108 protein-coding genes, 4 tRNA genes and 1 pseudogene (1 of these 113 running past the window's edge) are annotated in these 103,458 nt (G+C 53.4%); 32 read left to right on the top strand and 81 right to left on the bottom strand.

Features of this window, described 5'->3' with window-relative positions:
* From HCZ99_RS20560 to HCZ99_RS16655, 3 genes are all read left to right on the top strand, one after another.
* A partial coding sequence (locus HCZ99_RS20560) for a hypothetical protein (protein ID WP_217701520.1) occupies positions 1-181 on the top strand: 181 nt, incomplete at its 5' end.
* 219 nt (positions 182-400) lie between these two features.
* A complete protein-coding gene (locus tag HCZ99_RS16660) occupies positions 401-679 on the top strand; it encodes a hypothetical protein (RefSeq protein ID WP_167448135.1) in 279 nt (92 codons plus the stop codon).
* 228 nt (positions 680-907) lie between these two features.
* The gene (locus HCZ99_RS16655) at positions 908-4,066 is read left to right on the top strand and encodes a DUF2339 domain-containing protein (protein WP_167448134.1); all 3,159 of its coding nucleotides are present in this window, start codon (positions 908-910) and stop codon (positions 4,064-4,066) included.
* A 395-nt stretch (positions 4,067-4,461) separates the two neighbouring features.
* Here the strand turns inward: HCZ99_RS16655 and HCZ99_RS16650 are convergent, their stop codons facing one another.
* The 6 genes and pseudogenes from HCZ99_RS16650 to HCZ99_RS16625 all read right to left on the bottom strand — a co-directional run bounded on the left by HCZ99_RS16650 (position 4,462) and on the right by HCZ99_RS16625 (position 10,121).
* Positions 4,462-5,262, bottom strand: coding sequence for a MetQ/NlpA family ABC transporter substrate-binding protein (locus HCZ99_RS16650; RefSeq protein ID WP_167448133.1), 801 nt, complete (start codon positions 5,260-5,262; stop codon positions 4,462-4,464).
* 97 nt (positions 5,263-5,359) lie between these two features.
* Positions 5,360-6,019 (bottom strand): methionine ABC transporter permease, encoded by a 660-nt coding sequence (locus tag HCZ99_RS16645; RefSeq protein WP_167448132.1) that lies wholly within the window; start codon positions 6,017-6,019, stop codon positions 5,360-5,362.
* Positions 6,020-6,112: 93 nt separating this feature from the next.
* Positions 6,113-6,841 (bottom strand): annotated as a pseudogene (locus tag HCZ99_RS16640) (methionine ABC transporter ATP-binding protein); the annotation flags it as partial.
* Positions 6,842-7,154: 313 nt separating this feature from the next.
* A complete protein-coding gene (locus tag HCZ99_RS16635; protein WP_167448130.1) occupies positions 7,155-7,610 on the bottom strand; it encodes a DNA polymerase III subunit chi in 456 nt (151 codons plus the stop codon).
* Positions 7,611-7,714: 104 nt separating this feature from the next.
* A complete protein-coding gene (locus HCZ99_RS16630) occupies positions 7,715-9,184 on the bottom strand; it encodes a leucyl aminopeptidase (RefSeq protein WP_167448129.1) in 1,470 nt (489 codons plus the stop codon).
* Positions 9,185-9,425: 241 nt separating this feature from the next.
* The gene (locus HCZ99_RS16625; RefSeq protein ID WP_167448128.1) at positions 9,426-10,121 is read right to left on the bottom strand and encodes a hypothetical protein; all 696 of its coding nucleotides are present in this window, start codon (positions 10,119-10,121) and stop codon (positions 9,426-9,428) included.
* 334 nt (positions 10,122-10,455) lie between these two features.
* Here HCZ99_RS16625 and HCZ99_RS16620 point away from each other — a divergent pair, with 334 nt between their 5' ends.
* A complete protein-coding gene (locus HCZ99_RS16620; protein ID WP_167448127.1) occupies positions 10,456-11,688 on the top strand; it encodes an NnrS family protein in 1,233 nt (410 codons plus the stop codon).
* 5 nt (positions 11,689-11,693) lie between these two features.
* Here HCZ99_RS16620 and HCZ99_RS16615 read toward each other — a convergent pair whose 3' ends face one another.
* The 3 genes from HCZ99_RS16615 to amrS all read right to left on the bottom strand — a co-directional run bounded on the left by HCZ99_RS16615 (position 11,694) and on the right by amrS (position 14,118).
* Positions 11,694-12,167, bottom strand: a complete 474-nt coding sequence (locus tag HCZ99_RS16615) for a GNAT family N-acetyltransferase (protein ID WP_167448126.1) — start codon at positions 12,165-12,167, stop codon at positions 11,694-11,696.
* A gap of 86 nt (positions 12,168-12,253) precedes the next feature.
* Complete coding sequence (locus tag HCZ99_RS16610; protein ID WP_167448125.1) at positions 12,254-12,895, bottom strand: shikimate kinase; 642 nt, start codon at positions 12,893-12,895, stop codon at positions 12,254-12,256.
* 122 nt (positions 12,896-13,017) lie between these two features.
* The gene (gene amrS / locus HCZ99_RS16605) at positions 13,018-14,118 is read right to left on the bottom strand and encodes an AmmeMemoRadiSam system radical SAM enzyme (protein WP_167448124.1); all 1,101 of its coding nucleotides are present in this window, start codon (positions 14,116-14,118) and stop codon (positions 13,018-13,020) included.
* Between the two features lie 139 nt (positions 14,119-14,257).
* Here amrS and HCZ99_RS16600 point away from each other — a divergent pair, with 139 nt between their 5' ends.
* From HCZ99_RS16600 to HCZ99_RS16580, 5 genes are all read left to right on the top strand, one after another.
* On the top strand, positions 14,258-14,764 hold the full coding sequence (locus HCZ99_RS16600; protein WP_167448123.1) for a hypothetical protein: 507 nt from the start codon (positions 14,258-14,260) through the stop codon (positions 14,762-14,764).
* Entirely contained in the window at positions 14,761-16,254 is a 1,494-nt protein-coding gene (gene amrB, locus HCZ99_RS16595) for an AmmeMemoRadiSam system protein B (RefSeq protein WP_167448122.1), read from the top strand. Before HCZ99_RS16600 ends, amrB begins: the two co-directional genes overlap by 4 nt.
* A 12-nt stretch (positions 16,255-16,266) precedes the next feature.
* Positions 16,267-16,659: a DUF2750 domain-containing protein gene (locus HCZ99_RS16590; protein ID WP_167448153.1), complete on the top strand. Its 393-nt coding sequence runs from the start codon at positions 16,267-16,269 to the stop codon at positions 16,657-16,659.
* 142 nt (positions 16,660-16,801) lie between these two features.
* The gene (gene cysQ / locus HCZ99_RS16585) at positions 16,802-17,617 is read left to right on the top strand and encodes a 3'(2'),5'-bisphosphate nucleotidase CysQ (RefSeq protein WP_167448121.1); all 816 of its coding nucleotides are present in this window, start codon (positions 16,802-16,804) and stop codon (positions 17,615-17,617) included.
* Positions 17,618-17,938: 321 nt separating this feature from the next.
* On the top strand, positions 17,939-20,014 hold the full coding sequence (locus HCZ99_RS16580) for a methyl-accepting chemotaxis protein (RefSeq protein ID WP_167448120.1): 2,076 nt from the start codon (positions 17,939-17,941) through the stop codon (positions 20,012-20,014).
* A 19-nt stretch (positions 20,015-20,033) separates the two neighbouring features.
* Here HCZ99_RS16580 and HCZ99_RS16575 read toward each other — a convergent pair whose 3' ends face one another.
* The gene (locus tag HCZ99_RS16575; protein WP_167448119.1) at positions 20,034-20,264 is read right to left on the bottom strand and encodes a hypothetical protein; all 231 of its coding nucleotides are present in this window, start codon (positions 20,262-20,264) and stop codon (positions 20,034-20,036) included.
* A gap of 382 nt (positions 20,265-20,646) precedes the next feature.
* Here HCZ99_RS16575 and HCZ99_RS16570 point away from each other — a divergent pair, with 382 nt between their 5' ends.
* The 3 genes from HCZ99_RS16570 to HCZ99_RS16560 all read left to right on the top strand — a co-directional run bounded on the left by HCZ99_RS16570 (position 20,647) and on the right by HCZ99_RS16560 (position 23,945).
* Positions 20,647-21,675 carry an L-threonylcarbamoyladenylate synthase gene (locus HCZ99_RS16570; RefSeq protein ID WP_167448118.1) on the top strand — a complete coding sequence of 343 codons (1,029 nt, stop codon included), beginning with the start codon at positions 20,647-20,649 and terminating at the stop codon, positions 21,673-21,675.
* A 16-nt stretch (positions 21,676-21,691) separates the two neighbouring features.
* Positions 21,692-23,104: an FAD-binding oxidoreductase gene (locus tag HCZ99_RS16565; protein ID WP_167448117.1), complete on the top strand. Its 1,413-nt coding sequence runs from the start codon at positions 21,692-21,694 to the stop codon at positions 23,102-23,104.
* A 91-nt stretch (positions 23,105-23,195) separates the two neighbouring features.
* Positions 23,196-23,945: a DUF4336 domain-containing protein gene (locus HCZ99_RS16560; RefSeq protein WP_167448116.1), complete on the top strand. Its 750-nt coding sequence runs from the start codon at positions 23,196-23,198 to the stop codon at positions 23,943-23,945.
* 208 nt (positions 23,946-24,153) lie between these two features.
* Here HCZ99_RS16560 and HCZ99_RS16555 read toward each other — a convergent pair whose 3' ends face one another.
* The 6 genes from HCZ99_RS16555 to HCZ99_RS16530 form a co-directional block, all read right to left on the bottom strand.
* Positions 24,154-25,005 carry a 5'-nucleotidase, lipoprotein e(P4) family gene (locus tag HCZ99_RS16555; RefSeq protein ID WP_167448115.1) on the bottom strand — a complete coding sequence of 284 codons (852 nt, stop codon included), beginning with the start codon at positions 25,003-25,005 and terminating at the stop codon, positions 24,154-24,156.
* A gap of 466 nt (positions 25,006-25,471) precedes the next feature.
* The gene (locus tag HCZ99_RS16550; protein WP_167448114.1) at positions 25,472-25,786 is read right to left on the bottom strand and encodes an acylphosphatase; all 315 of its coding nucleotides are present in this window, start codon (positions 25,784-25,786) and stop codon (positions 25,472-25,474) included.
* A gap of 90 nt (positions 25,787-25,876) precedes the next feature.
* Positions 25,877-26,260 (bottom strand): DUF1244 domain-containing protein, encoded by a 384-nt coding sequence (locus HCZ99_RS16545; protein WP_254869665.1) that lies wholly within the window; start codon positions 26,258-26,260, stop codon positions 25,877-25,879.
* Positions 26,253-27,002, bottom strand: a complete 750-nt coding sequence (locus HCZ99_RS16540; RefSeq protein ID WP_167448113.1) for an HAD family hydrolase — start codon at positions 27,000-27,002, stop codon at positions 26,253-26,255. The genes HCZ99_RS16545 and HCZ99_RS16540 overlap by 8 nt, the downstream gene beginning before the upstream one ends.
* Positions 27,003-27,238: 236 nt before the next feature.
* Positions 27,239-29,239, bottom strand: coding sequence for an acetyl-CoA carboxylase biotin carboxylase subunit (locus HCZ99_RS16535; protein WP_167448112.1), 2,001 nt, complete (start codon positions 29,237-29,239; stop codon positions 27,239-27,241).
* 29 nt (positions 29,240-29,268) lie between these two features.
* Positions 29,269-30,801 carry an acyl-CoA carboxylase subunit beta gene (locus HCZ99_RS16530; RefSeq protein WP_167448111.1) on the bottom strand — a complete coding sequence of 511 codons (1,533 nt, stop codon included), beginning with the start codon at positions 30,799-30,801 and terminating at the stop codon, positions 29,269-29,271.
* Between the two features lie 434 nt (positions 30,802-31,235).
* On the opposite strand from HCZ99_RS16530, the gene HCZ99_RS16525 reads away from it, so the two are divergent.
* Positions 31,236-32,222 (top strand): ABC transporter transmembrane domain-containing protein, encoded by a 987-nt coding sequence (locus HCZ99_RS16525; RefSeq protein ID WP_167448110.1) that lies wholly within the window; start codon positions 31,236-31,238, stop codon positions 32,220-32,222.
* Positions 32,223-32,340: 118 nt separating this feature from the next.
* On the opposite strand, the gene HCZ99_RS16520 is transcribed toward HCZ99_RS16525, so the two are convergent.
* Positions 32,341-33,060, bottom strand: coding sequence for an ATP12 family chaperone protein (locus tag HCZ99_RS16520; protein WP_254869664.1), 720 nt, complete (start codon positions 33,058-33,060; stop codon positions 32,341-32,343).
* Positions 33,061-33,343: 283 nt separating this feature from the next.
* Here HCZ99_RS16520 and HCZ99_RS16515 point away from each other — a divergent pair, with 283 nt between their 5' ends.
* From HCZ99_RS16515 to HCZ99_RS16505, 3 genes are all read left to right on the top strand, one after another.
* Positions 33,344-34,366 carry an ABC transporter substrate-binding protein gene (locus HCZ99_RS16515; protein ID WP_167448109.1) on the top strand — a complete coding sequence of 341 codons (1,023 nt, stop codon included), beginning with the start codon at positions 33,344-33,346 and terminating at the stop codon, positions 34,364-34,366.
* 126 nt (positions 34,367-34,492) lie between these two features.
* Positions 34,493-35,278, top strand: coding sequence for an ABC transporter ATP-binding protein (locus HCZ99_RS16510; RefSeq protein ID WP_167448108.1), 786 nt, complete (start codon positions 34,493-34,495; stop codon positions 35,276-35,278).
* A 17-nt stretch (positions 35,279-35,295) separates the two neighbouring features.
* Positions 35,296-36,066 carry an ABC transporter permease gene (locus HCZ99_RS16505; protein ID WP_167448107.1) on the top strand — a complete coding sequence of 257 codons (771 nt, stop codon included), beginning with the start codon at positions 35,296-35,298 and terminating at the stop codon, positions 36,064-36,066.
* Between the two features lie 79 nt (positions 36,067-36,145).
* On the opposite strand, the gene HCZ99_RS16500 is transcribed toward HCZ99_RS16505, so the two are convergent.
* Positions 36,146-36,979, bottom strand: a complete 834-nt coding sequence (locus HCZ99_RS16500; RefSeq protein WP_167448106.1) for a dienelactone hydrolase family protein — start codon at positions 36,977-36,979, stop codon at positions 36,146-36,148.
* Between the two features lie 269 nt (positions 36,980-37,248).
* Here HCZ99_RS16500 and HCZ99_RS16495 point away from each other — a divergent pair, with 269 nt between their 5' ends.
* The gene (locus HCZ99_RS16495) at positions 37,249-37,863 is read left to right on the top strand and encodes an HAD family hydrolase (RefSeq protein WP_167448105.1); all 615 of its coding nucleotides are present in this window, start codon (positions 37,249-37,251) and stop codon (positions 37,861-37,863) included.
* A gap of 84 nt (positions 37,864-37,947) precedes the next feature.
* On the opposite strand, the gene HCZ99_RS16490 is transcribed toward HCZ99_RS16495, so the two are convergent.
* Positions 37,948-38,424 (bottom strand): SRPBCC domain-containing protein, encoded by a 477-nt coding sequence (locus tag HCZ99_RS16490; RefSeq protein WP_167448104.1) that lies wholly within the window; start codon positions 38,422-38,424, stop codon positions 37,948-37,950.
* Positions 38,411-39,109, bottom strand: a complete 699-nt coding sequence (locus HCZ99_RS16485; protein WP_167448103.1) for an HAD-IA family hydrolase — start codon at positions 39,107-39,109, stop codon at positions 38,411-38,413. The genes HCZ99_RS16490 and HCZ99_RS16485 overlap by 14 nt, the downstream gene beginning before the upstream one ends.
* Positions 39,110-39,309: 200 nt before the next feature.
* On the opposite strand from HCZ99_RS16485, the gene HCZ99_RS16480 reads away from it, so the two are divergent.
* Positions 39,310-39,579, top strand: coding sequence for a hypothetical protein (locus HCZ99_RS16480; RefSeq protein WP_167448102.1), 270 nt, complete (start codon positions 39,310-39,312; stop codon positions 39,577-39,579).
* A gap of 128 nt (positions 39,580-39,707) precedes the next feature.
* Here HCZ99_RS16480 and HCZ99_RS16475 read toward each other — a convergent pair whose 3' ends face one another.
* The 49 genes from HCZ99_RS16475 to HCZ99_RS16235 all read right to left on the bottom strand — a co-directional run bounded on the left by HCZ99_RS16475 (position 39,708) and on the right by HCZ99_RS16235 (position 78,411).
* Positions 39,708-40,808, bottom strand: a complete 1,101-nt coding sequence (locus HCZ99_RS16475; RefSeq protein ID WP_167448101.1) for an RluA family pseudouridine synthase — start codon at positions 40,806-40,808, stop codon at positions 39,708-39,710.
* Complete coding sequence (gene crcB, locus HCZ99_RS16470; protein WP_167448100.1) at positions 40,805-41,197, bottom strand: fluoride efflux transporter CrcB; 393 nt, start codon at positions 41,195-41,197, stop codon at positions 40,805-40,807. The genes HCZ99_RS16475 and crcB overlap by 4 nt, the downstream gene beginning before the upstream one ends.
* Positions 41,198-41,353: 156 nt before the next feature.
* Positions 41,354-41,920 carry a DUF1499 domain-containing protein gene (locus tag HCZ99_RS16465; RefSeq protein ID WP_167448099.1) on the bottom strand — a complete coding sequence of 189 codons (567 nt, stop codon included), beginning with the start codon at positions 41,918-41,920 and terminating at the stop codon, positions 41,354-41,356.
* A gap of 229 nt (positions 41,921-42,149) precedes the next feature.
* Positions 42,150-42,758: an FMN-dependent NADH-azoreductase gene (locus tag HCZ99_RS16460; RefSeq protein ID WP_175581547.1), complete on the bottom strand. Its 609-nt coding sequence runs from the start codon at positions 42,756-42,758 to the stop codon at positions 42,150-42,152.
* Positions 42,759-42,873: 115 nt separating this feature from the next.
* Positions 42,874-44,190, bottom strand: coding sequence for a replication-associated recombination protein A (locus tag HCZ99_RS16455; protein ID WP_167448097.1), 1,317 nt, complete (start codon positions 44,188-44,190; stop codon positions 42,874-42,876).
* 18 nt (positions 44,191-44,208) lie between these two features.
* The gene (locus HCZ99_RS16450) at positions 44,209-45,699 is read right to left on the bottom strand and encodes a DegQ family serine endoprotease (RefSeq protein WP_254869663.1); all 1,491 of its coding nucleotides are present in this window, start codon (positions 45,697-45,699) and stop codon (positions 44,209-44,211) included.
* A 231-nt stretch (positions 45,700-45,930) separates the two neighbouring features.
* The gene (gene rplQ, locus HCZ99_RS16445) at positions 45,931-46,359 is read right to left on the bottom strand and encodes a 50S ribosomal protein L17 (RefSeq protein WP_167448096.1); all 429 of its coding nucleotides are present in this window, start codon (positions 46,357-46,359) and stop codon (positions 45,931-45,933) included.
* Between the two features lie 188 nt (positions 46,360-46,547).
* A complete protein-coding gene (locus HCZ99_RS16440; RefSeq protein ID WP_167448095.1) occupies positions 46,548-47,564 on the bottom strand; it encodes a DNA-directed RNA polymerase subunit alpha in 1,017 nt (338 codons plus the stop codon).
* A gap of 118 nt (positions 47,565-47,682) precedes the next feature.
* Positions 47,683-48,078, bottom strand: coding sequence for a 30S ribosomal protein S11 (gene rpsK / locus HCZ99_RS16435; protein ID WP_167448094.1), 396 nt, complete (start codon positions 48,076-48,078; stop codon positions 47,683-47,685).
* Between the two features lie 17 nt (positions 48,079-48,095).
* Positions 48,096-48,464 carry a 30S ribosomal protein S13 gene (gene rpsM, locus HCZ99_RS16430; RefSeq protein ID WP_022734167.1) on the bottom strand — a complete coding sequence of 123 codons (369 nt, stop codon included), beginning with the start codon at positions 48,462-48,464 and terminating at the stop codon, positions 48,096-48,098.
* A gap of 120 nt (positions 48,465-48,584) precedes the next feature.
* Positions 48,585-49,229 carry an adenylate kinase gene (locus HCZ99_RS16425; protein ID WP_167448093.1) on the bottom strand — a complete coding sequence of 215 codons (645 nt, stop codon included), beginning with the start codon at positions 49,227-49,229 and terminating at the stop codon, positions 48,585-48,587.
* Positions 49,230-49,261: 32 nt separating this feature from the next.
* Positions 49,262-50,608 carry a preprotein translocase subunit SecY gene (secY, locus tag HCZ99_RS16420; protein WP_167448092.1) on the bottom strand — a complete coding sequence of 449 codons (1,347 nt, stop codon included), beginning with the start codon at positions 50,606-50,608 and terminating at the stop codon, positions 49,262-49,264.
* An 83-nt stretch (positions 50,609-50,691) separates the two neighbouring features.
* Positions 50,692-51,177: a 50S ribosomal protein L15 gene (gene rplO / locus HCZ99_RS16415; RefSeq protein ID WP_167448091.1), complete on the bottom strand. Its 486-nt coding sequence runs from the start codon at positions 51,175-51,177 to the stop codon at positions 50,692-50,694.
* Positions 51,178-51,206: 29 nt separating this feature from the next.
* Positions 51,207-51,401 carry a 50S ribosomal protein L30 gene (gene rpmD / locus HCZ99_RS16410; RefSeq protein ID WP_022734163.1) on the bottom strand — a complete coding sequence of 65 codons (195 nt, stop codon included), beginning with the start codon at positions 51,399-51,401 and terminating at the stop codon, positions 51,207-51,209.
* A gap of 6 nt (positions 51,402-51,407) precedes the next feature.
* Entirely contained in the window at positions 51,408-51,983 is a 576-nt protein-coding gene (gene rpsE / locus HCZ99_RS16405; RefSeq protein WP_167448090.1) for a 30S ribosomal protein S5, read from the bottom strand.
* Positions 51,984-51,994: 11 nt separating this feature from the next.
* On the bottom strand, positions 51,995-52,348 hold the full coding sequence (rplR, locus tag HCZ99_RS16400) for a 50S ribosomal protein L18 (RefSeq protein WP_167448089.1): 354 nt from the start codon (positions 52,346-52,348) through the stop codon (positions 51,995-51,997).
* A gap of 11 nt (positions 52,349-52,359) precedes the next feature.
* A complete protein-coding gene (gene rplF / locus HCZ99_RS16395) occupies positions 52,360-52,893 on the bottom strand; it encodes a 50S ribosomal protein L6 (protein WP_167448088.1) in 534 nt (177 codons plus the stop codon).
* A 12-nt stretch (positions 52,894-52,905) separates the two neighbouring features.
* Positions 52,906-53,304, bottom strand: a complete 399-nt coding sequence (rpsH, locus tag HCZ99_RS16390; protein ID WP_167448087.1) for a 30S ribosomal protein S8 — start codon at positions 53,302-53,304, stop codon at positions 52,906-52,908.
* A 12-nt stretch (positions 53,305-53,316) separates the two neighbouring features.
* The gene (gene rpsN / locus HCZ99_RS16385) at positions 53,317-53,622 is read right to left on the bottom strand and encodes a 30S ribosomal protein S14 (protein ID WP_167448086.1); all 306 of its coding nucleotides are present in this window, start codon (positions 53,620-53,622) and stop codon (positions 53,317-53,319) included.
* Positions 53,623-53,636: 14 nt separating this feature from the next.
* On the bottom strand, positions 53,637-54,176 hold the full coding sequence (rplE, locus tag HCZ99_RS16380; protein ID WP_167448085.1) for a 50S ribosomal protein L5: 540 nt from the start codon (positions 54,174-54,176) through the stop codon (positions 53,637-53,639).
* 11 nt (positions 54,177-54,187) lie between these two features.
* Entirely contained in the window at positions 54,188-54,505 is a 318-nt protein-coding gene (rplX, locus tag HCZ99_RS16375; RefSeq protein WP_167448084.1) for a 50S ribosomal protein L24, read from the bottom strand.
* Complete coding sequence (gene rplN, locus HCZ99_RS16370) at positions 54,505-54,873, bottom strand: 50S ribosomal protein L14 (protein ID WP_033067181.1); 369 nt, start codon at positions 54,871-54,873, stop codon at positions 54,505-54,507. Before rplN ends, rplX begins: the two co-directional genes overlap by 1 nt.
* Positions 54,874-54,907: 34 nt before the next feature.
* The gene (gene rpsQ / locus HCZ99_RS16365) at positions 54,908-55,141 is read right to left on the bottom strand and encodes a 30S ribosomal protein S17 (protein ID WP_008892183.1); all 234 of its coding nucleotides are present in this window, start codon (positions 55,139-55,141) and stop codon (positions 54,908-54,910) included.
* A gap of 26 nt (positions 55,142-55,167) precedes the next feature.
* A complete protein-coding gene (gene rpmC, locus HCZ99_RS16360) occupies positions 55,168-55,368 on the bottom strand; it encodes a 50S ribosomal protein L29 (protein WP_022734154.1) in 201 nt (66 codons plus the stop codon).
* 6 nt (positions 55,369-55,374) lie between these two features.
* The gene (rplP, locus tag HCZ99_RS16355) at positions 55,375-55,794 is read right to left on the bottom strand and encodes a 50S ribosomal protein L16 (RefSeq protein ID WP_167448083.1); all 420 of its coding nucleotides are present in this window, start codon (positions 55,792-55,794) and stop codon (positions 55,375-55,377) included.
* Positions 55,795-55,806: 12 nt separating this feature from the next.
* Complete coding sequence (rpsC, locus tag HCZ99_RS16350) at positions 55,807-56,493, bottom strand: 30S ribosomal protein S3 (RefSeq protein WP_167448082.1); 687 nt, start codon at positions 56,491-56,493, stop codon at positions 55,807-55,809.
* The gene (gene rplV / locus HCZ99_RS16345; RefSeq protein WP_167448081.1) at positions 56,493-56,873 is read right to left on the bottom strand and encodes a 50S ribosomal protein L22; all 381 of its coding nucleotides are present in this window, start codon (positions 56,871-56,873) and stop codon (positions 56,493-56,495) included. Before rplV ends, rpsC begins: the two co-directional genes overlap by 1 nt.
* A gap of 2 nt (positions 56,874-56,875) precedes the next feature.
* Complete coding sequence (rpsS, locus tag HCZ99_RS16340) at positions 56,876-57,154, bottom strand: 30S ribosomal protein S19 (RefSeq protein WP_022734150.1); 279 nt, start codon at positions 57,152-57,154, stop codon at positions 56,876-56,878.
* Positions 57,155-57,170: 16 nt separating this feature from the next.
* Positions 57,171-57,998: a 50S ribosomal protein L2 gene (gene rplB / locus HCZ99_RS16335; RefSeq protein WP_167448080.1), complete on the bottom strand. Its 828-nt coding sequence runs from the start codon at positions 57,996-57,998 to the stop codon at positions 57,171-57,173.
* Between the two features lie 4 nt (positions 57,999-58,002).
* Positions 58,003-58,305, bottom strand: coding sequence for a 50S ribosomal protein L23 (locus tag HCZ99_RS16330; RefSeq protein WP_022734148.1), 303 nt, complete (start codon positions 58,303-58,305; stop codon positions 58,003-58,005).
* On the bottom strand, positions 58,302-58,922 hold the full coding sequence (gene rplD / locus HCZ99_RS16325) for a 50S ribosomal protein L4 (protein WP_167448079.1): 621 nt from the start codon (positions 58,920-58,922) through the stop codon (positions 58,302-58,304). Before rplD ends, HCZ99_RS16330 begins: the two co-directional genes overlap by 4 nt.
* 5 nt (positions 58,923-58,927) lie before the next feature.
* Positions 58,928-59,644: a 50S ribosomal protein L3 gene (rplC, locus tag HCZ99_RS16320; RefSeq protein WP_167448078.1), complete on the bottom strand. Its 717-nt coding sequence runs from the start codon at positions 59,642-59,644 to the stop codon at positions 58,928-58,930.
* A 16-nt stretch (positions 59,645-59,660) separates the two neighbouring features.
* A complete protein-coding gene (gene rpsJ, locus HCZ99_RS16315) occupies positions 59,661-59,969 on the bottom strand; it encodes a 30S ribosomal protein S10 (protein WP_007091508.1) in 309 nt (102 codons plus the stop codon).
* Positions 59,970-60,089: 120 nt separating this feature from the next.
* Entirely contained in the window at positions 60,090-61,280 is a 1,191-nt protein-coding gene (tuf, locus tag HCZ99_RS16310) for an elongation factor Tu (RefSeq protein ID WP_167448068.1), read from the bottom strand.
* Positions 61,281-61,309: 29 nt separating this feature from the next.
* A complete protein-coding gene (fusA, locus tag HCZ99_RS16305; RefSeq protein WP_167448077.1) occupies positions 61,310-63,391 on the bottom strand; it encodes an elongation factor G in 2,082 nt (693 codons plus the stop codon).
* 27 nt (positions 63,392-63,418) lie between these two features.
* Positions 63,419-63,886, bottom strand: a complete 468-nt coding sequence (gene rpsG / locus HCZ99_RS16300; protein WP_167448076.1) for a 30S ribosomal protein S7 — start codon at positions 63,884-63,886, stop codon at positions 63,419-63,421.
* 12 nt (positions 63,887-63,898) lie between these two features.
* Positions 63,899-64,270, bottom strand: coding sequence for a 30S ribosomal protein S12 (gene rpsL, locus HCZ99_RS16295; RefSeq protein WP_008892339.1), 372 nt, complete (start codon positions 64,268-64,270; stop codon positions 63,899-63,901).
* 370 nt (positions 64,271-64,640) lie between these two features.
* A complete protein-coding gene (rpoC, locus tag HCZ99_RS16290; RefSeq protein ID WP_167448075.1) occupies positions 64,641-68,834 on the bottom strand; it encodes a DNA-directed RNA polymerase subunit beta' in 4,194 nt (1,397 codons plus the stop codon).
* A gap of 109 nt (positions 68,835-68,943) precedes the next feature.
* Entirely contained in the window at positions 68,944-73,110 is a 4,167-nt protein-coding gene (gene rpoB / locus HCZ99_RS16285) for a DNA-directed RNA polymerase subunit beta (RefSeq protein WP_167448074.1), read from the bottom strand.
* Positions 73,111-73,488: 378 nt separating this feature from the next.
* On the bottom strand, positions 73,489-73,860 hold the full coding sequence (gene rplL / locus HCZ99_RS16280; RefSeq protein ID WP_167448073.1) for a 50S ribosomal protein L7/L12: 372 nt from the start codon (positions 73,858-73,860) through the stop codon (positions 73,489-73,491).
* Between the two features lie 54 nt (positions 73,861-73,914).
* The gene (gene rplJ / locus HCZ99_RS16275) at positions 73,915-74,433 is read right to left on the bottom strand and encodes a 50S ribosomal protein L10 (RefSeq protein ID WP_167448072.1); all 519 of its coding nucleotides are present in this window, start codon (positions 74,431-74,433) and stop codon (positions 73,915-73,917) included.
* 285 nt (positions 74,434-74,718) lie between these two features.
* Positions 74,719-75,417, bottom strand: a complete 699-nt coding sequence (gene rplA, locus HCZ99_RS16270) for a 50S ribosomal protein L1 (RefSeq protein WP_167448071.1) — start codon at positions 75,415-75,417, stop codon at positions 74,719-74,721.
* Between the two features lie 4 nt (positions 75,418-75,421).
* Complete coding sequence (gene rplK / locus HCZ99_RS16265) at positions 75,422-75,850, bottom strand: 50S ribosomal protein L11 (protein ID WP_167448070.1); 429 nt, start codon at positions 75,848-75,850, stop codon at positions 75,422-75,424.
* Positions 75,851-75,958: 108 nt separating this feature from the next.
* A complete protein-coding gene (nusG, locus tag HCZ99_RS16260) occupies positions 75,959-76,489 on the bottom strand; it encodes a transcription termination/antitermination protein NusG (RefSeq protein WP_167448069.1) in 531 nt (176 codons plus the stop codon).
* Positions 76,490-76,493: 4 nt separating this feature from the next.
* Positions 76,494-76,691, bottom strand: a complete 198-nt coding sequence (secE, locus tag HCZ99_RS16255; RefSeq protein WP_022734396.1) for a preprotein translocase subunit SecE — start codon at positions 76,689-76,691, stop codon at positions 76,494-76,496.
* 50 nt (positions 76,692-76,741) lie between these two features.
* Positions 76,742-76,817: transfer RNA gene (locus HCZ99_RS16250), tRNA-Trp, on the bottom strand.
* 132 nt (positions 76,818-76,949) lie between these two features.
* Entirely contained in the window at positions 76,950-78,140 is a 1,191-nt protein-coding gene (gene tuf / locus HCZ99_RS16245) for an elongation factor Tu (RefSeq protein WP_167448068.1), read from the bottom strand.
* A gap of 76 nt (positions 78,141-78,216) precedes the next feature.
* Positions 78,217-78,290: transfer RNA gene (locus tag HCZ99_RS16240), tRNA-Gly, on the bottom strand.
* A 36-nt stretch (positions 78,291-78,326) separates the two neighbouring features.
* Positions 78,327-78,411, bottom strand: a tRNA-Tyr gene (locus tag HCZ99_RS16235).
* Positions 78,412-78,604: 193 nt separating this feature from the next.
* On the opposite strand from HCZ99_RS16235, the gene rlmB reads away from it, so the two are divergent.
* The gene (gene rlmB / locus HCZ99_RS16230) at positions 78,605-79,477 is read left to right on the top strand and encodes a 23S rRNA (guanosine(2251)-2'-O)-methyltransferase RlmB (RefSeq protein WP_167448067.1); all 873 of its coding nucleotides are present in this window, start codon (positions 78,605-78,607) and stop codon (positions 79,475-79,477) included.
* 98 nt (positions 79,478-79,575) lie between these two features.
* Positions 79,576-79,652 (top strand) — tRNA-Thr (locus HCZ99_RS16225).
* 163 nt (positions 79,653-79,815) lie between these two features.
* On the opposite strand, the gene HCZ99_RS16220 is transcribed toward HCZ99_RS16225, so the two are convergent.
* The 8 genes from HCZ99_RS16220 to HCZ99_RS16185 form a co-directional block, all read right to left on the bottom strand.
* Entirely contained in the window at positions 79,816-80,223 is a 408-nt protein-coding gene (locus tag HCZ99_RS16220) for a GFA family protein (protein WP_167448066.1), read from the bottom strand.
* A 105-nt stretch (positions 80,224-80,328) separates the two neighbouring features.
* Positions 80,329-81,213 (bottom strand): isocitrate lyase/PEP mutase family protein, encoded by an 885-nt coding sequence (locus HCZ99_RS16215; RefSeq protein ID WP_175581546.1) that lies wholly within the window; start codon positions 81,211-81,213, stop codon positions 80,329-80,331.
* Between the two features lie 5 nt (positions 81,214-81,218).
* The gene (locus HCZ99_RS16210) at positions 81,219-82,487 is read right to left on the bottom strand and encodes a TRAP transporter large permease (RefSeq protein WP_167448065.1); all 1,269 of its coding nucleotides are present in this window, start codon (positions 82,485-82,487) and stop codon (positions 81,219-81,221) included.
* On the bottom strand, positions 82,484-82,972 hold the full coding sequence (locus HCZ99_RS16205) for a TRAP transporter small permease (RefSeq protein WP_167448064.1): 489 nt from the start codon (positions 82,970-82,972) through the stop codon (positions 82,484-82,486). The genes HCZ99_RS16210 and HCZ99_RS16205 overlap by 4 nt, the downstream gene beginning before the upstream one ends.
* A gap of 234 nt (positions 82,973-83,206) precedes the next feature.
* Positions 83,207-84,196 (bottom strand): TRAP transporter substrate-binding protein, encoded by a 990-nt coding sequence (locus tag HCZ99_RS16200; protein WP_167448063.1) that lies wholly within the window; start codon positions 84,194-84,196, stop codon positions 83,207-83,209.
* Positions 84,197-84,512: 316 nt separating this feature from the next.
* A complete protein-coding gene (locus HCZ99_RS16195; RefSeq protein WP_167448062.1) occupies positions 84,513-85,052 on the bottom strand; it encodes a GNAT family N-acetyltransferase in 540 nt (179 codons plus the stop codon).
* Positions 85,053-85,066: 14 nt separating this feature from the next.
* The gene (locus HCZ99_RS16190) at positions 85,067-85,621 is read right to left on the bottom strand and encodes a helix-turn-helix domain-containing protein (protein WP_167448061.1); all 555 of its coding nucleotides are present in this window, start codon (positions 85,619-85,621) and stop codon (positions 85,067-85,069) included.
* Between the two features lie 156 nt (positions 85,622-85,777).
* Positions 85,778-86,182 (bottom strand): RidA family protein, encoded by a 405-nt coding sequence (locus HCZ99_RS16185; RefSeq protein WP_167448060.1) that lies wholly within the window; start codon positions 86,180-86,182, stop codon positions 85,778-85,780.
* A 134-nt stretch (positions 86,183-86,316) separates the two neighbouring features.
* Between HCZ99_RS16185 and HCZ99_RS16180 the strand changes: the two genes are divergently transcribed.
* Entirely contained in the window at positions 86,317-86,910 is a 594-nt protein-coding gene (locus tag HCZ99_RS16180; protein WP_167448059.1) for a TetR/AcrR family transcriptional regulator, read from the top strand.
* Positions 86,911-86,992: 82 nt separating this feature from the next.
* Here the strand turns inward: HCZ99_RS16180 and HCZ99_RS16175 are convergent, their stop codons facing one another.
* On the bottom strand, positions 86,993-87,331 hold the full coding sequence (locus HCZ99_RS16175; protein ID WP_167448058.1) for a rhodanese-like domain-containing protein: 339 nt from the start codon (positions 87,329-87,331) through the stop codon (positions 86,993-86,995).
* Between the two features lie 600 nt (positions 87,332-87,931).
* On the opposite strand from HCZ99_RS16175, the gene HCZ99_RS16170 reads away from it, so the two are divergent.
* From HCZ99_RS16170 to HCZ99_RS16155, 4 genes are all read left to right on the top strand, one after another.
* Positions 87,932-89,878, top strand: a complete 1,947-nt coding sequence (locus tag HCZ99_RS16170; RefSeq protein ID WP_167448057.1) for a PrkA family serine protein kinase — start codon at positions 87,932-87,934, stop codon at positions 89,876-89,878.
* 171 nt (positions 89,879-90,049) lie between these two features.
* Positions 90,050-91,387: a YeaH/YhbH family protein gene (locus tag HCZ99_RS16165; protein ID WP_167448056.1), complete on the top strand. Its 1,338-nt coding sequence runs from the start codon at positions 90,050-90,052 to the stop codon at positions 91,385-91,387.
* The gene (locus tag HCZ99_RS16160; protein WP_167448055.1) at positions 91,384-93,045 is read left to right on the top strand and encodes a SpoVR family protein; all 1,662 of its coding nucleotides are present in this window, start codon (positions 91,384-91,386) and stop codon (positions 93,043-93,045) included. Before HCZ99_RS16165 ends, HCZ99_RS16160 begins: the two co-directional genes overlap by 4 nt.
* Positions 93,046-93,321: 276 nt before the next feature.
* Positions 93,322-94,368 carry an ABC transporter substrate-binding protein gene (locus tag HCZ99_RS16155; protein ID WP_167448054.1) on the top strand — a complete coding sequence of 349 codons (1,047 nt, stop codon included), beginning with the start codon at positions 93,322-93,324 and terminating at the stop codon, positions 94,366-94,368.
* A gap of 94 nt (positions 94,369-94,462) precedes the next feature.
* Here HCZ99_RS16155 and HCZ99_RS16150 read toward each other — a convergent pair whose 3' ends face one another.
* Positions 94,463-95,326 (bottom strand): hypothetical protein, encoded by an 864-nt coding sequence (locus HCZ99_RS16150; RefSeq protein ID WP_167448053.1) that lies wholly within the window; start codon positions 95,324-95,326, stop codon positions 94,463-94,465.
* Between the two features lie 333 nt (positions 95,327-95,659).
* Here HCZ99_RS16150 and HCZ99_RS16145 point away from each other — a divergent pair, with 333 nt between their 5' ends.
* The 3 genes from HCZ99_RS16145 to HCZ99_RS16135 are packed head-to-tail and all read left to right on the top strand — an operon-like array spanning position 95,660 to position 98,475.
* Positions 95,660-96,790 carry a zinc ABC transporter substrate-binding protein gene (locus HCZ99_RS16145; RefSeq protein ID WP_167448052.1) on the top strand — a complete coding sequence of 377 codons (1,131 nt, stop codon included), beginning with the start codon at positions 95,660-95,662 and terminating at the stop codon, positions 96,788-96,790.
* Entirely contained in the window at positions 96,756-97,469 is a 714-nt protein-coding gene (locus HCZ99_RS16140) for a DUF1007 family protein (protein WP_167448051.1), read from the top strand. Before HCZ99_RS16145 ends, HCZ99_RS16140 begins: the two co-directional genes overlap by 35 nt.
* 1 nt (position 97,470) lies before the next feature.
* Positions 97,471-98,475, top strand: a complete 1,005-nt coding sequence (locus HCZ99_RS16135) for a nickel/cobalt transporter (RefSeq protein ID WP_254869659.1) — start codon at positions 97,471-97,473, stop codon at positions 98,473-98,475.
* Here the strand turns inward: HCZ99_RS16135 and HCZ99_RS16130 are convergent, their stop codons facing one another.
* On the bottom strand, positions 98,476-99,345 hold the full coding sequence (locus HCZ99_RS16130) for a LysR family transcriptional regulator (protein WP_167448050.1): 870 nt from the start codon (positions 99,343-99,345) through the stop codon (positions 98,476-98,478).
* A gap of 125 nt (positions 99,346-99,470) precedes the next feature.
* Between HCZ99_RS16130 and HCZ99_RS16125 the strand changes: the two genes are divergently transcribed.
* Positions 99,471-99,761 (top strand): DUF1127 domain-containing protein, encoded by a 291-nt coding sequence (locus tag HCZ99_RS16125; RefSeq protein WP_167448049.1) that lies wholly within the window; start codon positions 99,471-99,473, stop codon positions 99,759-99,761.
* A gap of 208 nt (positions 99,762-99,969) precedes the next feature.
* On the opposite strand, the gene HCZ99_RS16120 is transcribed toward HCZ99_RS16125, so the two are convergent.
* Positions 99,970-100,839 carry a LysR family transcriptional regulator gene (locus tag HCZ99_RS16120; RefSeq protein WP_167448048.1) on the bottom strand — a complete coding sequence of 290 codons (870 nt, stop codon included), beginning with the start codon at positions 100,837-100,839 and terminating at the stop codon, positions 99,970-99,972.
* A gap of 150 nt (positions 100,840-100,989) precedes the next feature.
* On the opposite strand from HCZ99_RS16120, the gene HCZ99_RS16115 reads away from it, so the two are divergent.
* The 3 genes from HCZ99_RS16115 to HCZ99_RS16105 all read left to right on the top strand — a co-directional run.
* The gene (locus HCZ99_RS16115; RefSeq protein ID WP_167448047.1) at positions 100,990-101,247 is read left to right on the top strand and encodes a hypothetical protein; all 258 of its coding nucleotides are present in this window, start codon (positions 100,990-100,992) and stop codon (positions 101,245-101,247) included.
* 485 nt (positions 101,248-101,732) lie between these two features.
* Positions 101,733-102,431, top strand: coding sequence for a gluconate 2-dehydrogenase subunit 3 family protein (locus tag HCZ99_RS16110; protein WP_167448046.1), 699 nt, complete (start codon positions 101,733-101,735; stop codon positions 102,429-102,431).
* A gap of 2 nt (positions 102,432-102,433) precedes the next feature.
* Positions 102,434-103,458, top strand: the 5' portion of a protein-coding gene (locus HCZ99_RS16105; RefSeq protein ID WP_167448045.1) for a GMC family oxidoreductase. Its footprint extends 742 nt past the window's final position; the window shows 1,025 of its 1,767 coding nt (coding positions 1-1,025); its start codon is at positions 102,434-102,436; its stop codon lies beyond the right edge, outside the window.

Genomic DNA, 103,458 nt, shown 5'->3' with positions numbered 1-103,458 from the left:
GCCAACTTGCCAGGTCAGTGCCGTTCTAAGCGACGCTTCGCTTAACGCGCCAGACCAAGACCTAAAACAACAGCCGCACCGGGAAACCGGTGCGGCTGTTGTGTCTTTCGCCCAGCATCGGCCAATATCAGGCGTGCGCCAAGGAAACCGGCCCCACGCCGCCCGACACCCATCAAAATAGTATTGCGTTGACCCAAGGATCGCTGAGGTTTTGAATTCTGACAAATTCTAACACCCCCGTGATGCCGGATGACAGAATCGCACACACCTAATATGATAAGGGCATCTTGCAGGGATTTTTCGGTTCACTTTCGGTCCTTGCAAGGGTTTGCTCGTGTCCCGCAGATTATTTATCTGCATGTAACTGACAGCCGCATCCCCAAAATGCGGCTGTCTTTTTTTGTCTGCAGCCAACCCGATCCCCAAAAAACATCATCCTTCACCACCAATACGTCCCAACAACCACATCACCGAGATATTCTGGGCTGACATGTCCGGTGCTGTTGATCCTTATTTTTCTGCTGCGGTTGGTTTTCTGGGGTCAGGAACTATTCATTTGATTAGAATGGCAGGCGTTATATTTGTGAAATCCAAGGAAAAGCCCGCCGGGCGGGTTGGCACCCCGCACAAGGGTTTTAACGCCGGAGTTTGCAAATATAACGCCTGTCCTTCGGATTAAGCTGATTTGCATGGGCGAGTGCGCCGTAAAACATTGAAAAACATCTCTTTCCCAACAGTTTTTCTCCCCGCAACCGCACAAATCTGTTTAACCATTCGAACCAAATGAATAGGCCCTGGCCCTAGGTGTCTGGAACACCAAGACAATTCTACTTTCCTTGTTATAATGCCCGCCAAACACGGCGGATAAAAAAACCGCCCCGCACGAGCAATGCGCAAAGAGGATCATATGGACCTGATTTTTACAGGTATCTTCTCCCTGATGATTTTTATCGGGGCGATAATGGGCATTATTGCCTTCGTCAAAACACAGAAGCTTGAGCAAAAGCTCTCGGCGATTGACCGCAAAATCGCTCAATTGCAAATGGCCCAAACATCACTGCGCCATCAGCTGATCGCCCAAAATAACGAGGCGCAAAACAGCCAACCGCAAACAGCGACGCAAGCGCCACCCGCCCACACCCATGCGGATCCCGCCCAAACCAGCACCGATACACCCGGTGCGGCGGACATTCCTGTTACCCCGGCACCAGCACCAGCACCAGCCACGCCCCCCGCCGAACCGCCGCAACCCGCTGTTGAGGCGGCGCGCGCATCGACACCGGCGCAAAAATCACAACCGGCCCGATCCCCTGCCGCCAAAGCCAAGGGCATTGGCCTTGAAGAACGGCTTGGCACGCGCTGGGCGGTTTGGGTTGGCGGTGTCACGCTGGTTCTTGGCGGTATTTTCCTTGTCCATTACTCCATCGAAGCCGGGCTGATCAGCCCGCTTGTCCGTATTTTGCTAGCAGCCTTGTTTGCGACCGTCCTTTTTGCCGCTGGCGAATATCTGCGCCGTAAACCGGGCCTGATCCCGACCAAAGCCGCCAATACGGCGACCGACACTAACGGCGAAAAGCCGGATGAAAAGGTCGGCGACAAAGTCGGCGGTGCGGCGGGCTATATCCCCGGTGTTCTTACACTTGCCGGCACCACCACGGCCTTCGCCACCATTTTCTCTGCGCATATGCTCTATGACATGATCGGTCCGGCCACGACCTTTGTGCTCTTGGCACTGGTTGCCCTTGGCACGCTGGCCCTTGCCCTGTTGCAGGGGCCGTTGGTGGCATCGACCGGGCTTTTGGCAAGTTACATCGTGCCGTTTATGGTGCAATCAAGCGATCCGGCCCCATGGGTTCTGGTGTTTTATGGCTTGATCATTACCGGCGGCAGTTATGGCATCGCGCGCCTGCGCGGCTGGCATTGGTTTGCCATGGCCACCGCGATTGCCGGCTTCCTGTGGGGGCATGTCGTCGCCCTTGCCGCCCCGTATTATATGGGCACGTCCTTGGCCTTTTATGATATCGCCATTCTGGGCGCGGCAATTGCCGCCTTTGCGGTGGGTATTCATCCCCGCGATCCGGCACGGGTTGCCCCCGCCATTGACTGGAAATCAGCGCTTCTGATTGCGGTGAATGGCTGGCTTGTGATCTATCTTTTGCCCCATAGCGGCCATGACGCGACCTTTACCGTGACCATGATGATCGTGCTGGCCCTGTTGCTGGCCACGGCGGCCTTTTTCCCGGCCTTGGCCCCGGTCGCCTTGGCCGCACCATTCGTCGCGATCATCGGCTATCTTGGCTGGGATATACCGCTATCGATTGATCCGCTGTTGTTTGATCAGCCGATCATCACAGACGCGATTGATAAATTCTCTGTCCTGCCCAATCTGCAATCTTTCCTGTTAACCGGGATTGGCTTTGGCCTGTTGCTGGCCCTTGGCGGCTTTGCTGGCGCACTGTTTTCCACAGCACGCCTCTATATGGCCATTGCCGGGGTGTCTGGCCCGATCGGCTTGTTCCTGATTGCCCTGTGGCGCAGTGAAACCCTTGATGTCGATCCGTTCTTTGGCTTCTTTGCCCTTGCAATGGCGGCGGGCTTCTTGGGCGCCTTGGCGATGATTGATCGCAAAATGCCGGTATCGGCACACGGTCGCGATGGGGTTTTGGCGACCTATTGTGTCGGCACCATCGGCATGATCGCCACCGCCATGTTCATTTTGCTGGGCGATGGATGGCTGCCACTTGGTCTGGCGGCCCTTGCGGTCGCAACCATTTGGGTCGGTGGGCGCTGGCCCCTACCCGGTCTTGCCAAAACTGCCCTTGGTCTTGGTGTGTTGGTTTTGATCACCATCTTCTGGCAACCAACCATAGTGCCCGCCGATCAACTTGGCACCACGCCAGTCTTCAATGCGCTTTTGTGGGGCTATGGCGGCCCGGCATTGGCCTTTTGGGCCTGTGTGTGGAAACTGCACCGTCTGGCGGGCCCGCGTCCGCAGGTGGGTCATGACGCCCAAGATAGCGATGGCGACAACAACGCCAAGCGCGCCGAAAACCACGCATCGCAAAACAGCACCGTTGGCGCATCGATCTTTGCAAAGGGCGTCTTTGAAAGACTGGCCTTTGAAGGGCTTGCGATCTTCACAACGCTTGCGGCCGGTGCGGTGATCCTTCATCACGCCACCAATCAGGGGCAGTTCTATGCCCTGCCCGATAGCCTGATGGAATGGAGCTTACAGGCACTTCTGGCCCTTGCAGCCGCCATTGGGTTGCAACGTGTGGGCCGCGCGCTTCACAGTCCGCTGATGGCAAACTGCATTCTGGGGCTGGGCTATCTTGGCTTCTTTATGCTCGCCCTGCTCAACCTTGTGCTGCTCAACCCGCTCCTGACCAACGAATTTGTTGGAAACGGGCTGGTCTTTAACTTGTTGCTGTCGGCCTATGCCTTGCCCGCGATCCTGACCGGGCTTTTGGCGACCCGTTTCTCGGCGGGCAAGCCTGAACAATATCGTCTACTGGCGGGTATTCTGTCGATCTTACTGGCCTTTTCGGCCATCACCTTGGAAATCCGCCATCTTTTCCACAATGGCTATATCGGCATGTACCTGCCGTGGACATCGCCCGAACTTTACAGCTATTCCGCTGCGTGGCTTGTGTTTGGCATTGCCCTGCTGGCCTTTGGCGTCTGGCGCCAGTCACAGCATCTGCGTCTGGCCTCTGCCGCCTTTGTCCTTCTGGCAATCGCCAAGGCGTTCTTGTTTGACATGTCGGGCCTTGAAGGCATTTGGCGTGCGCTTTCCTTTATCGGCCTCGGCATCGTTCTGATGGGGATCGGGTTGTTCTATCAACGAGTCCTCGCCCGTCAAAACAACAACAGCGCCAAAGCCAAGGACGAAAGCGCCGAAAATCCTGAAAACGGCGAAAACGCCGAAAACACGGAAAACACGGAAAACGCCCAGAAGGTCGAGAACGCCGAAAACACCGAAAACGTCAAAAACGTCGATGGCTCAAGCAACAACACCGCTGCCCCAAACGACGGCAGCGCTCCTAAAACCCCCGATCAAGACTGATCGGGGGCCTATCCCGCACATCCATCCGTCACACACGCTTAACCAAGACAAACGTGTGTGACGGACATCCCCAAACTCAACGCCCCCATCCAAAATCGCATCACGGCGACGTACGCCAAAACGATCTGCTGGGGCAAACATGATTGAGCGGAATTTTGGATCGGGGGTTTTGATCGAAACGACGCAACCAATGAGTGCCGAACTGAAAATTCACCGCACCCTCGTCGGGGCATGATGACCTCATTTTCAGCGACGCCTTTTGTCGATACCCAAAACGCCGATTTCATATCCTCATACAATTAAAATTGGTGTCTTCTGCCACCGCCCACACACAAAAAAAATCCCGCCAGGTTTCCCCGGCGGGATTTTTCACAAATAACGAATAATCGCTTTGATTATTCAGAAATTTTGAAGACCGGAATGACCGAACCTTCGTATTTGGTTTCGATGAATTTGCGGACCGCATCATCGTGATAGGACTCAACCAGGGTCTTGACCCATGGTTCGTCTTTACGTGAAGTCTGGGTGACAATCACGTTGGCATACGGGCTGTCATTGCCTTCAATCGCGATTGAATCCTTGATCGGGTTCAGACCGGCTTCCAGCGCGTAGTTGGTGTTAATCGCCGACGCATCCAAATCCGCAAGCGACCGCGGAAGCTGTGCCGCGTCAAGTTCTACGAACTTGATACCTTTCGGGTTTTCAATGATATCAAGCGGGCTGACAACCAGACCCGCATCCGGATCAACCTTGATCAGGCCCTGGGATTGCAGCACCAAAAGCGCGCGGCCACCATTGGTCGGATCGTTCGGAATGCCGATTTCCGCACCGTCTTTAAGCTCGTCCAGGCTTTTGATTTTATCGGAATAAATGCCCATCGGGGTCAGGATGTTATAGCCAACCACCGAAAGGTCATAACCGCGATCTTTGATCTGGTTATCCAGATACGGTTTGTGCTGGAAGCTATTGGCATCCAGATCGCCATCATCAAGCGCCTGGTTCGGAATAACATAATCCGAGAAGCTGACGATTTCGATGTCCAAACCCTTGGTAGCTGCGACTTTGGCGACTTCTTCCATGACTTCTTCATGGGCGCCCGGGGTCACTGCGACCTTGATTTTTTCGTTGGCGATGGCCTGACCGGTAAAGGCGGACATCAGAACGGCAGCAGCCGTCATTTTAAGTAAAAACCGCATTGTAAAGCTCCTTGGTTGCTTTGTTTGCTTTGGTATTTTGCGGGAATTCAAAATTCGAATGTGGGGCGAAAATCTGTCTTTAGGCTTCGCTGATCGCTTAGATGTTGCGTTTATCGGCTTTGCGCGCCAACCGGTCGCCAAACATCTGTACCGCCTGAACCACAACGATCAGGGTCACGACTACAACCGCCATCACGTCCGGGCGAAAGCGTTGATATCCATAGCGAATACCAAGATCACCCAGCCCACCAGCACCGACCGCACCGACCATGGCTGAATAACCAATCAGCGTCACCGCCGTCAGGGTCAGACCATGAATGATGCCCGGCAATGCTTCTGGCAGCAGAACCTTGGTCACCACCTGAAGCGGGCGTGCGCCCATGGCTTGGGCGGCTTCGGTCAGGCCACTATCGACTTCGCGAATGGCGCCTTCGATGATGCGGGCGATAAACGGAATGGCCGCCACCGTCAGCGGCACAATCGCAGCCGACGTCCCAATGGATGTCCCAACCACAAAACGCGTAAACGGAATGATCGCCACCGCCAGAATGATGAACGGGACAGAGCGGGTCGCATTGACAATCGGGCCAATGATCTTTTGAAACAGCGGTGCTTCCAGAAGCTCGCCACGGCCCGACGTTGCCAAAAGCACGCCAAGCGGCAAGCCCAAAGCGGTTGCCAAAAACAGCGAAACGCCAACCATATAAAGGGTTTCCCACGTCGCCTGCAGCACGATTGGTGCGAGAGTTGAAAACATGGATTAGCCCTCCTGCCGGCTAGAGTTGTCGTCAGTGTTATGGTCTGCAGTGTTGGCATCGGTGCCAGCACGAAATTCAATAAACTCATCAGCCAAAAGCGACTTGGTCGTCGCGTGTTTGGGGGCGGCAAAGATACCAGCCACTTCGCCTTCTTCGACAATCACGCCGCCGTCCATCACCGCAACACGGTCACACAGCGCCTTAACCACCGCCATTTCGTGGGTAATCACCACCATGGTCAGGCCAAGACGTTTGTTGATGTCTTTAAGCAATGTCAGGATTTGACGGGTGGTTTCCGGATCAAGGGCAGAGGTAACTTCGTCACACAGCAACACCTTGGGATTGGACGACAATGCGCGCGCAATGCCAACGCGCTGCTTTTGCCCGCCCGACAATTCCGCCGGATAGCGATCACGTTTGTCATCAAGCCCAACAAGGGGCAATAACGGATCAACAGCAGCGGCGATTTCGGCCTTGCTGGCACCAGCCAGTTCAAGCGGCAATGCAATATTGTCGTAAACCGTGCGCGATGACAGAAGGTTAAAGTGCTGGAACACCATGCCAAGCTGACGGCGGAACAACGGCAAGTCGCGCTTTGGCAAGGTCGTGACATCGGTGCCATCGACCACGACAGCACCCGATGTTGGATTTTCCAGAAGATTGATGCAACGGATCAGCGTTGATTTCCCCGCCCCCGAGCGGCCAATCACCCCAACAATTTCGCCCGCTGCAATATCAAGATTGATCCCATGCAGGGCCTTATGGGGTTCGCTACCGCGTCGGGCAGGATACGTTTTCTGAACGTTCGAGAGCCTGATCATCGGTCTCAACCTTTCCGTACATACAAAAAAACCGCCGCGGCGAAACCGAGGCGGTCGTACATACAGAGCATATACGCCCTCTCGCTTTAGCCGCATTTTTAGCGCGCCCGCAAGCTGAGGAGCAAATCGGCGCGTCGAAACGTCCTTATAGATCAGGCCACCGCATTCATCAACGATAATTTATATGCATTTCACGCATATCTTTTATGAATTCAAAATAAACCACAGTGATTTTTTGCGAAATTTGCCTTACCGAGAGGATCTCTTGCACGTGGGTCGGGAGGTACAAAGCCAAAACCAGACAGAAAACCAATCAGCTTTCTGCCTTCTTCTCCCAAGCCCCTTGCGGGGTTTGCTGCCAATAGGACAGTTTGTGGCCTTCGTCTTTCCAAGTTTTCCAGCGCGTGCGGGCTTCGGCCACCGCGTCCCGGTCGCGGTCATCAAACAGCATGATCACGCGTTCATAATCGGCGATCTTTTCACTGATGGCGCGGTCGGTCAAAAACAGGAAATGGGCGCCGTTGGGGTTTTCATCCTGATCAGTAAGCCACACCGGCTGGAGTTCGGGATCGCCATCGGATTTGGCCCCATGGGGCAGCCAGCTTGCCGCGTCATAGGTCCATAACAACGTATTGATCGCATCAACGCGTTGTTCAATCCCGGTCATCACCACAGCACGTTTTTCCCGCTCCAATGTCTTGGACAGCAGGGTGGGCAATGCGCGTTCCAGCGGCATGCTGGTAAGATGATAAAACCAAATGTCGGCCATAAGGGTTTTCTATCCCGAAGACGAAAACGGGGCAAGGTGATCATCACCCTGCCCCGGATTAATTTGCCTGTCATGCCCGCAATGGCGGAAATGATGCGATCGCCTTAGGCTTCGTAATTATCGGCAACAAAACGATCAAGCAGACGCACGCCAAAGCCAGTCGCACCTTTTGGCGTAACTTCCTTATCAGAGGTCGACCACGCGGTTGCGGCGATATCAATGTGCGCCCACGGGCGATCCTTGGTGATAAAGCGCTTAAGGAACTGTGCCGCGGTGATTGAGCCCGCCGGACGACCGCCAACATTTTTCATATCGGCAATGTCAGATTTGATCTGCTTGTCATAGCCCGATCCAAGCGGCAAACGCCAAACGGTTTCATCGACCGACAGACCCGCCGTTGTGATTTGCTCTGACACGTCATCATTGTTGGAAAACAGACCGGCATTTTCATGACCAAGGGCAATGATCACCGCCCCGGTCAGGGTCGCCAGATCAACCACCAAACGCGGATCGTATTTTTCTTGAACATATGTCAGCGCATCACACAGAACCAAGCGGCCTTCGGCGTCGGTATTAATGACTTCAATCGTCTGACCCGACATCGAGGTCACAACATCGCCCGGACGCTGCGCGGTTGAAGACGGCATATTTTCAACAAGGCCAATCACACCGACCACGTTGCATTTCGCCTTACGGCCTGCAAGGGCCTTCATCAGGCCAGACACAACACCGGCCCCGCCCATGTCAAATTTCATGTCTTCCATGCCAGCGGCGGGTTTAAGCGAAATACCGCCGGTATCAAAGGTGACACCCTTACCAACAAAGGCAATCGGGTCTTCTTTTTTCTTACCGCCGTTCCAGCGCATCACAACCATATACGGTTTGCGCGCAGACCCCATGGCAACGCCCAAAAGCGCGCCCATGCCAAGCTTCTTCATTTCCTTTTCGTCAAGCACATCAATCTCGACACCGAGCTTTTCAAGCGCGCTGACTTCTTTCATGAAGCTTTCCGGATAAAGGACATTGGCCGGTTCCGACACCAAATCGCGGGTAAAGAACACGCCTTCGACGACCTTTTTGGCGCTATCGAACTGCTTTTTGGCGTCCTTGTGATCACGCGCGGCAATGGTCAGGCCCTTAAGGACGGGTTTGTCGTCCTTGGTTTCGGTGGTGCGGTATTTATCAAAACGATAATCGCGCAGCATCGCACCGGTTGCGAAATCGCATGCCATGCCTTCCATATCAAACAGAATGGTCAGGTCTTTTTCACCCGTTGCCAGCGCGCGCGAAGTAACGGTCCCGCCCAGTTTCTGGGCTGCAATCACGTCAAATTCGGCTTCTTTGCCAATCCCAAACACAATCACACGCGTCAAATCGCCTTGGCCCGGGGCCAAAATTTGCAAGCTTTGACCAGCCTTGCCTTTAAAGGTCGAAGATTTGATCGCCTTGGTGATCGAGCCCCCGATGGCTTCATCAAGTGCAATCGCACTTGGCATCAAATCGGCGCCTTCGGTTGCAAAGGCAATAACGGCACCGCTGGTCGGGACGGCAAGATCGGAAAACGTGATCTTCATGGTGAACAGGACTCCTGTCATGTTTCGGGGCACACAGCCCTTATTCAAAGCGACTGTGTTATTGAAATACTGCCCTTAATCTAGCGCGTTACACGGCGATGAAAAGGCTTATCGTTGAAAAAGCTGTGGGTTTCATACAAATGTCGTGCCGAGCACGACGATCATCCGTGCCGAGTTTACAATCCCCGGCGGAATGAACAGCGCCGAGAACGCCCGCGCACGGACGGATCAAGAGGTGCGATTAAAGCAGGGAATCAACAATGTAGCCTGTTGTTGCCAGTTGCTGATTTTCCGCGTGATTGTTGATTTGCTTCATCAGGGAAAATGACGCGCCCCAAAGATGTTTCTGACCGCTTATTTCCTCCTCGAAATCTTGCGGGTTGGATTGGGCATCTTTCAGGAAATCGCTCCCCCGGAAGGTTTCCGCGAACACGGTTTCATTAAATTCAAATCCCTCGGAAACGGGAAGTTTGGCGCCCGGATAAACCTCAGAGGCTTCTGCGAGATTGTTAAAGCCCTCAATCGCGACATCGCGGAGTTTGCGAAGTTTGGTATCAATCCCTTCGCGATCAAGCAGCTCGCCCAGTTGCTGCATTTCCTTGTCGCTCAGCTCGTCGCTTAAGATGACCAGCTTATTGTCGGCATTCAGCGTAAAGTCCCAATTCTTGCCCTTGGTGATCGACTGAATGTCGTCCCCTATCTTGCTTAGGCCGTCCTGCAAATCAGATGCCCGGGCAGCAAGATTTAGGTTAATGTCCAGCCGTCCTTGCACCCATTTGCCAAAGGCATCATCGGTCGGGATATCAATGTCCCCACCAAGCTTGCCAAACGCGACATCAATCTCTTTCCCATTCGGGACAGATTTCGATGCGGTTGGATTTGGCTCAGGCGTTACTTTTTTAATGGCGGACGCAAGAGAACCTGAATCAATTTTCATATCATTCACTGCCGTTAAAGAATGGGCGTGGCGGGCGAGAGTGTGCAGACGTTTGCAGCCCCCGTTGCACCTTTAAACATGAACGGGGCATTTCGATTTCTCGCCATAATAGCAATAGGTTATCGAAATTGGAAGATTCTTCCGGCCACGTAAAATGACGATCCCAGCCCCAAACCGCCCGCGTTTTAGGGAATGCTTGATGATGTCTGGTTTGGTGAATTCAAGCCCGGTTCTGGGCCATCCAAGTTCTCATCAGCGCTAAATTGCGCAAAATCAACGCGCGGTCGGTCGCAAACGCTATTATGACGCGTTCCAATGTGCAGGAGACCGCAACATGAATGCAAAATCCCCAACCGTTTCAATCACCGAACCTGCACCAAAGACACATCCGTTTTGGAGTGGTGCGTTTCGGCCGCTGTTCCTGTGCGCGGGCATTCTTGCCATTGTTGCCGTCGTTTGGTGGGTTGCCGGATTTGTGCATGGCATTCCGACACCAATGCTTGGCACCGCATCCTTTTGGCATGCCCATGAAATGATTTTCGGGTTTGGTGGGGCCGCAATTGGTGGTTTTCTGTTAACAGCAATTGCCAACTGGACCGGACGACCGGCGGTTGCTGGGCCGATGTTAATGGCCCTTACTTTCACATGGGTTTTGGGCCGCATTGCGGTTAGCATTGCCGAAAGCCTGCCTACCGCGTTGGTGATCCTTGCCGCCATTGCGTATTTTGTCTTTCTGATCGCCCTTGGCTTGCGGGAACTTATGGCCGCGCGTAATTTCAAAAACCTGCGGGTTTTGGCGGTGATTGGCATGATCGCATTGTTTGATGGATTGTTCACTGCGGCCTGCCTTGATCTCATCGCGCTTGATGCGGTGATGCTGTATCAAACCGCCATTCTAACCATCATTTTGTTGATATCGCTGATTGGCGGGCGGGTGATCCCGGCCTTTACACGCAACTGGATGCAGCGCGATCACATTGATGCATTGATGCCCCAGATGTTTAACCGGTTTGATATGCTCTGCCTTGCCAGTGTCGTTATCTCCATCATAGCTGGGATTATTACCCCAGACGGGATCGCGTTTGGCTGTTGCCTGCTGCTGGCGGCGGTGCTGCATGCGCTGCGACTGGCCCGCTGGCGCGGCATTCATAGCTGGCGCGAACCGATTGTTGCCATGTTGCATCTGGGGTATCTCTGGGTGCCAGTTGGGCTTGCGCTTCTTGGCGCATCGATCCTTTGGCCCGATGCCATTACAAGCCGCGATGCCCTGCATGGGCTGACTGGCGGGGCGATTGCCTGCATGATCATTGCCGTTGCCGGCCGTGCCGCCCTTGGCCATACCGGGCGGGAAGTAAAGGCAGGTGTGACGCTAAACACCGCTTTTGCCCTGATCTGGATATCAACCGTATTTCGGATTGTCGCGGGCCAAAGTGATGGGCATTACGTCACGCTATTGGCGATTGCCACCTTGATGTGGATTGGCGGCTGGCTGGCATTTTTGATTGGGTACGGGCCAGTTTTGATCGGGCCGTCGCAAAAGAAACCGCGCGGTATACCGGTGCGCTAAGCTGCTTAGCTGAAATCAAACAGCGTCATGGATGGGTTGGATTTGATGTATTCAACCTCGTCACCCTCAATATCGCCGGTATTGTGCCAGCCATGCATTTCGTAAAAGCCATGCGCGCGGTTTTGGGGATCAACACCGGTGGTCAGGGATATGTCGTCGCAGCCTTGGGCAAACAGCCATTCTTCGGCGGTGCGCAGCAAGGCGGCCCCCACCCCGCGCCCTTCAAAATCGGGATCAACAAACAGCGCCCACAGGGTGGCTTCAGTCGGGATGGCGATGGCAAAACCGGCGGCAGAGCCATCCAAATCCGCAATCCAAATGCCATAGCCATCAGACAACCATTTGCCAAAGGCCGATTTGGTAATACCGCGTTCGGCCAGCTGGCTGTCAGAAAGATGGTTTTCCTGAACACGGCTTCGGATGGCGAAAATCGCCCCGGCATCGCCCAAACGGGCTTTTCGAATTTTCAGTCCGGTCATGTTTATCTGTCCAACGCGTCCTTCATCGGCGGCACTTTAGCCAAGCCGACGCAATGCACCAGAAAAAACGTCATGCCCCAGACGATTTAAGCCGAACCGGAAGCCTTTTGCGCCCCATGTTTTGCCGGATGGAACTCCAGCATTTGAACAATCTGATCAACAGTATCCGCCGGGCAATCGTCTGATAGCGCGGTATGCTTCAAAAATCCTTCGTAAATTTTTATCCGTTCCAGGAATTTTTTACGTTCTTCTAACTCGTTTAAGCCAAATCCCCGGCCTGCTTGGCGCTTCGCGACTATATCTGCGGCCTTTTGGTGATCCAAAGAAGGAACGAGCAATACTGCAACACCTAAACGGTGAATATATTCCCGGTTTGCCTCAACAACCTCATCGGCCTCTTCAACAATCAAGAAACCTGAAGAAAGCGAAATCACCGTATTGGAGCGACAATTACTAATAACGTCGTTAAAGCAACGCGAATTCATGATCACATATTCGCGGTATCCAAAGTCGGAAATAAAATCACGGATATTTGCAACTTCCGAACAGAAATACTCATCAAGATCGACGAAATCATACCCGATACGATCCGATAGGTACTTTCCAGTCGTTGTCTTGCCCACGCCACCGGGACCGATCAGGAAGACAAAATCGTGAAAAGCACTTTCCTTTGCGGTTTTCTGGGGATGGGTGCGCTCTCTAGAAGACATCGTTTGTGCTTTAACCATTCGTAATCTGACATGCCTTTCTTAAAAGCCATGCGCGCCTTTTTGGGCCGCTCAGGTGATCTCGCCATCCTTTTGCAAGCTACCGATCCGAGGGCATGCGCAACAATTCAGCAATAGAAGCCTCATTGCGCGGGCGATTTAAGCCTTATGGGCAATCGTTTCCGTCCCCACGTGCCGGGTTTTGGCGCGAACACGCCCGCACAAGCCGTCCCGCATTGGGTGCAGCACCCTTGGGGATCAAGGTTCCAGTCCGATAACTGATACCAATCCCGGCCAATCAGGGTTTCGCCGCAAGCATGGCAATAAGTGCTGCTGGCCGTTTTGTCATGGACATTGCCGACATATGGATAGCGGATGCCGTTTTTAAGCGCGATGTCGCGCGCCCGGATCAGGGTGTCGGGCGGGGTGCGCGGATGATCCATCATTTTCCAATCGGGGTGGAATGCGGAAAAATGCATCGGCACATCGGGGCCAAGGTTTTCGCTGACCCAATCGGTCATAGCGTCAAATTCCGCGTCCCCGTCATTTTCGCCGGGGATCACCAAATTGGTCAGTTCAAACCACACCCCGGTTTCCTGTTTCAGGTATTTGAGCGTTTCAAGAACATCGTCCAAATGGGCCGAGCAAAGCTTGTGATAGAAATCCTCGGTAAAGCCCTTAAGGTCGACATTTGCCGCGTCCATATGGCGAAAGAACTCTTCGCGCGCCTTATCGCCGATATATCCCGCCGTCACCGCCACGGTGCGAATGCCGGCTTCGCGACAGGCTTGCGCAACATCAACCGCATATTCAAGGAAGATCACCGGATCGTTATAGGTAAAGGCCACCGCCAAACAGCCGTGATCCTTGGCGGTTTGCGCAATCATTTCCGGTGTCGCCAGCGATCCCAGTTGGTCCATCTGGCGTGCTTTGGAAATCTCGTGATTTTGGCAGAATTTGCAGGTCAGGTTACAGCCCGCCGTGCCAAACGACAGGATCGGCGATCCGGGCAAAAAGTGATTGAGCGGTTTCTTTTCAATCGGATCAATGCAAAAGCCAGATGACCGCCCCCACGTGGTCAAAACCATCTGATCGCCTTGGCGGGCGCGGACGAAGCACAGGCCCCGCTGCCCGTCATTAAGCTTACAAAAGCGCGGACAGACATCGCACTGAATACGGCCATCCTCAAGAGGATGCCAGTAGCGACCGGGGACGGTATCTGTGTGCGTTAACGGGGCGCTCATGGTTAGGACTTTCGCTTTGCAAAGCTTCCTCTTTGAAAATCTAGTCTCAATCGCTATCTTTTTCAAAAGGTCTTGTTTTTTCAGACAGATCTCTCGACACGTTCCAGTAACAAAACTCGCGAAAATTCAGGGTAGCTCATTGAGTATTTTGGAAAATCTTCTATCCGGCGATCCTCAAAAGGTTTGGGAAGCATCTTTTGATGTCAAGAATTTGCGCAACGAGGAAGAGCTCCGATCAATTGCAGATCATATTCAGGCGATAAAGAAAGCAACCAAAAACATCGATAAGGATAGCGGCTCGGACTTAATCACCAACAATTCCCCTTTGAGTTTTGCACTTCTGAAATTGAAATTTGTTAAGGATGCCGCCGGCTGTCAGTGTGAGCTTTACCCGAGCAACCCGTTTTTCAACCCAAACAAGGAGGCAGAGGAAGGGTTAATTATCATCTCGGATAAGGTCGAAGATGCGAAGAACTGGACAGCGGATTATCGATGTGCGTGCAAGAAATGCGGCAATAAATTCAAAGTCAAAAAAGTCGAATATCATGGTCCACTGTACGTTTGGACTAATCTCAGTCCGCCCAAGAAGAAACAGCCAGAGACTCTAATCAAGAAAACCATCAACTACGTCAGGAAGAGGCTATGACGACCATCATTCGCCCGCCTGCCGTTGCCGGAACGTTTTATCCGGCCGATGCCGATCTTTTGCGAAGCGAGATTGATGGGCTATTGGATGCGGCCATTCAGTCGGAACACGCGCAACGCGACACGATACCCAAGGCAATCATTGTGCCCCATGCCGGATTGATGTTTTCAGGCAGCCTTGCTGCCCTTGGCTTTGCCACGGTGCGCGCCCTTAAAGATACGGTAAAACGCATTGTGATTGTCGGCCCTGCGCATCGCATGGCGTTTCAGGGGATTGCGCTGGCCAAGGCGGATGGGTTTGCCACACCACTTGGCACGGTTAAATGTGATTTGGCGGGGCTTCAAAGTGCGCTTTCATGGCCGCAGGTTCAGATTTTAGATGACGCACACCGTCAAGAGCACGGGCTTGAGATTGAATTGCCGTTTATCCAGCGGCTTTTTGGCAAGGATAGCGATATCGCCATCGTGCCGTTGCTGGTCAGTCGCTGTGGCGCGCGCCACGTGCATGAATTGATAGAAGCGCTTTGGGGCGGGCCGGAAACCTTGATTGTGATTTCATCGGACCTGTCGCATTTCCATGATGACGCCACGGCGCAAAAAATGGATCGCCACACCCGCGATAAGATCGAACGGTTTGACGCCGAGGGGCTTGATACCAATGATGCCTGTGGCGCGTTGCCGATTGCCGGGATGTTGATGTCTGCGCGCAAACGCGGCATGCGGATCAAAACATTGGGCATGGCAAATTCCGGCGATGTGACCGGCGATAGATCCCGCGTTGTCGGGTACGGCGCGTGGGCGGTTTATACGGGGACGGAAAAAATGCGCGTGCAGCCAGAAGACGGGGCAAACACCACCGAAACATCAACCGGATTTGTTGGCACGACAGAGCATCTTTTGCGCGACCACGGGCCAGAGATGATTGACCTTGCGCGCCGGTCGATCTGGCATGCCATCCGCCATGACGGGCCGATGGCGGTTGACCGCACGGCGGTTTCACCGGCCCTGTTGAACGCAGGGGCGTGTTTTGTCACCTTGAAAAAATCCGGGCAGCTTCGCGGCTGCATCGGATCGGTGATGGCACATCAGGATTTGGCAACCGACCTTTGTGACAATGCCTTTAAGGCCGGGTTCCGTGATCCAAGATTTCCGCCATTGCAAGAATCTGAATTGACCGACGATCTGGAACTGTCGATTTCGGTTCTGTCGCCCGCACGTGATTTTCCATTTAGTGATGAGGCCGATCTGATTGCCAAGCTGACGCCGTTTGAGGATGGAATTATTTTATCAGAGGGCAACAAACGCGGCCTTTTCCTGCCGCAAGTGTGGGAGCAACTGCCCAACCCCGCCGATTTCCTTGCGCATTTAAAACGTAAGGCGGGCCTGCCGCTGGATCATTGGTCGGAACGCATGCGCGCGCAACGGTTTGTGACGCGCGGCATTTCGGGTAAGGATATCGCCAACACAGATTTCTGGCAGACCGAGATTTAAAGGACCAAGACCATTTCAGCGCAGACAAATTCAACGCAAACCAATCCCGCCCCAAACACCGATCGTTACACCGACTTCCTGACCGCCGTTGCCGATTTCGAAGGCGTTTGGGGGCTTTATCGCAATGGCTGGCTGATTTATCCCGGTGCCGACGACCAAGCCTTTTGCCCGTTTTTCCCATCACAGGATACGGCTACTGATTGGGAAGAAGGTGCCAAAACCGGTTATATCCCAACGGCAATTACCTTGGTTGAGCTGATGGAAGGGGTTTTGCCCGACCTTGCGAAAAACAATGTCGCGGCGGGCATTTTCCCAACCCGGACGGACGGGCCGTTTTTGCCATCCCATGATCAGCTTCATCGTGATTTGATCACGGCCTTTAAAGCCAGCCTGGGCGGTAAATAGCTGTCATTATCCCAAAACACGCCATTCCAAATTACCCGCCCTATTGCTGGCGCAATGTCGGCATGATTGCGGACTAGACCGGAATGGAAAAATTGCCTATGCCGGTTTTATCATTCTTTTCACGCGAACAAACGAGACACACATGACAACTGCCCTGCCCGCCAGTGCCGATGCCCTTGAAAACGGCCTGACCGAAATCGCCCGTCTGGCTGGGGCGGCGATCATGAACATCTATAAAACCGATTTTGATGTCCGTTCGAAGGATGATGCATCGCCCGTGACAGAGGCCGATGACGCCGCCGAGGCGATTATTTTGCCGGGCCTGCGTGCTTTGACGCCGGATATTAAAATCGTTTCGGAAGAAAGTGCCGCCAAGGGGGATGTGCCCGATGTGGATGGGGACACCGATTTCTTTTGGTTGGTCGATCCGCTTGATGGCACCAAGGAATTCATCAAACGCAACGGCGAATTTACCGTCAATATCGCCCTGATTGCCAAGGGTCAGCCGGTACTGGGTGTGGTTTATGCCCCTGCCCTTGATAAGCTTTATTACGGCGATCCAAGCGGTGCGAAATTGATCGAGGGCGACATTACCCCGGAAATTCAAAAGATCGCCGTGCGTGACATGCCTGAAGACGGTGTTGTTGTCGTTGGATCCCGATCACATGGCGATCCAGAAGCCATGAAGTCCTTTCTGGGGAGTCTCAAGGTCAAGGAACTGCGCCCGGCGGGAAGTTCATTGAAACTTTGCTTGCTTGCGACCGGTGAAGCCGATTTGTATCCGCGCCTTGGCCCGACCATGGAATGGGACATTGGCGCGGGTCATGCGGTGTTAAAAGCGGCTGGCGGCGTGGTTGAAAATATGGATGGATCGCAATTCCAATACGGCAAAGCCGATTTCCGCAATCCGTTCTTTATCGCCCGCAGCCCATCCGTTCCGGTGACCTATCAGACGTAAGCATCACGACAGCAGCATCTAAACAACACATCAGAACCGAGCCCCGAGGACCACGTCCCGGGGCTCGTTTTGTATCTTCCCCATAAATGCCGACCAGTCGGTCAGATGCATGATGCATGACCACCGCCCCAACTTATCGCATGTGATCGATTGCATCTTTGTGTGCGATTTTCAGATCGGCGCGGCGAACTTTTTACAAAAAAACCAAGTTATTTCAGTCTGCTTCTTGAAATCACCCTGTGGCGCGCAAAAATTGTATATCGATAGATTGTATTATGCATTTGGATGATACCGCACCGCCCTTTGGGAGACATACGTTAGATGTTCCGGAAATCGATTTCCCGCCTGATCATATCGTTACAAAGCCTTTTGCTTATTGGCTTTGTCAGTGTGACGGGGGTTTTGGCGTTTATGAGCTGGCATAGCTCGGACAACGCATCTGCGATTTTGAATGCAACGCGCGCTGATCAGTCGCTCTTTTCAGCCGTTCTTGGCGTAAGGCAGCAGATTTCCAAAACGCAGACCGCGTTGGTGTCGCAAGACGACCCGACGGCGGCCTTTGCCGAAACCCGCGCCATTGCAGATGAAAGTTTCGACACCGCCATGGCCGCGCTTGAAACTGTGAAGATTGATGGCGTTGACGAGCATATCGCCAAACTTCAGGCGGCATGGGCGGAACAGAACAGTCAGGAAGCAAAAATTGACGCGCTGACGAAGCTTCCCAGAGACCAGCGCAGCGTGCCCGAGGTCAAGGAATGGTCAAATTCGGTGCGGGCTGTTGTGAATACCATTTTGGAAGTATCGCTTGCCGTCGGGAACAATGTCCGCCTCCTTGATCCGTTTGTTGGCGAAATGATCCAGGTCCGGCGTGCCGCATGGATGGTTCGCGACAGGTTCGGCAGCCAATGTTCGCTTTTGCGTCCGTATGTCGCAAACAATGAGCCGCTTACCGCTGAGGCCTTTGCCAGCTGGAACCAGCGCAAGGGTGCTTATCAGCTTATGTGGCAGGAAATTGATGACGTCATGGCGCGCCCGGGCATTCCCAAGGCCCTGCTAAAAGCGGTTCAAGTCGCAGAAGAAGCAACGAAATCCACACAGGCAAAACTCAATGACCTGCAGGCCAGCTTGAATGGCGGCACGGCACCGGCAATGGCCGCGGCGGATTATAGCGCCCTTTGTAATGGCCCGTTTGATCAGATTGTTGATGTCGGTCAGATCGCCATGAAAGAAGCCGTTCTGAGTGCCGAGGACAAAAAAACATCCGCCACGATTGCATTGGTTGTGGTGATCATCTGCCTTATCCTTGCGCTTGCCCTTTCGGCATTTGCGATTTCATCGGTCTTACGGCGTTTCTCGAACCCGATTGGCGACCTGATGGTGGATGTCGAACGTCTTTCGCACGCAGATTACACAACCGAGGTCACAGAAACCGGCGCGCCCGATGAACTGGGTCGTCTTGCAAGTGCCCTTGAGGAGCTTCGTAAAAATGCGTTGCAGACCGAAGAACTGCGCGCAGCACAACAAAAAGCCCAGCAAGAGCAAATTGAAAAAGGCAAACAACTTTCCGAGGCTGTCAGTGCCTTTGAACAGGGTTCAGCACGCATTGTAACCGCAGTGCGCCACGCATCGGGTGACATGCATGGCAACGCCGAACACCTGTCGACCATTGCGGAAAATACCGATCAGCGCACGCAGGTGGTTGCCACCGCATCGGGTGAAGCATCCAGCAATGTGCAAACCGTTGCAGCCGCATCCGAGGAACTGAGTGCATCAATCATTGAGGTGAACCAGCAAATCAACGGTTCATCGCGTATGGCCAACGATGCGGTGGATGAAGTTGAACAAACCAACCAGTCATTTGCCGAGCTTCGCGAAGCCGCAGACAAGATTGGCGAGGTTGTTGAGCTGATCCAGAACATCGCGTCGCAGACCAACCTTTTGGCCTTGAACGCAACGATCGAAGCCGCCCGTGCTGGTGATGCCGGCAAAGGCTTTGCCGTGGTTGCCAACGAGGTCAAAACCCTTGCCACTCAGACGCACAAGGCGACCGAGGAAATCTCGGGCCAGATTGGCGGCATGCAGACCGCTGTTGGTCTGTGTATTGATGCGATTACCGGGATCGGCACAAAGATCCACGCGATCAACGAGGCGATTTCCGCCATCGCTGCCGCGACCGAGGAACAATCATCGGCCACCCAGGAAATTGCCCGAAATGTCCAGCATGCCGCCACCGGCACGTCGGAAGTTTCGGACAACATTGCCTCGGTGACCGAAATGGCCCGCGACACACGACAAATGTCAGACGAGGTGTTGAAAGCGTCAGCCGAGCTTTCAAGCCAGGCCGACGCCCTTGGCCGTGAGGTTGAGGACTTCCTGTCACGCGTTCGCGGCATCTGATCTGATCAAAGTCACCGGGTCATCCGGGCGGAGCGATCCGCGATAATTTCACAAAAAACGGGCAGCGCATTAAACCGCTGCCCGTTTTTTCTTGGCGATCCTGGTGGCGATAAGGCGCATCAATGGGATAAAATTCATTTCGCAGCAGCACCCTTAAACCGAATTTCCCAGCATCCTCATCAGCTTGTCGATTGCGCAGCGCACCAATGATATTTGGCAAGCTCCAACACAAATTCAAAACCCGCGCCAAACCGCAGTTTCATTGACTTTTACGGCATTTTACGCTATAAAATAATTATCGCCACACAACGTGTAGGTGACGTAAATAGCCGCCGGAATCACGGCGACGCGGTCCGGGTTCACTTCCGCGGAGCGAGGCCGGGCTAGAGCGTAAATTGGCGCCGCCATTCTGTATGGCGGCGCTGCGCTTTTTGGGGGATATTGCCCTGCCCGCCTTTTGGTTCTCGGTGCCATCTTCTGGTAATCTCTAAGCTCTTTTCTGATCTGTTTTTCGTTCTTTCTTGCCAATTTTTTCGCGTCGAATGGGGCTTGGGCATTTGTTCGTCCTTGTCATGGACGCGCTTCATCGCTAGGTATTTCAAGACACTGGATTTTTTCATTGGCGGTAAAGCATGTCCCCTGCACTGACCATTCGTCCGTATTCCGAAGGTGCCCTTAGCCAAGCAGCCGCGAAGCTGCGCGCCGGTGAGTTGGTCGCATTCCCGACCGAGACGGTTTATGGACTGGGTGCGGATGCGACAAATGCCGATGCGGTCGCCGCAATTTTCGCCGCCAAGCAACGTCCCAGCTTTAACCCGCTGATCAGCCATTTCCCCGACCGTGATGCCGCCGCCAAACAGGCGGTGTTTGATGCACGTGCGGATATGCTGGCCAAGGAATTTTGGCCCGGTGCCTTAACACTGGTTTTAAAAAAGCAATCAGACAGCACAGTGTGCGAACTGACCACCGCGGGCCTGCCCAGCATTGCCGTGCGTGTTCCCGCCCACCCGATGGCGCGTGAATTGCTGCGCGCGGTTGGTCGGCCCGTCGCCGCCCCATCTGCCAATCGGTCCGGGCGCATCAGCCCAACCACCGCGGGCCACGTCGCCCATTCACTGGGCAGTGCGATCGGGATGATATTGGATGGCGGTCCATGTGGGGTTGGCCTTGAAAGCACGGTAATTGACCTGACCACGGACCGGGTGGTGATGTTGCGTCCCGGTGGGATCACGGCCGAGCAAGTCGCCAAAGTCCTTGGCACCGAGGTCGTTATGGCCGAAACCGATGATACGGCCCCCAAAAGCCCCGGCATGATGACCAGCCACTATGCGCCGGGTTTGCCGGTGCGTCTTGAGGCCACCGCCGCCGACACCGCGAAATATGGCCATGAAGTCCTTTTGGGGTTTGGTGATTGCGCGACCAAGGGGTTTGACGCCGTTTTGTGGCTGTCGAAAACCGGCGACGATGTTGAGGCCGCGGCCAATCTGTTTGCCAAGCTGCATGAAGCCGATCAAAAACAGTTTGATGGCATTGCGATCGCGCCGATCCCCGATATCGGTCTTGGCGTTGCGATCAATGACCGCATGAAACGCGCCAGCGCACCGCGTGCGCCAGCGGCTTCGTCATCCGACACATCTTCATCAAATTCCAAATCCCCATAAGCGGAGCCATCGCATCATGTCCCGCCCAAGCGATGCCGCACTTTTGGAACTGAAAAACCTGCTTGGCCCCAAGGGGTTTAGCATGGACGAAGATGTTTTAGCGCAGCATAACGCAGAAGCACGTTGCAAGTTTGACGGCAAGGCGGAAATCATCCTGTTTCCTGCGCGTACTGATGAGGTCGCCAAGGCGGTTGCAATCTGTGCAGCGAACGATATCGCCATTGTGCCGCAAGGCGGCAATACCGGGCGATGTGGCGGGGCTGTCGCCGATCAGCATCAGGTGATCTTAAACCTGAAACGCATGAACAAGATTACCGATTTGGATGCCCGCGACTTTACCGTCACCGTGGGAGCCGGCGCGATCTTAAAATCCATTCAGGATGCCGCCGCCACACATGATCTTTTATTCCCGCTAAGCTTAGGTGCGGAGGGCAGCTGCCAGATCGGGGGCAACCTTGCGACCAATGCTGGTGGTTTGAATGTCATTCGTTATGGCAATACGCGTGATTTGGTGCTGGGGCTTGAGGTTGTTTTACCCGATGGCAGCATTTGGAACGGGCTTTCAAAACTGCGCAAGGACAATACTGGTTATGACCTGCGGCATTTGTTTATCGGGGCCGAAGGCACACTTGGGATTATCACCAAGGCGACCTTAAAGCTGTTTCCACAGCCAAAACATATCGCCACCGCATGGGTCGCGGTTCCAACGCCCGATGCCGCACTTGATCTGCTGGCCCTTGCCCGGCGCGACAGTGGCGATGCGATTTCCGCGTTTGAGCTGATGAGCAGCTTTGCCCATGATACATCCGTCACGCATTTGCCCAACATCACCCGCCCCCTTGCCAGCAACACCGACTGGCATGTTTTGATCGAACTGACATCATCGCGCCCCGGTGATGATTTAAACACGCTTTTGATCGACATTTTAGACACCGCCATGACCGCTGGTTTTGCGACGGACGCCACTGTTGCCCAATCGGATGCGCAGCGCAAAAACCTGTGGGCCATCCGTGAAGGCATTCCCGAAGCACAAGGATTTGAAGGGGCCAGCATCAAGCATGATGTGTCGGTGCCAGTGTCAAAGGTGCCCGATCTTTTGACAAGCGGCATGACGGCGGCGACGGACCTTATCCCCGGGATACGCCCCTGCCCGTTTGGGCATGTCGGGGACGGCAACATACATTTTAATTTCAGCCAACCGACCGATATGGCCAAACCCGATTATCTGGCGCGCTGGGAAGACCTTAACCGGGTCATCCATGACATTGTCACCGATCTTGGCGGATCCATCAGTGCAGAGCACGGGATTGGCCGCCTTAAACGCGATGAACTGGCCCATTATGCCAGTGCGGAAAAAATGAAATTATTGCGCGCGATCAAGACAGCCATCGATCCAGATGATAGGCTTAATCCCGGTAAAGTGATCTAACGTCGCCAGACGCATTTCTTTTGCCGCCCACCTACTTTTGTCACTTCGCCACTTCCTCACCGGCTCATCTTTCCAAATCAAAGACCGTCCCATGTTCACAGTTGATACTTACACCCCGCTTGATCAGGCAAAACCAATTGGCAAGGATATCTGGATCTTTGATGGTCCGGTGATCGGCTTTAAATATGCCGGGCTTAAATTGCCGTTTCCAACCCGCATGACTGTCATCCGCCTTGCAGATGGCAAGCTGTTTGTGCATTCGCCCATTCGCCTAAATGAGGTGCTTAAGGCCGAAATTGATGCACTGGGTGAGGTTGCCTATTTGATTGCGCCCAACACCATCCATTACGCCAGCGTACCTGACTGGCAAAAGGCATATCCAAATGCCAAGGCTTTCTGTGCACCGGGTGTGATCAAACGCGCAAAATCGGTTGGTATTGCCGTTTCCTTTGATGCGGAGCTTGCCGATACAGCCGAAACCGAATGGGCGTCAGAAATCGAACAGGTTATGGTACGCGGCAGCTATTTGAACGAAGCGGTGTTTTTCCACACAGCATCGAAAACCCTGATCCTGACCGATCTGATTGAAAATTTCGAAGCGCCGAAAATCAAAAGCCCCATCTGGCGATTTATGGTGAAAATGGTTGGCACCATGGCCCCACACGGCAGCACCCCGCGTGACATGCGCCTGACCTTTGCCGGGCATAAGGATGGGCTGCGCAAGGCGGTTGAAACCATGATTGCCTGGACCCCGGAATATGTCGTTCTGGCCCATGGGAAGTGTTATGCGCAAAATGCGGTGAACGAGCTTAAACGCGCCTTTTCGTGGGTTTTGAAATAGGCGGCGGAATTTGATCGCGATGTTTGGTGGAGACGGTCTGTTTCATAACATCCTTGCTTAATCGCGGGGGGACGTAAAGCAGCACGGGGGTGGGGGTGATAAAACCCTAGCACCCTTTCAATCAGAAAATGAACCCTCTATATCGCCATAAAAAAGAGGCGCCCGAAAACTCGGACGCCCCATAAATCAGTGTGTTTTAAAAGATCGCTTATTCAGCCGGGCCAGCCCATGGTGCCATGCTGTTGATCTTATCCTGACGGCGTTCGCCGCCCGATTTACCCCAATCACCGCCAAAGGCCGATGCTTCCCATGAGCCATAGCTTGGGTTCGGCAGCATGAACCAACGTTCACCCCAGTAGGTGTTGTATTTGTTCATGACATCAAGACGTTCTGCGAGGGTGCCGTCTTCGTCAGTGAAGTCACCAAGGTTGTCACCAAACTGCATGATAACGCGGTAATTATCGGACACCGCCTGACGGCGCGGGGTTTTGTTTGAGCCCCATTCTTCGACTTCGCCGCGCAGCATAACGTGCTTGTCATCTGCGTAAGGGAAGCCGAATTTTTTCAGGTTTTCGATGGTCGATTCTTCTTCTGGTGCTTTGCGGTTTGACACGTAAAACACTTCAACACCCTTTTCGGCAGCGGCCTTGGTGAATTCAAGTGCCCCCGGGGTCGGGGTTGAAACCGTGTCATGGACGAAAGCCGCCCAGGTTTTGGAACTGTAATGGGTGTTTTCGGCGACAACCCATGCCTGATAGGCAGAGTTATCAAGAACCGTCTCATCGACATCCAAAATAACCGCTGGCGGCTTTGCGCTGTAATTGCCGCCCTGCTCAAGTGCTGCGGTCCAGCTGTGATCACCAATGGCGGCAGGCAACAAACGGGTCGCACCGGCATAGACCGACATTGCGGTTGCCTTGTATTCCACCGAAGTTTGAAGCCACAACGTGCCGTTCAGGCCATCATTTTGTGCGGGTTCCTGTGCATTCGCCCCAAAGGCACACAGTGCGCTGGTCGCCATGATGGCAGCCACACCAAATGATCTTGCGATAAATGTCATTTTTTAGTCTCCCTGTTGATTTCCCGTTTGATGGCATGCTGACCACACAGACAGGATGATACCAGACGATGATGACAAATACCCATAGAGACGTCTTCCCAAGCTTTTCGGTTAAGAGCAATCGACGCAGCGATGCAGGGCATCGGAAGGCGATTACGATGCCCCCCCCCCGAAAACCTTGGGAAGACGCCGTTCCGGTTATCTCGGCGATTTATCGGAGGGCGTCAGAACGCCTTGACGATACACCATATCGCCTGCGGCATTCTTCCTGCCCGAAAAATCGCTGAGATAATCTCTATGGGTATTTGTCATCATCGTCTGGTATTTCAGCATGCCATTGCACTGCGGCAAAGAGAAAGCATTTTTCAACAAACATGTCGAAAAATGCTTTTGTGACAGGTGTGATAATAACGCCAAAGGTAGATAAAGCGGCCCGTTTCGCAAGGCTTGTTTAGATGTGCTGTGCCTACGCCGTTGGGCGTTTTTCAAACACAGAAAACCCGTCTTCAAGGGCGGGTTCTTCGTGAATGCGATCAACGCGGGCATGCGTCGGGCCGTCATGGCAGGCGGTAATCATGGAGGTCACGGCCTCCACCGGGCCGCAAAACACGGCTTCGACCGTGCCGTCATTGCGGTTGCGCACCCAGCCGGTCAAACCGCGCTTGGTCGCTTGCTCGACCGTCCAGGCACGGTACCAAACACCCTGCACCCGGCCTTCGATCCGGGCATGAACGGCAATGTTTCCTGATCCCGTTGCCGGATCTGGGCGTGTGTCGGTCATGGGAATACCTTCCTGCTTGCAGATGTGGCTGGCCTCATGCCGCTATTCTAGACGGCAATGTTACTTGGCGTTATTGGGCGTTCCTTAACGTTACTTGGCACCCGGAATTTTGGCGTGCAGATGGGCGGTGTCCTGAAACTTTTGTTTCTGTTCTTCGGATGCTGGGGCCTGATGATTGTCTTTCCACGCATCATAGGTCATGCCATAGACGACTTCGCGTACGCCATCATAATCCATTGCCACACCCTTTTCACGGGCAGCAGCCAGATACCATTTTGCCAGACAGTTACGGCAAAAACCGGCCAAGTTCATCAAATCGATGTTTTGCACATCTTTGCGGTCCTGAAGATGGCCAACCAGTCCGCGAAAGGCTGCAGCTTCGAGTTCCAGCTTGGTCTGCGGATCAAGGTCGACGGCAGGCCCATTGGCCAAGGATGCCGCTGTCGACATTTCAGAGCCCGCGCAATCAGACATTTTCCATGCTCCCGGTCGCACCGATTTTGACGGTGCCATCTTGTTCAAGTTTTGCGATCGTATCGGGCACATCGGCAATTGTTTCGACCGTGACAATGGCATCATTATCAATTTCGGTCTGATCGACCATTTCATGCACCCACGTGATTTCATAGGGAATGTGGATCGCAGAACCACCGCACGCAAGGACCGGCAGAATATCGGATTTCATCGAATTGCCGATCATTACGGCTTCTTCGGGTTCAACGCCATAGCGCGCAAAGATGTTGCGATAGGTCAGCGGATCTTTTTCTGAGACAATCTCAATGCCATCAAACAAATCCTCAAACCCGGACCGGTCGATTTTAAGCTGCTGGGCAATCAAGTCACCCTTGGTGATCAGCACAAGCTTGGCATCATTTCGTTTGGCGAAATGTCGCAATACGCTATCCGCCCCTTCAATAATCCGGGTTGGCGCGCGCAACATCGCCTTACCGGTTTCGGCAAGTTTGTGAATGTCTTCGGCGCTGATTTTACGATCAGAAAGCTCAATCGCGGTTTCGATCATCGACAGGGTAAAGCCCGTCACCCCATAGCCATAGATCGAAAGATTGGCCAATTCCGCCTGATAAAGACGATCATTCACCTGATCGGCATCGACATAGTGGCTGAGAAGTTCACGCAACTGAATATGGGCTTCACGGAAAAGCGGCTCGTTATGCCAAAGGGTATCGTCACCGTCAAAAGCAATCAGTTTATACATAGATACGCCTCGTTTCTTGTTCTTGGATGGCCGAACATAACAGCTCTACAGCCTCGATCAGCGACCATATGGCACGTCCAATCGCGGGTAAAGACCCGTTTTTTGTATTTAAGTTGCCGCCGGTCTGAGTGAAAGGGGTTGAAACGCAGGCGATGTGCACTGGTTGAAAATTAAAGGCGCCGGTTGATGACAACCAGCGCCTTTATCAAACCAAGCCGTTTACGCAATCGTTTGGCTTATTCTTCTTTTTCAAACTCGATAATAATCGCATCGACCGACAGGTTGGCACCCTGCTCTGCGTGGATTTTTTTGACCACACCTTTGCTTTCGGCTTTGAGTACGTTTTCCATTTTCATGGCTTCAAGGATGCAAAGCTCTGTGCCCGGCTGGACGGTTTGGCCTTCCTCGACCGATACCTTGACCAAAAGGCCCGGCATAGGTGATTGCAGGAAGTTGGACATGTCTGGCGGGGCCTTGAACGGCATCAGTTTTTGCAAGGCGGCCACACGGGGCAGCAGCACCTTGAAACTGCGTTGAATGCCATTGGCCGACAGGCGATAACCCACCCCTTCGTGGTCGATCTGCACACAGACCGGTGTGCCGTCGATTTCACCGGCAAACATTGGATCACCGATCTTCCAATCCGATGTCACGCCGTAGCTGCGATCATTGATCGCGACAATGTAATCGCCGTTAACACCATCAAACTCGATATCAAAGGCGGTGTGATCATCACCCGAAACCGCCACCCAACTTTCGGCAACATCAAGCGGATGGTCGCTGATTTGGCCGGTAATGCCCGCATTACGCTCGGCGATCCGCTGATTGATATAGGCAGCAACCACAATCAGGGTTGCCGGATCATCGTTGGGCAAATCATCGGCCGAGAAGCCATTGGGGTATTCTTCGGCGATGAAGTTGGTGGTGATGTTACCATCTTGGAACCGTTTGTTGGCCATAACAGCGGCCAAGAACGGAATGTTGTGTGAAATACCGCGGATGTAATAGGCATCCAAGGCGGCGCGCATTTCGCCAATGGCATCATCACGGGTTTCGCCGTATGTCACCAGCTTTGCGACCATTGGGTCGTAAAACATAGAAATTTCGCCGCCTTCAAACACGCCGGTATCCACACGGACAGAGGTGCTTTCACTCGGTGGCTGATAACGGACCAAGCGCCCGGTGGAGGGCAGGAATTCGCGAAACGGATCTTCGGCATAGATGCGGGTTTCCATCGCCCAGCCGGTCAATGTCACGTCATCTTGCTTAAGTGTCAGTTCCTGGCCGTCGGCGATCTTGATCATCCATTCGACAAGGTCCTGACCGGTGATAAGTTCGGTCACCGGGTGTTCGACCTGAAGCCGGGTATTCATTTCCAAGAAGTAGAAATTTTTGTCCTTGTCGACGATGAATTCCACCGTCCCGGCCGAGCAATATTCGACAGCACGTGCCAACGCGACGGCCTGTTCGCCCATGGCTTTGCGCGTGGCGGGATCGATAAAGGGTGATGGGGCTTCTTCGACGACCTTTTGGTGGCGACGCTGGATGGAGCATTCGCGTTCGCCAAGGTAAATCGCATGGCCGTGCTTATCGGCCAGCACCTGAATTTCGATATGGCGCGGTTCGACGACGAATTTCTCGATAAACACACGGTCATCGCCAAAGGAACTGGCGGCCTCAGAGGTGGCACGTTCGAAGCCTTCGCGGCATTCGTCATCATTATGCGCAATGCGCATGCCCTTGCCGCCACCACCAGCAGAGGCCTTAAGCATCACCGGATAACCGACATCATTGGCGATTTTAACCGCCTCGTCGGTGTCCTTGATCACCCCCATATAGCCCGGCACGGTCGAAACACCGGCTTCAGCCGCAATTTTTTTGGAGGTAATTTTATCGCCCATGGCAGCAATCGCGCCATTTGGCGGGCCGATAAAGGCGATGTTTGCCGCGTCCAGCTCCTTGGCAAAGGCCTGATTTTCCGACAAGAAGCCATAGCCGGGATGGACCGCCTCTGCCCCGGTGGATTTGCAGGCATCGATGATTTTTTCCATGACCAGATAGGACTGATTGGACGGGGCCGGTCCAATATGAACCGCCTCGTCGGCCATCTGAACATGCAGGGCATTTTTATCGGCGTCGGAATAGACTGCGACGGTTTTAATGCCCATTTTGCGGGCTGATTTGATCACACGGCAGGCAATTTCACCGCGGTTGGCAATCAGGATTTTCTTAAACATTATTCTGTCTCCCAATATGACGAGGCGGCTTACAACGGAATGTTGCCGTGTTTCTTTTCCGGGTTCTGGATGTCTTTATTACGCAGCATCGCCAGTGATTTGCATACACGGCGGCGCGTACCATGGGGCATGATGACATCGTCAATGAACCCTTTGCGGCCCGCGACAAACGGGTTGGCGAATTTTTCGCGATATTCTTCGGTGCGCGCTTCGATTTTGGCCGGGTCATCCATATCCGCACGGAAGATAATTTCCACCGCGCCTTTTGGGCCCATTACGGCAATTTCGGCGGTCGGCCAAGCATAGTTCACATCACCGCGCAGATGCTTGGATGCCATAACGTCATACGCCCCGCCATATGCCTTGCGGGTAATGACAGTGACTTTCGGCACGGTGGCCTCGGCATAGGCATAAAGCAGTTTCGCACCATGTTTGATGATGCCGCCATATTCCTGTGCGGTACCCGGCATAAAGCCCGGCACATCCACAAAGGTGACAATCGGAATGTTATAGGCATCGCAGAACCGAACAAACCGGGCAGCCTTTTTTGAACTATCGATATCAAGGCAGCCGGCCAGCACCATCGGCTGATTGGCGACGATGCCAACCGTGCGACCATCCATGCGCGCCATGCCGATAATGATGTTTTTGGCGTAATCTTCCTGAATTTCAAAGAAATCGCCTTCGTCGACGACCTTTGTGATCAGTTCCTTCATGTCATAGGGCATGTTGGGATTTTCAGGGACCAGCGTATCAAGCGAGAAATCATCGCGTTTGATCGGGTCTTCACACAGCCGTGCGGGCGGATCTTCTTTGTTTGAAAGCGGCAGGAAGTCCATGAAACGCCGCGTTTGCAGCAGCAAATCCACATCATTGTCAAACGCCAGATCAGCCACACCCGATACACTTGTGTGCGTTGTCGCCCCGCCAAGCTGTTCATGGGTGACTTCTTCGTGGGTGACGGTTTTCACAACATCCGGCCCGGTCACGAACATATAGGAGCTGTCCTTGACCATGAAAATAAAGTCGGTCATGGCCGGGCTATAAACCGCCCCACCCGCGCATGGCCCCATGATCAGGGAAATCTGCGGGATCACACCGGATGCCTCGACATTGCGTTGGAACACATCAGCATAACCGGCAAGGCTTTCGACACCTTCCTGGATGCGCGCACCGCCGGAATCATTGATGCCAATCACCGGTGCGCCGACCTTCATCGCCTGATCCATGATTTTGCCGATCTTGCGCGCATGCGCCCCCGAAAGCGCGCCACCAAACACGGTGAAATCCTGCGAGAAGACAAAGACCAATCGGCCATTGATCGTGCCATGGCCGGTCACAACACCGTCGCCGGGAATGCGGTTTTCGGACATGCCGAAATCAACGCAATCATGTTCGACAAACATGTCCCATTCTTCGAAAGAGCCGGGATCAAGCAGCACGTCAATCCGCTCACGCGCGGTGAGTTTGCCTTTGGCGTGCTGATTATCGATCCGGCGCTGCCCACCGCCCATGGCGGCCTCGGCCCGCTTGGCTTCGAGTTTGGCGACAATATCTTGCATGTTGCATTTTTCCCTGCTGTGAATGGCGCTACGCACATTTCGCCCAAAGAACCTGTTCCAGAACATCAAATACCATTATTCGGTACTGGAATGCCAATTATTTTTCTCTGATCAAAGTGATGTTAAAAACCGACGTAAAACCCTGCTTTCCCTAACGTTAATGGTATCAGTGACCTGGGCATGATGTCGCGATGAACTAAAGTCTAGGCGCAGCGCCCAATCGGCCATTTGTCATAACAAACGTGAAATGGCGACCTTTGCCATCATCGCGCAGCGTGCGGCCCGGCTACGCAAAATCGCGATTTTGGGTAATTGATGGGTAGTTTCCCAATCCAACGGTGTTATCAATAACGTAAAGACAACATCCCATCGATAAAACAGAAAAACCCGTAATCGGGCGCAACAGGTTGGCTGGCTTTTAAGAGATAACGGACATGGCAAAATTAAAAATCAAACCGCGCACCATCGAGCCCACCGGCGACGATACCCCGGCCATCTCGCTTTGGCGGTATGTCTGGCGCATGAGTGGTTGGCATCAGGTCGCGGTTTGTGTGATTGCGATCATCGTCGCGTTGCTCAGCATTGCGCCAATTGAATTGCAGCGCCGCCTTGTCGATGACGCGATCAAACCACAGAATTTGGAACTGCTGACGACATTGGCGGTGATTTATGTCGCCGTGGTGGTTTGCCAAGGGGCCCTGAAATACCTGTTGCGGGTTTATGAAGGCTGGCTGAGCGAAAGTGCCATTGCCCATAACCGAAAGCACCTGACCCGCCTGCATGCCGAAAACCATACCGGTGACGACAACAGCAAAAACAGCAATGCCAGCAACGGCCGTGCGGTATCGATCATCGGCGGGGAGATTGAAAAGCTGGGCGGGTTTGTGGGCGATGGGCTGTCGCAGCCGGTGGTCAATAGCGGCATGCTGATCTTTGGGCTTGGCTATATGCTTAGCGTTGAGCCAATGGTTGGCCTGATCGGGGTGATTGCCCTGATCCCGCAAGTTGCCCTTGTCCCGGTCATTCAAAAGCAGATCAACGCCCTGATCGAAAAGCGCGTTAATAAAATGCGCGACATGAGCGACGAGCTGTCCGAACTATCCCCCGGTGAGAAAAACGATGAACAGGTCGAAACCATCAATAGCGGCATTAGCATGCTGTTTGATAACCGCATGAAGCTGTTTTTGCTGAAATTCGGCATGAAGGCGCTGATCAACTTTCTAAACGCGCTGGCACCGATCTGCGTTCTGGTCGCAGGCGGCTATTTGGTCATTCAGGGCCAAACATCGATTGGTGTCATCGTTGCCTTTATTTCCGGCTTTGATCGGATGTCATCGCCTATGCGCGAATTGCTGTCTTATTACCGCGTGGCATCACAAGCCGCTGTTCAGCATAAGATGATTGCCAATTGGATGAACTGAGCCCAACAGCACATCTAGCACATCCGTTTACGTACTAAAAAAGGAGCAGCCCCGGCTGCTCCTTTTTATCTCAAATCTCATGCATTGCGCCGCCCAATTAGGCAGTTCATAGAAAGCCCTAACGCGCCATCAGCAATTCAAGATACCGACCCGTGGCGAGGATTTCGGCGCGGTGGCGGTCGCGGCGTTCGACGGCTTCGGCGTCGTCGCCCCATTGCTCGATCGAGTATTCTTCATCCAGCAACGCGCATTCGGATGCTTCTTGGGCATTGATGCGACCATGGATCACGGCCAGTGCGACAATCACCGACCCCGACACGGTGGTCAGGTTATGCAATGCGGTCAGGTAATAATCATCAAAGCCATTGATCAGGTCCTGAATGCGCATCAGGGCATCTTCGCGTTGGCTGACCGGCATGACACCCTCGGTCACGGTCAATTCAACACCAAGTTCCTGTGCTGCCCAATCAAGAAGTGGCTGCCATGCCTTGGCTTGGCGCTCGACAAGGTCGGTCGGAAAGGCCGCGCGATAGCACAGCAAATCGGATCGGCCGTAACCGGTCAGTTCTGCGACCACGGTTGTGCGGTTGGGTCGAACACGGTCAATGGCGGTCGCGGCGCGCTGCATGATGGGCATGGTATGGGGCAGAATTTTTTCGCCCTGTGCATCCCATTCCGCAGCAATTTCACGCGCCAGCACTTCGGATGGCAGCACGAAATCGGCCTTGGCCGGGGTTTTTACCGCGCGGCCGTCAAGCTGCACGCGCCAGCCAGCACCGCCGTCATCGAAAGCAGCATCGGCCTTTTTATAAAAGCGTTTGATTGTTTGTGTAACCATGATCGCCATATGCCTAAAACCGGCGCGCGGCGCAAGTGGTTTTGGGAAAACAAAGGCGGTTCGAACGCCATTTAGGCGATTATCAAAATTTTCTGTATAATTATTGGTCATTTTACCCCATTGACCAAATATTAAACATCCCTACTGTGACAGGGAAAGATAACAAAACCGCGAAACTGCGGGACGATCATCGATATGGCATGGGCTTTGCTGTGTCGTCAGGGGATTTAATTCGGTGGCAGGGCTGCCAATAACGGTCCGAAACAGGAGAGGCTTCACGCGTATGACCAAATTCACCAACCGATTTTTAAGCGCTGCACTGGGTGTGGCTTTTGCATTTGGCGCGACGTCGGCAATGGCCGACACGGAACTGAAATTTTCGCTCGATTGGAAATATGAAGGGCCAGCGGCACCTTATATTCTGGCGAAAAAGAACGGCTATTACGCAGACGAAGGTCTTGATGTCACGATTGATTCGGGCAACGGATCTGTTGGCGCGATCACCCGGGTGGCCAGTGGCGCCTATGACGTGTCGCTTGCCGACATTAACTCGTTGGTCGAGTTTAATGCATCAAACCCGGACCGCGCCATGAAGTCGATCTTTATGGTCTATGATCGCCCACCCTTTGCGCTGTTTATGTTGAAAAAATCGGGGATCACCAAACCCGAAGATTTGGTGGGCAAAACCCTGGGTGCGCCGGTATTTGATGCATCGCGCAAACTGTATCCGGCATTTGCCGAGGCAACCGGTCTGAAACTTGACGACGTCAAATGGGAAAGCATGGACCCGCCGCTGCGTGAACCGATGTTGGTGCGCGGCGATGTTGATGCGATTTCCGGCCACTATTTCACATCGATCCTGAACCTTCAGGCGCAGGGCATTGGCAAAGAGGACCTGACCGTTTTCCAATATAAGGATTACGGCATGGACTTTTACGGCAATGGCATTCTGGCATCCCCTGACATGATGGAAAACCACCCCGAAGAACTGCGCGGCTTCTTACGCGCAGTTGTAAAGGGCTGGCGCGCGGCCATTGCCGATCCGGCATCAGCGATTGCCGCCCTTAAGGAAGTCGATCCGCTGATTGACCCATCGCTTGAACTGCAGCGTCTTCAGATGGCGATTGATGAAAATGTCGTCACCCCGGCAACCATCAAAGACGGTATGGGCCTTGTGAAAACCGACCGTATGGCCAAGGCCATCGATCAGGTTGCGCTGGCATTTGGTTTTGAAAACAAACCAAGCGTTGGCGATGTTTATACCAGCGTCTTTTTGCCGGGCGAAAAAGACCGCCAGATCAAATAAGACGCCGATAATGTCGTGAAACCGGGGCGGGCCATGTTCCTGCCCCGGTCGTTTATGACCCAAACACCAAAACCAGATTTTTGATCACAATAAAAACAACCCGGACAAGCAGGGGGAATTACTGCCGTGTCTAAAAGCTTTGTCGAACTCAATGATGTCAAACTGCGCTATAGCGAAGGCGACGATTTGGCACTTGAAACCACCAATATGAAGATCAAGAAGGGCGAGTTTGTCGCCGTTGTTGGTCCGTCAGGGTGTGGCAAATCATCCTTGCTGAAACTTGTTTCTGGCCTGATGCCACCGTCCGAGGGCACGGTTCTTGTCGATAACACGGAAGTCAATGGTCCGCTTAAGATTGTCGGCATGGCGTTTCAGAACCCGACCCTTTTGCCGTGGCGCACGACCCTTGATAACGTGTTGCTGCCCATGGAAATCGTAAAACCGCATCGCAACCGGCTGCGCAAACACCGCGCGGAATACGAAGAACGCGCACGTAAGCTTTTGGCGACGGTTGGTCTTGAAGGGCACGAAGACAAATATCCCTGGGAATTATCCGGTGGCATGCAACAGCGCGCATCCTTGTGCCGGTCGCTCATTCATGAGCCGGATCTTTTGATGCTTGATGAACCGTTTGGCGCACTTGATGCATTCACCCGCGAAGAACTGTGGGACATTTTGCAAAATCTTTGGATGGTGCGGCCCTTTACGGTCATTTTGGTGACCCATGACCTGCGCGAGGCCGCCTATTTGGCTGATACCATTTATGTAATGTCCAAACGTCCGGGTAAAATCATCGTTGCACGCGAAAACACCCTGCCGCGCCCGCGCGATCAGGAAGTGACATTTACCCAGCCTTTCACCGATCTTGTCCACGAATTGCGCAGTCACATCCGTGACGTGCGCGCAGCATAGAAAGGCGGGCAGATATCATGAACAAGAAACTTAACCTGCGCAAAGCCACCCCTTGGATCAGTGCCATTGGGCTTTTTGTCATTTGGGAACTGATCGTTCGGATTTTCAATATTCCGCCCTATGTACTGCCGACCCCGTCCGAAAGCATTATGGTCGGCTGGCAATTCCATGATGCGATCTGGATGCATGCGATCCATACGCTTTATACAACGCTGGCGGGCTTTGCCATTGCCGTGGTGTTTGGCGTGGTTCTCGGCGCCTTAGTCGGGTCCAGCCGGGCTATTTACGATGCAGCCAACCCGCTTTTGGTTGGCTTTAACTCAGTGCCCAAAGTCGCCCTGGTGCCGGTTTTGGTCATGTGGTTTGGCATTGGCACCGTACCGGCCATCATCACCGCATTCCTGATTTCGTTCTTTCCGATTGTGGTCAATGTCGCGACCGGGCTTGCAACGCTTGAGCCGGAATTGCGCGATGTTCTGCGCTCCCTTGGTGCGACCCGAAAAGACATTCTGATCAAGGTCGGCTTCCCACGTGCCATGCCCTATTTCTTTGCATCCCTTAAGGTTGCGATCACGCTGGCCTTTGTAGGGTCGGTGATTTCCGAAACCGTCGCGTCAAACGTTGGTGTTGGGTATTTGATGCTGTCGGCATCATCGAAATTCAACATGCCGCTGGTGTTTGCCGGGCTTTTGGTGATCGCGGTGATGGGGATCGTGATGTACGAAGTGTTTAACATCATCGAACGCCGATCCACCAAATGGGCCAACCGCGCCAATCAAAGCACGTAACCCCAAAGAATTTCGCACTTAAAGAAAAAAGGCCGGGCGCATTGCTCGGCCTTTGTGATTCTAAGCATGGCTTAGGGCCTTATGCAGGCTTTTTGAGATGGTATTTAAAGAACGCCATCGTGCGATCCCATGCCAGTTTGGCATCCTCGGCGTCATAGCGCCCGCCAGTTGGATTGGCAAAGGCATGGTCAGCGTCATACCAATAGAATTTATAAAGTGACTTGCCCGCGGTTTTCAGGGATTCTTCAAACCCTTCGACCATTTCCATGTTGATGTTTTTATCAAGGGTGCCGAAATGCCCCATCAAGGGGGCTGTTAAGGTCGCGACCTGTTCCGGGGTTTTATCGACATTGCCATAATAGATCACAGCCGCATCAACATCGGTGGCAAGGGCAGTATTAAGCGACCATCCGCCCCCAAAGCACCAACCGACCGAACCAACCTTGCCTGTTGAGTCCTTATGATTTTTCAAGAACTCGACCGAGGACTGTAGCTTGCGGGTCGCTACCACCGGATCAACCGATGACATCAATGCGCGCGCACCTTCGGATGTGGTTGCGGGCGGTTCGCCATACAGATCAACCGCAAGCGCGATATAGCCCTGTTTGGCATATTCCGCGGCAACGGCGCGAATTTGGTCATTTAAGCCCCACCATTCATGGATCAGTATCACGGTTGGCGCAGGCAGCGTGGCGGGCATGGCGATTTCGGCCACCATATCAACGCCTTCGGGGGTGGTGATGGTGACTTTATCGAGCATCGATCCTTGCGCATGGGCCAAGACCGGGTCTGCAAGAATAACAGCAAGTGGCAGGGCAACCGCCCCTTTTAAAAACAAACGACGCTGTTCATCGGTTGCCTTGGGTGGTGGGCCGAGATGATCATTTGAACCACATCCATCGAGCGTACACATATTCAAGCCTCCTGTGATGATCGTTTCTTTTGGATCGTGCCTTCGCCATCATTATTCGCGATGGCGGGATTGATTGGCAAATCACACGCCTGTCATCGGGGGATCGGTGCGTGCATGGTTTTCTATACGCACAAAATCACCCCAGCCGATCAATCGGACGGTTTTGCACAAAACTGCCGCTTGCGATTGGCCACGTCACCTGTTTTAACACATCAAGCATATCGACACATCACCCTTACCCATCGCCCTTTGCCGAAGCAGGAGACCCCATGCGCGAAATCGAAACCGTTCTGTTTGACCTTGGTGGTGTCCTGATCGATTGGAACCCGCGATATCTGTATCGCAAATTGTTCGATGATCAGGATGAAATGGAACATTTCCTAAGCGAGGTCTGCCACCCGCATTGGAACTTCCTGCATGACAAGGGCGCACTGAGCTTTGCCAAATCGATCCCTGATTTGCAACACCGCCACCCGGAATATAGCGATCAAATCGCGGCCTGGTGGGGCCGTTGGCCCGAAATGCTTAATGGGCAGATTGATCGCACGGTTCACGTGCTTGAGGACCTAAAAAAAGGTGGCAATGTGCGCCTGTTTGCCCTGACCAACTGGTCGGCAGAAACATGGAAATTCGCCACCGAACGGTTTGAGTTCCTTAATCTCTTCGAAGACATTTTGGTGTCGGGCGAAGAAAAACTCGCAAAACCGGACCCACGTATTTTTGAACTGGCCTGTGCGCGGTTTAATTTGAACCCGCGGGAAACCCTGTTCATTGATGACGTCGAAAAAAACATCCAACAGGCGCGCGAACTGGGCTTTATGACCCACTGGTTTAGCGACCCGGTCAAACTGCGCCGTCAATTGATCGAAGATCGCGTGATTTAAGTCACCCCGCGTTAGAGGCACCAATAACAAAGGGCACCTTTTAAGGTGCCCTTTTTACGATTTGCCATCTGAAACCAAAGTCGGTCAGCGGCGCTTTTCACACAGATGATTGGCAAAGCATTCGCCAAAGGCACGTTCCCACCCTTTGAGGTAGCCCTCACGCAAGGCCGGGGCGATATCGCCGACATTTTGCCAATCCTTATGCTCCAGCCGGATTTGGCAGCGGCCAAAGGCATTCATATCAAATGAAACAGCCACACGGGTATAATCGCCTTCGTCCCAACCCGGATGCCAGGTAAAGGCAAGATGTTCACCCGGTTGCCAAATTTCGATACGGCCCCATAAAACGTTATCACGCCCACGCGCACGTTCGACGATCTCGCCGCCAAGGCCCGGATGCATATCAACCGAAATGCAGTCCTTTTTTGACAGGGTATGGGTATCGGTCGGCCACCACTGTCCAAATTCATTGGCAAAGGCGTCAAACGCGTGATCGGGATCAATCGCCACGGTCAGTTCAAATGTTATCGGTGCAAGTTCCGGGTTCTTAAGCGGCGTCACAGTCAACTTCCCAAATACGATCTAGTACAGATGGCAGTTCATCAAAATGGCGGATCACCGCATGCGCGCCCGATGCGGTCAGGGTTTCAACATCATGATATCCCCATGCCACACCAATGGCGATCATGCCAGCAGCACGGCCCATTTCGATATCATAGCTGGTATCGCCAACAATAACAGCATTCGGCGCATCAGCGCCCGTTTCGTCAAGTGCCTGCATCAACATGGATGGATGGGGCTTTGACGGGTGATTATCGCAGGTCTGCAAGGTGACAAACCGACCATCAAGTTCATTGCGCGCCAAAACCGCATCAAGACCACGGCGGGCTTTACCCGTTGCCACACCAAGCAACCATTGGCGGCGATCAAGTTCATCAAGAACTTCGCGCACCCCAGGAAACAACGGCTCGTGAAAATCGGGGCGCTGACGCAGGTTAAAGAACGCGTTTTTATAGGCGGCGGTAACCCCCTCAATCACGTCATCGGTAACCCGGCGCGGTGCAGCCAATTTTGCAATCGCCTCTGGCAGGCTCAGACCAATGATTGTGCGGGTTTTTTCCAGCCCAGGGCAATCAAGGCCGTACTCGGCAAAGGCGTTATCCATGCAATGCGCAATCGCATGCTGGCTATCGACCAAGGTTCCATCACAATCAAATACGACAAGTCTGAGCGGTTCAGTGGCCATTAGCATTCTTTCATTCTGTTTTATGCGTCGCGCAGACTAGTCGAAACCACATCAAAGATCGAGTCTTGTGCGCCTGCATATCAGAGGCATTTGTTGCTTTGCCCAAAGCACTAGAAACCAATGGTTAACTACAAACCCATTCCGCACACCCTTGACGTGCAGTATACTAAAGCTCCAGCGCATAACCGCGGAGACAGATCATGCTTACCCTGCGCGACTGTATCGATTTTAGCGACCTGCGCGAGGAAGAAATCCTTGCGATTGCCGAATGCGAACATATGCCGGTTTTATCCGCCCTTGAAGAAGGCGAAAGCATGGTGCATTCGCCAAGTGGGCGCAAACGCATTGCCGTAATGATCAAAAGTCAGGCCGAGATGTGCGAACTGACGGGCAATACCATCCACGCCAGACATCTGCGCCGCGTTCATGATGCCTTTATCAGCCGTTTCCGATCACCCCAACGCCGATAGCCGTGCTCCCCACCTGTGCGCTCTAAGACGCGCATGGGGCCGCATGCGATTGGCAACCTGCCGAAACGTAAAAAGCCGGCGCACGTTGCGCCGACTTTTTGATGGTCTCACCAGAATGACGTTCCGACTTATCTTTTTCGCAAACGCGACGGTTTCGCCTTTGGTTTTGGCTTTTCTTCCTTTTCCCGGTGAATTTCCGGGGTCAGGAATTTGGTCGGCGTTTTAGGATCGAAATTCAACGCCTTTAAGCTATCGGCGAAATGCTCTGGCACCGGGGCTTCGATCACCACGCGATGGCCGGTGACCGGATGGGGGAAATCAATCGCACGGGCATGCAGATGCATGCGGTTCGACATCCCATCGATAAAGGCCTTTGCCCCACCATATTTGCCATCGCCCAAGATAGGGCATTCCATGGCTTCGCAGTGAGCGCGCAATTGGTGGGTACGGCCGGTCAATGGTGACAAGGCCAACCACGCGGCGCGACGTCCGGCACGGTGTAGCTGACGATAAACCGTCTGGGCTGATTTACCCTGCTTTTCGTCGATGACCATCTTTTCCCCGCCCTTGCCAGCAAGCTTTGCCAGCGGCGCATCAATCAGGCCTTCGCGTTCATCCGGTGCGCCAGTGACAATCGCCCAATATAATTTGCGGGTCGATTTATCCTTAAACGCCTTGGTCAGTGCATGTGCCGCCGAGGACGAGCGCGCCAACAAAAGAACACCACTGGTATCCTTATCAAGACGATGCACCAGTTTCGGGCGTTCTTTACTATCAAGTTTCAGCGCATCAAGCATGCCATCAACGTGAACGGACGTATTGGTCCCGCCCTGCACGGCCAGACCGGCGGGCTTATTGATCGCCATGACAACTTCGTCATAGAACAAGACAGAATCGCGCAATGCCTGAAGTTCTTCTTCGCTGGCATTGGATTTTGCTGGCCCCGATTGTTTGTGGGATGAATTGTCACCACCACTATAATCGCCGTCTTTGGTCCATGGCTCCGCCCCGCCGCCAGACATCACAGGGATGGGGGGCACACGAATTTCCTGGCCTGGCTCAACCCGCTGGTTGGCCTTGGCACGTTTGCCATCGACACGGATCTGGCCGCCGCGCAGAAACTTTTGGACCTGCCCGAATGTAAACTCAGGACAGTTGCGCTTAAACCAACGATCAAGCCGAATGTCGGCGTCGTCAGCCTTGACCTTGCGCAGAGTGACACCACTCATTGCAGAATACCCCTTACCAGCGCGATTGCGCCAAACAGTGCGGAAATGCCGACCACAACGGAAACCATGACATAAAGGGCCGAAAGCCCTAAACTGCCGCGTTCATATAGGGTCGCAACATCCAGCGAAAAAGTCGAAAAGGTTGTAAATGCCCCCAAGAACCCGGTGACAAGCAGTGCGCGCACTTCTGGCGTCAGCGATAGTTTAAGCGCTGACAGCTCAATAAGTGCCCCCATCAGGAACGACCCGACAATATTGACGGTCAAAGTTCCCCAAGGAAAGCCACTGCCCATGATCGAGCCCATCATAACCGACACACTATGACGTGCGACAGCACCAATGGCCCCGCCCAAGGCAATCGAAGCGATTAACAACGGTGAAAAATGCATGGCGCGGAACCTATTCGCTCAAAGATCAAAAGTCACGTGTGAAAACATCATAGGCCCAAGGCAATATCAGGGTTTAAAGCCCCTACTCACGATATCTGGGCACATTTGGTGCCGTTATCAGACATCAGTACGGTCAATTTTTCAATCAACACCGAATTAGCCTTTGGACGCTGCGGACTTTGCATGCGTCGCATCAAGGGATTTAGTCACATCGGCCAACCACGCCCGCGTGCGGTTTTCATTTTTGTTGAAATCCCCCATGCCGTACACCGATTGGGCAAACAAACAGAATGTCGTTTCTGGCCCATCAGACGACGTTTGTTGCGTTTGGGTGGGGACCGCCATCAGCTTGACCTCGACCCAATCAGGAAACTGAAGAACCGGGCTGCGCGCAAGAAACCGTAAATGTTGTGCTTCTGCACTGCCGCTGACCAGTTTCATGTCATGTTTGGGTGCGGTTTCGATCAGGGCATCGCTTAGGTCATCAATCGACGCGTTAAACTGCGGGCTTTCCATCTGCCGATCGCTTCCGGGCAGCATTTGTTTGGGGCAGGATATGAAATAGTTGGGTGCTTCGGGCAATGTCGCATCAGCGCCAAACTGAAACTGTGGTGGCTGGCCCGCATCAAGCATCATTGCCAGCATCCCGGAAAACCGCAGAACGGCATATATTCCGGCCAACACAAGACACACCCAAATCAAAATTGCCGTCAAACGTTTCACCCGTTTTCTCACCTGATTGAAACACCAAACGGCGCATCCAAACATGTGATCCGCCGCATGACAGCAGCCTAGCGCGAAACGTCTTGAATCAAAATGCCCAACTGCAAAAAACAGTTGGGCATTTTATTAAAAACCGGCAACCAACGACGATGTCGGGGGGACGCGAAGCCGTCAGTCGCCGGTTAACCTTAACAGGCCCTATGCAAAAGGCCGGTCTTGGCTTGTGTCTTTAGGCAGCAGCCGGAAGCGACGCGGCTTCGACATTGGCCATCGCGCGTTCCATGGCTTCTTTCGGATTTACCGCAAAGCCAGATGCGTCGATGATTTCAACGTCGGTAATGCCGATAAAGGCAAGAACCTGCTTCATGTAAGGGGATGCGAAATCAGCCTGGCTGTGAACCGGAACACCGCCAGTTGAGACAACGACATAGGCCTTTTTGCCGGTCAAAAGACCAACAGGGCCGTTGTCGGTGTACTGGAAGGTCACACCAACACGGGCAATCATGTCGACCCATGCTTTAAGCGTGGACGGAACTGCAAAGTTGTACATCGGCGCGCCGATAACCAGAACGTCGGCAGCTTTTACTTCGTCAACCAATGCGTCAGAGGTTTTGATAACCTGTTTCTGATCTTCGGAGCGGGACTCTGCCGGGGTGTAAAACGCACCAACGATTTCACCGGTCAGGGCCGGGATCTGGCCGTCGCCGCTCAGATTGCGTTCAACAACATTGGTTGTGTCGCTTGCAGCAGCAATACGTTCGATCAGTTTCGATGCGATCTGACGGGAATTTGAATTCTCACCATTTACCGAGGAATTCACGTGCAGAATATGCGTCATTTTCAATCTCCAAGTCCGGGGTCAATTTGTTGCCCTGACATTACTTGGGTTCAATTGAAATGATTATCCTGCGAATTTTCACCACATTGTTTCCATTTCGACAACGAACCGCGGGTTAGCCCTTCTCGCCGCGGGCTTTTTGCCGTTCCTTGCGCAACCGATCGAAATAATCGACACGCTTTTTTAGATCGCGCTCAAAACCGCGTTCAACCGGTTCATAGAAATTCTGACGGCGCATGCCTTCGGGGAAATAGTTCTGTCCGGAAAATCCGTCTTTTTGGTCATGGTCATAGGCATATCCGGTGCCATAGCCAATATCGGCCATCAGTTTGGTTGGCGCATTCAGGATATGAGCCGGCGGCATCAGTGATCCAGTTTCACGCGCAATCTTGAGCGACTTTTTATAAGCCGCGTAACCCGCATTCGATTTCGGGGCGAGTGCCAGATAAATTACCGCCTGTGCCAAGGCCAGCTCACCTTCGGGGCTGCCAAGGCGTTCATAGGATTCCCAGGCACCAATACAAAACTGCTGGGCTTGCGGATCGGCAAGGCCGATATCCTCAACCGCCATACGGGTCAGGCGACGGGCCAGGAATTTGGGGTCCTCGCCCCCGGCCAACATGCGGTTAAACCAATAAAGGGCCGCATCCGGGTCAGACCCACGAATGGATTTATGCAGCGCACTGATCAGGTTGTAATGACTGTCATCGCCCTTATCATAAATCGGCATGCGCTTTTGTACAGTACGCGCCAATTCGGCAACGCCCAATGGACCGTCTTCGTCACTGGGCGGCATCGAAAACAGTTCTTCCGCCATGTTCAGGCAGTAACGCCCATCGCCATCGGCCATGGCGCGCAGGGTTTCACGTGCTTCTTGCGTGACTGGCAGCTCAAACCCCATTTCCTTTTCCGCACGCACCAGAAGCTCTTCAAGGCCCTGATCGTCAAGGCGCTTAAGCACCAGCACCTGACAGCGCGATAAAAGGGCTGCATTCAGCTCAAAGGATGGGTTTTCGGTGGTCGCGCCGATCAGGGTGATGGTGCCGTCTTCGACATAGGGCAAAAAGCTATCTTGCTGTGCCTTGTTGAAACGGTGGATTTCATCGATGAACAACAAGGTTGCCCCACCGGTCGACCGGCGCCCCCGCGCACGATCAAACACCTTGCGCAGGTCCGCCACCCCGGAAAAGATCGCCGACAAAGGTTCAAACGCCATGTCGGCTACATCCGCCATCAAGCGGGCCAATGTTGTTTTGCCACAGCCAGGCGGCCCCCACAGCACGACCGATGGGACGCGCCCGGTTTTAATCATCCGGGTGATCGGACCATCGTCACCAAACAGATGTCCCTGCCCGACCACTTCGTCGAGTTTCGCCGGGCGTAATCTGTCGGCCAAAGGGCGCGATACCTGACTTTCAAACAGGGAAACCATAGGGGGCCTTGCTGTTGGTTAAAGGGTGAACTCGCCAGTCAAAACTTTGCCATCGCGTTTGACGGTAATCTTCCAGTTCTTTCTGCGCGCGCCTGCTTTGACAACTTCGTTCAGGCGTGCGACCGAGTCAATTGTTTCGCCATTGACCTCAATAATATAGTCACCTGGCTGCAAACGTGCACGTCGTGCAAGACTGTCACGCGCAACCCCCAACACAACCACGCCTTCGGACAAGGTTGGAACGCCCACCTCATCGGCCAAGGCCGGGTTCATATTAGCGACCTTTGCACCACTGAACGGGTTTTCGCCGTTAATGATGGTTTCTTCGCGTGCGGGCGTTTCGGGCGCCACTTCAAGCGGCAAGCTCAGCTCCAACGCCTTGCCCCGACGCAGCACTGAAAGCTTTGCCTCGCCGGTAAGCTCAAGCGTGGCAACGCGGAATTTAAGTTCATTGGGATTATCGACCGCAAGGCCATTAACCGCCACAACCACGTCACCGGGATGAAGCCCGCCGCGGTCGGCTGGGCTGCCGTCGCGGATTTCACTGATCAACACACCATGCGGACGATCAAGATCAAGCGAGGACGCAAGATCGGCGGTAACCCCCTGCCCGGCGGCACCAAGCCATGGACGACGCAAATCACCGCTAATGAGGCCGCGCATCACCACCTTGACCATATTGACCGGCACGGCAAAACCAATGCCGTTCGACCCGCCTGATTTTGTAAAGATCGCCGAGTTCACACCGATCAGCTTTCCTTCGATATCAATCAACGCCCCGCCAGAGTTACCGGGGTTAATCGCCGCATCGGTTTGGATAAAGGATTGATAATCTTGCCCGGTAACACCGGCACGGGCCAAGCCCGATACAATGCCGCTGGTCACGGTTTGACCAACCCCAAACGGGTTACCAATGGCCAGAACGAAGTCGCCGACTTCGACCGCGTCCGAATCGCCAAACTTAACAGCGGGAAGTTCGCTATCGACATCGCGCAGTTTTAAAACGGCAAGGTCAGTACGCTCGTCCGAACCGACCAAATCGGCATCAAATTCGCGGTTATCATGCAAGACAACGCGAATTTCGCTGGCGCCGTTCACAACGTGATGGTTGGTGACGATTGTTCCGTCACTCGAAACAATCACCCCGGAACCAAGCGAACGTTCAACACGTTGGCGCGGTGCGCCAAACGCCCCGCCGAAGCGATCCCCAAAAAACTGATTAAAGAACGGATCGTTGAAAAATGGCGACCGCGCGCGTTCGGACACGACCTTTTTGGTATAGATGTTCACAACCGCCGGCGCAGTTTGTTTGACCAACGGCGACAGCGACATTTTAATTTCAGTGTTGCTTGTCGGAAGGCGTCTGTCATCACTTTGCGCATGGGCCACACCACTAGGGCCCGCAATTGCCATCAGGCAGGTTGCCGCAATCGTGAAAATGGTCGGGATCCATCTTGCTTGCACGTCGGTTACTCTCATCGCTGTCAGGTTATCTGATTTGAACTGCATTTGGCGGAATGGCCAACAGCACGTCCTGGCGCGGTTTGGAACATCGCAACAGGGCGCATCATCAATTAGGGAATTCAGAACTGCCGCGCAACCTTGGCAGAAATATGAACAAAGTTGCGAAATACTAAATTACGGCGCGTACCGTGACAAATGGCCAAGGATAGCGCCAAAAGAAAACGGGCGACACCGTGTGGCGCCGCCCGTTTCTATTTCTGAAAGGCAGAAGCGTGCTTATTCAGCAGCTTCGTCACCTTCGCCCTCTGCTTCTACACGAGCGCGGTCTTCCGCACCCTTTGCATCCGCATTGCGATCAACAAGCTCGATCACAGCAACCGGTGCGGCATCGCCGTAACGGAAGCCAGCTTTAAGAACGCGGGTGTAACCACCAGAACGCTCTTTGTAACGGTCAGCGATTTCGCCGAACAGTTTAGCTACGATTTTGTCATCACGCAGGATCGAAATGGCCTGACGGCGTGCATGCAGGTCGCCCCGCTTGCCCAGCGTAATCAGTTTTTCGACGTACGGGCGAAGATCTTTGGCCTTCGGAAGAGTGGTTTTGATCTGCTCGTGGGTGAGCAGCGAAACTGCCATATTGGCAAACATCGCCTTACGATGAGACGACGTACGATTAAGTTTACGGCCGTGCATACCGTGACGCATGGTAACTCTCCTTAATAACCTGGCTTCGCTCACGAAACCGATTGTAAAACCGCGCCGCCACCCTGAACAAAGTCAGGTCATGTACGTGCGGTGTGGGCAACTAGCCCGCCGGAAACGCCAAACAATTCGGATTTTCCGGTTTGAAGCATAAATGCTTCGATCACGACCCGAAGGCCGAAGACCCGTTATTAAAACGGATCTTCGAACTTACGAGCGAGTTCTTCGATATTTTCCGGCGGCCAACCGCCGACTTCCATACCGAGATGCAAGCCCATCTGAGCCAGAACATCTTTGATTTCGTTCAGAGATTTACGGCCGAAGTTCGGCGTGCGAAGCATTTCTGCTTCGGATTTCTGAACAAGATCACCGATATAGATGATGTTGTCGTTCTTCAGGCAATTTGCCGAGCGGACCGAAAGTTCAAGCTCGTCAACCTTACGAAGAAGGTTACGGTTGAACGGAAGTTCGTCTTCTTTTTTCTCTTCGACAACCGCTTCTGGTTCTTCGAAGTTAACGAACAACGACAGCTGGTCCTGAAGGATACGGGCTGCCAAGGCAACCGAATCTTCCGGGGTCAACGCGCCGTTGGTTTCAACGGTGAGTGACAGCTTGTCAAAATCGGTATCCTGACCAACACGGGTGTTTTCCACCTTGTAGGCCACTTTACGGATCGGGCTGAAGATTGCATCGATCGGAATAAGACCAATCGGCGCATCAGAAGACGCATGACCGCTTGCTGCGACATAACCTTTACCGTTATCGACGGTAAATTCGATGTTCAGCGTTGCACCATCATCAAGATGGCAAAGTTCGAGATCCGGGTTAAGGATTTCGATGTCTGCACCGGTCTGAATCTGACCTGCGGTGACGGCACCAGGGCCGGTCGCCTTCAGGGTCATTTTTTTCGGACCTTCGGCATGCATACGCACACCCATGGTCTTGATGTTCAAGATGATGTCGGTGACATCTTCACGGACACCCGGGATCGACGAAAATTCGTGCAATACGCCGTCGATCTGGATCGCGGTAACCGCCGAACCCTGGAGCGACGACAGAAGAATGCGACGCAGCGCGTTACCCAGAGTCTGACCAAAACCGCGCTCCAGCGGTTCCGCCACGATCGTACCAACGCGGCTGGCGTCTGTACCCGGAGTAACATCAAGCTTGGTCGGCTTAATCAGTTCCTGCCAGTTCTTTTGAATCACGAGACCCACCTTCGCAACTGGAGCCTATATAAGGAGAGCAAGTTTTGCCCTCATGAGAAACGCGAAGGGGCCCGGCTGCACCGGGCCCAAACGCGGGGTCGTCCGCAGATCGACGCGATTAAACGCGACGACGCTTACGCGGACGGCAACCGTTGTGCGGAATCGGCGTTACGTCTTTGATAGACGTAATCGTGAAACCAACAGCCTGAAGCGCACGCAGTGCAGATTCACGTCCCGAACCCGGGCCTTTAACCTGTACTTCAAGAGTTTTCATGCCGTGTTCAGCAGCTTTTTTACCTGCATCTTCGGCAGCCATCTGTGCGGCATACGGAGTTGATTTACGCGAACCGCGGAAACCCATACCACCAGCGGTCGACCAGGAAATGGTATTTCCCTGAACGTCGGAGATGGTAATCATCGTGTTGTTGAAGGTCGCGTTTACGTGCGCGATACCATTCGTAATATTCTTGCGCTCGCGACGACGTACACGAGTCTGCTGAGGAGCTTTCGCCATTGTCTCTGTCCCCTACCTTACTTCTTCTTGCCTGCGATCGGCTTAGCCGGTCCCTTACGGGTGCGAGCGTTGGTGTGGGTACGCTGACCGCGTACCGGGAGACCGCGACGATGACGCAGGCCGCGATAGCTGCCCAGGTCCATCAGACGTTTAATGTTCATTGCGGTTTCACGACGAAGGTCGCCTTCGACGGTGTAATCAGCGTCGATGACTTCACGAACCTTGAGAACCTGGTCATCAGACAACTGATGAACACGGGTTGCTGCTTCGATTCCAACCTTAGCGCAAATTTCTTTAGCTTTCGCCGGGCCAATGCCGGTGATGTAGGTAAGCGCAATCACGACGCGTTTAGCAGTCGGGATGTTCACGCCAGCAATACGAGCCACTGTGTGAGACTCCTGTTTCCTGTTAACAAACCCTGCGGCAGATCCGGTTGGGTAGAGCGTCGCAAAAGCGGGCCAGCATTACTGCCAACCCGCCAGCAAAAAAACGCCCTGCCCGGGAAATTACCCCAGGATGGCTTCAATCTCGCGCGTAACTTCGTCGATTTCTGCCATCCCGTCAACTGTTTTCAGCTTACCGACCTTTTCATAGTAAGGAATGATCGGTGCTGTTTGCTTGTGATAAGCTTCCAGTCGCGATGTGACAGTCTCGGCGTTGTCGTCTGCACGACGTTTGAATTCGGTGCTTTGACAAACGTCGCAGACACCTTCTTCAACCGGTTTCTGGAACTGATCGTGGTATCCCTGCCCGCATTTAGCACAGGTGTAGCGACCGACAACACGGGCCACCAACGCTGCATCATCCACACGCAGTTCAATCACATAATCAAGTGCCAATCCTTTGGTTTCCAGCATAATGTCCAGGGCTTCTGCCTGGGCGGTTGTGCGTGGGAACCCGTCCAGGATGAAACCATTTTTGGTGTCATCCTGATCAAGTCTTTCGGAAATCAAGCCGATCATCAGATCGTCGGATACGAGTTGCCCCTTATCCATGACTTCCTTTGCCTTCAGCCCCAGTGGCGTACCAGCAGCAACCGCCGCACGGAGCATGTCACCCGTTGAGAGCTGGATCATGCCGCGTCCTGTTTCAAGACGCTTTGCCTGGGTACCCTTGCCCGCACCGGGAGGGCCAAGAAGGATAATATTCATATTCGTGTCCCCCTGAAGTCCGTGGCCGCTCGTTAACGGCGGCGACCACGTAGTTTGGATTTCTTGATCAGGCCTTCATACTGGTGCGCCAGCATATGAGACTGAACCTGTGCAACGGTATCCATCGTAACCGTGACAACGATCAGCAAGCTAGTCCCACCAAAGTAGAAGGGCACAGACCATTCTGCGATGAGAATCTCTGGCAAGATACAGACAAATGCCAGATAAGCCGCACCGATAACCGTCAAACGGGTCAGAATGAAATCCAGATAGTTCGCGGTATTTTTACCCGGACGGATCCCCGGAATAAAGCCACCGTGTTTTTTCAGGTTATCTGCCGTTTCTTCCGGGTTGAAAACAACCGCAGTATAGAAGAAGGCAAAGAAGACAATCAGGCCGATGTAAAGCGCGATATAAAGCGGCTGTCCACGACCAAGCAATGCGGTTGCCGTTGTCAGCCACGCGGGTGCATCAGCACCGGTGGTGAACTGTGCCACCGAAAGCGGCATCAGAAGCAACGAGCTAGCAAAGATCGGCGGGATCACACCGGCAGTGTTGATCTTAAGCGGCAGGTGCGAGCTCTGACCCTCCATAACCTTCATGCCAACTTGGCGTTTGGGGTACTGGATCAGAACGCGGCGCTGCGCACGTTCAACAAAGACGATGAAAGCAATAACCGCGATCGCAACAACGATGATCGAGATGATCGCCGGGGCGGAAATCGCACCCGTACGGCCAAGTTCCAAAGTACCGGCAATCGCGCTGGGCAGACCGGCAACAATACCGGTGAAGATGATCAGCGAAATACCGTTACCAATGCCACGCTGGGTGATCTGTTCACCAAGCCACATCAGGAACATGGTGCCACCGACAAGGGTCACAACAGCGGTAAAGCGGAAGAACATGCCCGGATCATGAACAGCAGCACCGGTTGAACCGGTCATGCTTTCAAGACCAACAGCAATCCCCCATGCCTGTACCGTTGCAATCACAACTGTCAGATAGCGGGTATATTGATTAATTTTTTTGCGGCCCTGCTCGCCTTCTTTCTTGAGAGCCTCAAGAGAGGGCGAAACGGTCGTCATCAACTGGATGATAATCGAGGCCGAGATATATGGCATGATATTAAGCGCAAAGATCGTCATACGACCCAGCGCACCACCGGCGAACATGTCAAACATGCCCAGAACGCCGCCTGCATTCTGACGGAAAATGTCAGCAAGAATGGACGGGTCAACACCAGGAACCGGAATATAAGTCCCCAGACGGTATACAATAAGCGCGCCCAACGTGAACCAGATACGCTTTTTAAGCTCGGTCGACTTAGTAAAAGACGACCAGTTCAGGTTCGCGGCAAGCTGCTCGGCGGCCGATGCCATGCACTCATCTCCCAATACACTAAAACTGGAGGGTCCGGTCCCGCAAACTAATGGAACCGGACCCTCACGAAGTCATTATAGGCTTATTCTGCGGTTTCTGCTGCAGCGACCGGAGCAAGAACCTTAACCGAACCACCAGCTTTCTCAACAGCTTCAACAGCCGCTTTGGAAGCACCGGTAATTTCGATGTTCAGTTTCGCTTTCAGTTCGCCTTTAGCAAGAAGGCGCAGACCGTCTTTCTGCGGACGGGCAAGGCCTTTTTCTGCAAGGACAGCAACGGTAACATTTGCACCTTCTTCAAGAACACCGTTATCAACGGCGGTCTGAAGGGTACCAAGGTTTACAACACCGTACTGTTTCTTGAACAGGTTATTAAAGCCGCGTTTCGGAAGACGGCGATAGATAGGCATCTGCCCACCTTCGAAGCCATTAATGGCTACACCGGAACGGGACTTCTGACCCTTCTGACCTGCGCCAGAAGTTTTGCCTTTGCCCGAACCAATACCGCGACCGACGCGGGTACGCGCTTTACGCGCACCCGGGTTATCGGCAAGTTCGTTGAGTTTCATAGTTCAACACCTTTTCGATCTGGGGTCAATCAAGCCTCGTCCACACGGACGAGGTGTTTGACCTTTGCGATCATACCGCGAACAGCTGGGGTATCTTCCAGCTCACGAGTCCGGTGCATTTTGTTCAGGCCAAGACCCACAAGGGTCTGGCGCTGATCAGCCGGACGTCCGATCGGCGAACCCGTCTGGGTAACGCGTACGGTCGCTTTTTTCTTAGCAGCCATATCGAATTACTCCTTTTCGAGAACGGCGGCCGCAGCCGAACCGCTATCGCGACGGGCAACGACGTCACCAACTTTCAGGCCACGCTTAGCAGCGACCTGACGAGGTGATGCACCGTTGACCAGAGCGTCAAGGGTTGCGCGGATCACGTTGTGCGGGTTGTTCGAACCGGTACATTTGGACACAACGTCCTGAACGCCCATAGTTTCGAAGACCGCACGCATCGCACCGCCAGCAATGATACCGGTACCAGCCGGAGCCGAGCGAAGGATAACCTTGCCTGCGCCGAAGTGGCCTTTGGTATCATGGTGAAGGGTACGCCCTTCACGAAGCGGAACGCGGATCATGTTGCGTTTAGCAGCTTCGGTTGCTTTGCGAATCGCTTCTGGAACCTCACGGGCTTTACCCGTGCCGTACCCGACGCGACCGCGCTGGTCACCGACAACTACCATTGCGGAGAAAGCAAAACGACGACCGCCCTTAACGACTTTTGCGACGCGGTTGATACCAACCAGCTTGTCGACAAGTTCGTTTTCTTCACGGGCTTTCGGCGCCTGCTGCTGTTGATTCTGGTTACGTGCCATGGTCGTGCTCCTTAGAAGTCCAGACCGCCCTCACGGGCGGCATCGGCCAGAGCTTTCACTCGGCCATGGAACAAATACCCGCCACGATCGAAAACGACCGTTTTCACACCAGCTTTAACTGCACGTTCAGCAATGGCTTTGCCAACCAGCGCAGCGGCTTCGGCATTGCTGCCTTTGCCTGCAAGGTCTTTCTCCGCCGTCGAGGCAGCCACCAAGGTGGTACCTGCGAGGTCGTCGATAACCTGTGCATAGATGTGAGCGTTCGAACGGTGCACGCAAAGGCGCGGGCGACCGGCCGCTTTTTGGCGGATCGCAAAACGAACGCGACGTTTGCGGCGTTCGAAAAGGCTTCTCGCGTTTTTCATCGTGCCAGTCCTTACTTCTTCTTGCCTTCTTTGCGCAAGATATACTCGCCTTCGTAACGGACACCTTTGCCTTTGTAAGGCTCCGGACCGCGCCAGCCGCGTGCATTCGCAGCGAACTGACCAACGAGCTGTTTATCTGCGCCAGAGATGGCGACAAGGGTCGGCTTTTCAGCCACGACGTTAAGACCCTGAGGGATCTCCATTTCTACGTCGTGTGAGAAGCCAAGTTGCAGAACAAGTTTGTTGCCTTGAACCTGCGCACGGTAACCAACACCAGTGATTTCCAATTTCTTGGTGAAACCTTCTGAAACCCCAGAAACGAGGTTCGAGATGTTCGCACGGGTGGTACCCCAAAGGGCACGAGCGCGCTTACTATCATTGTTCGGTTTCACCCAGATCTGGTTGTCTTCCTGGGTAACGGTTACGTCCGAGGTCAGAGGAAGGTTAAGCTCACCGAGCTTACCTTTTGCACTGATCTGCTCTTCGTTCAGGGTGATGGTAACGCCGTTAGGCACGACCACCGGATTTTTACCTACTCGCGACATCTTTGGCCCTCCTTAGAATACCTTGCAGAGGATTTCGCCGCCGACATTCTGTTCGCGAGCCTCCTGATCCGAAAGAACTCCTCGCGGAGTGGACAGGACTGCGATGCCCAAGCCGTTATATACCTTCGGAAGATCTTTGATCTTCGAATATACACGACGACCCGGGGTCGAAACGCGGTCGATCTGCTTAATCACGCCTTCGCCCTCAAAGTACTTGAGTTCGATGCTGATTTCACTGATGCCCTTGCGAACTTCACTTACACTATAACCGCGGATGTAACCTTCGCGCTGGAGAACGTCCAACACGCTGGTACGCAGTTTCGAAGCCGGCGAGACAACGCTGGATTTCCCAACGCGCTGACCGTTACGGATACGCGTGAGCATATCACTTACGGGATCGGTCATCGACATATGATGTCCTCCTTACCAGCTGGATTTCACCATGCCCGGGATCTGACCACGTGAAGCAAGTTCACGAAGCGCGATACGGGACAGGCGGAATTTGCGATAGACACCGCGCGGACGACCGGTCAACTGGCAGCGAATACGCTGACGGATCGGGGCCGAGTTACGCGGCAGCTGGGCAAGTTTAATCACAGCCACGATACGATCCTCAGGGGACGTCTCGCGGTTACCGATAACCGCTTTAAGGGCGGCACGCTTGGCAGCATATTGCTTCGCCAGGCGTTCACGTTTGAGTTCACGCTCTACAGCGCTCTTCTTGGCCATGGGCCAACCTCCAGTTAGTTTCCGAACGGAAGATCAAAGCCCTTAAGAAGGGCAAGAGCTTCATCGTCAGACTTAGCCGTGGTACAAATGATAATGTCCATCCCGCGGACAGAGTCGACTTTGTCGTACTCAACCTCAGGAAAAACAAACTGTTCCTTCAAGCCCATGGCAAAGTTGCCACGACCATCGAAGGATTTTTTGTTCAGGCCGCGGAAGTCACGAACGCGCGGAAGCGCGATTGTGACCAAACGGTCCAGGAACTCAAACATACGGTCGCGACGCAAGGTCACTTTACAACCGATGTTCATGCCTTCACGAAGTTTGAAAGCCGCTACCGACTTTTTCGCTTTCGTAAAGATAGGCTTCTGACCGGTGATCGCTGCGAGATCCGCAACGGCACCATCCAGTTTTTTGCGATCTTGGGTGGCGTCGCCGACACCCATGTTGATCACGATCTTTTCGAGGCGCGGAATCTCCATGGAATTCTCGTAAGAGAACTCCTTCTGGAGTGCGTCACGCACCACTTCTTTATAATGTTCGCGCAGGCGCGTCATTTTTCCGTCCCTCACTTGTCGATGACTTCGCCGCTAAGCTTCGCGAAGCGAACCTTGCGACCGTCATCAAGGGTCTTAAAACCGACGCGGGTCGGCTTATTTTCTTTCGGGTCAACAATCGAGAGATTGGAAACGTCAATTTTCGCTTCCTTCTCGACAATGCCACCGGCATCCGCACCGGTCGGGCGCTGATGACGTTTCACCAGGTTGATGCCCGAAACCAGAGCTTTGTTCTCGGTCGGGAAAGCGGCGAGAACTTCGCCGGTTTTCCCTTTGTCTTTACCCGTCAGAACAATGACGCGGTCGCCCTTTTTAATCTTGGCAGCCATTACAGCACCTCCGGAGCGAGCGAAATGATCTTCATGTAACCTTTAGAACGAAGTTCACGGGTTACCGGGCCGAAAATACGCGTACCGATCGGCTCGCCATTCGCATTAATGAGAACGGCAGCGTTACGGTCAAAACGGATCGCCGAGCCATCGGCACGACGAATTTCCTTTGCGGTGCGAACGATAACAGCCTTGTGGACTGCACCCTTCTTTACACGGCCGCGCGGAATGGCTTCCTTAACGGAAACCACGATAACATCACCAACGTGAGCGGTTTTGCGCTTCGAGCCGCCCAGCACCTTGATGCACTGGACACGGCGAGCGCCACTATTGTCGGCGACGTCCAGATTGGACTGCATCTGGATCATGGGTTTACCCCTTGACTATGATTGGGCTGAGGACTCACTCCTCGACCACTACTTCCCAAGACTTCAACTTCGAGATCGGTTTGCATTCGCGAATGCGAACAACGTCACCCGTTTTGAAGCGGTTCTCTTCATCATGCGCGTGGAATTTCTTCGACTTGCGCACGTACTTTTTATACAGCGGGTGCATGACCTGGCGTTCCACACGGACCACCACAGTCTTGTCGTTTTTCGTAGAAACGACTGTCCCCTGCAATACACGCCTCGGCATGTGTGTTTACTCCTCTGCGTGTCCTGTTAGGCCGCGGTCGCACCCTTCTCGTTACCGAGAAGGGTTTTGATGCGGGCGATATCACGACGGACCTGGCGGACCCGCGCAGTGTTCTCAAACTGACCAGAAGCCTGCTGGAATCGCATATTGAACGACTCCTTACGCAGGTCCAGCAGCATCTGTTTTAGTTCGTCAGCGCTTTTAGCGCGGAGATCAGCAACTTTCATTACTAATTACTCCCCTTCACCAAGACGTGTGACAAACTTGGTCTTGATCGGCAACTTAGCCGATGCCAGCTCGAAAGCTCGGCGTGCAAGATCCAACGGAACACCGTCGAGTTCAAACATAATCCGACCCGGTTTAACGCGTGCCGACCAATATTCGATCGAGCCTTTACCTTTACCCTGACGGACTTCGGCAGGCTTCTGCGAAACCGGTAGATCCGGGAAAACGCGAATCCACACGCGACCTTGACGGCGCATGTGGCGAGTGATCGCGCGGCGAGCCGCTTCGATCTGACGCGCCGTTATACGCTCCGGCTCCATGGCTTTCAAGCCATAAGCGCCGAAATTAAGTTCGGTACCACCTTTGGCCTGCCCTTTCAGGCGACCTTTGAAGGCTTTACGGAACTTTGTACGTTTCGGAGAAAGCATATCGTGATCTCCTTACTTACGACCGGAACCAGCCGACTCGAGCGCTTTACGCTCAGAAGCCAGCGGATCATGTGCCATGATTTCGCCCTTGAAGATCCAGACCTTCAAACCACAAACACCATAGGTGGTGTGTGCTTCTGAAGTGCCATAATCAACGTCCGCACGCAGCGTGTGCAGCGGAACGCGACCTTCACGATACCATTCGGTACGAGCGATTTCAGCGCCACCAAGACGACCAGCAGCATTAATACGAATGCCACCAGCACCGAGACGCATTGCGTTCTGAACCGAGCGCTTCATAGCGCGACGGAACGAAACACGGCGCTCAAGCTGCTGGGCGATGTTGTCAGCGACCAGCTTGGCATCGATTTCCGGTTTACGGATTTCGATGATGTTAACCTGCACTTCTGACTTGGTCAGTTTCTGCAGATCGTTCTTGAGCTTCTCGATGTCCTGGCCTTTTTTCCCAATCACAACACCCGGACGGGCGGAGTGAATCGAAATGCGGGCTTTTTTCGCCGGACGTTCGATTACCACCTTCGATACACCGGCCTGCTTAAGCCGATCGAAGATGTATTTGCGGATCGCGAGATCTTCGTGAAGAAGATCTGCGAAATCGGCCTTGTTGGCGTACCAGCGGGAATCCCAGGTACGGTTAATCCCAACGCGTAGACCGATCGGATTTACTTTCTGACCCATTACTCGGTCTCCTCACGTTCGCAAACGACGATACGGATGTTGGAGAACGGCTTAATGATCTTGCCAACACGACCGCGTGCACGGGCGCGCCAACGTTTCATCACGAAGGCCTTACCAACAGACGCCTCTTTAACAAAGAGACGATCGACATCAAGCTGATGGTTGTTCTCGGCATTAGCAATTGCCGATTCCAGCAGCTTTTTGACGTCCTGCGAAATACGTTTGTTGGAGAAGGTCAGTTCTGCCAAAGCAGCTTCTGCCTTCATACCACGGATCGACTCGGCGACGAGGTTGAGCTTACGCGGGGAAATGCGTAAAGCCCGGAGCGAAGCAGCAGCCTCGTTATCCGCCAGCCGACGGATGTCAGCTTTCTTACCCATCGTTACTTCCTCTTCGCCTTTTTGTCGGCCGCGTGACCATAATAGGTACGGGTCGGCGAGAATTCACCGAACTTGTGACCGATCATATCTTCGTTCACGAGTACCGGCAGAAACTTCTGGCCATTGTAAACCCCAAAGGTGAGGCCTACGAATTGCGGCAAAATCGTCGAGCGCCGCGACCAGGTCTTAATTACCTCATTCCGGCCTGAGGCACGGACAGTATCGGCTTTCTTAAGAAGGTATCCGTCAACAAACGGACCCTTCCAAACGGAACGCGCCATAGTCTAGCCTCCTCCGTTAGCTCTTGTGACGACGGCGCATGATGAGCGCGTCGGTCTTTTTGTTCGAGCGGGTACGTTTGCCCTTGGTAGGCTTACCCCACGGCGTAACCGGATGACGACCACCCGATGTACGACCTTCACCACCACCATGCGGGTGATCGATCGGGTTCATGGCAACACCACGAACCGAAGGACGTTTGCCAAGCCAGCGATTACGGCCGGCTTTACCAAGGTTGATGTTCTGATGGTCCTGGTTAGACACGGCACCAATGGTAGCCATGCATTCACCACGAACCAAACGTACTTCACCGGAGGACAGCTTAAGCTGGGCGTAACCTTGGTCCTTACCAACGAGCTGCACGTATGCACCTGCTGAACGTGCGACCTGACCACCTTTACCGGCTTTCAGTTCGACGTTATGGACAATGGTACCGACCGGAATATTCTTCAGCGGTGCGGCGTTACCCGGCTTAATATCTACGCGTTCAGCGGCAATAACTTTGTCGCCAACAGCGAGACGCTGTGGTGCGAGGATGTAGGCCAATTCGTCGTCAGAATAACGAACCAACGCGATAAACGCGGTGCGGTTCGGATCATATTCCAAACGCTCGACGGTACCGACAACATCAAACTTGGTACGTTTGAAGTCGATCATACGGTAACGACGTTTGTGACCACCACCAATACGGCGGGCGGTGATACGACCAGTGTTGTTACGGCCACCTTTCTTGCGAAGACCTTCGGTCAACGCTTTAATCGGCTTGCCCTTGTGGAGATCGGAACGATCGACAAGAACCAGCTGACGGCGACCAGGAGAGGTTGGTTTAAACTTCTTCAAAGCCATTGTCTTAGATTCCCGTAGTCACATCGACGGAATGACCCTCTTCGAGGGTAACCATCGCTTTCTTGAAATCGCTCCGACGACCGGAAATACCGCGAAAACGCTTGGTTTTTCCTTTTACCACAGAGGTATTGACCGCCTTGACCTTCACCCCGAACAGACCTTCCACAGCAGCCTTAATCTCCGGCTTGGTGGCGTCGATCGCGACTTTGAACGCAACAGCGTTGTGTTCAGAAATCAGAGTCGACTTTTCAGTAATATGCGGGGCGCGGATGACTTCGTACATCCGCTCTTTGCTGATGATCGTCATTTGAGACGTGCCTCCAACGCTTCGACCGCACCCTTGGTGAGCACCAAGGTGTCACGGCGAAGGATGTCATAGACGTTAGCACCAATCTCAGGCAACACATCAATTTGCGGGATGTTGCGCGCAGCGCGAGCAAAGCCCTCATTGACCTGAGTACCGTCGATGATCAGTGCAGACTTCCAGCCGAGTTTGTCGAAAACTGCAACCAGACTCTTCGTTTTGGCATCCGAGAATTCCGCATTATCAAGAACGATAAGCTTACCGTCTTTTGCTTTAGCCGACAGAGCGGTTTTAAGCGCGAGTTTACGGAACTTCTTGGTCAGATCATGTGCGTGATCGCGAACACGCGGACCATGCACAACCCCACCACCACGGAACTGAGCAGCCTTACGGGAACCGTGACGAGCACCGCCACTACCTTTCTGACGCACGAACTTTTTCGTGGTTGCGGAGATTTCCGACTTTTCCTTCACTTTATGGGTACCGGCACGGCGTTTAGCCAACTGCCAGTTCACCATACGGTGGAGGACGTCGCGACGTACTTCCAGACCAAAGATCTCTTCTGCAAGATCGATGTTGCCTGCCTTGGAAGCGTCAAGTTTAAGAATGTCGAGCTTCATGATGCTTATTCCTTATCCTCGGCGACAGCTTCTTCAGCAGCCGGGGCAGCACCCTTAAGCGCGGCTGGGAACGGAAGACCTTCCGGCGCAGCACGTTTCACAGAATCCTTAACAAGGACATATGCGCCCTTGTGACCCGGGACTGCACCGTGAACCAGGATCAGACCTTTATCTTCGTCAGAGGTGACGATTTTCAGGGACTGAACGGTAACACGTGCCGCACCCATGTGACCTGCCATCTTCTTACCTTTGAAGACGCGACCTGGATCCTGACACTGACCAGTGGAACCATGCGAACGGTGAGATACAGACACACCGTGCGACGCACGAAGACCACCGAAGTTGTGACGCTTCATCGCACCGGCAAAACCTTTACCGATGGAGGTGCCGATGACGTCAACGTACTGACCTTCAACAAAGTGAGTAGCAGAAAGTTCTGCACCAACTTCGATCAGGCCATCTTCGCTAACGCGGAATTCAGCAAGTTTGGCTTTCGGCTCAACCTTGGCTTTGGCGAAGTGACCACGCATCGGCTTCGATACGTTTTTCACTTTCGCTTTGCCATAACCAAGCTGAACAGCGACGTAGCCGTCGATGTCGTTGGTACGGTTGGCGACAACCTGAAGATCTTCGACCTTCAGAACGGTTACAGGAAGGTGGGAACCATCGTCGTTAAAGACGCGGGTCATGCCGACCTTCTGGGTAATAAGTCCACTACGCATTGCGGCTTACTCCCGATTAAAGCTTAATCTCGACGTCGACGCCGGCAGCAAGGTCGAGCTTCATAAGAGCATCAACGGTCTGCGGAGTCGGGTCGACAATGTCGAGAAGACGCTTGTGAGTGCGGATTTCAAACTGTTCACGCGATTTCTTATCGATGTGCGGAGACCGCAGAACAGTGTATTTTTCGATGCGGGTCGGCAGCGGAATTGGGCCGCGGACCTCTGCGCCAGTGCGCTTCGCCGTATTGACGATCTCGCGCGTGGACTGATCCAGCACGCGATGGTCAAACGCCTTAAGGCGAATGCGAATGTTCTGACTATCCATGTAATTATGTACCGGAGCCCTCAAAAGGACACCGGCCCCTCAACTGGAGTTGACGATTGCCGCAAAAGTGTTGCGGGCGGCTTATGTAGCCGCCCGCAACCCAAAGATCAAGAGAAAAATTTATTCAATGATCTTAGCAACAACGCCCGCGCCGACGGTACGACCGCCTTCACGGATTGCGAAACGCAGACCTTCGTCCATTGCGATCGGTGCAATGAGGGTTGCGGTCATCTGTACGTTGTCGCCCGGCATAACCATTTCGGTGCCAGCAGGCAGTTCGATCGAACCGGTAACGTCAGTCGTACGGAAGTAGAACTGCGGACGGTAGTTCGAGAAGAACGGCGTGTGACGGCCACCTTCATCCTTGGTCAGGATGTAGGCTTCTGCTTCGAATTTGGTGTGCGGGGTGATCGAGCCAACATGTGCCAGAACCTGGCCACGTTCGACGTCTTCACGTTTGGTACCACGCAGCAGCGCGCCAATGTTGTCGCCAGCTTCACCCTGATCGAGCAGCTTACGGAACATTTCAACGCCGGTAACGATGGTTTTAACGGTGTCTTTAACGCCGACGATTTCAATCTCTTCGCCAACTTTAACAACACCGGTTTCAACACGACCGGTTACAACCGTACCACGACCGGAAATCGAGAATACGTCCTCGATCGGCATCAGGAACGGTTTGTCTTTCGGACGATCCGGAGCCGGGATGTAGTCATCAACAGCAGCCATCAGTTCGAGGATAGCGTTTTTGCCGATTTCGTCATCACGACCTTCAAGGGCAGCAAGAGCCGAACCTTTGATGATCGGAATATCGTCGCCCGGGAAGTCGTAAGACGACAGGAGCTCACGGATTTCCATTTCGACGAGCTCGAGGAGCTCTTCGTCATCAACCTGGTCAACTTTGTTCATGAAGACCACAAGCGCCGGAACACCAACCTGACGGGCGAGCAGGATGTGCTCACGGGTCTGCGGCATCGGGCCATCAGCAGCCGAAACAACCAGGATACCACCGTCCATCTGAGCCGCACCGGTGATCATGTTTTTCACATAATCGGCGTGACCCGGGCAATCGACGTGGGCATAGTGACGGTTTTCGGTTTCGTATTCGACGTGCGCGGTCGAGATCGTGATACCACGAGCTTTCTCTTCCGGCGCTTTATCGATCATGCTGTAATCTTGGAACGATGCGCCGCCAGCCTCTGCGAGGACTTTGGTGATCGCTGCGGTCAGCGTGGTTTTACCGTGGTCAACGTGGCCGACAGTGCCGATGTTGACGTGCGGTTTTGTACGCTCAAACTTTTCTTTAGCCATTACTAACTCCGTTTATTCTGGCTTGGGCCTTAGCCGGCCGATTTTGCTTTGACTTCATCCGCAACTGCTTGCGGAACGTCAGCATAGTGATCGAACTGCATCACGAACTGGGCACGGCCCTGAGACATGGAGCGCAGCGTGTTGACGTAACCGAACATGTTCGCCAGCGGTACAAACGCGTTAACAACGCGTGCGATACCACGGGAGTCCATATCGCGGACCTGGCCGCGACGGCTGTTCAAATCGCCAATGATGTCACCCATGTACTCTTCAGGGGTCACTACCTCGACTTTCATGATCGGCTCAAGCAGCTTCGGCGAAGCTTTCTGCAGACCTTCTTTGAACGCAGCGCGAGCTGCGATTTCGAAGGCCATGACGCTCGAGTCAACGTCGTGGTAGGCACCGTCGGTCAGCTTGATCGACAAGTCGGTAACCGGGAAGCCTGCGATCACACCGCTCTGAAGCGAGCTTTCGAGACCTTTGGCAACACCCGGGATGTATTCTTTAGGAACGTTACCGCCAACAACCGTATCGGTGAAGGAGAAGCCCGTTCCCGGTTCGCCCGGTGTAAACGTAAGTTTGATACGCGCGAACTGACCAGAACCACCCGACTGTTTCTTGTGGGTGTAGTCAACTTCGATCTCTTTGGAGATCGTTTCGCGGTAAGCAACCTGCGGCGCACCGATGTTCGCTTCGACTTTGAATTCACGCTTCATACGATCGACAAGAATGTCGAGGTGAAGCTCGCCCATACCGGAAATGATGGTCTGGCCGGATTCGTGGTCGGATTTAACACGGAACGACGGATCTTCCTGTGCAAGACGTGCAAGGGCGAGACCCATTTTCTCCTGGTCGGCTTTCGATTTCGGCTCTACAGCGATCTCGATAACCGGATCCGGGAATTCCATGCGCTCAAGGATGATCGGCTTAGCCGGATCACAAAGGGTATCACCAGTGGTGGTGTCCTTCATGCCGACCAAAGCAACGATGTCGCCCGAGCAAGCGTATTTGATTTCTTCGCGGTTGTTCGAATGCATCAACAGCATACGGCCGATACGTTCTTTTTTCTCTTTAACAGAGTTAAGAACGTAAGAACCGGCGTCAAGAACGCCCGAATAGATACGAATAAATGTCAGCGAACCAACAAACGGATCACTCATGATTTTGAACGCGAGAGCCGAGAACGGCGCTTCGTCGGTCAAAGGACGTGAATCAGGCTCGTCTTCGGTGTTCGGCTTAACGCCACGAACATCGTCGATGTCATCTGGTGCAGGCATGTAATCGATAACGGCATCAAGAAGCGGCTGAACGCCTTTGTTCTTGAACGCAGTACCGAGAAGGACCGGAACCAGCTCACCTTTAAGGGTCCCTTTACGCAGGCACTTCTTAAGAAGTTCCTCGGTCGGGGCTTCACCTTCAAGGTATGCTTCCATCGCTGCTTCATCGAAATCGATCGCCTGTTCGACCAGGGCTTCACGATATTCGTCAGCCTGATCTTTAAGCGAATCGCGGATGTCACGATATTCGAATTCTGCACCGAGGCTCTCGTCTTTCCAGACGATTTCCTTCATGCGAACGAGATCGACAACACCTTCGAATTCACCCTCAGAACCAATCGGAAGCTGCATAACAGCAACATTGGCACCGAGGCGCTCTTTCATCATTTCAACGCAACGGAAGAAATCTGCACCGGTACGGTCCATTTTGTTGACAAAGCACATACGCGGTACGTGGTATTTGTCAGCCTGGCGCCAAACGGTTTCAGTTTGCGGTTCAACGCCGGAAACGGCGTCAAATACCGCGCAAGCACCATCGAGAACACGAAGCGAACGTTCAACTTCAATCGTGAAGTCAACGTGGCCCGGGGTGTCAATGATGTTAACACGGTGGTCATTCCAGAAGCAGGTCGTCGCAGCAGACGTAATCGTAATGCCACGTTCCTGTTCCTGTTCCATCCAATCCATGGTCGCGGCGCCGTCGTGGACTTCGCCGATCTTGTAGGATTTTCCGGTATAGAAGAGGATCCGCTCGGTGGTCGTCGTTTTACCTGCATCAATGTGTGCCATGATGCCGATGTTACGATACCGAGAGATCGGAGTGCGTTTTACCATAATCGACTCTTGATCCTAAGGTCTAGATTACCAGCGATAATGAGCGAAAGCCTTGTTGGCTTCGGCCATACGATGGGTGTCTTCGCGCTTTTTGACGGCCGAACCACGGTTGTTGGCTGCGTCCATCAATTCACCGGCGAGACGACCGACCATGGTCGTTTCGGAACGCTTACGAGCCGCATCCACCAACCAACGAATGGCCAGTGCCTGACGGCGTTCGCTACGAACTTCAACCGGAACCTGGTAAGTAGCACCACCAACACGACGCGAACGCACTTCGACGTTCGGCTTCACGTTGTCCATGGCTTCATGGAACTGTGCAACAGGGTCTGAACCCTTGCCTTCGATAACTTCCAGGGCACCATAAACGATTTTCTCTGCTGCGGATTTTTTACCGTCCAGCATCAGACCGTTCATGAATTTAGTGAGAACCTTATCGCCGTATTTGGCGTCAGGTAATACTTCGCGCTTTTCAGCAGCGTGACGACGTGACATCTGAGCTGCTCCTTATTTCGGACGCTTCGCGCCGTATTTCGAACGACGCTGTTTACGGTCTTTGACACCCTGCGTATCGAGGGTACCGCGAATAATGTGGTAACGAACACCCGGCAAATCCTTCACACGGCCGCCGCGGATCATCACGACAGAGTGCTCTTGAAGGTTATGGCCTTCACCCGGAATGTAAGACGTTACTTCGTAGCCGTTGGTCAAACGAACACGGGCAACCTTACGAAGTGCCGAGTTCGGCTTCTTCGGGGTGGTGGTGTATACACGGGTGCAAACGCCGCGTTTCTGCGGGCATGCTTCCAGTGCTGGAACCATATCGCGCTGGGTGCGCGGTGTCCGCTTTTTGCGGATCAACTGGTTAATAGTGGGCATTAACTTTCCCTTTTACTACAACGGACGCCACTAGGGCGTTGCTCTTATCGACGCACGACGAGCGACCGCGCGCCTTTGTACAGAGTACAAAAACACGCGCGAACGCCCATAAAAGCAGGAATTCCTGCCTCGACGGCCGTCAGAGTCGCACTCAAGCGATGGGGGGCAAAACCGCCCGCTACCGCACAAAACGGCACCGACACAGCTACACCCCCCGTGATTTGGTGGGCGCATACTAGTGACGGCCCCCTTTTGCGTCAAGCAAAACCCTCAAGGCCTTCGAGTTGGCGCTTCAAACGCCGAGACGAACCGGTGCGTCGATAAGATTTCCGGTTCGTCTCTGATTCTTTAACGATCTGGCGCGACGGTGTTATTCGCCTGCCGGCAGAGAAGTCGTTTCGGCGTCGGCCTGCGGGCCGAAGTTGTCGCCAATTTCTTCTTCTGCTTCGATCTGTACCGTTTTGTCGCGTTCAGCAGCCAGCGCACGGAAGCGATTCATCACCGCACCGGTACCAGCCGGGATCAAACGACCCACGATGACGTTCTCTTTCAAACCGATAAGGGTATCGGTTTTGCCCGAAACAGCTGCTTCGGTAAGAACGCGCGTGGTTTCCTGGAACGACGCAGCCGAGATGAAGGAATGCGTCTGGAGCGAAGCTTTGGTGATCCCCTGAAGGACCGGTGCACCTTCGGCCAGCTCGCCACCTTCTTTGACGGCACGTTCGTTTTCGGTATCAAAGTCAACGCGGTCAACGATTTCGCCAACCAGAAGTGTCGTATCACCCGGTTTGGTGATCTCAACTTTCTGGAGCATCTGACGAACGATAACTTCGATATGTTTGTCGTTAATCTTAACGCCCTGCAGTCGGTAAACTTCCTGGATCTCGTTGACCAGGTAATCTGCCAGTGCAGGAACGCCCAGAACACGCAAGATATCATGCGGAACCGGCGAACCATCGAGGAGCTGATCGCCTTTTTCGACGAAGTCCCCTTCCTGAACGGCAAGGTGTTTGCCTTTCGGGATCATGTATTCAACCGGTTCGGTCAGACCCGAGTCTTCGAGCGGATGCACGATGACGCGACGCTTGTTCTTATAGTCCTTGCCGAATTCGACGCGGCCCGGAATGTCCGAGATAATCGCGTGTTCTTTCGGTTTACGGGCTTCGAACAGCTCGGCAACACGCGGCAGACCACCGGTGATGTCACGGGTTTTCGAACCTTCGCGCGGAATACGTGCAAGCACGTCACCGGCGTTGACTTTCTGACCGTTCTCAATCGACAGAATGGCGTCAACCGACAGGAAGTAACGGGCTTCAAGGCCGTTATCCAGGTTGATGACCTCACCGTCTTCGTTACGCAGGGTAACGCGCGGTTTGAGTTCAGACGCCTTAGGCATGCTTTTCCAGTCGATAACCGTCTTGGCCGCAATACCGGTCGCTTCGTCATAGACTTCGCGAATGGTTACGTTCTCAAGAAGGTCGACATAGTTAACATAGCCCTCTTTCTCGGTGATGATCGGAACAGTGTACGGATCCCACTCAGCCAGTTTCTGGCCACGTACGATCTGATCACCTTCGTCAGCAAGCAGTTTCGCACCATACGGTACGCGATACTTCGCACGCTCGCGGCCGGTTTTATCCACCAGCATGATCTCAAGGTTACGCGCCATAACGATTTTGACGCCGCTTGAGTTCTCAACGACTGCGCGGTTTTTCAATTTAACCGTTGCATCGAAGTTTGCTTCGACACCGGAAACCTCTGCACCACGCTGCGCGGCACCACCAATGTGGAACGTACGCATGGTCAGCTGTGTACCCGGCTCACCGATCGACTGTGCGGCGATAACACCAACAGCTTCACCAATGTTCACCGTGGTACCACGTGCCAGGTCACGACCATAGCAATGGCCGCAAACACCGGTTTCGGCATCACAGGTCAGAACCGAACGAATACGTGCGGTTTCAACACCGGCTTTCTCGATCACTTCAAGATGATCTTCTTCGACCATGGTGTTTTTCGGGACGATGACTTCGCCGGTCGACGGATTAACAATCTCGTCAGCGGTGAAACGACCCAAAATACGATCAGAAAGCGTTTCGATCACTTCGCCAGAATCGACAACCGCTGCGATGTCGAGGCCACGTTCAGTTTCGCAATCATGCTGAGTGATGATGCAATCCTGTGCGACGTCAACCAGACGACGGGTCAGGTAACCCGAGTTCGCTGTTTTCAACGCGGTGTCAGCCAAGCCCTTACGAGCACCGTGAGTGGAGTTGAAGTACTCCTGCACGGTCAGGCCTTCTTTAAAGTTCGAAATAATCGGCGTTTCAATGATCGAGCCGTCCGGCTTCGCCATCAGGCCACGCATAGCAGCCAGCTGACGCATCTGAGCGGCAGAACCACGGGCACCGGAGTGGGCCATCATGTAAACGGAGTTCACATTATCGCCTTCAGCCGTTGCCGAGATGACTTTCATCATCTCTTCGGAAACGTCATCGGTACATTGCGACCAGGCATCAACAACTTTGTTGTATTTCTCACCACGGGTGATGAGACCATCCTGATACTGCTGTTCGTATTCCTTGACCTTCTCGTGGGTGGTGCCCACCAGCTTTTCTTTGGCATCAGGAATGATCATGTCATCCTTACCAAACGAAATACCGGCTTTACATGCCCAGTTGAAACCAAGGCCCATCATGCGGTCAGCAAAGATAACAGTCTCTTTCTGGCCACAGTGACGGTAGACAACGTCGATGACGTTCGAGACGTCTTTTTTGGTCAACAGCTTGTTGATGGTCGAGAACGGAATGCGCGGATGACGCGGCAGAAGTTCTGACAGCAACATACGACCGGCAGTCGTGGCAACACGGACCGTAATCGGTTCGTTGTTTTCATCGACAGTGTGGTAACGCGCATTGATTTTCGAATGCAGGTTCACAACACCGGCGTCAAGCGCCTGTTCGATCTCAGCGATATTGACAAAGGACATGCCCTCGCCCGGCTGACCGTCGCGTTCCATCGAGATGTAATACAGACCAAGGACAATATCCTGGGACGGCACGATAATCGGTTTACCCGATGCCGGTGACAGGATGTTGTTGGTCGACATCATCAAGGTACGTGCTTCAAGCTGTGCTTCAAGCGACAGCGGCACGTGAACAGCCATTTGGTCACCATCGAAGTCGGCGTTGAAAGCCGTACAGACGAGCGGGTGTAACTGGATGGCCTTACCTTCGATGAGGGTCGGCTCAAACGCCTGAATACCAAGACGGTGAAGCGTCGGTGCGCGGTTAAGCATGACCGGGTGTTCACGGATAACCTGCTCGAGGATATCCCAAACTTCGGCACGCTCTTTTTCCACCATACGCTTTGCTGCTTTAATGGTGGTTGCCATCCCGTACAGTTCCAGCTTCGCGTAAACGAATGGCTTGAACAGTTCGAGTGCCATTTTCTTTGGCAGGCCGCACTGGTGCAGTTTCAGGTTCGGACCCACGGTAATCACAGAACGACCGGAATAGTCGACGCGTTTACCCAAAAGGTTCTGACGGAAACGACCCTGCTTACCTTTAAGCATATCCGACATCGATTTGAGCGGACGCTTGTTGGCACCGGTGATCGGACGACCGCGACGACCGTTGTCAAACAGCGCATCAACCGATTCCTGAAGCATACGTTTTTCGTTACGCACGATGATATCAGGCGCACGAAGCTCGATCAGGCGCTTCAGACGGTTGTTACGGTTGATCACACGACGGTAAAGGTCGTTCAAATCAGACGTTGCGAAGCGGCCGCCATCAAGCGGAACCAGCGGACGCAACTCTGGCGGAATAACCGGAATAACTTCAAGGATCATCCATTCCGGGCGCGCACCAGATTCCTGGAAGGCTTCGATCAGCTTAAGACGCTTGACCAGCTTTTTGCGTTTGGCTTCGGAATTGGTTTCCTTGAGGTCGATTTTCGCGGTTTCGCGTTCTTCGTCAAGGTCGATCGCCGCAAGCATATCGCGGATGGCCTCTGCACCGATACCGGCACGGAAGCTGTCTTCGCCATATTCTTCTTGCGCTGTCATGTACTGATCTTCGGACAGAAGCTCACCCATTTTAAGGGGGGTAAGGCCCGGTTCGATCACCACATAGTTTTCGAAGTACAGAATGCGCTCAAGATCTTTGAGCATCATATCAAGCAGCAAGCCAAGACGGCTCGGCAGCGACTTCATGAACCAGATGTGGGCAACAGGTGCCGCCAGTTCAATGTGGCCCATACGTTCACGACGTACTTTGGCCAGAGTCACTTCAACGCCGCACTTCTCACAGATAATGCCGCGATATTTCATACGCTTGTACTTACCGCACAAGCATTCGTAATCCTTCACCGGACCAAAAATGCGCGCACAGAACAAACCGTCGCGCTCCGGCTTAAAGGTCCGGTAGTTGATGGTCTCCGGTTTCTTGATTTCACCAAAGGACCAAGAGCGAATACGCTCTGGGCTGGCAATCTGGATCCGGATCTGATCGAAGCTCTGGGTGCCCTGCGGCTGCCCGAAGATCTTCATCAACTCGTTCATAAAAGGCTCTCCCGCTATGCCCGGTCTCGCCGGGTTTCGCCAATTTCAGGCCGAAAGATGCGTAATGGCGACCGGGTTGCCCTTCTGGACAACCCGGACCGCCAAACACTTAAAAGTCGTTCTGCTCAAGCTCGACATTGAGACCAAGCGAACGGAGTTCTTTAACGAGAACGTTAAATGACTCCGGAATACCGGCCTCAAAGGTGTCTTCACCACGAACGATGGCTTCGTAAACCTTGGTACGGCCCGAAACGTCATCCGACTTGACCGTAAGCATTTCTTGAAGGGTGTAAGCGGCACCGTAAGCTTCGAGTGCCCAAACTTCCATCTCGCCGAAACGCTGGCCACCGAACTGCGCCTTACCACCCAGCGGCTGCTGAGTAACAAGTGAGTACGGACCAATCGAACGTGCGTGGATCTTGTCGTCGACCAAGTGGTGCAGTTTGAGCATATAAATATACCCAACAGTCACCTTGCGATGGAACTTCTCACCAGTACGACCATCATAAAGGTCAACCTGGCCAGAACCATCAAGGCCGGCTTTTTCAAGCATACGAACAACATCAGGTTCACGGGCACCGTCGAAGACCGGGGTGGCCATCGGGACGCCGCGACGCAGATTGTTGCCAAGCTCGATGACATCGCCATCCGACAGCTCTTTGATGCCAGCGATATATTCATCGCCTTCGTAGACATCATTAAGCTTGTCACGCAATGCATCCATTTCGCCACGACCGTCAGCAACAGCATCGACGAGTTCGCCGATCTGCTCACCCAGACCACGTGACGCCCAACCAAGGTGGGTTTCAAGGATCTGCCCAACGTTCATACGCGACGGAACACCAAGCGGGTTCAGAACGATATCAACAGGCGTACCGTCTTCGAGGTGCGGCATGTCTTCAACCGGCATAATGCGCGATACGACACCCTTGTTCCCGTGACGGCCGGCCATTTTATCGCCCGGCTGCATTTTACGTTTAACAGCGACAAAGACTTTAACCATCTTCATCACGCCCGGCGGCAATTCGTCACCTGCCTGCAGTTTGTCAACTTTGTCATCGAAACGGGCCTGAAGAACAGCAATCGATTCTTCGAACTGTTTTTTCAGGGCTTCGATGTCAGACATCACTGCATCATCAGCAACTGCGATCTGACGCCACAAACCACGTGCAACACCCGAAAGGCTGTCTTCGGTGATTTCACCTGTCAGCGCCTTCGGACCATCGACAATCGTCTGACCAAGCAGAAGATTTTTCAAACGGCCATAGAAGTTGCGTTCAAGAATGGCGCGCTCGTCATCACGGTCCTGTGCGAGACGTTCGATTTCCGAACGTTCGATTGCCAAGGCACGTTCGTCCTTGTCAACGCCACGACGTGAGAACACGCGGACTTCAACAATGGTACCGAACTGTCCCGGCGGGACGCGCAGCGACGTATCGCGAACGTCGGATGCTTTTTCACCAAAGATGGCACGCAGAAGTTTTTCTTCCGGCGTCATCGGGCTTTCGCCTTTTGGCGTTACCTTACCGACAAGGATATCGCCCGGTTTGATTTCCGCACCGATGTAAACAATGCCCGCCTCATCGAGGTTTTTAAGGGCTTCTTCACCGACGTTCGGAATATCACGGGTGATTTCTTCCTGACCAAGTTTGGTATCACGCGCCATGACTTCGAATTCCTCGATATGGATCGAGGTATAAACGTCATCACGTGCAATACGTTCGGACAGAAGGATGGAATCCTCAAAGTTGTAACCATTCCAAGGCATAAACGCGACCAGCACGTTACGGCCAAGGGCAAGTTCACCCATATCGGTACACGGACCATCCGAAATGATGTCGCCTTTTTCAACAACATCGCCAACTTTCACCAAAGGACGCTGGTTAATGCAGCTGCCTTGGTTCGAACGCTGGTATTTCAGAAGCGTATAGATATCAACGCCCGATTCCGATGCCGCAATGTCACCGGTTGCGCGAATAACCATACGGGTCGCATCAACAGATTCAACAACACCATCACGGCGTGCGATCAGGGTTGCACCCGAATCACGTGCCACCGGAACTTCCATACCGGTCCCGACATACGGTGCTTCAGAGCGGATCAACGGAACCGCCTGACGCTGCATGTTCGAGCCCATCAGTGCGCGGTTCGCGTCATCGTTCTCAAGGAACGGAATGAGCGCGGATGCCACCGATACCAGCTGCTTCGGCGAGACGTCCATAAGGTCGATCTCTTCGGAGCGGGCCATATAGTGGTCACCGGCTTTACGGGTGTTGATCAGTTCGTTGGTGAACGTAAAGTCTTTGTTCAGCGGTTCGTTGGCCTGCGCAATGACATAACGACCTTCTTCGATCGCCGAGAGGTAAATAACCTCTGCCGTCACGTTGCCATCGACAACCTTACGATACGGGCTTTCGATGAAGCCGTACTGGTTGACGCGGGCAAAAGTTGCCAACGAGTTGATCAGACCAATGTTCGGACCTTCCGGCGTTTCAACCGGGCAGATACGACCATAGTGGGTCGGATGCACGTCACGCACTTCAAAGCCAGCACGCTCACGGGTCAAACCACCCGGGCCAAGCGCCGAAAGACGACGTTTGTGGGTAATTTCCGAAAGCGGGTTGGTCTGATCCATGAACTGCGACAGCTGCGAGGAGCCGAAGAATTCACGAACAGCCGCTGCAACCGGTTTCGCATTGATCAGGTCATGCGGCATCACGTTGTCGATCTCGACCGAGCTCATACGCTCGCGGATCGCACGTTCCATACGCAGAAGGCCAACACGGAACTGGTTTTCCATCAGCTCGCCAACCGAACGCAGACGACGGTTACCAAGGTGATCGATATCGTCAATCTCGCCACGACCATCTTTCAGGTCGATCAGAACACGGACGACTTCCAGGATGTCTTCGCGGCGCAGGATACGAACGGTATCTTCGCATTCCAGGTTCAGACGCGCATTCATCTTCACACGGCCAACGGCCGACAGATCATAGCGTTCTGAATCAAAGAACAGGCCCTTGAACATCGCTTCCGCGCCCTCAAGCGTCGGCGGCTCACCCGGGCGCATAACCCGGTAGATGTCCACAAGAGCTTCTTCGCGGTTGGTGTTCTTATCAAGGGCAACGGTGTTGCGCAGATACGGACCGACACTGCTGTGATCGATCATCAGCAGACGAACAGAATTTACATTCCATTCTTTAAGCTGCTCGAACACTTCTTCGGTCAGCTCATGACCGGCTTCTGCCAGAATTTCACCGGTTTCGCCGTCAATAAGATCTTCAGCCATGAACCAGCCGTTAAGCTGTGCTTCAGGGACGATAATCTCTTTAACGCCGGTTTCGGTGATTTTCGCTGACGAACGCTTGGTGATTTTCGAACCAGCAGCCGCAACGACTTCGCCGGTTTTCGCATCAACAAGATCGTTGACCAGTTTCTGACCGATATAACGCTCGGCATTGAAATCGGTTACCCAACCATCTTTGGTACGGCGGTATTCTGCCGACTCATAGTAGTAGTTGAGAATCTCTTCCGGGGTGAGACCTTCGATTTCCGACGGATCGACAGAGCGCCCTTCTTCGGCACGCTGTGCACGGAGCTGTTCGGACTCTTCATTTTCAAGAGCCATAAGCAACGTGGTCGCCGGCAGTTTGCGGCGACGGTCGATACGGACGTAAAGAACGTCTTTTGCGTCGAATTCGAAATCGAGCCACGAACCACGGTAAGGAATGACACGCGCAGCAAACAGATATTTGCCAGAGCTGTGGCTCTTCCCTTTGTCATGGTCAAAGAAGACGCCCGGCGAACGGTGCATCTGAGAAACGATCACACGTTCGGTACCGTTCACGATGAAAGTACCGTGTTCGGTCATGAGCGGCATGTCGCCCATGTAAACGTCTTGTTCTTTAATATCGCGAATAGAACGGGCACCCGTGTCTTCGTCGATATCCCAGACAACCAAACGCAACGTCACGCGCAACGGCGCGGCAAACGTCATGCCGCGCTGGCGGCATTCTTCGGTGTCGTATTTAGGTTGCTCAAGCTCGTAGGAAACGAATTCAAGAGTTGCGCGTTCCGAAAAATCTTTAATCGGAAAGACGCTCTTGAATACTTCCTGAAGACCTGCATCGTTCCGCTGCTCCTGCGGAATTCCGGTCTGCAAAAACTTATCGTAGGAATTCTTTTGAACCTCAATAAGGTTCGGGAGCGGAGCGACTTCGCTGATCCGTCCAAAGCTTTTGCGGATGCGCTTTCGACCAGTAAAGGACTTATCCATCATCGTTCCTTTAATCGCGCCTCCCCACACCGACCGAACTCGTTCGTCTTTGTGTTGCAGCGCATTAACCTTATGCAAAACACATACAGCACAACGACGCCCGAGCCCCGTACGGGGCGGGCGTTCACTTGATTATGACCGTGGATGTTATGTGACATCCAACTTGAATGAGATCACTGATCCCTCGGCTGTCGACGCCGTCAAAGATAACCTCTGACCTAAACAGCCTTACGTTATGTACGATTACCTTTGGCAGCGTCAACCGTTAAATTCCTGTTCGCATCTCTGCGGCACCCGAAACACAATTGTTTGGACTACAGAGACGGATGGGTCGGCGCCCAAAGGACGCCGACCCAGACCTTGGCAAGAAGCCGTCGATTATTTAAGTTCGACGGAAGCGCCAGCTTCTTCAAGCTTCTTCTTGATTTCTTCGGCTTCGTCTTTAGAAGCGCCTTCTTTGACGGCTTTCGGTGCGCCTTCAACGAGTTCTTTGGCTTCTTTGAGGCCAAGACCGGTGATGCCGCGGACTTCTTTGATGACGTTGATTTTCTTGTCACCAGCAGAGGTCAGAATGACGTCAAATTCGGTTTTTTCTTCAGCAGCTTCAGCAGCAGCGCCGCCAGCAGCAGCTACAGCAACCGGAGCAGCAGCAGAAACGCCCCACTCTTCTTCGAGCATTTTGGAAAGTTCTGCAGCTTCGATAACGGTGAGCTTGGAAAGCTCTTCAACGAGTGCCTTAAGATCGGCCATGTGTAATACTCCTAGGCTTGAACTTAGATATCTGGGATATCTTGGATAATTGGTTTACGCGGCTTCGCCTTTGTCGGCGTATGCCTTCAGTACCTGGGCGATTTGGCCAGCCGGCTTGGAAGTCAGCGTAGCGATACGCTGTGCCGGGGTCTGGACCATACCGACCAACTTCGCACGAAGTTCGTCCAGCGACGGCAGTTCTGCGAGGGCTTTGATGCCCTGTTCATCGAGAACCTGTTCGCCGATAGCACCAGCAACAAGAACAAGCTTGTCGTTGGTTTTTGCGAACTTAGCAGCTACTTTGGCGACGGCGGCCGGATCAGCTGAATAGCCAATCGCAGTCGGGCCGGTGAAGTAATCTGCAAGACCAGCAAATTTGGTACCTTCCAGAGCAAGTCGCGTAAGCCGGTTTTTGGTGACCTTGAAGCCCGCACCAGATTCACGCATCTGCGCACGAAGAGCGGTGATTTCTGCGACCGTCAACCCTTTATACTGGGTAACGACCAAACCTTCCGCACCTTCGAACACTTCGCGCATCTCTGCTACGAACTGTTGTTTTTCATCGCGGTTCACTATTAGTCTCCGACGTTGCTTTTTGCCCTGAACCCCACAAGGAGGTTCACAGACGCGACCAGTCCTTTCGAACCGGTCTGTGACGCCCGTCCGTTTGCCAGATGTCCAAGCCTTGTGTGATGCCCCATACGGGGAAAACGTAAGAACCGGAACCTCTGCCTATGCAGGACATTAAGAGTAACGAATGTCACTCACCTGCAGTCTGGGACAGACAGGTAGAGAGGGCTATAACCACCCTCTCCGGTTCTGACCGACCCATTGGATCGGTCAGAATTCGAGAATTTCTTATTTCGATGCGATATCAGCAATCGACAATTTGACGCCAGCACCCATGGTGGAGCTGATCGCCGCACGCTGCAGGTAGATACCTTTTGCGCCAGCCGGTTTTGCTTTTACGATCGCACCAACGAATGCCTGGGCATTCTCAAGGATCTGTTCTTCGGTGAACGATGCTTTGCCGATACCAGCATGTACGATACCGGTTTTCTCTGCACGGAACTGGACCTGGCCAGCTTTTGCATCAGAAACGGCAGTCGCAACATCCATGGTAACAGTGCCGAGTTTCGGGTTCGGCATCAGGCCACGCGGGCCAAGTACCTTACCGAGACGACCGACAACAGCCATCATGTCCGGAGTTGCAATCACGCGATCGTAGTTCAGATCGCCTTTCTGCATTGCTTCCATCAGGTCTTCGGCACCAACAGCGTCCGCACCAGCTTTCTGGGCTTCTTCTGCTTTGGCGTCTTTTGCGAAGACGGCAACACGCATGGTTTTACCGGTACCATGCGGAAGGGAAACAACACCACGGACCATCTGGTCAGCGTGACGCGGATCAACACCAAGGTTCATTGCCATTTCGATGGTTTCATCGAATTTGGCTTTTGCACCTTCTTTTACGATTTTGACAGCAGCTGCCAGATCGTACTGTTTGTTACGGTCGATGCCCTCATAGGCCTGGGCAAGGCGTTTACCAGTCTTGGCCATCGTCTTACTCCACAACCTCAAGACCCATCGCACGGGCAGAGCCCTCGATCATTGCCATCGCGCCATCAACGTCAAATGCGTTGAGGTCAGCCATTTTGGCTTCTGCGATTTCTTTGACCTGTGCTTTGGTTACTTTACCAACAAAACCTTTACCGGTCGTACCGGAACCTTTGGCAATGCCTGCTGCCTTTTTCAGGAAGTAGGATGCCGGCGGGGTTTTGGTGACAAAGCTGAATGAACGGTCGGAATAAACGGTGATGACGACCGGAATCGGCATCCCTGGTTCCATCTGCTGGGTCGCTGCGTTGAACGCTTTGCAGAATTCCATGATATTCACGCCGCGCTGACCAAGAGCCGGACCGACGGGCGGTGACGGATTGGCTTTGCCGGCGGGAATCTGCAGCTTAAGATAGCCGTCGATTTTTTTCGCCATTAGAGTACCTCTTACAGAAGCGCGCGGTCCGGTCATGGCTGACCTCCCGCGCTTTAAAAGCTGCCTGCGTATACAAGCAGCGACTTCAATTTACAAGATCGTTTTTTCTTAGAGTTTTTCGACCTGGGTATATTCCAGCTCGACCGGGGTTGAACGACCGAAGATCGAAACAGACACCTTAAGGCGCGCACGCTCTTCATCAACCCCTTCGACGACACCGTTAAACGATGCAAACGGACCGTCGGAAACACGGACTTCCTCGCCAACTTCGAAAAGAATGGTTGGCTTCGGACGATCAACACCTTCCTGCACTTGGTGCAGAATGGTCTGAGCTTCCTTTTCGGAAATCGGCATCGGCTTACCACGGCTACCGAGGAAATCGGTGACCTTGGCGGTGTTTTTAACCAGATGCCAGCTTTCGTCTGTGAGATCCATCTTCAGCAGGACGTAGCCCGGGAAAAACTTCCGCTCGGCATTGACCTTTGCGCCGCGACGCATCTCAACAATTTCTTCAGTCGGAACCAGAACCTCTGCGATTTCGCCTTCAAGACCTTTCTTGATCGACTGTTCGCGAATGGATTCGGCGACTTTTTTCTCAAAACCAGAGTGAACGTGAAGCACGTACCAACGATGTGCCATAAGCTTAACCCCCAACACCAAAGACCAGCTTAACACCCCATGCGAGGAGCTGATCGACAACAAAGAAGAAAACAGACGCAAGAGCAACCATTACGAAAACCATAATGGTTGACACGGTCGTTTCCTTACGGGACGGCCACGAGACTTTCTTTGCCTCGGTGCGGACCTGCTGTACGAATTGTGCTGGCGACGTTTTAGCCATTGTTGGGGTTACACCGCTTTCTAATGCTTTGTTTCACAACCCGGAAAGATTGGCAGGAGAGGAGGGACTCGAACCCCCGACACTCGGTTTTGGAGACCGATGCTCTACCAACTGAGCTACACTCCTACAAGATCGTCAGAAAGTCGAAAAGCTTATCTTCTTTCTGGCTCATCCCTGCCCGGGCGGCAGGGTGTGCGGGCGGGTTATAGCCGCCCGCACATCCAAGATCAAGCACTCAATCGTGCAAAATCTTAAAAATTATTCAATGATCTTAGCAACAACACCCGCACCGACGGTACGACCGCCTTCACGGATTGCGAAACGCAGACCTTCGTCCATTGCGATCGGTGCAATGAGGGTTGCGGTCATCTGTACGTTGTCGCCCGGCATAACCATTTCGGTGCCAGCAGGCAGTTCGATCGAACCGGTAACGTCAGTCGTACGGAAGTAGAACTGCGGACGGTAGTTCGAGAAGAACGGCGTGTGACGGCCACCTTCATCCTTGGTCAGGATGTAGGCTTCTGCTTCGAATTTGGTGTGCGGGGTGATCGAGCCAACATGTGCCAGAACCTGGCCACGTTCGACGTCTTCACGTTTGGTACCACGCAGCAGCGCGCCAATGTTGTCGCCAGCTTCACCCTGATCGAGCAGCTTACGGAACATTTCAACGCCGGTAACGATGGTTTTAACGGTGTCTTTAACGCCGACGATTTCAATCTCTTCGCCAACTTTAACAACACCGGTTTCAACACGACCGGTTACAACCGTACCACGACCGGAAATCGAGAATACGTCCTCGATCGGCATCAGGAACGGTTTGTCTTTCGGACGATCCGGAGCCGGGATGTAGTCATCAACAGCAGCCATCAGTTCGAGGATAGCGTTTTTGCCGATTTCGTCATCACGACCTTCAAGGGCAGCAAGAGCCGAACCTTTGATGATCGGAATATCGTCGCCCGGGAAGTCGTAAGACGACAGGAGCTCACGGATTTCCATTTCGACGAGCTCGAGGAGCTCTTCGTCATCAACCTGGTCAACTTTGTTCATGAAGACCACAAGCGCCGGAACACCAACCTGACGGGCGAGCAGGATGTGCTCACGGGTCTGCGGCATCGGGCCATCAGCAGCCGAAACAACCAGGATACCACCGTCCATCTGAGCCGCACCGGTGATCATGTTTTTCACATAATCGGCGTGACCCGGGCAATCGACGTGGGCATAGTGACGGTTTTCGGTTTCGTATTCGACGTGCGCGGTCGAGATCGTGATACCACGAGCTTTCTCTTCCGGCGCTTTATCGATCATGCTGTAATCTTGGAACGATGCGCCGCCAGCCTCTGCGAGGACTTTGGTGATCGCTGCGGTCAGCGTGGTTTTACCGTGGTCAACGTGGCCGACAGTGCCGATGTTGACGTGCGGTTTTGTACGCTCAAACTTTTCCTTGGCCATAATTCTCAGATCCTATGTCCGAACCAAAAACACGTATAACCCACCGCACGAGCCGACGGGTACAATTCAAAAATTTTGGAGCGGGTGAAGGGAATCGAACCCTCGTCGTAAGCTTGGAAGGCTTCTGCTCTACCATTGAGCTACACCCGCATATTTCTAGTGCGAGCTCTCGCGAGGGCGAGAGAATGGTGGAGGGGGCAGGATTCGAACCTGCGTAGACTAAGTCGGCGGAGTTACAGTCCGCTGCATTTGACCGCTCTGCCACCCCTCCATCAGGGTCGTAACGTTGTTCGGGTCACCCCGTCTTCGTTGCGGCGAGGGAGGGAATACGGCGGAGGCCCCTCTGTTGTCAACAGCAAAAAAAACACGAAATCGTATTTCCTTTCCTATATGTTCCCCAAGCTCTGCTCATTGAGCGAAACAAAGTGCATTCAGTTCCTTACGGCCCGGAGGTTTCCGCCATTATGTCGCGTCGCAATAAATCACGTTCAGGAAATCGTCATCAGGATGGCGTCGGGCAGGACAGCCTCCCGCAAAACGACGAAAACCGCGAAGGTAATTCGCGCCGAGGACGAAAACGCGGTCGCGACGCTGCGTCGTCGGGCGGAAATTCGCGCCTGATTCTCTTCGGACGTCACCCGGTTATGATGGCAATTGCCAATCCGCAGCGCACGATTCACCGAATCTGGGCGACTGAAAATGTCCGTGACGAGGTCAACGCCGCCCTCGCCGATGCCGAGCGCACCGACATCGCCGTAGATTCGGCCGGTCGCACCGATCTTGATGAAATGATGCCACCGGGCACCGTTCATCAGGGCATGGCCATGCATTGTGCCCCCCTGCCCCAGCTTTCCATCGAAGAATTCATCGCCGATCATCGGGATTCGGACCAATGCACTGTGATCGTGCTTGATCAGGTCACTGATCCCCACAATGTCGGCGCTATTCTGCGCAGTGCCGCGGCCTTTGGCGCGTCGGCTGTCATCGTGCCCGACCGTCACGCCCCGCCTGAAACCGGTGTTTTGGCCAAATCGGCCAGTGGCGCGCTTGAAACCATCCCCTATATCCATGCCGGCAACCTCAATCAGACGATTGATAAGCTGAAGGGCGCGCATTTCTGGCTGGCCGGAATGGATGGCTACGCCGAAAAAACTCTGGCCGAGGCCGAACTTAAAGGCCGTGTCGGAATCGTGATGGGTTCTGAGGGTGAAGGCCTGCGACGTTTGACTCGTGAAAACTGCGATTTTCTAGTCAAGCTTCCGATGTCTGATCGCATCGAAAGCCTGAATGTTTCTAACGCGGCGGCTGTTGCGCTTTACGAGCTGTACCGCAAGTAACAAATGTGGGATTCTAAGAGGGACATCAAAGAACGAAAATTCTATGATTCACCCTCTTGCATTCAGGAACGGTCCGGACTATGTTTCGCGCCGCCTGAGCCGGCATAGCTTTAATTGGTAGAGCAGCGGATTTGTAATTCGAAGGTTGGGAGTTCGAGTCTCTCTGCCGGCACCACTAAAAAGAAAACCCCGCACGCCTTTTGGGCCGCGGGGTTTTCTTTTGTCGAAATCACGTGGTGAAGCCAAGCGCACCTCAACGCCGCGCCCTCCCCCAGCGTTCTTGCCCCTATAATCGTTATTACAGGGCTTATTAACGTCGCAGGGGTGGCAATCCTTCGTCAGGACGGCATGCCATCCAACTTGGCCACTTGATCCAATTCATCGTCCCAATCGGCCTTGCTGGCCATCATAATGTGCGCGTCGGGCTGTTTAACCGCCCCTTTATCGATGCTGCCCGCTGGAACGACCACCAGCGCACCGTCCATTTCAACGCGCGGCAATGCCGATCCACATTCCGTGCAGAAAGATTTTGTGTGGCGTGTGCCGGGCAATGTGAAGGTTTTGACGTACTCTTGCCCCGTCTGCCAGCTAAGCGTCGCGTGCTGCGAAAAAAGATTGGCGGCATGGGCCGAGCCGGTGTCTTTTTGGCAATAGGTGCAATGGCACAAAAAGAACGCATCAAAGCTGCCATCAAGCGTGTAGCGCACGTTGCCGCAAAGGCATCCGCCTGAACATTGATCGGTCATGTCTGATCACCACGTAATTTCATTTTCGAGTCCCCCGATTAAAACACAAAAGCCCCGCAAGGGCGCAACACCTTGGCGGGGCTTTTGGTTCAACCATCCAATGGCTTAGCCATCGCGTCGCGAAGACGCATAGCGTTCCGAGTCTTCGTAATAGGCATCAAAGCCGATGCGTTGGCGCAAATCGGCCCAGTCCATCAATTTATCGCCGCGCGGAACACCTGCCTTCATGGTTTGCAGAGTTTCGACCATCGCTTTCATGGCTGCTGCCATCAACGACAATGGATAAGCGGCAATTTGATAGCCGATTTCTTTAAGTTCCTCGGGCGACAGGTCGGGCGTTTCCCCACCTTCAACGATATTCGCCATTTTCGGACCAGAAAGCTCGGCACAAACCGTGCGCATTTCATCAACCGATTTCGGCGCTTCGACGAACAGGATATCGGCACCGAGTTCCTTGAACTTCGCCGCGCGGTCAATCGCCTCAGCCAGGCCGTGCTGATGACGCGCATCGGTGCGGGCCAAAATCAGGATGTCTGCCCCGGCCTCACGGGCATCGACCGCGGCCTTAATACGGTCATATGCCTCGTCCCGGCCGACAACTTCCTTGCCCTTGGTATGGCCGCAGCGTTTTGGCGCCAACTGATCTTCGATCATGACAGCTGCACAGCCCGCCTTGGCAAAGCCGGTCACGGTACGACGCACATTCATCGCATTGCCATACCCGGTATCGCCATCACCAATCACGGGAATCGATACCGCATCGGTAATGTTGCGCGCCTGATCGAGCACCTCGCCATAGGACATCAGGCCAAGATCAGGTTCACCGATTCGCGCCGCCGACGTGGCAAAGCCCGACATAAAAGTAAGCCCGAATCCTTCCTGTTCGATCAATTTCGCCGAAAGCGCATCAAAGCAGCACGGCATGGTAATCAACTCGCCCCGCGCCAAAAGGTCGCGCAGCGTGTCTGCTGGGGTCTGAATTTTGATCATACGCATCACATTTTAAACGGAATATACAAGGCAAGGTCGTGCCAGACGTAAAGAATGGCCGCGGTGACGAACATCAGCATCAAGAACGGCAAAACACCGCGTGACACTTCGCCCAATCGCGTTTTGGCCACCGACTGAATGACATAAAGGTTCAACCCGACCGGCGGTGTAATCAGCGCACATTCGACCATGATCACCATATAGACCCCAAACCAGATCGGATCGAGGCCAAGCGACAAGGCCGCAGGCAACAGCACCGGCGTCATGATCAGCACCATCGAAAGCGCCTCAAACACCAGCCCCATGATCAACAGCACCACCGTCACCACAAGGATAAAGCCAAGCTGGGTATCAACCCCCTGACTGATCATCACAGAGATGTCTTGTGGGATTCGATAAAGCGTAATGGCTTTGCCAAACACCTTCGCCCCGGCAATGATCAAAATGATCGCAACCGTGGTTGCCATCGAATCAAAAATCGCCAGTTTGAACTTTTCCCAAGTCAGCATCCGCATGGCGACCGTAATCACCAACGCCGCGGCAAAGCCGATGGCAGCGGCCTCTGTCGGGGTAAAGGCCCCGGAATAGATGCCCGAAATGATCAGCACCGCCAAAATGACCGATGGCAATGCCTTAAGGGTGGCGCGTTTGCGTTCGGCCCAATCGCGTTTGGCTTCGCGTTCCTGCCCACCGAACCGGGCATAGATCATCGAAAACGCAATAAACAGCACCAAAAGCGCAAGCCCCGGCCCAACGCCTGCCAAAAACAGCGCAATTACCGATTCTTCGGTCACAAAGCCGTAAATGATCATCGGAATTGACGGCGGAATCAAAATGCCAAGCGTCCCACCAGCGGCCAAAAGCCCATACACGAAACGCTTATTGTACCCCCGGTTAACCATTTCCGGGATTGCAACCGTTCCGATGGTCGCGGCCGTCGCAACAGAGGAGCCCGAAATCGCGGCAAACACACCACAGGATAAAATCGTCGCCACCGCAAGGCCGCCCGGCCAATGACCGACCCAGGCACTGACCGCGGCAAAAAGGTCATTGCCTGCCCCCGCACGCAACAGCGTATTGGACATCAACAAAAACAGCGGCACGGCCAAAAGGATAAAGCCATCAAGCGTGGACAAAATTGCCTGCGGCGCCATCAGCGGTGAGAACCCGCCAAAGATCAGCATCGCCAGTCCAAGCCCACCAAGCGCAAAGGCAACAGGCACACGAATAAGCAGCAGCGCAAACAACGCCGCCAAGGTCAAGACGATGGTCATTCGTGCGCCCCTTTTGGAATTTCCTTCCCGCGCAGAAGGCCAACGACCTCAACCACGGCCTGAATGGCTAACAGCGCAAACCCGATGGCCACCGGCAGTTCGGCAATCCATGCCGGCAGATCAAGCATCGTGCCCGTTGTGCGTCCACGCTCAAAGCTTTCCCAAAAGATGTCCCATCCTTTGATCGTTACCGTGACCGAAAACGCAAAAACCACCAGCATCGCAATGATTTCAAAGCCGCGCTGAACAATCGGCGCGCAAAGGCGCGTTACCGCATCGACCGCAATATGGCGACGCGCAGCCAAGGCCCAAGGCATGCCGACAAGCGCGCCCCAAATCAGGCAAAGCTGCGAAAGTTCCGCCGCCCAAATGGTCGGGCGCACAAAGAAATATCGGGCAATAACTTCGTAAGTCAGCATACAGCCCGCCAAGACGAACAAAACCGCCGCCACCCACGCCAGCAAAAGCGTTAATCGATCAAACATCATCTACTTCACGCTGTTGCGCAAAACGGCCCCAGTTGGCCGCACTGCATCCACAGCTTTCTCCTGATCACTCAAAAAGACCAAATCCCTCATTTAAATGAGGGAAAAGCCATTCCCGCCCGGGGACATATCCAACACCCCGTTTGAGAATGACTTTGCATCTGTCATATCCCCCGACCCGTTTTGGCGGATCGGGGGTATTTTATTGTTATCTAAGAATGTCTTCCGACCGTCTTAGAATTTCTTGGCCGCTTCAAAGACCTGCTTGCCCAGATCACCGGTTTCTTCCAGGAAGGAATCATAGACCGGCTGGGAAACCGCACGCCACTCGGCAAGTTCTTCGTCGGTCGGGTAATAAACCGTCATGCCCGCTTCTTTGGAGGCTTCATAAGCCTCTGCCTCGATCGCGCCCATGCGGTCACGGACATCCTTTTCGGCATTCATTGCGGCTTCGTTGACTATGGCGCGCTGATCATCGCTCAGCCCGTCCCAAACATCGTTATTCACCACAACAATGAACTCAACATCGGCATTGTTGGTTACGGTGATGTTGTCCATCACTTCCCAAAGCTGGCGGGATTTAACGCCCGATACACCGGTCATCCCAACGTCAACTGTGCCACGCTGATAGGCAATATACTGTTCCGACCCAGAAATAAGGGTCGGCGCGCCACCAGCAGCGGCGACGAAATCACCCAGCGTTTTGCCAAACACACGGACTTTTTTGCCTTCAAGGTCTTTTGGACCATGCAGCGGTTCATCTTTGGACAGCATGATCGCGCCGCCATAAGCCTGCCACCACAAAACCTTGGAACCGGTTTCGGCAATCGCCGCATCAAGCGGGTCGCGCACAGGCGATCCTTTGACAACCGCTTTACGGACTTTTTCTTCGCTATCGAACATGAACGGCTGATAGAAAATATCAACGGCCGGAACGTCACCGACATAACGGGTCAACGAAACCGACCCCATTTCGATTGATCCTGAACCAACGGCTGCGGGCACTTCTTTGTCTTTGTAAAGCTGCGCTGAATCGTAAATCTCAACCGCGATATCGCCGTTCGACTTTTCCTCGACCTCTTTTTTAAACATCAAAAGGTTCTGGCCGATATGGCTTTTAAGCGGCAGTTGCGAGGTAATACGCAAGGTTACATCGGCGGCCTGAACGGCACCGGCAAAACCAACAGACGCCATCAGCACTGCTGCAAAGGCAATTTTCTTCATATTTGGTGTCCTCCAGGAACTTTTATTTTAATTTTGCGACCTTCTGGGGAAAGATGCGCTCATTTCTCGATTTGGTTCAACCTATTTTGCCGTGCAAAACAGCACCGCAAGAAACCCTTAGTGCGCCGCACAAGCATTAAAATCCCCACAAAGCAAAGGCCACAGGCTTTGCTCTTTTACGATTGCCGCGCCGCAACATATTAATGCTTATCCCGTTTTATCGCTCCCCTGTCCAAACGAGTGGGACAAAAGGCTCTTTCGTGCTCTAAATGGACAGAATCGCTTGGCAAAACGACGCAAAACCAAGGGTCTATATTCATAAAATCTTGAACATAACCGTGGTTGCGCTGAGATGGTCGGAAAACGGATCTCGGGCATAATCGGGAATGATCCCCGCCACCTTAAATCCAAGCGAAATATACAGGACCTCGGCACCATCACCGGTCCGGGTATCAAGGGTGATCAACGACCGTCCCAATTCATGTGCGCTGCGTTCTGCCTGCACCATCAGCAATCTTGCGATACCACGCCGCCGGCAGTCGGGCCGTACCATCAATTTACTGATGTCTGCGCGGTGCTGCTGATTGGGCATGGTATCGATATCAAGCTGCACCGTCCCCACGACCCGGTCCCCATCCAACGCGGCAAACAGGCTACGCGTGCCGCCATTTAAGGCCGGGATGACCCGATCGCGCCAAAACGCGCGTGCCTCTGTGATCGGAAACGGTTCGATAAACCCGATACTCGCGCCCTCAAACACACACTCATGCAGCATCGCGGCAAATTGATCGATCCGGCGGGTGACCTCATCGCCATCCATCATAACGATGCTTGGCGGACTAATTTCGGGCGTCATTTCCGTCATCCCAACTATTCAATAATAAAAAGGTGATAGCGCGCGCCAAGATCGGACGATGTTTGAAACACATTGCCGCTGCGCAATTGATACCGCAGACAATCGCCCGCCTTTAACACATGAACCGTATCTTCGATTTGCATCGAAAGCTGCCCATCAAGCATCACCAGATGATGCTCCAGCCCGACACGCGGGGTGCCGCTATATTCAATGCATTGCCCCGGATCGATTTCGACCTCAAGCACCTCGCCCGACAGGTTGCGCGATCCTGGCGAGACCCGGCGACGGCGGTATCCGGTTTCCGGATCGGTCCAAACATCTTGCGATGCGCGCGGTACAAAGGCATCAAATCCTTCTTCGACCATCTGCATCAAACGCGACAATGTCATGCCATAAGCAACGCATAGCTTGCCCAGCACAGCCGCCGTCGGGCTGACCTCGCCATTTTCAATGCGCGACAAACTCGCCCGACTGACCTGACTTCGCGTTGCCAACGCATCGAGCGACCACCCGTGTTCGGCGCGCAAAGTCGCCAACCGTTCGGCCAATCGTTTTTCGATATCGTCCATCACTCACCTCGAATCCCAATATTGGGATATTTTTCCATTTTCGGGAAATGATCAAGACAGAAAAACCGGCCCTGCTGCAAATCCCTGCCGAGGACGCAGGGGATTAAGGGCCGGTTCTACTTAAAATCATCTATTGTCGGGTGTTATCAACGTGGCTTACGCACTTTGCGCTGGCACACGCGCCACAACCTTGATCTCGAAATCAAAGCCCGCCAACCAGGTCACGCCAACCGCTGTCCAGTTTGGATAAGGTTCCTGATCAAACACGGTGTTTTTGACCGCCATGATATCGCCGAACTGATTTTCCGGGTCGGTGTGGAAACTGGTGACATCAATAATATCGGCCAAACCGCATCCCGCTGCCGCCAAGACCGATTTCAGGTTTTCAAATGCAAGTTCGACCTGTTTTTTAAAATCCGGTTCCGGACTGCCATCTTCACGGCTGCCGACCTGCCCCGATACGAACAAAAGATCCCCGGACTGGATCGCAGCAGAATATCCATGTTCGGTATAAAGTGCATGACGATTTGGCGGAAAGACTGGCTTATTTATAACGGTCATTACGACCTCCTTGGGATAAGACTATGGTGTTCAAACACCACTTCATATACGCTACGTATGTGAACGAACCTATATTGACATACATCGCGTATGTCAATTCACATACGAACCGTATGTAAAAATCGGAGCCCCGAATGCCTGCGAAAACCCGTGCCGAAAAAATGGAAGAAACCCGCATCAAACTGATTGCTGCCGGGCGCAAGGCCTTTGGGGAAAAGGGATATGCGGCGGCCTCAATGGATGAATTGACGGCCGGTGCCGGGCTGACGCGCGGCGCGCTTTATCACAACTTTGGCGACAAACGCGGATTACTGGCCGCTGTGGTCGATCAAATCGACTCTGCCATGGCCCAAAAGGCAAAAGATGCCGGTGCCGCCGCTGGTGGTGGTTGGGATGGTTTAGTGGCCGAAGGCCGGACCTATATCGAACTCGCACTTGAGCCCGAAGTCCAGCGGATCGTGCTTTTGGATGGCCCCGCCTTTCTAGGCGACCCATCACAATGGCCCAGTCAAAACAGGTGCCTTCAGGCGACGATAAAAACCCTAAAGGATCTGTACGATCAGGGGGCGATCAAGCCGGTTGATATCGAAGCACTGGCAAGGCTTTTAAACGGTGTCGCGCTCAACGCTGCTCTTTGGGTTGCCACAAGCGATGATCCGCAAACCACCCTGCGCAAGGCAATTGACGCATTTGAGTGCCTTGCCTCTGGTGTGCTGACAAAATCCTAGGCTACCGCAATAAACACCAAACCGAACTAAGGTGTCATCGCCGAGCAGAAAGGCCGCCTACTCCCGCGACGGGATAAGCAGATTATTGAACACCCTCAAGGTCAAACCCCGCACGGCTCCAACTTTGGATGCCGCCTTTCAGGTTCATCACCTTGCAATCGACTTGTGGCAATACTGCATTCGCCGCACCAAACGACCGCTGCCCCACCGCACAGACAAAAACAAGATCGGTGTCGTTTTCATCCGTAAGGTCAATCAGGGCCGGGATATCAAAATTGGATGTTGGCATATTGATCGCTGTTTCGATGTGACCGGTCGCAAATTCGTCGGCTTCGCGCACATCAATGACTGTCACGATCTCCTGACCGATCATTTGATCAAGTTCATGGGGCTCGACAAATTGAACAGTTCCGTCGGTCATCACAGCTTCCCTTTAATCTTTTACGCACGCGCCAAACATGGATCGTCAACACGGCCCCTGTGATACCGTTTCGTGAATGCCATGGGCAAATGTAAAATAGTTTGGTTGGGGTACCGACCATCCCTATGGCGCATGAAACCCCAATTGTGCTCACTTAGATGTGAACGGGTGGTCAAAAATTCCGTGTCTCATACGAACGTATCGCCTTGCGAATCTTAGGCGAAATTCCCAATTGAAAAATGGTAGGGTGATTTGCACCAGCAGGCATCAGGTCGCATGACGGATGACTGCCCATGTTTTTCGTAACGTCCATCAGACGGTCGCTGCAAAGGGCCCCGAAAAGCTGATCGACGGTTATCGTGACCATCCCGTGGCGAAAATACCCCGAACCCCCAATTTTTGGCAAAATCGGCCAAACATTAACCACAGCGTTAATATTGTAATTTAATATACTTGCGTTTAGGCGATTTCCCCACGGCGAAATTTGCCAGCACACACCAAACAAGGCGGCCGCAAATAGCCGCCCGGCGCAAAGAAACAGCAAAGACAGGAAACGCAAGTTTGACACGCATGAGATAACGTTTGAAAGGAGACCGCGCCATGGCTGAAGGCAAGGATATCTTCGAGCTGTATGCGGAAGGCTACGATGGAAAACAAGAAACTGAACTCACCATCCGCGACTATCTAAATCTATGCCGCGAAGACCCCACCGCTTACGCGTCCGCCGCAGAACGCATGATCACCGCCATCGGCGAACCTGAACTGATCGACACGTCGACAGACCCCAGACTGGCCCGCATCTTCTTAAACCGCACCATTAAACGTTATCCGGCCTTTGTTGATTTTTACGGCATGGAAGAAACCATCGAACGCATCGTTGGCTTCTTTAAATATGCCGCTCAGGGTCTGGAAGAACGCAAACAGGTTCTTTACCTGCTTGGTCCGGTTGGCGGGGGCAAAAGCTCATTGGCTGAACGCCTCAAAGAACTGATGGAAAAAGAACCCATCTACGTTCTTAAAGCCGGTGATGACATAAGCCCCGTGTTTGAAAGTCCCCTTGGCCTATTTAACCCTGCCAAAATGGGCGACGCCATCGAAGACAAATATGGCATTCCCAAACGCCGCCTGACCGGTTTGATGTCGCCATGGGCGGTGAAACGCCTTGATGAGTTCAAAGGCGACCTTAGCAAATTCTCGGTCGTTAAACTGATCCCTTCGCGCCTGCGCCAAATCGCAATTGCCAAAACCGAACCCGGTGATGAAAACAATCAGGATATTTCATCACTTGTCGGCAAGGTCGATATCCGCAAACTTGAATATTTCAGCCAGAACGACCCGGATGCCTATAGCTATTCCGGCGGTCTTAACCGCGCCAATCAGGGGCTTCTTGAATTTGTCGAAATGTTCAAGGCCCCGATCAAGATGCTCCATCCGTTGCTGACCGCGACCCAGGAAAGCAACTATATCGGCACGGAAAACCTTGGTGCGATCCCCTTTCAGGGCTTGATCCTTGCCCATTCAAACGAATCTGAATGGCAAACCTTTAAAGCCAACAAAAACAACGAAGCCTTCATTGACCGCATCAGTGTGATCAAGGTCCCCTATTGCCTGCGTGTTACCGAAGAAACCCAGATTTACGACAAACTTCTGGAAGGATCGGAACTTGAACAAGGTGCCTGTGCACCGGGCACCCTCAAAATGCTGGCACAGTTTTCCGTGTTGTCCCGCCTGCATGAGCACGAAAACTCCAACCTGTATTCCAAAATGCGGGTCTATGACGGTGAAACGCTTAAGGATGTCGATCCCAAGGCGAAATCCATGCAGGAATATCGCGATACCGCTGGCGTCGACGAGGGCATGGACGGCATTTCAACCCGCTTTGCGTTTAAGGTACTTTCAGAAACCTTCAACCATGACACCAACGAAGTCGCCGCCGATCCGGTGCATCTGATGTATGTGCTGGAACAAGCCATTCGGCGTGAACAATACCCCGAAGAACGCGAAAAAGATTACATGGACTTTATCAAGTCCGAACTGGCCCCGCGTTACGCCGAATTTATCGGCGCGGAAATCCAAAAGGCGTATCTCGAAAGCTATTCCGACTACGGGCAGAACCTGTTTGATCGATACGTGTCATATGCCGATGCATGGATCGAAGATCAGGACTTCAAAGACCCCGATACCGGGCAGCTCCTTGATCGTAAAATCATTGATCAGGAACTTTCCAAAATCGAAAAGCCCGCGGGCATCGCCAACCCCAAAGACTTCCGCAACGAAGTGGTCAAATTCGCCCTTCGCACGCGTGCCAATAACAAGGGCAAAAACCCGTCTTGGACGTCTTATGAAAAACTGCGCGATGTGATTGAAAAACGCATGTTCAGTCAGGTCGAAGACCTGCTGCCGGTGATTTCGTTCGGTTCAAAACAAGATGGCGAAACCGAAAAGAAACATAACGAGTTCGTCAAACGCATGATTGATCGCAACTATACCGAACGCCAGACACGCCGTCTGGTCGAATGGTACATGCGCGTCAACAAGGCCGGCTAAGCCGACACTTGGCTTAGCAACCCCGCACCGGGCGGTTTTCCCCTTGTCCGTCCGGTGCGATTCTTTCGACGCGGGATGCCGCCCCGATCTGTTGTATCGCAACAGCGCACTGGGCCCGCACACGCACCCCGCCCAACGCCGCGCCTGACCCGTGCAAGGATGTGATTGCCCATGTTCTATATCGTTGATCGCCGCAAGAACCCCACCGGCAAAAGTCTTGGCAACCGCCAACGTTTTATGCGCCGCGCCAAGGCCCAGATTAAAAAGGCCGTCGAAGATTCCATCAAAACCCGTGGCATTACCGATATCAGCAAAGGCGATCAGGTCATCATTCCGGGCAAAACCCTGAAAGAACCTGGGTTTCACCATAACCGACGCGGCGGCAATCGTGACTATGTCCTTCCCGGCAATAAGAAGTTTGTTCAAGGTGACCGGATTGCGCGCCCCAACGAGGATGGCGGCGGTTCTGGCGGCTCAAAGGCAAGCCCGGATGGCAATGGCGAAGATGAATTTCAATTCACCCTGACCCGCGACGAGTTTCTCGACATTTTCTTTGAAGATCTCGAACTGCCCGATCTTTTGAAAAAAAGCCTCAAGCAAACCACCGCCTTTCGCAGTGCGCGTGCGGGCTATTCCGTGCAAGGAAGCCCCGCCAACCTAAGTCTGGTGCGCACCATGCGCAATTCACTGGCCCGGCGTATTGGGTTACGCCGCCCCAAAACTGCTGAAATCCGGGAACTGGAAGATCAAATTACCGCCCTTCAGGCAAAGGCGGAAAAACGCCCATCCGGCAAACTGACCAAACCCGACGAAGAAACCCTGCATCGCCTTTTGGCCGATCTTGAAAATGCCAAAAGCCGTATGAAATCGATCCCGTTCATTGATCCGATTGATACGCGCTATAACCAGTTTCAACAAATTCCCGATCCAAATACGCAGGCCGTAATGTTCTGCCTGATGGATGTGTCGGGATCGATGTCTGAACAAATGAAGGAACTGGGCAAACGGTTCTTCATGTTGTTGCACCTGTTTTTGCACCGGCGCTACGAACATGTCGATGTGGTGTTTATCCGCCATACATCCCGCGCGGCCGAGGTCGATGAAGAAACCTTTTTCTATTCGCGCGAAACCGGCGGCACGATTGTCTCCACCGCGTTAGAAGAAATGAAAAAGGTGCTCAAAGATCGCTATCCCACCGATCAATGGAACATCTATGCCGCGCAGGCATCTGACGGCGACAACTATTCAAATGACGGGGCAAAATGCACCGCCCTTCTCGCCGAAGACCTTCTGCCCAAATGCCAATATTACGCCTATATCGAAATCACGGACGAGCGAGAGGCCGAAATTTTCGCCGCGGCCGAGGGCGAAACCGCCCTGTGGAAATCCTACGCCCCGCTGGCCGCGGTTAATCCCCAGTTTTCGCTTAAACGGGTGACCAAGGCGGCTGATATCTTCCCGGTATTTCGCGAACTCTTTGCCAAAAACCGCGCTGAGGCCAAGACATGAGCAAATCATCAGACATCCAGAACACCAACGATGCCATCAGCGCCAAGGCCAAAAACGCCAAGACCGGCAAGGCGGCAAAGTCCAAGGCGAATGGAAGCAAGGCAGATACCAACACACTGCTGTTTAATGGTGCTGATTGGGATTTTGATACGCTTAAAACCACCTATGACGCGATTGAAGACATCGCGCTAAATGAACTGAAACTGGATGTTTACCCCAATCAGATCGAAGTCATCACATCCGAACAGATGCTTGATGCCTATTCATCGATTGGCATGCCGCTGATGTATCATCACTGGTCGTTTGGCAAACGCTTCGTGCGCGATGATGTGATGTACCGCAAAGGCTATCAGGGGCTGGCCTATGAAATCGTGATCAATTCCAACCCCTGCATTTCTTATGTGATGGAAGAAAACACCATCGTCATGCAGGCCTTGGTGATGGCGCATGCGGCCTTTGGGCATAACCACTTTTTCAAAAACAACTATCTGTTCAAACAATGGACCGACGCAGACGGCATTCTTGATTACCTGCAATTTGCCAAACGCTATATCGCTAAGTGCGAAGACCGCTTTGGCTTTGACGCGGTTGAACGGGTTTTGGATGCGGCCCATGCCCTGATGGATCAGGGGGTAAACCGCTATTCCCATCCGGAAAAACCAAATTTGGCGGCGGAATTGGAACGCGAACGCGAACGCGCGAAATACGAAGACGAAACCTATAACGATCTATGGCGCACCCTGCCCAATGCCGATCCCGATGATCAGGACATGGATGAAATCCAACGCCGATTACGGATCGAAGAACGTCGGGCACAATTTGGCCTGCCCGAAGAAAACCTTTTGTATTTCCTTGAAAAAAACGCACCTGCCCTTCAGGCGTGGGAACGTGAAATCCTGCGCATCGTGCGAAATATCGGGCAATATTTCTATCCGCAAAAACAGACCAAGGTGATGAACGAAGGCTGCGCGTGCTATGTGCATTACGCCATCATGAACAGCCTCTATGACAAGGGGCTGGTCTCCGAAGGGGCTATGATGGAATTCATTGATTCCCATGCCCGCGTGGTGTTTCAGCCGGAATTTGATGATCAACGCTATTCGGGCTTTAATCCCTATGCGCTGGGCTTTGCCATGATGCAGGACATCCACCGCATGTGCATCGATCCAACCGACGAAGACCGCAAATGGTTCCCCGATATTGCCGGTAACAATGAACCGGTCGAAACCCTGAAAGATGCCTGGGCCAATTACCGCGATGAAAGCTTCATCTTGCAGTATCTATCGCCCAAGGTGATGCGCGATATGCGGATGTTCATGATTGATGATCAAATTTCGTCCCCGCATCTGAACGTCGCAGCCATTCATGATGACAATGGCTATCGCCGGGTGCGGCGGTCCTTGGCGCGCATGCATGATATTTCGGTACGCGAACCCGACATGCAAATTGTCGATGTCGATCTGCGCGGCAATCGCCAACTCTATGTCCAACATACCCAGCATGACGGTATCACCTTGGAAAAATCCGATGCGGAAATGACGCTGGGCTATATCGGGCAGTTGTGGGGATATGGCGTAACCATGCAGGCCGTTGATTACGATAGCGGCGAAATCCTGCATGAAATGCACTTCGCGCCCGAGGACATGTCGCAAAGCTAAACCTAAACGAAAAACAACATCTGTATATTTTTCGTTTAGGCTGCGAATTCACCACAGATGGCCGCTGAACGGCAAAATGAGTGGCGTCGCTGCGTATCCGCGGCGCGAAAAAAGCCCCTAATTGTCGCCCCTGACCGCAATCAAAACAACCATTTGGCCTGATGACAGGTCAGCGACATCGCTTTGATTGCAAAAACACATGCTGACACCTTTAACTCCTGCGCGTGCAACGCCACCTATAACTTACGCGTGGGGTGCGTTCGTTCAGGAGCTGTTATGCGACATTACTTTCGCCCGACAATCATTGCGATACTGGCGGGCTGGATGGTGCTTATGGGCCAACTTGTTGGCCAGGGGGCCGCGGCCAAAACACTTAAGGTCGTATTTCCGACCGGTTTGGCCGAACAATTTTCCTATGAATTTAGCGTCATAAAGCTCGCGCTGGCGCACAGCGGCAAGGACATTTCGCTCAAGATCGTTGAAATGGATGGGCTGACGGGCGCGCGCCTGTTTGAAATGGTCAAAGCGGGGGAGTCCGATTTGATCTTTGGCGGCTATAGCCCAGAACGCAATGATCAACTTCTAAAGGTCGATATTCCCATATCGCGCGGCATGCTGGGCCATCGGGTTTTTGTCACCCACCGCGAGAACCTTGCCGCCCTTCGCCATGTCAAAACCGTGGAAGATTTAAAAAGGTTCTGCATCGGATCGGCATCTGACTGGCCCGATGCCGACATCATGGAACAGAACGGCTTTTGTGTTGATCGCGCCCCCCGTAATCAGCTTTGGTCAATGCTAAGCAACAAGCGCTTTCCGCTTTTGACCCGCGCCATTCACGAAGCTTATCGGGAAATGCCAACCTATAAGGAACTCGACCCCAATCTGGTCTTGGTGCCCGACATAAGCCTTGTGTATCGCTACGATACATTTCTGTATGTCAACAAAGACAACACCGCCCTTCACAACGTGCTGACCAAGGGGTTGGAACGGGCCTATGCGTCGGGCGATTTCATGAAGAATTTTAAAAGCGATCCCAGCATGGCGCGCGCGCTTGCCGCGATGGAAAACCTGTCCAAGGAATTTACAATCAACAACCCGATCCTTGATGACGTCACCCAAAATATCGACGCTCGCTATTGGCAAAACCGGGTCGAAGAAGAACCACAAGCCCCACGGTCTTCGTGCCCAGAAGGCCAAAGCAACTGCCCACCAGAAGAAGGGTTTAATCGCCCGCCGGCCGGGGAAGAATCCAAAGACACCGCAGGATGGGACGCATCTGTCGCCATGAAAACGCCAATCCGCACCATCCCGCCATCTCATTGATAACGCGGGCGAAATGACGAAAACCACATTTGTTGATTTTTCATTTCGGGTACGGAATTTATCTATTTAGATTAAAAACCTGACCTTAATTAGATCAATCACCAAACCAAAACATGTCGGCGTTTTTGCGCGTGCGCTGACTTAGGTCGACATTTTCAATATCGATGATGCGCCGGTTCGATGATCGAATATGGGCCATTGCGGCCGACATTTCGGGACTGGATCGGAAGTATTCCATGAAAGCACCGTTATCGAATGCGGTTTGAAATCCCTTCTCGACAATGTCATGGCGCGTCTGGTCGGGCTGACGAACATAATAAAACAAATCATATTTGTAGCGCAGCATAAGTTCCTGCTCGAGCACAAGATCCCGCCCCGCGATCATCGGTGTCTTTTCACTCAAAAGCGCCTCATGCACGGCCAAATGCATCATATCAAATCGGCGTTTTTCCAACATATTGAACAAGGCATTTTGCGGCGCCTCTTCGACACATAATCCGGCCTGCTTTAAGATCGGCGTTTCTTGCCAATTGGCCCCGGACCCGATGCAATAGGATTTGATATCCTCAAGGTTTTGGATATCGGAAAGCTTTGACTGCAAACCGGGCGGAATGATCAACAACCGATACCCCTGAAGCCCGCGCGTCAACGGAAAGTCGACTTGTAGAAACTCCTGCTCCCAAGATCGATTATACCCCGAAAGCGTGATGTTAATTTCGCCCTGCCGCAGCATATCCATCAGGCGCCCTTGGGTCAGAAGGTCGATATACGCCACCTCTAACCGGTGATCCCCCGGGGCGTGGTCAAGCGCAAGCTGCAAGGCGCCAACTTGATATTTGTAAAGGTCTTGCGTGCCCGTCGGCAACGCCATGCGAAATGTTTCAGCATGTAATCCACGCAAACCGCCAGCATTCAGCACAACCACCGCAGCAACAATAAACCCAAGAAAAAGGCGCATTCTGTCATCCAAAGCTCAACCGCACTCAAAGACGCAGAAACACGTCTGACTGTCAGATTGTGTCGCCTTGGAAAAAGATAAGGGGGACGGCGCACATATTCTTACGAATAATCACGCAAACCGCTGCCATTTCGAACCAAACGGTTTCAGCCCTGCCGACATTGGGGCGTAAGCGATCCGTTTACGCGGGCTCCCCCAATCAACAGGCAGAGACCCCGCCAATCGCGCCGCGCGCTCTATTTCCCCCGCCGCGCATTTTCCCCTTGACCGTATGTTACGATATAACATAACACGTATCATGTCTTATATGCTCATCACCAAACGGATCGAATAATGCAAAAACTCCCCTCTGCGCTTCGCCGTCTTCTTATGGCTTCGTCTTTGCTGACCGTGCCTGCTATGGCACAGGCTGCCGATGCCCCCGCCGTTGTCACCTCCATCAAGCCGATCTATGGCCTGACCAGCGCGCTGATGGATGGTGTTGGCGAACCGACCTTGCTGATTGATGGCGCGGCCTCTCCGCATGCTTATTCGCTCCGCCCCAGCGAAGCACGCGCATTGCAAAATGCCGATTTGGTGATTTATGTCTCACATAACCTCGAAGGCTTCCTCGAAAAGCCGCTCGAAACCCTATCGGGCAACAGCCACAAGCTTGAACTGATTGATGCCGATGGCCTTGCCCTGCGCGAGATGCGCGAAGGCGGCAGCTGGGAAGCCCACAGCCACGATCACGGCGGCCACGACCATGGCGATGACCATGATGATGACGACCATGATCACGATGAGCATGACCACGACCACGATCATGATCACGAGCATTCCGATGCCCATCAACACGAAGATCATGACGAACACGCCGATCACGATGATCACGACCATGATGGTGAAGAACATCACGATCATGACCATGACCACGATCACGAACACCATCATGAACATGGCGGCGTTGATCCGCACATCTGGCTGGACCCGGCCAATGGTGCCGTCATCACCAGTGCCATCGCCAATGAGCTGATCGAAATCGATCCAGCACACGCGGAAAAATATCGTGAGAACGAAAAAAAGCTGCTTGCCAGCCTTACCACGCTTCGCAATGATCTCGGCGATCAGCTTGCCCCGGTCCAAGATAAGCCCTATGTGGTCTTCCATGATGCGTATCAGTATCTGGAAGCTGGCTTTGGTCTGAACGGGGTTGGCTCAGTTACGGTATCGCCAGAACAGAAGCCTGGAGCCAAACGCCTTCATGAAATCGAAGACAAAATTCGCGATACAGGTGCCGTCTGTGTCTTCGCCGAGCCGCAATTCCGCCCGGCGATTGTTAAAGCAATTGTCGCAGATACCGGCGCGCATATCGGCACCCTTGATCCGCTGGGCGCAAACATCGCCAAAGGTCCAGACGCCTATCAAGCGATCATTAAGCAAAATGTCGATGCCTTGGCCGACTGCCTCGGGTCCGGCAAGTAACATTTTTCAGACCATCGTTTTTGCTGTGCTGGTCGCGGGCAGTTTGCTTGCGACCAGCACACGCGCATCGGCCCACCCGCATATCTGGATCGATGCCAACGCGGAAATGGTCTTTGAAAAGGACAAGCTGACCGCCATCAAAATGCATTGGATTTTTGATGACCTGTTCAGCATGACGCTGATTGATCAGTTTGATAAAAATTACGATACGCGGTTCTTTGGTGATGAAAACACCAACGTCCATGACAATGCGTTTGTCGCCCTTGGCGATGTGTCCTGGTTGGCCCATTTACGCAAAAACGAAGTCCTGATCCCGTTTACCAAAACACGCGATTTCAAGGCCGACATTACCGATGACCGCCGTGTGACCTATGATTTCACACTGGTTCTCGACGAGCCGCTTGATCCGGTCAAAGACAATATCAGCCTATCGGTCTATGACGCGGAATATTATATCGACGTCGCCTTTGTCCAAGTCGATCCCATCGTGTTTCGCGGCAATAAAACCACCAGCTGTCACTTTGAAATGAGCGAAGATGAAAAAAACCGCATCTATTTCGATCTGGTCGCGCCAATCCGCGCCGACCTTGTCTGCGCCGCGAAACAAGCCCAAAACCAGTCTTCTCTCGGTCCTGATGCTCATGGCCTTAACCCTGATGATATGGTGCGGGTCGACTAATATGGCGTCGGCCCAATCGGCCAACCTTTTGGGCCGGGGCAACAGCGACACGACCGAGGCCACCGCCCCCACCGTATCGTCCGATGACAGCGACAGCCTGATCACGCTTCCGGTGTGGCTTTCCGATATTGTCGGCCAAGTCATCATCATTCAGACCAAGCTGAACCGCGAAATCACCGCAACCCTGCGCGACGCCAAAAATGGCGAAAGCCTATGGCCCGGATTTGTAATTATCGGCCTGTCGTTTCTATATGGCGTCTTTCATGCCGCGGGTCCCGGTCATGGTAAAATGATCACCACCACCTATTTCCTGTCACGCGATGCCGGCTGGAAACAAGGTGTCGCCATGGGCAGCCTGATTGCCGTCGTTCAGGCGGTCTCTGCCATCATCTTGGTCGGCGGGCTGACACTGATCCTTAATCTTGGCCCCGCAGCCGTCACCCAGAACGGCCTAATCATGGAAGCCGTTTCATACGCCCTCATTGCCGGGCTTGGCGCCTTGATGGCCCTTCGCATTTTGCAGGGCCGCGATGATTGCTGCGACCATCACGGACCAAGTGGTCATCATCATGAGCATGAACATGGTCACGATCACGCACATCACCATCATGACCACGATCATCACGATCATCACGATCATCACGATCATCACCACGACCACACCCCAGCCGTTCAATCCAACTGGCAAATGATTTCAACCGGGATTGTTGCAGGATTACGCCCCTGCACCGGGTCGATCCTTGTGCTGCTATTTACCTTGGCCAATGGCATGTTTTTGATCGGCATCGGGGCGGCCTTTGCCATGGCTGTCGGGGTTGCGATCACCGTCAGCCTGATCGGACTGGCCGCCATTGGCGTTCGCACCGGCACCCAGCACATCTTTAACCTGTCAGACACCACATCCGGTTTGCTGCGTCGAACTGTCGGCTTTGCCGGGGCTGGCACGATCACGCTGTTTGGGATCGTCCTTTTGCTGGCATCTGCGCGGCAGTTGGGCTGGTTATAATCACGTTTTGTAGGCGGCGGGGATGCTATCTGTTGCCTTGACCAAGGCATCCATCACCATGCGCACACCGCGCGACCGCCGCATATCAGGATGCACCACCAGCCACACGGGTTTACTGACCTTTGCCAGATTGTCATCGACGACCATTTCCAGTCGGTCGTCTTCATCTGCCATATAGCGCGGCAATAAACCAAGTCCGTGACCCGCGGCGACAAAGGCCTGTACTGTCTGGGTATCATCGGCCCGGATCCGCACTGGAAGTTCCTGATTAAGGGTATCCCAAACCCATCCGCGCTGATGATTGCCAAACGTATTGCGGCCATCCGCACAGAATTCCCAGTTTTCCTTTGGGACGCGCTGGGTATAGCCCTTTGCGGCATAGACCGCATAACTCAACTCGGCCAGCTTTCGCACAATCAGCCCGCTTTGATCGGGATGCACCATGCGCACCGCAACATCCGCCTCGCGCCGGGATAGATTGGCAACAACGCTTGATGCCAATATTTCATATTCAAGGTTCTTTTGATCGCGCAGCAACTCTGCCAAACGCGGGGCAAACAACAATCGCCCTGCACTTGGCGGGACGGCAATCTTAACGACCCCATGTGCGGTTTCGTCCCCGCGTGCCTGACGCTCAAACGCCAAAACGTCCTCTTCGATCCGTTCTGCCATCGGCACCAGGTTTTCACCTGCTTCGGTTAATTTCCAACCGGTTGCCAACCGATCAAACAAATGCGCGCCCAGCACCCCCTCAAGTGCTTCGATGCGCCGCGCAACGGTTGTGTGGTCTTTCCCCAACCGGCGGGCGGCACCCGACAATGTACCTTCCTCGGCAACGGCAACAAAAAATCTAAGGTCATTCCAGTTCATATCGGCCGATCCAAAAGCTGCGCAATTTTGCACAACAATAGCGCATTTTATCTGAATTACATCACATTTATGCGCATGGCAATCTGCGCCCATCCAAACAGCCCAGCCGTTGAAGGAGCCGAAAGATGGCTGTCTTATCCCAAAGAGAATGCCCGTTATCACCGCGTGTTAAGGTCAACACAACCGATCTCACAAGCGATCTTGCCTCCCCTTGCGCCACCACGGTTTTCAAGGATGTTCGCGCGATCATCTCCGTGTTGCTCACATCAATGACCACCGCGATGATCCAGGCTTACAAGCGTCATCAAAGCCGCCGTGCCCTGCACCGCCTTAATGACGATCAACTTCGGGATATTGGTCTCACGCGGCGCGGCAATGACTACCGCCCCAAAGATCACACCTTCACTAGGTTTTAACCTATTCAAAGCGGCCAGCGGTCCGAAACCAATGGCAATCGACACGCTTTGATCAGCGCCCTTTTCACGGTAGGGGTATTGTGAAAAGGGCGCGCGCCTGATGCTGTTGTTTCACAACATCACCGGCAATGCCGCCCTCACGGCATGAAAAAGGCCCGCCTTTACAATAAGGGCGGGCCTTTTTTCCAAGATGATTGGCAATCGGTCATCAGACCTGAAATTCTTCGGCAATATTGTTCGCGGCCTTAACCAAGGCATCCATCACCAAACGCACGCCGGGGGATCGACGCATGTCGGGATGTACGACCATCCATGCGGCTTCACGGCTTTGCCCTTCGACATCGGCATGGATCAGTTCAAGTTCATCATCGTTATCGCCAAGATAACGTGGCAAAACCCCGACCCCATGCCCAGCAGCAATGAATTGTCGTACGGTGTCGGTTTCATCTGCGCGGAAACGACAGGGTAATTCGCGGCCCAAAACGTTGCGCACCCATTCCTTTTTCGATGCACCATACGTGGTGTCTTCATAGCCGCAAAATTCCCAATCCATTTCCGGCACCCGATCGCGATAGCCCACCGCCCCATACAAACCGACCCCAAGATCAACCAGCTTGCGCGCAATCAGGCCCGGTTCGCGGGGCGTAATCAAACGCACGGCAATATCGGCTTCGCGCCGTGCCAAGTTCACCACATTGGCCGCACCGACAATTTCAAATTCGAGTCCCTTATGCGCACGCAACAACCGCGCCAAACGCGGCGCAAACAAAACCCGCCCCGCCACCGGGGGCACGGAAATGCGCACAACCCCGTGGGCAGCCTCGTCACCCTTGGCCTGACGTTCAAAGCTAAGCGCTTCTTCCTCGACCCGCTCGGCCACAGGCACAAGGTGTTTGCCCGCAGTTGTAAGCTGCCAGCCGCGCGGCAACCGGTCAAAAAGCTTGGTTCCAACATCTTCTTCTAGGGCTTCTATTCTGCGCGCGACGGTGGTGTGTTCCTTGCGCAGGCGCCGGGCCGCACCCGAAAGGCTGCCCTCATTCGCCAGAACAAGGAAGTATCTAAGATCATTCCAATTCATACCCGCGCTTTCATCCGGTTTTCTGTCGTTTTCGTCCGATCATTTTTGCACACCAACTATGCAAAACAAACTAGTTCCTGTTTTATTTTGCATATGACATTGTCCGCCCATCAAACAGTTCAATTCACCTTGGGGCATCAGGAGGTCACCATGGCACATCAGATTACTGGAAACGGACAATTCAACGCCGCAACCGACCCGTTCACCAACCGTATGCCCTTTGGTACATTGGTGAGCCACCTTGCGGCATATTTTGAAAATGCCCGTAAGCGCAAAAACCACCGCGACATTATGAGCAACCTTAGCCACGCCGAACTGGCCGATATCGGCCTGCAGCGTAAATTCAATGGCACGACTTGGTATATCGACCGGATCTCGAACGAGCTTCCTGCCAAGCACCATAATTAAAGCGCTTAAGGTCGCCAAACGCGTCCGACCTAAAATGAAAAGAGGCCCGCTTTGGGCCTCTTTTTGTGTGTGCGGGGAAGTTTCTTATCCGCCGACACCCTGAACGGAGTGGATTAATAAAAATGACTCGGCGTCATTAAAATAAAAACACTTCCAAAATTCCCCACCAAAGACATCAATAGACGGATTCAATCAACCGATAGGTTTTTTAAATTTAAAATCATCAATATTTTTCCGCACACGCCGCGAAAATAAGAAATAACTTATGTTCATTGAGAAACTTAATGTTTTCACGCCACATCGCGCTGCAAAAACCTGTTCTAAAACAATAGATGCCACCTAAAGGTCGGCGGCGCGTATCTTGACTATATTACACCAAAAAGCGTTAAAAATACCCAGACTGATAAGGACATCCTCGCAGAAGGCCCGTGCACCGCGCATCGGGAAACCTTTTCGTCCATGAAAAAAAAAGTAGAGAGCCCCTCATGAGTGATGCAAATTTCAAGCTAAACCGGCGCAGGTTCCTGCAAGCCGGGGCAGCAGGAACAATGCTGTCAGCAGGCTATGCTTCTGGCGCATTTGCCAAAACAGCAACGCCTGCGCTTAGCGAATTCACACCAGAATTTTTCACAGCCGATGAATGGAAATTCATCATGGCTGCGACCGACCGTCTGATCCCCGCAGACGGCGAAGGCCCGGGTGCATTGGATGCCCGCGTCCCGGTCTTTATCGATGGTCAGATGGCTGGTCCGTTTGGCCACGCTGCCGATTGGTACATGGAAGGCCCGCACGATCCGAACGCGCCGGCACAGCTTGGCTATCAGTCACCGCTGACCCCGGCCGAAGTATACCGTGCTGCCATCGCCGAGCTGAACGCTTGGTGTAACGACAAACATGGTTCGATCTTTGCCGAACTTGATAAAGCCACCAAGGACAGCGTTTTGACCGCCCTTGAAAAAGGCGAGATCAAGCTGGAATCGACCAAAGGTGCCAACTTCTTTAGCCTGCTTTTGCAGAACACCAAAGAAGGCTATTTCGCCGATCCGATGTATGGCGGCAACCACGACATGGTTGCTTGGAAATACATTGGTTTCCCTGGCGCACGTGCGAGTTTCCGCGAATGGGTTGGCGTTGAAAAACCCTATCCGTTGGGACCTGTCGATATTTCCGGGAAAAGAGGCTAATCATGGCAAGACAAGAAAAGAAACGCGACGTTGTCATTGTTGGCCTCGGTTGGACCGGGTCAATTATGGGCATGGAACTGTGCAACGAAGGGCTTGATGTTCTTGCCCTGGAACGCGGCGGCGACCGGGATACTGTTCCTGATTTCCAATACCCGCAAGTTGCCGACGAATTGAAATACGGTGTGCGCTATGGCTTCATGCAAAAGCCGCGCAAATCAACCGTCACCATCCGTCGTTCAGAATCCGAAACCGCCCTTCCGTATCGTCATCTTGGCTCGTTCTTGCCTGGTGATGGTGTTGGGGGTGCCGGTATGCACTGGAACGGTCATACCTTCCGTCCGATGCAGGAAGAATTCGAACTGAAATCCTATGTCGAAAAGAACTTCGGCAAGGACCTCATTTCCGATGACATGGCAATTCAGGATTGGGGCATCAGCTATAAAGAGCTCGAACCCTATTTTGATCGCTTTGAAAAAGTCGCTGGTATTTCGGGCTATGCAGGCAACCTGAACGGTGAAATCCGCGAAGGCGGCAACCCGTTTGAAGCACCGCGTTCCGATGAATTCCCGATGCCGCCACTCGATCAGACTGTTGATTCCAACATGTTTGCCGATGCTGCACGGAAAATGGGGTATCACCCATACCACCGTCCGTCGGCTGTGGCCTCGACCTCTTATACCAACCCGTATGGTATGCAGCTTGGCCCGTGTAACTTCTGTGGTTTCTGCGAACGCTTTGGCTGCTTGAACTATTCGAAATCCTCGCCGCAGACCTGCATCCTTGATGCCTTGAAGCGCAAAGAGAACTTCGAATACCGCACCAATGCCGAAGTCCTGAAGGTCGAACTGGCTGCAGATGGCAAAACCGCCAAGGGTGTCACCTATATCGATGCCAATGGCGAAGAAGTCTATCAGCCTGCTGATCTGGTGATTTTGGCCGCTTACCAGTTGCACAATGTGCACCTGATGCTGCTTTCGGGGATCGGGCAAGCTTACAACGCGGCAACCGGCGAAGGTGTGGTTGGTAA

Source organism: Thalassospira lucentensis (assembly GCF_011806425.1).
In the GTDB taxonomy this organism is placed as follows: Bacteria; Pseudomonadota; Alphaproteobacteria; order Rhodospirillales; family Thalassospiraceae; genus Thalassospira; species Thalassospira lucentensis_B.
Note: the sequence above shows the minus strand (reverse complement) of the source record. Positions and strands in the feature narration are given on the sequence as shown.

What these genes read in the sequence shown, in the direction of transcription:
- HCZ99_RS16170 (WP_167448057.1), top strand. Translation starts at nt 87,932, where the DNA reads ATGGCTGAAGGCAAGGATATCTTCGAGCTGTATGCGGAAGGCTACGAT.
- HCZ99_RS16180 (WP_167448059.1), top strand. Translation starts at nt 86,317, where the DNA reads ATGCCTGCGAAAACCCGTGCCGAAAAAATGGAAGAAACCCGCATCAAA.
- rpsN (WP_167448086.1), bottom strand. Translation starts at nt 53,622, where the DNA reads ATGGCCAAGAAGAGCGCTGTAGAGCGTGAACTCAAACGTGAACGCCTG.
- HCZ99_RS16620 (WP_167448127.1), top strand. Translation starts at nt 10,456, where the DNA reads ATGAATGCAAAATCCCCAACCGTTTCAATCACCGAACCTGCACCAAAG.
- amrB (WP_167448122.1), top strand. Translation starts at nt 14,761, where the DNA reads ATGACGACCATCATTCGCCCGCCTGCCGTTGCCGGAACGTTTTATCCG.
- rplF (WP_167448088.1), bottom strand. Translation starts at nt 52,893, where the DNA reads ATGTCGCGAGTAGGTAAAAATCCGGTGGTCGTGCCTAACGGCGTTACC.
- HCZ99_RS16175 (WP_167448058.1), bottom strand. Translation starts at nt 87,331, where the DNA reads ATGACCGACGGAACTGTTCAATTTGTCGAGCCCCATGAACTTGATCAA.
- rpmD (WP_022734163.1), bottom strand. Translation starts at nt 51,401, where the DNA reads ATGGCTGCTAAGAAAAAAGCGACCGTACGCGTTACCCAGACGGGTTCG.
- HCZ99_RS16330 (WP_022734148.1), bottom strand. Translation starts at nt 58,305, where the DNA reads ATGACGATCATCAGCAAAGAGCGGATGTACGAAGTCATCCGCGCCCCG.
- rpoB (WP_167448074.1), bottom strand. Translation starts at nt 73,110, where the DNA reads ATGGATAAGTCCTTTACTGGTCGAAAGCGCATCCGCAAAAGCTTTGGA.
- HCZ99_RS16185 (WP_167448060.1), bottom strand. Translation starts at nt 86,182, where the DNA reads ATGACCGTTATAAATAAGCCAGTCTTTCCGCCAAATCGTCATGCACTT.
- HCZ99_RS16520 (WP_254869664.1), bottom strand. Translation starts at nt 33,060, where the DNA reads ATGGTTACACAAACAATCAAACGCTTTTATAAAAAGGCCGATGCTGCT.
- HCZ99_RS16190 (WP_167448061.1), bottom strand. Translation starts at nt 85,621, where the DNA reads ATGGACGATATCGAAAAACGATTGGCCGAACGGTTGGCGACTTTGCGC.
- rpsQ (WP_008892183.1), bottom strand. Translation starts at nt 55,141, where the DNA reads ATGCCGAGGCGTGTATTGCAGGGGACAGTCGTTTCTACGAAAAACGAC.
- HCZ99_RS16565 (WP_167448117.1), top strand. Translation starts at nt 21,692, where the DNA reads ATGTCCCGCCCAAGCGATGCCGCACTTTTGGAACTGAAAAACCTGCTT.
- rplL (WP_167448073.1), bottom strand. Translation starts at nt 73,860, where the DNA reads ATGGCCGATCTTAAGGCACTCGTTGAAGAGCTTTCCAAGCTCACCGTT.
- HCZ99_RS16460 (WP_175581547.1), bottom strand. Translation starts at nt 42,758, where the DNA reads ATGACGCATATTCTGCACGTGAATTCCTCGGTAAATGGTGAGAATTCA.
- tuf (WP_167448068.1), bottom strand. Translation starts at nt 78,140, where the DNA reads ATGGCCAAGGAAAAGTTTGAGCGTACAAAACCGCACGTCAACATCGGC.
- HCZ99_RS16535 (WP_167448112.1), bottom strand. Translation starts at nt 29,239, where the DNA reads ATGTTTAAGAAAATCCTGATTGCCAACCGCGGTGAAATTGCCTGCCGT.
- rplN (WP_033067181.1), bottom strand. Translation starts at nt 54,873, where the DNA reads ATGATCCAGATGCAGTCCAATCTGGACGTCGCCGACAATAGTGGCGCT.
- rplQ (WP_167448096.1), bottom strand. Translation starts at nt 46,359, where the DNA reads ATGCGTCACGGTATGCACGGCCGTAAACTTAATCGTACGTCGTCTCAT.
- HCZ99_RS16500 (WP_167448106.1), bottom strand. Translation starts at nt 36,979, where the DNA reads ATGTGTACGCTCGATGGATGTGGTTCAAATGATCATCTCGGCCCACCA.
- HCZ99_RS16475 (WP_167448101.1), bottom strand. Translation starts at nt 40,808, where the DNA reads ATGAGTGGTGTCACTCTGCGCAAGGTCAAGGCTGACGACGCCGACATT.
- nusG (WP_167448069.1), bottom strand. Translation starts at nt 76,489, where the DNA reads ATGGCACATCGTTGGTACGTGCTTCACGTTCACTCTGGTTTTGAGAAA.
- HCZ99_RS16530 (WP_167448111.1), bottom strand. Translation starts at nt 30,801, where the DNA reads ATGCAAGATATTGTCGCCAAACTCGAAGCCAAGCGGGCCGAGGCCGCC.
- HCZ99_RS16545 (WP_254869665.1), bottom strand. Translation starts at nt 26,260, where the DNA reads ATGTCTGATTGCGCGGGCTCTGAAATGTCGACAGCGGCATCCTTGGCC.
- rpoC (WP_167448075.1), bottom strand. Translation starts at nt 68,834, where the DNA reads ATGAACGAGTTGATGAAGATCTTCGGGCAGCCGCAGGGCACCCAGAGC.
- HCZ99_RS16615 (WP_167448126.1), bottom strand. Translation starts at nt 12,167, where the DNA reads ATGACCGGACTGAAAATTCGAAAAGCCCGTTTGGGCGATGCCGGGGCG.
- HCZ99_RS16210 (WP_167448065.1), bottom strand. Translation starts at nt 82,487, where the DNA reads ATGACCATCGTCTTGACCTTGGCGGCGTTGTTTGCGCTGCTGCTTATT.
- HCZ99_RS16425 (WP_167448093.1), bottom strand. Translation starts at nt 49,229, where the DNA reads ATGAATATTATCCTTCTTGGCCCTCCCGGTGCGGGCAAGGGTACCCAG.
- HCZ99_RS16560 (WP_167448116.1), top strand. Translation starts at nt 23,196, where the DNA reads ATGTTCACAGTTGATACTTACACCCCGCTTGATCAGGCAAAACCAATT.
- HCZ99_RS16155 (WP_167448054.1), top strand. Translation starts at nt 93,322, where the DNA reads ATGCGACATTACTTTCGCCCGACAATCATTGCGATACTGGCGGGCTGG.
- rpsE (WP_167448090.1), bottom strand. Translation starts at nt 51,983, where the DNA reads ATGGCACGTAACCAGAATCAACAGCAGCAGGCGCCGAAAGCCCGTGAA.
- rplV (WP_167448081.1), bottom strand. Translation starts at nt 56,873, where the DNA reads ATGGGTAAGAAAGCTGACATCCGTCGGCTGGCGGATAACGAGGCTGCT.
- HCZ99_RS16515 (WP_167448109.1), top strand. Translation starts at nt 33,344, where the DNA reads ATGACCAAATTCACCAACCGATTTTTAAGCGCTGCACTGGGTGTGGCT.
- HCZ99_RS16110 (WP_167448046.1), top strand. Translation starts at nt 101,733, where the DNA reads ATGAGTGATGCAAATTTCAAGCTAAACCGGCGCAGGTTCCTGCAAGCC.
- tuf (WP_167448068.1), bottom strand. Translation starts at nt 61,280, where the DNA reads ATGGCTAAAGAAAAGTTTGAGCGTACAAAACCGCACGTCAACATCGGC.
- HCZ99_RS16525 (WP_167448110.1), top strand. Translation starts at nt 31,236, where the DNA reads ATGGCAAAATTAAAAATCAAACCGCGCACCATCGAGCCCACCGGCGAC.
- rplR (WP_167448089.1), bottom strand. Translation starts at nt 52,348, where the DNA reads ATGAAAAACGCGAGAAGCCTTTTCGAACGCCGCAAACGTCGCGTTCGT.
- HCZ99_RS16630 (WP_167448129.1), bottom strand. Translation starts at nt 9,184, where the DNA reads ATGAAGATCACGTTTTCCGATCTTGCCGTCCCGACCAGCGGTGCCGTT.
- rpsJ (WP_007091508.1), bottom strand. Translation starts at nt 59,969, where the DNA reads ATGGATAGTCAGAACATTCGCATTCGCCTTAAGGCGTTTGACCATCGC.
- HCZ99_RS16455 (WP_167448097.1), bottom strand. Translation starts at nt 44,190, where the DNA reads ATGGTTTCCCTGTTTGAAAGTCAGGTATCGCGCCCTTTGGCCGACAGA.
- HCZ99_RS16115 (WP_167448047.1), top strand. Translation starts at nt 100,990, where the DNA reads ATGGCACATCAGATTACTGGAAACGGACAATTCAACGCCGCAACCGAC.
- rpsG (WP_167448076.1), bottom strand. Translation starts at nt 63,886, where the DNA reads ATGTCACGTCGTCACGCTGCTGAAAAGCGCGAAGTATTACCTGACGCC.
- rplE (WP_167448085.1), bottom strand. Translation starts at nt 54,176, where the DNA reads ATGACGCGCCTGCGCGAACATTATAAAGAAGTGGTGCGTGACGCACTC.
- HCZ99_RS16120 (WP_167448048.1), bottom strand. Translation starts at nt 100,839, where the DNA reads ATGAATTGGAATGATCTTAGATACTTCCTTGTTCTGGCGAATGAGGGC.
- HCZ99_RS16570 (WP_167448118.1), top strand. Translation starts at nt 20,647, where the DNA reads ATGTCCCCTGCACTGACCATTCGTCCGTATTCCGAAGGTGCCCTTAGC.
- HCZ99_RS16145 (WP_167448052.1), top strand. Translation starts at nt 95,660, where the DNA reads ATGCAAAAACTCCCCTCTGCGCTTCGCCGTCTTCTTATGGCTTCGTCT.
- rplO (WP_167448091.1), bottom strand. Translation starts at nt 51,177, where the DNA reads ATGAAACTCAACGAACTTGCCGATAACCCGGGTGCGCGTAAAGCGCGT.
- rpsK (WP_167448094.1), bottom strand. Translation starts at nt 48,078, where the DNA reads ATGGCGAAAGCTCCTCAGCAGACTCGTGTACGTCGTCGCGAGCGCAAG.
- HCZ99_RS16150 (WP_167448053.1), bottom strand. Translation starts at nt 95,326, where the DNA reads ATGCGCCTTTTTCTTGGGTTTATTGTTGCTGCGGTGGTTGTGCTGAAT.
- HCZ99_RS16215 (WP_175581546.1), bottom strand. Translation starts at nt 81,213, where the DNA reads ATGATCAAAATTCAGACCCCAGCAGACACGCTGCGCGACCTTTTGGCG.
- HCZ99_RS16555 (WP_167448115.1), bottom strand. Translation starts at nt 25,005, where the DNA reads ATGACATTTATCGCAAGATCATTTGGTGTGGCTGCCATCATGGCGACC.
- HCZ99_RS16125 (WP_167448049.1), top strand. Translation starts at nt 99,471, where the DNA reads ATGGCTGTCTTATCCCAAAGAGAATGCCCGTTATCACCGCGTGTTAAG.
- rpsC (WP_167448082.1), bottom strand. Translation starts at nt 56,493, where the DNA reads ATGGGTCAGAAAGTAAATCCGATCGGTCTACGCGTTGGGATTAACCGT.
- rpmC (WP_022734154.1), bottom strand. Translation starts at nt 55,368, where the DNA reads ATGAAAGTTGCTGATCTCCGCGCTAAAAGCGCTGACGAACTAAAACAG.
- HCZ99_RS16495 (WP_167448105.1), top strand. Translation starts at nt 37,249, where the DNA reads ATGCGCGAAATCGAAACCGTTCTGTTTGACCTTGGTGGTGTCCTGATC.
- rpsH (WP_167448087.1), bottom strand. Translation starts at nt 53,304, where the DNA reads ATGTCGATGACCGATCCCGTAAGTGATATGCTCACGCGTATCCGTAAC.
- HCZ99_RS16610 (WP_167448125.1), bottom strand. Translation starts at nt 12,895, where the DNA reads ATGGTTAAAGCACAAACGATGTCTTCTAGAGAGCGCACCCATCCCCAG.
- rplK (WP_167448070.1), bottom strand. Translation starts at nt 75,850, where the DNA reads ATGGCGAAAAAAATCGACGGCTATCTTAAGCTGCAGATTCCCGCCGGC.
- rpsS (WP_022734150.1), bottom strand. Translation starts at nt 57,154, where the DNA reads ATGGCGCGTTCCGTTTGGAAGGGTCCGTTTGTTGACGGATACCTTCTT.
- rplD (WP_167448079.1), bottom strand. Translation starts at nt 58,922, where the DNA reads ATGAAGCTCGACATTCTTAAACTTGACGCTTCCAAGGCAGGCAACATC.
- rplX (WP_167448084.1), bottom strand. Translation starts at nt 54,505, where the DNA reads ATGGCTGCCAAGATTAAAAAGGGCGACCGCGTCATTGTTCTGACGGGT.
- rplA (WP_167448071.1), bottom strand. Translation starts at nt 75,417, where the DNA reads ATGGCCAAGACTGGTAAACGCCTTGCCCAGGCCTATGAGGGCATCGAC.
- HCZ99_RS16130 (WP_167448050.1), bottom strand. Translation starts at nt 99,345, where the DNA reads ATGAACTGGAATGACCTTAGATTTTTTGTTGCCGTTGCCGAGGAAGGT.
- amrS (WP_167448124.1), bottom strand. Translation starts at nt 14,118, where the DNA reads ATGAGCGCCCCGTTAACGCACACAGATACCGTCCCCGGTCGCTACTGG.
- cysQ (WP_167448121.1), top strand. Translation starts at nt 16,802, where the DNA reads ATGACAACTGCCCTGCCCGCCAGTGCCGATGCCCTTGAAAACGGCCTG.
- secE (WP_022734396.1), bottom strand. Translation starts at nt 76,691, where the DNA reads ATGGCTAAAACGTCGCCAGCACAATTCGTACAGCAGGTCCGCACCGAG.
- HCZ99_RS16635 (WP_167448130.1), bottom strand. Translation starts at nt 7,610, where the DNA reads ATGGCCGACATTTGGTTTTATCATCTTACCAGCATGCCGCTGGAACGC.
- HCZ99_RS16650 (WP_167448133.1), bottom strand. Translation starts at nt 5,262, where the DNA reads ATGCGGTTTTTACTTAAAATGACGGCTGCTGCCGTTCTGATGTCCGCC.
- HCZ99_RS16195 (WP_167448062.1), bottom strand. Translation starts at nt 85,052, where the DNA reads ATGACGCCCGAAATTAGTCCGCCAAGCATCGTTATGATGGATGGCGAT.
- rplC (WP_167448078.1), bottom strand. Translation starts at nt 59,644, where the DNA reads ATGCGTAGTGGACTTATTACCCAGAAGGTCGGCATGACCCGCGTCTTT.
- HCZ99_RS16160 (WP_167448055.1), top strand. Translation starts at nt 91,384, where the DNA reads ATGAGCAAATCATCAGACATCCAGAACACCAACGATGCCATCAGCGCC.
- HCZ99_RS16580 (WP_167448120.1), top strand. Translation starts at nt 17,939, where the DNA reads ATGTTCCGGAAATCGATTTCCCGCCTGATCATATCGTTACAAAGCCTT.
- HCZ99_RS16480 (WP_167448102.1), top strand. Translation starts at nt 39,310, where the DNA reads ATGCTTACCCTGCGCGACTGTATCGATTTTAGCGACCTGCGCGAGGAA.
- HCZ99_RS16655 (WP_167448134.1), top strand. Translation starts at nt 908, where the DNA reads ATGGACCTGATTTTTACAGGTATCTTCTCCCTGATGATTTTTATCGGG.
- HCZ99_RS16550 (WP_167448114.1), bottom strand. Translation starts at nt 25,786, where the DNA reads ATGACCGACACACGCCCAGATCCGGCAACGGGATCAGGAAACATTGCC.
- HCZ99_RS16505 (WP_167448107.1), top strand. Translation starts at nt 35,296, where the DNA reads ATGAACAAGAAACTTAACCTGCGCAAAGCCACCCCTTGGATCAGTGCC.
- rplB (WP_167448080.1), bottom strand. Translation starts at nt 57,998, where the DNA reads ATGGCTTTGAAGAAGTTTAAACCAACCTCTCCTGGTCGCCGTCAGCTG.
- HCZ99_RS16165 (WP_167448056.1), top strand. Translation starts at nt 90,050, where the DNA reads ATGTTCTATATCGTTGATCGCCGCAAGAACCCCACCGGCAAAAGTCTT.
- rplP (WP_167448083.1), bottom strand. Translation starts at nt 55,794, where the DNA reads ATGCTTTCTCCGAAACGTACAAAGTTCCGTAAAGCCTTCAAAGGTCGC.
- HCZ99_RS16220 (WP_167448066.1), bottom strand. Translation starts at nt 80,223, where the DNA reads ATGACCGATCAATGTTCAGGCGGATGCCTTTGCGGCAACGTGCGCTAC.
- rpsL (WP_008892339.1), bottom strand. Translation starts at nt 64,270, where the DNA reads ATGCCCACTATTAACCAGTTGATCCGCAAAAAGCGGACACCGCGCACC.
- rlmB (WP_167448067.1), top strand. Translation starts at nt 78,605, where the DNA reads ATGTCGCGTCGCAATAAATCACGTTCAGGAAATCGTCATCAGGATGGC.
- HCZ99_RS16485 (WP_167448103.1), bottom strand. Translation starts at nt 39,109, where the DNA reads ATGGCCACTGAACCGCTCAGACTTGTCGTATTTGATTGTGATGGAACC.
- HCZ99_RS16200 (WP_167448063.1), bottom strand. Translation starts at nt 84,196, where the DNA reads ATGAAGAAAATTGCCTTTGCAGCAGTGCTGATGGCGTCTGTTGGTTTT.
- HCZ99_RS16625 (WP_167448128.1), bottom strand. Translation starts at nt 10,121, where the DNA reads ATGAAAATTGATTCAGGTTCTCTTGCGTCCGCCATTAAAAAAGTAACG.
- HCZ99_RS16135 (WP_254869659.1), top strand. Translation starts at nt 97,471, where the DNA reads ATGGCGTCGGCCCAATCGGCCAACCTTTTGGGCCGGGGCAACAGCGAC.
- HCZ99_RS16540 (WP_167448113.1), bottom strand. Translation starts at nt 27,002, where the DNA reads ATGTATAAACTGATTGCTTTTGACGGTGACGATACCCTTTGGCATAAC.
- HCZ99_RS16450 (WP_254869663.1), bottom strand. Translation starts at nt 45,699, where the DNA reads ATGCAGTTCAAATCAGATAACCTGACAGCGATGAGAGTAACCGACGTG.
- fusA (WP_167448077.1), bottom strand. Translation starts at nt 63,391, where the DNA reads ATGGTAAAACGCACTCCGATCTCTCGGTATCGTAACATCGGCATCATG.
- secY (WP_167448092.1), bottom strand. Translation starts at nt 50,608, where the DNA reads ATGGCATCGGCCGCCGAGCAGCTTGCCGCGAACCTGAACTGGTCGTCT.
- HCZ99_RS16205 (WP_167448064.1), bottom strand. Translation starts at nt 82,972, where the DNA reads ATGTTTGATCGATTAACGCTTTTGCTGGCGTGGGTGGCGGCGGTTTTG.
- crcB (WP_167448100.1), bottom strand. Translation starts at nt 41,197, where the DNA reads ATGCATTTTTCACCGTTGTTAATCGCTTCGATTGCCTTGGGCGGGGCC.
- HCZ99_RS16140 (WP_167448051.1), top strand. Translation starts at nt 96,756, where the DNA reads ATGCCTTGGCCGACTGCCTCGGGTCCGGCAAGTAACATTTTTCAGACC.
- HCZ99_RS16645 (WP_167448132.1), bottom strand. Translation starts at nt 6,019, where the DNA reads ATGTTTTCAACTCTCGCACCAATCGTGCTGCAGGCGACGTGGGAAACC.